The organism is Robertkochia marina (genome assembly GCF_004799345.1).
Taxonomy (GTDB): Bacteria; Bacteroidota; Bacteroidia; order Flavobacteriales; family Flavobacteriaceae; genus Robertkochia; species Robertkochia marina.
Genome location: NZ_SSMC01000001.1, coordinates 1,210,913 through 1,326,255, shown reverse-complemented (window position 1 = coordinate 1,326,255; position 115,343 = coordinate 1,210,913). Strand labels below are relative to the sequence as shown.

The window sequence follows — 115,343 nt, the reverse complement described above, 5'->3', positions numbered from 1 at the left end:
GTAATCAGGCAGGTCCTGTATCATCCAGTGTTGCAGCCCCCAGTGATTGGTCACATAATCCTTAATGAGTTTCATGTCCCTTTTGTGGAGTTCCTCAGCAAGCCTGCGGTAGTCTTCATTGGTACCATATCGCTTGTCTATTTGGTAGACATCACTTTGGGCATAGGTATGATAGGAATAAGTACTGTCATTATCTTCACAAAGCGGGGTACTCCAGATGGCTGTGGCCCCGAGTTCTTTAATATAATCCAGATGATCAATGATACCCTGAATATCCCCTCCATGCCGACCTCCCGGATTGGAGCGGTCAGCCTTTTCTACAAGATCGTCAACGCTGTCATTGGAGGGATCTCCGTTGGCAAAACGATCGGGCATGATCAGGTAGATGAGGTCTGATGAATCAAAACCCTTACGTTGGGCAGACCCTTCCCTTCTCGCTTTTAACTCGTAGGCTATCTTGTGTTCTACTTCCCCATCCTCTTCAAGAGTGATCAGGTAATCCCCCGGCTGCAGATCTTTGGTTTCGAGGGTAATAAAGAGGTAATTGTCGTTGTCTGTGCGGTCTGTTGCAGTAATGTTTAACTGATCTGAAGCAGGAGTATATTTTGCCACTCCATCTCCGTAGATCATCAGCTCAATGACCGAACGGTTCATTCCGGACCACCAGTTAGGTGGTTCAACCTTCAATTGCTGAGAGTGGGATAATCCCACCCACAGCAACGTAAAGGTTATTACGATAAGATGTCGCATTAGGTTGTATTAAATAGATTAGGCAGTTACAGCTTTCTCTGAAGAAACCTCGAGTACCTTTCCATTAACATTCAGGGTCATTGCTGCCCCTTTTTCAACCTTCACCACAGTCTCATCTTGTTTCACTTCTACTTTAAGGATCGTATCGCGGAAATTCACCTTAAAGGAATATCCTTTCCACTGTTCCGGGATTCGGGGTTCCAGCGATAACATATCGTTCTTTACCCTCATACCTCCGAAACCTTCAACGATACTCATCCAGGTTCCGGCCATGGAGGTAATATGCAGTCCTTCATGCACCTCCTTATTGTAGTCATCCAGATCCAGACGAGAGGTTCTTAAATAGAAGGTATATGCCTGGTCCATACGGTTAAGCACAGCAGCTTGAATGGAGTGAACACAAGGCGAGAGAGAAGATTCATGAACGGTAAAGGGCTCATAAAAGTCGAAGTGCTTCTCTAACTCCTCACGGCTGAAATCTTCTTCGAAGAAATAGAATCCCTGCAAGGTATCTGCCTGCTTAATGTAAGGAGATCTCAGGATGCGGTCCCATGACCAATGCTGGTTGATCGGACGTTGTTTAGGATCCAGATCTGCCACCTTGATCATTTCCTTATCCAGGAATCCGTCTTGTTGCAGGTATACTCCATGCTCATCTGAGTAAGGGAAATACATATTGTCTGCCACCTTCATCCATTCAGCAACTTCGGCCTCGGTGAGCTTCGCCTTTTCCATGATACGGGTATAATCAGCTCCGTATTCTGCCTTCACCTTCTCGATTTGCTTATTCGTGTAATCAATACACCACTTAGCAATATAGTTGGTATACCAGTTATTATTGATGTTGTTCTCATATTCGTTAGGGCCTGTAACTCCAAGGATCACATACTTGTCCTTTTGAGCAGAGTAATTGGCTCGCTGATGCCAGAACCTGGCGATACCGATCAGTACTTCCAGTCCCATTTCAGGAACATAGCTGTAATCTCCGGTAAAACGCACATAGTTGAAGATGGCAAAGGCAATGGCACCGTTACGGTGAATCTCCTCGAAGGTGATCTCCCATTCGTTATGACACTCTTCCCCGTTCATGGTTACCATAGGATAAAGTGCCGCTCCGTTGGTAAAGCCCAGCTTTTCGGCATTCTCTATGGCTTTCTCCAGGTGATTGTATCGGTATTTCAATAAGTTTCTTGCTACCTGGGCATCTTTGGTTGCCATATAGAAAGGCAAACAATAAGCCTCGGTATCCCAATAGGTACTTCCTCCGTACTTCTCTCCGGTAAATCCTTTTGGTCCTATGTTCAAACGGGCGTCTTTCCCGAGGTAGGTCTGGTTAAGCTGGAAAATATTGAAACGTATACCTTGCTGAGCCTTTACGTCTCCTTCAATGGTAATATCGGCCATCTCCCAGATAGCAGCCCAGCTCTTTGCCTGCATATTTTTAAGCTCATCAAACCCTATCTCAACAGCCTTTCCGATCACGGCCTCAGAAGCCTTTCTCAGATCCTCGCTCTTGTGATTCATAGAGGTTACATATCCCGCCATTTTTACCAGGGCTGCAGTACTATTGGCTGCAACTTTGACGGTATAGCTCAATTGAGCTTTGAAGTCGGTCTTTGACGCTGCAGGGGTGGCTTCTGTCAACTTCCCATCAAGCAGAAGTGCGGCACGCATCCCGGTACAAACATCAAAACCGGTCTTCATAGTCTTAGATCGAACATAGGCATAATCTCCTTGCGTACCGGTTTCAGAGACATCCCAGAACTTATCGTCCCAGTTAGAGTCTTCATTGGTAATTCCACCGTCTACGTAAGGGGTAAACTTGATCTCAGCTTCCCCGTTAAGAGGAGTTACTTCAAACTTAATCGCACCAACCTCATCGATATCAATACTCAAAAACCTTGTCGCGGTTACTGACACCTCGGCACCATTCTTTAAGGTAGCCTTAAAGCTTCTCTGGTACCATCCTTCTTTCATATTCAATTCACGACGGTAATCCTTTACTGAAGTGCACTGCTGCAGGTCAAGGGCCTCCCCGTTGATCTCTACATCGATCCCGATCCAGTTGGGCGCGTTCAATACCTTGGCAAAATATTCAGGATAACCATTTTTCCACCATCCTACCCGGGTCTTGTCTGGATAGTATACCCCGGCAATATAACTTCCCTGGAAGGTAGGGCCACTGTATTGTTCTTCAAAATTAGCACGCTGCCCCATGGCACCGTTACCGATACTGAACAAACTTTCGGATGATTTTACTCGTCCCGGTTCAAAGCCTTCTTCAATTAAAGACCATTCACTTGGTTTGATATAATCCTGATTCATTTTACTTTAGGTTCAAGGTTAACAATAAATTCTGTAGAGAATTCCGTGAAATTCTCAAAAACATGATCGGCATGTCCGAGGTTATCCGGACTTCCGATCCCGATAGAGATCATATGTGCTGCATTGGCAGCGGTAACCCCCGCTTCACTGTCTTCAAAGACCACACATTCCTCCTGTGGAATATTAATATTTTTGGAAGCGATCAGAAATACCTCCGGATCCGGCTTGGCCTTCTTCACACTGTTACCATCAACTATGGTATCGAAAAGACTAAGGAGTCCGATCTTTTCCAGGATCTTGGGGGCATTCTTACTTGCCGATCCCAAGGCAACGGGATAGCCTTTCGACTTGATCTCCCTGATAAAAGGTTCCACCCCCGGAAGGATATCATTTTCTGTCATCTTTTCCACATAAGCCAGGTAATCGGCATTCTTCTCTGTGGTAAGTTTATCAAAGGTGGCCTGGTCGATCTCTTTCCCGGCCCATCCCAATATTTTCTTTAACGAGTCAATACGGCTAACACCTTTTAATTGCTCGTTCATTTCGATGGTAAGTTCCAGCCCGAGCTCCTCGGCGGTTTTTTTCCATGCTAAAAAGTGAAAGTGCGCCGTATCAACGATCACACCGTCAAGATCAAAAATAAATCCTCTCATATCATTAAATTTTTCTCAGGGCTGGTGATCATCCCTTTATCTCTAATTCTTCGTTGTCATCGACCTTAAGCGCAAGTATTCCGGCAAGTATCATGGAAAATCCACCAATAAGCAGGGCATAAACGGGTTGGCTGTCAAAAAAGGTTCCTACAAGGAATCCCAGTATAGATGCTGCTACCAGCTGCGGAATAACGATAAAGAAGTTGAACACTCCCATATAGTATCCCATTTTTGATGCCGGCAAAGCTCCTGAGAGCATAGCATAGGGCACAGACAGAATACTGGCCCAGGCAATACCAACCCCGATCATAGGTAGTAGTTCGAGATTTAAAAAGGTAGGGGTATCTACAAAATAGATCCAGATAAGCCCCAGACCTCCAAGGCACAAAGCTACGAAATGCGTAAATTTTCTACTTGTCTTTTTGGCTAATAATGGTAGTAAGAAGGCAACAGCGGCAGCGATGATATTGTAATTGGCAAACATCTCGCCCACCTGGTTAGCTCCTTGGTTGTATAGTTCTGAGGTAGTATCTGTACTTCCGTAAATGTGCTCAGTTACGGCACCGGTAGTGTAGATCCACATGGAGAATAAAGCAAACCACGAAAAGAACTGCACCCAGGCCAACTGTTTCATCACCTTTGGCATGAACTGAAAATCATTCATAATGGTTACAAAACCATTATTATACTTCTTCCTTTGTTGGTAGGCTCCCGAAAAAATAAGGGCAAGACCACCAAGTCCGATAAGTCCGAGCGATAATACGTAGAGATCCTTTTTCAAGTCGAAAAAGTACACCAGGTAGGAGAAAGCAACACCAATTGCCAGGGCGATCGTCCCGATACGACTATGGCTTTTACCATTATCTACATACCATTGTTCCGAACGCTCTTCTTCCTCGTAACTTTCTTCCTCGCTTTCAAAAGCCGCAAGTTCTTCGGGCGAATACTCCTTAGAAAAAATGACGGTCCATAGAACGGAGATCAAAAAGGCTGCACCTCCAATATAAAAGGAATACTTCACCGAATCAGGAATAACTCCTTCGGCTGCTGTATTGGCCACCCCCATGTACGTTAAAATATTCGGGAGTTTTGATGCCACATAGGCCCCGATCCCGATAAAGAAACTCTGCATGGCAAACCCCATGGTTCGCTGCCTGTTGGGCAGGTTATCACCTACAAACGCCCGGAAAGGCTCCATGGAAATGTTGATGGAAGCATCCATGATCCACAGCATTCCTGCTGCAAACCAGAGAACGGGAGAATTTGGCATGACGAACAAAGCCATGGAGGCGAGGATGGCACCCACCAAAAAATAGGGACGGCGGCGTCCTAAACGCGTCCAGGTCCTGTCGCTAAAATATCCGATGATGGGTTGTACGATCAATCCGGTAAGAGGTGCGGCAACCCAGAGAATTGGAATATCTTCTATATCTGCACCAAGGGTCTGAAAGATTCTGCTGACGTTGGCGTTTTGCAACGCAAACCCCATTTGAATTCCCAAAAAACCGAAACTCATGTTCCAAATTTCCCAGAAACTTAATTTACGCTTTTTCATTTATCGTAAGTTGTTAATTATCACTACGATAAGCGCTATGACTTATCAAAACTTATAGGGTGAGAAGTATAAGCATAAGTTTTGAGCCGCTAATATACAGGTTTTTAAGGAAATCACCTCCTAAGAAATCATAAACTATTTTGTGGTTGCCCTCAGTTCCAGGGAGGTCTTAATAACCTCGGTACGATAATGATCTTCAGGCTCCCGGTCTTCCAGTTTATCGATCAGCATCTGTCCGGCCATCATCCCGATCTCATACCCATGCTGCACCACTGTGCTAAGGGGCGGATTGGAATACTTAGAAAGTATACCATCGGTAAACCCGATCACAGAAACATCCTCAGGTATCTTAAGGTCTTTCCTGACCACTTCGCGCATGGCAATGATCGCAAAAAGTTCATTAACAGCGAAAATTCCGTCAACCACCTGGTATTTAAGTAAATGTCTCACTGCTTTTTCACAAGCCGCCTCCCCGTCGACCTTAACTACAAGGTTTTCGTTAAAAGGAATCCGCGCATCCTGAAGTGCATTGCGGTACCCTAGCGTTCTGAGTTTTCCTACACTAACATGATCTTCGGTAGTAATGATTGCGATTTTTTTACATCCTGTAGAGATCAGATGATTTACAGCATTATAGGCTGCCTGGGCATCATCTATGATCACCTTATCACAGTAGATCTCCTCTGCAATCCGGTCAAACATCACCAGGGGCATGCCCTGGTTGACCACCTCTCTCAAATGATGATAATCGCCCTTTTCCTGCGTCTCTTTGGATAATGACATAATAAAACCATCAATACTGCCGTTGGCCAGGGTTTCCATATTGACCACCTCCCGCTCAAAACTCTCGTTAGAAAGGGTTACGATCACATTATAGCCGTTGGAATTGGCTACATTTTCAATACCGCTGATCACCTGGGTAAAGAAATGGTGAACGATCTCCGGTATGATCACTCCAATATTCTTTGACTGCCGGTTCTTGAGACTGATGGCAATATTGTTTGGGCGGTAATTATAGAGTTTCGCAAAGGCCTGCACCTTCTCTCTGGTATCCTGGCTGATCTCTGTACTGTTTTTCAGCGCCTTAGACACTGTAGACACCGAAACATCGAGTTCTTTTGCGATCTGCTTAAGGGTTACTTTTCTCTTCATAGCATATAAAATGGCAAAAATACATGCCTTTTTTACGATAACGTCAGAAAGATAAGACCAGAAATGGCAATTCTCAAAAAGAAAAAAGTTTTTAACACGAAAACGTTTTCGGTTCTGTTTTAACTACGCAAACGTTTTCTCAACCTTCTCTTTACATAATTTTAACGTCGAGAAGTACTAGCATAACTTAGTCAATAACACAAATTATTTTAACTACTTATGAAGACAATGCATAGATGCATCACCATGTTCTTGCTCTTGTTCGGGTTAATGGCCCAGGCACAGGAAATAGTTCGTGGTGTCGTGGTGGAAGCAGCCACCGGAACACCCTTGCCCGGGGTAAACGTAGTTGTTCAGGGAACAACACGGGGTACGGCTACCGATTTTGACGGTAATTTTGCCATTGAGGCTGCACAGGGAGAAACCCTTGTGATCAGTTATATCGGATTTAAAACACAACAAGTACCGGTAACAGGACAACCTATGAATATAGCTCTTGAGGAAGATTCAGGTCTTCTTGACGAGGTGGTTGTTATCGGTTATGGTACCGTAAAGAAAGAAGAAGCAACCGATGCGGTTGACGTGGTTAGTACTGAAGACTTTAACCAGGGGCCCATCGTTTCTGCACAGCAACTTATTCAAGGTAAAGTAGCAGGGGTATCGATCACCACCGGTAGTGGTGCTCCAGGAGAAGGATCAAACGTCCTTATTCGTGGTATCAGCTCCCTGAGCCTGAACTCTAATCCACTTTTTGTTGTCGACGGGGTACCGTTGAACGACGGTGGCGTTGGGGGAAGCAGAAACCCACTTAACCTTATTAACCCTAACGATATCGAATCGATGAGTGTCCTGAAGGATGCTTCTGCGACGTCGATCTACGGTTCCCGTGCAGCCAACGGGGTGATCCTGATCACCACCAAAAAAGGTAAGGCGGGAGAGCTTAAACTTAACTACAGTGGTATCACCTCTGTTTACGAGCCAGTAAACAAAGTTGACGTGCTTACTGCCGATGAGTTCCGCAATGTAGTGAACACCTATGGGAATGATGATGATATTGCTCGATTAGGTACAGCTTCTACCGATTGGCAGGACCTTATTTACAACTCTGCCTTTGGAGGTGACCATACGCTGAGCGCCCAGGGAGGTATCTTTAATATTCCTTTCCGTGCCTCTGCAGGTTACACTGACCAGGAAGGTATTCTTAGAGGAGATAAGCTGGAGCGTGTAACAGGATCTTTCAACCTGCGCCCGCGTCTTTTAAATGATGATCTTTTACTGGAATTCAACGCAAGAGTATCGAGAACCGACAACACCTTTGCAAACCGCGAAGCTATCGGTTCTGCCAATGCATTTGATCCTACACAATCGGTTTACGATGTAAACTCTCCGTATTACGCCTTTACAGATGCTAACGGTACCGATTTCGGGTATACCAGTTACCTGAACGCTGCCGGAACCCAGCAGTTGAACCTGGCTCCTACCAACCCGATCGCACTGCTTGACCTGGTTAAGGATCAGGCCACGGTAGATCGTTTTGTAGGAAACTTCAAAGTAGACTATTCACTGCCGTGGGTAGAGGGACTTACTGCTACAGTTAACGCAGGTTATGATTATTCCAGCAGTGAAGGTTTCAGCCAGACCCAACCGAATATCCCTACTCCAAGTATCGGTTTTGACGGTAGGAGAAATGACTATACCCAGGAGGCAATCAATAAACTATTTGATGCCTATGTGACCTATAACAATGATTTTGGCAACAACAACCTGGAGGCGACCGCCGGTTATTCCTACCAGCAATTTGAGTTTGATAATTTCTCCAGAAGTGAAGAACGCATCCTTAATGCAGACGGAAGTCTTAATGAAGAAGCTTCTATCAACCAGGAGTTTATAGACAAATCGAGAAACGTACTGCTTTCGTACTTCGGAAGGGTGAAGTACGACATCAATAACAAATACATCATCAAGGCTTCCCTTCGTGCAGATGCATCTTCCAAGCTTAACCCGGAAGACCGTTGGGGATATTTCCCATCTGTTGCCGCAGCCTGGAACATCCACAATGAAGGATTCATGAGTGGTGGTTTCTTTGATCAGTTAAAACTTCGTCTTGGTTACGGGGAAGTAGGTAACGTAAACGGTCTGGGAGACTATAACTTCCTTACCCGATATGTTGGAAGTACCAATACTGCCCAGTACCAATTCGGAACCCAGTTCTACAACACCTACCGTCCGGAGCCTATTAACGAGGATCTGAAATGGGAAGTAGGTAGCACCTGGAATGCAGGTCTTGATTTCGCCATCCTGAACAGCCGTGTAAACGGTTCGGTGAATGCCTACCTGAAGAAAACCAACGACCTTATCGCTAATACCATTGTTGACCCCTTTACCAACTTTGGTAACGTTATTCCTGCCAATATCGGGGATATGGAGAACAAAGGTGTCGAGGTTGAATTGGGTGTTACTGCTGTTGAAACTGAGAATTTCTCATGGACCATCAATTACAACGTAGCCTTTAACGACAATACCATTACCCGTCTTCCTGACACCCAGGATGTAGGAGGTATTTCCGGAGGGGTTGGTAATACCATCCAGCGCCACCAGGAGGGCATTTCTCCGTTCAGCTACTTTGTATACAAGCAGATCTACGATGAAGACGGAAACCCTATCGAGGGTGCTGTAGCCGATATTAATGGTGACGGACAGATCAATACAGACGACCGTTACTTCTACAAAGATCCTTATGCAGACATCATCATGGGTCTTAGCACCAGTATCAACTGGAACAACTGGGATTTCCAGGCAGTATCACGTGCTAACATTGGCAACTATGCTTACAACAACGTAGCCAGTACATCTGCCATCAACAATGTATTCCAGAATGACATTTTGACCAATACCCACTCTGAGATCCTTACTACAGAATTCCAGCAGTTCACTGAGGTAAATCTCATCAGTGATTATTATATTGAGAATGCCTCATTCTTCAGACTTGATAACGTAACCTTAGGGTATACCCTGCAGGAAGGTTTCTTCGGAAATCCGCTCCGCATCTACGGTGCCGCAAACAACCTGTTGGTAATTTCCAACTACAGTGGCCTTGACCCTGAGATCACGGGAGGTATTGACAATAACTTTTACCCACGACCAAGAGTATTTGTACTGGGTCTGAATCTTAATTTTTAATATAGAGGTATGAAAAGGATAAAATATTTAGTACTGACACTCATAGCCGGAAGTATGCTTACGGCTTGTCACCAAGACCTTGACCAAACCCCGATCGATCCGGATCTTTTTACGGAGATCGACGTATATGCAAATATCGATGAAGCTAAATCGGCTTTAGCCAAGGTATATGCATCTATGGCCCTTACCGGGCAACAGGGACCTGCCGGACAGGCAGATATTGCCGGGATCGATGAAGGATTCTCCCAATTCACCCGTATGCTGTACAACCTGAACGAATTGACGACCGACCATGCAGTTGTAGGCTGGGGAGACCCCGGTCTGCCGGATCTTCACGAAATGGATTGGGGAGCAGGAAATGACTTTACCGAAGCCATGTATTACCGATTGGCCCAGGTAGTGTCTTTCTCTAACTCCTTCATCTCTAATGCCGGGCAATTGGGCACTGAAGATGCTGAAGTGCGCTCATTTATTGCAGAGGCAAGATTCATCAGAGCCTATGCTTATTACAACCTGATGGACCTTTACGCGAATGTTCCTTTGGTAACCGAGATCACTGCCAATCTTCCGGAACAGAGCAACCGTCAGGAGATCTTTGCTTTTATTGAAGCAGAATTAAAAGAGATCGAAGGCGATCTTAAACCTGCCTTATCTAATGAATACGGTCGGGTAGACCAGGCGGCAGCACAGGCCCTTCTTTCCAGAATGTACCTGAATGCAGAAGTATTTATCGGAGAAAGCAAATATGCCGAAGCACTGCAGTATGCCGAAACAGTGATCAACAGCGCTTACAGCCTGAACACCACCGATGGTAACGGAAACGGAACGGCTTATGACGAGCTCTTCCTTGCCGACAATGACCGCAACGGGGCTCAGAATGAGTTTATTTTCGCCTTGAACTTCGATGGGATCAATGCCCAGACTTATGGTGGTTCAACCTTTATGTGTCATGCCCCCGTTGGAGGAACCATGGATCCTGCTTTCTTTGGTGTTAACGGTGGATGGGCCGGATACAGAACCACCAAAGGGCTTGTGGAGAAATTTGAAAGTTCTGTGACTGCTTCAGACGCCGGAGCTCCCGTAGCCTGGTCTGATGCGCGTGCTAACTTTTATATCGACGGTCAAAATTACGAGATCCAAACCATTGCCAATACTTTTGAAGATGGATACGCCCTGGTAAAATACAGAAACGTGGATGTAAACGGAAACCAGGGAAGTGATGCTTCCGGAAATTTCGCCGATTGTGATATTCCACTTATCCGTTTGGCAGAAATGTACCTGAACTACGCTGAGGCTGCTGTGAAAGGTGGTGGAGGTAGCGTGGCTACTGCAGTTACCTACATTAATGAGCTCAGAGCCCGTGCCGGAGCTGATGCTATTGCGCAAGGAGACCTTACCGCTCAATTCATATTAGACGAAAGATCAAGAGAATTGCAGTGGGAAGGCTTCAGAAGAACTGACCTGATCAGATACGGACAATTCGTTAGCGGAAGCTACCTGTGGCCTTTCAAAGGAGGCGTACAGAACGGAAAAGCTGTTGAAGATTTCAGAAAGATCTTCCCGCTTCCGAACAACGTTCTTCAGATCAACCCTAACTTAACTCAAAACCCCGGTTACTAACCACTAATACTATTACAAAATGAAAAAGTTTTTCAAAAACATAAAGTACTTTGCCATGGCCGCTGCCATGGGGGTAGGATTCACCTCCTGCGACAATGAAGATTACCTGGTGATCACGGCTACTGAGCCGGGAGAAGCTCTTGTATTCACCAATACCATCGAAAATGAATACCTGATCTCTTCTAAGACCTCTTCAAACGTTGCTGAGCGTTTCGTATGGAGTCCTGCAGATTTCGATGTACCAACCCCTGTAAACTACACCCTTGAAGGATCAGTAAATGCTGACTTCTCAACGATAGATTACACCTCAGGTACTATCGATGCTACTAACCAGGCAGTGATGGTTAGAGACCTGCTGGGAATGGCTGAGGCTATGGGCCTTGATTCTGATCCGTCAACCAACGGAGAAGATGGTCAACCTAACAACACAGGAGAAGTTTACTTCCGTGTGCAGGCTTTCGTTGGAGATGCCGGAGCTGCAAACAGCGTAAACCAAACTTCAGACATCAGTGCTATGACCATCTCTATGATCGAAGACGCCGGAGCCGGAAGTGGTATCACGATTGCTTCATGGGGTCTTGTAGGGTCTGCTGTTAACAATTGGGGAGCATATCCTGATATTCCAATGTATGACGATGGCAGCGGAGTTCTTGTAGCTTATGCTTACCTGAACAGCGGTGCTATGAAATTCCGTGAAAACAATGACTGGGGTAACAACCTTGGTGATGACGGAGCAGATGGAACTGTAGAAGCTAATGGTGCCGACATTGTTGTTGATGCAGCCGGACGTTACAAAGTAACGCTTGACACCAACAATAACACCTGGAGCCTGGAGGCTTACTCTTGGGGGATTGTAGGATCTGCCTACAATGACTGGGGTAACCTTGGGCCTGACGCACCTTTCTACTACGATTATACCACAAACACCTTTAAAGCAGGAGTTAAACTTCTTGACGGAGCTATGAAAGTTCGTTTCAACAACGATTGGGGACTGAACTACGGTGATTCCGGTGCAGACGGAACTATTGAAGAAGGTGGTGATGACATCGTAGTTACTGCAGGTTTCTACCTGGTAACTCTTGATATTGAAAACGGAACTATCGCTATCGAAGAAACCAGCACTTATGGTGTAGTTGGTTCAGGTTACAACGACTGGGGTAACGCCGGACCTGATGCTACCTTAACTGAGATCCAGCCTGGTATTTTCTATGCTGATAATATCACTTTGGTTGACGGTGCTATCAAATTCCGAGTGAATGAAGATTGGGGATTAAACTACGGAGACAATGAGCCGGATGGAGTCCTTGAACAAGACGGAACTGATATTACGGTGACTGCAGGAACCAACCGAATCATGCTTGATTTCAGCGACAGTGGAAATCCAACTTACAACCTGTATCCTTTTGAATAATGTATTATTTCAATAGTATATAAGGACTTAGAAAAGGGTTGATGCCATAGCGCATCAACCCTTTCTTATTATAATTCCAAAATTTCTATGAAAAAATTTCTACTCCTTTTTCTTGCGATGGCCCTCCCCCTGCTTGCGGGAGCCCAACAGCAAAACGCTACGGCCAGTATTGACCCTCCCACCTTTGGAGAAAATACAGAGATCACGATCACCATAACAGGCGTTGACCCCTCCCAATGGGGCGTAAGCGACCTCTATATGTGGATGTGGTCTTACGATGAGAACGACACCAACGAACAGAACTCCCCTACCAATGGCACCTGGGAGAGTTCCAACGAAGCCCAGATAATGGTCAACAATGGCGATGGCAGTTACAGCTTCACCTTTACCCCTACTACCCTTTACAACAGAACAGGAATCGGTCGGATTGGCTTTCTTGCCAAGGCCAAGAATGGAACCGGCGACAAAAAAACACAGGATCTTTTTGCTGAAGTAGGAGGCTACCAGCTTTCCCTAATTAATCCGACTAAACAAGTAACTGAAATTGCCGCAGGTACCGCAGTAACCATTGAAGCAGTAACCTCAGATAACTCTACATTCACCCTGCTTGCCAATGACGTGGAAGTAGACAGTCAAACCGGGATCACTGAGTATACCTTTACTACAGCACCCCTGAACGCAACCACCAATTTTACCCTCACCGCCACCAACGGTTCAGAGACCCTTAGCGAAAGCTTTACCTATCTCATTCCTCCAACCGTAGTTGAGGAAGCCCTGCCTGCAGGTTTGAAAAATGGGATCAATTATAACGAAGCAGACCCCACCAAAGCTACCCTGGTACTCTTTGCTCCGGGAAAGAGCTTTGCACACGTGATCGGTAGTTTTAACAACTGGCAGATCAGTGACGACTACCTGATGAAAAAAGATCCAACCACCGGACAATTCTGGCTGGAACTTACCGGGCTAACCCCACAAACAAACTACAGCTTTCAATACCTGGTAGACCTCAGCATCAATATTGCAGACCCCTACTCTACGACTATTCTTGATCCGTGGAACGATCAATTCATCACTGACATAACTTATCCGAACCTGCCGGCTTATCCCGAAGGACAATCGGAAGCAGTAACCTTATTGCGCACCGGAGATCCTGAATACATCTGGTCTGCAGCCACCACCGGATTTACTCCTCCATCAAAAACAGACCTGGTGATCTATGAGCTGCTGATCCGTGATTTTGACGAACGCCACAGCTTTGCCGCCGTAGAAGATCGTCTAGATTACCTGGCAACATTAGGCGTTAACGCTATCGAATTGATGCCGGTTAACGAATTTGACGGAAACGAAAGCTGGGGATACAACCCCTCTTTCCACATGGCCCTGGATAAATACTACGGAAGTCCCGAAGCCTTTAAACAACTCATTGATGCCTGTCATGCCAGGGGGATGGCCGTGATCGTTGACGTGGTGTATAACCACGCCACCGGGCAGCATCCCTATGTGCGCCTATGGAATGCCACTAATGGCACAACAAGCGGAGCCCCAACAGAAGAAAATCCGTTCTTTAACACCTCCGCCACCCACAGCTACAGTGTATTCAATGATTTCGACCATTCCTACCAGGGCACCCGAGACTATGTGAACCAAACCCTTGAATACTGGATCGAAGAATACAAAATCGATGGCTTTCGCTGGGACCTTACCAAAGGCTTTACCCAGAATTGTAGTGGTTCTAATGAGGGATGCACCAATGCTACCCAGGCAGACCGTGTTGCTGTACTGAAAGGGTATGCTGACACCCAATGGGCAATGGACGACGACTTCTTAGTGATCTTCGAGCACCTTGGAGGCCTACAGGAAGAAGAACAATGGGCCGACTACCGTATTGATGAAGGAAAAGGCATTATGCTCTGGAACAAGATGACCGGACCTTATAACGAAGCTACCATGGGATACAACAGCGGATCTGATTTTTCGGGAGCTTCCTGGAAAGTAAAAGGCTTTAAACAACCTTCTGCGGTCTCTTATATGGAAAGCCACGATGAAGAGCGCCTTATGTTTAAAAACCTGCAATTCGGAAACTCAGAAGGCAGTTATAACGTAACCAACCTGAACACAGCTCTCCATCGTATGAAGGCTGCAGGTGGTATGTTCTTCACCATTCCCGGCCCGAAAATGCTTTGGCAGTTTGGAGAATTAGGGTATGACATTAGTATAGACGTGCCTGACAGAACAGGCAACAAACCTATTCTATGGGAATATTTTGATGATCCTGAAAGAAAGGCCATTTACGACAGCTGGAGCGATCTGATCAAACTGCGCACAGGAGAAGCTATCTTCGAAACCACCGAGTTCACCCTTGACCTTGGCAGCAGCAGCGGTATCAAGCAAATTACGCTGACCGACCCTAACGCCACCGGCGATGCTATTAAATTTGTAACCGTGGTCGCCAACTTCGGATTGACGCCGATCACCATGACCCCCGATTTTGCTGAGACCGGAGCCTGGTATGAGGTGCTTGAGGAAAATAAGAAATACGTGGTAACCAGTCTTGATCAAACCATAGAACTGGCCCCTGGTGAATTCAGGTTGTTTGCCAATAACCCTTCTTCCTTATTCCCCGACAACAACATTCCTGATGCCGATCACGACGGGGTAGCCGATGCAGATGACCTTTGTAACAATACTCCTCTGGGCGCAACAGTCAACCTTGAAGGTTGTGAGATCTTCACCCTACCTGCAGACAACTTCACCCTGCTGGCCACCGGAGAAAGCTGCAGAAACAGTGATGACGGCAGCATTTCAGTGACGACAAAAGAGGTATTAGAATACAATGTGAATATTACAGGCACCAACCTCCAGACTTCAGATACCTTTAACGGTACCGAATGGAGTCTTGAAATGTTGGAAGCAGGCACCTATGAAATTTGCTTTACCATTGCTTCAGAGCCTGACTTCGAACAGTGCTTCGAAGTATTGATCACCCAGCCCGAAGACCTGGCTGTTTCCAGCAAGGTCAATACCTCGGCAAGAAGTCTTTCTCTTGACATGGAGGGTGGCGAACGCTATATCATTACCCTGAACGGGTACACCTATGAGACCTCAAAAAGTACTTACGACCTGCCTTTGAAAGAAGGCTGGAATGAATTGAGTGTTAAGACCGCTGTTGATTGCCAGGGTGAATTCAAGGAAACCATCTTCGTGGGAGAAAATGCTATGGCCTACCCTAACCCTGCCAGGTCGTATATTAATATTTCCCTGCCGTCAGAATCAACGGCCACCTATTTTATCTATGACCTGCTGGGCAACCTGATCCAAAAGGGTGAGGTAAACAGCTACTCAACAATGAACAATCGTGTTTCCTTAATTGGCATCACTCCGGGATTATACCTCCTTCATATTGAAGGCAGTGATCTTAAGGAAACTTTTAAAATCGTGAAACAATGATAAGATCTATGATACCATCCATATTCCGAAACACCTTGTTAGCAGCCATGGGAGGGCTTCTGCTCTCCTGTGGCGGTGAATCGGGAGATACCCCAGAACCGGAACCTGTACCCGATCCGTTGCCAGCTGCCCTTAGTCTTCCGGCAGACAACGAGGTGTGCTACGACGGTAACATCATTTCTAGCAGTATGAGCGAGGTGACCTTTTCATGGAACCCTTCAGAAAATACCGATCGCTATCAACTGGAGGTCACCAACCTGAATACCAACATCTCAACTGTGTATCCTTCAACCGGCACGCAGATCGCTGTAAGCCTTGAACGAGGTGTGCCCTATTTGTGGTGGGTCACTTCATTAGCTACAGGTTCGCAGAATTCCGCCACCTCCGCATCACGCAGGTTTTACCTGGCCGGCGAAGGTATAAGCAATTACGCACCCTTCCCAGCTGAACTCACCGGACCTTCTTCAGGAAGTACCGTTGCAGCAAACGCAGTTACATTTACCTGGAAGGGCAGCGATGTAGACAGCCAGGAACTTGTGTACGCCCTGTACCTGGATACAACTGATGGCAAAACGCAGCAGGAGGCTTCCGGAATTACGGCACAAACGTATGAAGTTACAGGTTTGCAGGCAGGTACCGTATACTACTGGAGCATCAAAACCACAGACCCTCAAGGAAATACTTCGAGATCTCCCGGCAGAATTTTTAAAACTCAATAGTTTTAGGAAATTACTTTCAACTGCTATAAGAATAGTTGAAATGCTAAAAATACCGACAAACAACCTGCAATAAGGGCTTCGGATTACCGAAGCCCTTATTTTTTAGGTGGTCTGCCCAAATATTCTTAAAATAGTTATCTAATTTTTATTATATTCACAACCTCTGCAATGCCTAAATTACCTACAACAAAATGTAATTATCAAGGGCAGTTATTGTAGAAGCTAACTATTTGAACTTTAAATTTAACTGTATGAAAAACAATTTACTTAAAGCCATGGTGCTTTTAGGGGCATTTCTATGTTTTGCCCTAACCCAGGCCCAAACTGTAAGTGGTACGGTTTCCGACCCTTCTGGTCCGCTTCCCGGTGCGAATGTACTGGTAAAAGGAACAAGCATAGGGACTCAAACCGATTTTGACGGTAACTACACCCTTGAAAATGTTCCCTCAGACGGGGTTTTGGTGTTTAGTTACGTAGGATTCGTTTCACAGGAAGTACCTGTGAACGGTCAATCTACCATTAACGTAACGCTTCAGGAAGATGCCCAGGCACTTGACGAAGTAGTGGTTATTGGTTACGGTACCCAGGCTATTGAAGATGCTACGGGTGCGGTAGACGTGGTTTCCTCTGACGATTTCCAGAAGGGGGTTATTTCATCCCCTGAACAATTGATCCAGGGTAAAACTGCAGGGGTACAGATCACCCAGACCAGTGGTGAGCCCGGTGCCGGAGTTAACATCCGGATCAGGGGTACGGCTTCGGTTCGTTCTAACAACAACCCGCTATTTGTTGTAGACGGAGTGCCATTAGCTGCCGAAGACACCCAGAGTGGTGGTAGTGATGTGGGTAACGGTGCTACTTCTGCCAGAAACCCGCTAAACTTCCTTAACCCTTCTGATATTGAAAGTATTTCCATCCTGAAAGATGCCTCTGCAACCGCCATCTATGGTTCACGAGGTGCTAACGGGGTTGTATTGATTACTACCAAGAGTGGTAAAGCCGGTGCCGGAGGTGTATGGGAAGTGAACGCGAATATGGCTTATGCCGAGCCTGCCAAAAGTTTTGATCTGTTAGATCGTGAGCAATACCTGGCCGGGATCGCCCAATATGGAAATGACCCTTCAGCTCTTGATTTCGGCAACGATACCGACTGGCAAAAAGTGGTATTGCGTTCGCCGCTATCTCCGGTAGCTAATGTGGCTTATTCGAACAACTATGGCTCAGGGAATGTACGTGCTTCTTTCGGTTACCAAAATCAATTTGGTGTTGTTCAAAATTCTTCACAGGAAAGAATTACAGGAAGATTAAACCTTTCTCAGCGTTTATTAAACGATAAATTAAGACTGGATTTCAACGGTACACTTTCAAGAGTAAACGATGAAGCTCCGCTTATTACAAGAAATGCAGGATCTCAGGGTGACCTTTTAGGTGCTGCTTACTTTGCAAATCCGACCTACCCGAATGATCCGACTTTTGATCCGGGAGGTGCCGAATTAAACCCGGCCAACCTCTTGGTTGAATACGAAGATCTTACCAATACTAACAGAGTACTGTTCAATGCTTCTGCAGAATATGAGATAGTAGAAGGACTGAAAGCTAAGGTGATCTATGGTTATGACTACTCACAGTCTGACCGTAACCAGACCTTGACACGTGACGTGATCGGTTTCAACAACGGTACCGTTGGTAATGGTCGTGGAGTACTTAGTGAAGTAAACCAATTGAACCGACTGTTTGACGCTACGCTTTCTTACAATAAAGAATTCGGAAACTCTTCTCTTGAGGCCTTATTAGGTTATTCTTATCAGAGCTTCCAGAGATATGGTAACACTACCCTAGGTTTTGGTTACAGCAGCAGCGAACACGAGGATATGAGAAACGATCTTAACAGAACCAAAGATATCTTATTAGGCTCTGTTGATGGAGAATACCAGCAGATCATTTACTCTCCGGACCAGGATGCACTGGCCATCAACCGTCTCTTTACTGACGATGCGACCTCTGCACCGCTCCCTGGAAGTATTCCAATTGCTTCTGCCGGTTATGACCGTTTTGATTTCACTGATGAACTGCAGTCATTCTTTGGTAGGGTAAACTATACCATCGCTGAGAAATACCTTCTTACAGGTACTTTAAGAGTGGATGGTTCGTCACGTTTCGGACCAAACAACAAATACGGATGGTTCCCATCTGCGGCATTTGCCTGGAAGCTTCACGAAGAAGATTTTATGGGTGATTCCTTTTCTGATCTGAAACTGAGATTAGGTTGGGGTATTACCGGTAACCAGGATGGTCTTGGATATGGTAACTACCTCTTCCGTGAGCGCTATGCCGGTATCGGTATCCAGAACAACGGTAACATTCAGGTTCCCGGACTTTCTATCCAATCTTTACCGGAGGACGATCTGAAGTGGGAATCTACCGCTCAGTACAACATCGGTCTTGACTTCGGATTAGGCCTGAACAGACTGAACGGATCTTTAGACTTCTATTACAAGAACACTACTGACCTTCTGTTAAGAACGGAAACAGCTGCTCCGTCTCCTCAGGACTTTAACTTCCAGAACCTTGATGCTGATGTGATCAACAAAGGGGTGGAATTTGCCATCAACTATGATTTCATTCAGCAGGAAGACCTGTTCTGGACTGCCGGATTCAACATTTCGTATAACGAAAACGAAGTTAAGAACCTGGAAGGTGTACAGATACAAACCGGAGAGATCAACGGTAACGGACTTACCGGAGCCTTTGCTCAGTTACTTATCACCGATCAGCCATTATTCTCATATTATTTAAGAGAGTTCGGAGGATTTGATGAGAATGGTATTTCTATCTATCCAAACGGTGATGTACAGCAACTTATAGGTAAATCTGCCTTACCAAAGGTAAACCTTGGTTTCAATACTTCTTTCTCCTGGAGAAACTGGAGTATGGATGCCTTCCTTACCGGACAGTACGGTCAATATATTTATAACAATACGGCTAACGCCTTCTTTACCGCCGGTATTATTAACGGAGGTAAGAATGTTACCACCGATGTGCTAACCAATGGGGAATCACCTGCTAACGCACCCGATGTATCTACCAGGTTCCTGGAAGATGGAGGATTCCTCAGAATGCAAACCTTGAGTCTGGCTTATGACGTTCCGCTAAGCGGAGAAGGGTCTTTTAACAGTATGAGACTGTCACTAACCGGACAAAATCTTTTCGTGATCACTGACTATAGCGGTCTTGATCCCGAGGTGAATGTAGATAAGTCTTTGAACAACGTTCCGTCTTTAGGAATTGATTATTCAAGTTTCCCTAGACCAAGAACGATTTCGTTTGGTGTAAGTGCAACCTTTTAAAAATTGAAAGAATGAGAAAAATGAATTTTAAACCTTTATTCCTGACCCTGCTCGCTGTTGGTTTTGCCAGCTGTACGGATTTGGAGATCGAAGAGACCGATTCCATTTTCGGATCCCAATCGGGTGAGTTTACCGGAGTAGACGCTGCCGGTGTATTGGAGAATGTCTATAATGATGTTCGGGGTCAACTCGAGAACCAGGCTGATCTTTACGCCATGGCGGAGGTTAGTACTGACGAATTCCTGGTACCAACACGTGGTACAGACTGGGGAGACAACGGGGTATGGCGTACGCTGCACTCGCACACCTGGGATGCCAACCACCAATTTGTGCGTGCCGTATGGAACAACATGAACCGCAATGTATTTAACGCTTCTGCGGTAATCGATTCGAAAAGTAACCCTACCACCCAGGAAGTGGCTGAAGCCAAATTCCTGAGAGCATATTCTATGTTCTGGGTAGTGGACCTTTACGGACAAGCTCCTTTCAGAGATGTAAATTCAGATAACACTGAACTGCCTGTAATTTTGAGCAGAACAGAAGCTACTGATTTTATCATCCAGGATTTGGAAGAGGCCATTCAGGATCTTCCGGATGCACCTGCAGGTGGTTCCAACAGAGCCACAGCAGAAGCTGCTAAATTTTTATTGGCTAAGGTGTTATTAAACCGTCATGTTTACAACGGAAGCGGTACGCCTGACAATGCTGATATGAACCGTGTGGTTACTTTGGTTGACGAGATCGAAGGAGCCGGTTTTTCACTGCACAACGGTGACTACTTTGAACTATTTACCGACGCTCAGGATACTGAAACCATTTGGTATGTAACTGCCAGTGTGGGTAACCAAATGTGGAACGGACTGCACTATAAGCAAAATTCTCCTGACAACGAAGGAGGTGGATGGAATGGATTCTCTACCATCGCTGAATTCTACGATCTTTTCGAAGGAGATCCGAACATCAACGTTCCGGGATCCGGACAGGAGCCACGAAGAGGATTTGTTCCTACCGACGGTTCTAACCTGGGTATAGGATATGGTTTCCTTATCGGTCAACAATACGACCAGGACGGAAATGCTATGACCGACAGGCCTGGTAATCCTTTGATCTTTACAAAAGAGCTTCCCGGATTATTAGGTAATGACGAGCGTACCGGTATCCGAGTGATAAAGTATCACCCTGAAAACGGTGCTTTTGCCGGACATAAGGTTATATTCCGTTTCGCAGATGCTCACCTGATGAGAGCAGAAGCCGAATGGTATATGGGAGCTGATATTACAGCAGATGTTAACGCTCTGAGAACTCTCAGAGGTGCCAGCGCTCTTGGAAGCGTAGGTGCTCAGGAACTTCTTGATGAGCGTGGACGTGAGTTCTATGCTGAGTTCTGGAGAAGAAATGACCTGATTCGTTTCGGACAATTCACAAATGAATGGTCGTACAAGGAGATCTCAGGAGACGATACTAAAGTATTGTATCCGATCCCTTCAACTGCATTATCTTCTAACCCTAACCTGGTTCAGAACCCAGGGTACTAGGACTTAGAAAGTAGTATAAAATTGGAAAGAGGGCTGATAGGCCCTCTTTTTTTGTGGTTGATTTTTTCACTTACTCTAACCACCCCGCCCTGCGGGCACCCCTCCTTGGAAAGGAGGGAGTATGTCACGATTTCATAATTAGCATAGGTAGCGGAAGACATCACTCCATCACCCTCAAAACAAACCCCTCATTATGCACATTCTCCAGCTTTACATTATCATCTTTTTCGAGGTATTTCCGTAATCGGGTAATAAACACATTCAAACTCTTACGATTAAAATAATCGTTCTTCCCCCAGATGGTAACCAGGATATCCCTATGACGGCATACCTTATTTTTTCGTTCTGCCAGGTATTGCAGTAATTCATTTTCCCGACCGGTTAACCGGATCTCCTCACCATTACAGGTAAGCAACAGGTTTCCGGGATCATAAGAATATTTTCCAAGAGAGATCACAGAAGGCCCAGCAGTTTCTACCTTCTTTCGCGTGTTCTTGACAAGACGTAACAGGTTATTAATGCGTACCACCAACTCTTCTTCATCCACCGGTTTTTTCAAATAATCAACCGCTCCGAGGGAGAACCCTTTCAGCACATCTATTTTTAAGGAGCGGGCAGTCAGAAACATAAATGGCAGCCCGGGATATTCCTCCACCATTTTTCCGGCCAGGGTAAAACCATCCATTTCGGGCATCATGACGTCAAGGATAGCCAGGTCAAATTGCTCATGTTTAAGAATTTCCAGGGCATCTTTGCCATTTTTTTCCCAAGTAACCTCGAAACCTTTCATACCAAGGTACTCCTTCAGGAGGTATCCTAAGGCCTGGTCATCTTCAACCAGCAACAATGATGCATTCTTTTCCATAACTTAAATCAAAGGGATTTGAATGGTAAACACAGACCCGCTTCCAGGTTGACTCCTAAGCAACACCTTTCCCTTATGCAGTTCTGTGATCCGTTTTACAAAATGTAATCCCAGCCCATAACCTTTTACAGCATGCAGGTCTCCTGAGCTTACCCGGTAAAACTTTTCAAAAATACGTTTTTGATCTTCTTTAGGGATTCCGATCCCATTATCCTCCACACAAATCCGGGCGTACTTATCATCGGCCTCCAGGGCCAAAACTATTCTTTTTGGATCAGCTGAATACTTCTTCGCATTGTCCAATAGCGTATCTGTAACATTTTTCAGGTATGATTTCATTCCCTTCACCCATACCTGACCTTCAGGGATACGCGTGCTGAAATCTACTGCCTCCAAAGCGGCCACGCCTTCAAACTCTTCAGCACTCTCCCTAAGCAAAGCTGCGAGATCCAGTCGGGTCCGTTTGAGCACCTCCCCTTTTTCTTCCAGGCCGGCCAATTCTAAAACACGATCTATCTGGGCTTTTAATTTATCTAATTGAACACGGATGATACCGGCTACCTCCTTTTTATCCACATCTTCCCTTTCGGCCAGCAATTTGGTTGCCAAACCAATGGAAAACACCGGGGTTTTCAACTCGTGGGTGAGGTTATTTATAAATTCATTAGTCACCGTGATAAGCGAACGCTGCTGCAAAAATCCTTTAAGCACCCATATCACAACCGCAGTAATGATCAAGAGAAAAATAGCCCCCGGTATCGTGAGCCCGTTAAGCTGCCGCATAAAATAGGAGTTCAGGTCACTGAATCTGAGCTCCAATATCACCGGAGCATCCTTAAGAGCAGGTAAATAGCCTTCCAGATGAACAGGATAGCTCAAAACTTTGCCTTCAGATTTTAAAACCTCAGGACTATGAAGATACACCAAGGTATCTTTATTTTTAAGCCGATAGGTGAAATCGCTGTTTACGCCATGCTTGACCAACACCCCCTTAACAAAGTCATTCAGGTAGAATCGGGAGGCATCCTGTACACTGTCGATACTTAACCTGAAGTAACTATCATCCTGCGTGATGGCCTTTCCTAAGAGAAAACTCAATTGATTTTCATATTCCAGGCCCTCTCTTATATCAGTAACCACCTCCCCCATCTTGTTATCAAACTGCACAGCAGCCAGGTTCAAACCAACCCTCAAAAACTGGTATTGAACATAGATTAGTCCGACAACCGACATCACGAACAATCCGATAAAAAAATTCCTGGTCTTCATTACATGTAATATTCGTAAAATATACAGCATCATCAGTTGATTTTAGTCATTCATTTAGCTTATTAATTTTTCATTAATCTTTTTGACTCTTTATTAATCTTTACCGGGGTTGTAAATGATTATTTTTACAAAGAGTTCGAATAGTTACAACATCAACAACTGCCAAAAAAATAAGCTAACCCACCGTTAGCTTTTTTTTGTTTAAAAAGCTATGTTTGAACTCCCCGACTCCCGGCCACCAATCAACACCGGTAATCAGGAGATCAACCAATAATGAAAACGCTACTTAACCTACATATCAGTCTGCTTATATGCCTGGCGCTCTTGGGCTGTCAACAAGAGCACAAAGCTTTCACCTACCTGGAGGCGTCATCGACCGGAATCACTTTTTCCAACGATATCAGCAACACTGAAAGCCTGAACATCCTGAATTATTTGTACTTCTATAATGGAGGTGGTGTTGCTACAGCTGACTTTAACAAGGACGGCCTGGCTGACCTGTACTTTACCGCTAATCAAAAACAGGATGAGCTTTACCTGAACAAAGGGAATTTTCAATTTGAGGTAATCACCGGAAAGTCCGGCTTGACACAAGATGACAGTTGGACCACGGGAGTAACCATCGTTGATATTGACGGTAATGGGTACCCTGACCTGTATATCTGTAAAGTCTCTCCGATAGCTGCCGAAGGCACACATAACCTGTTATACCTGAACCAGGGGCCGGACCAAAACGGAATTCCTGTTTTTCGCGAGGCCGCTGAAGAATACGGCCTGAATTTTAGTGGCTTTTCAACACAGGCAGCCTTCTTTGACCAGGACCTCGACGGTGATCTTGATATGTATCTGCTCAATCACTCCGTACACCCCAGCAGTAATTACGGAAAGGGTGCTTTAAGAGACATTCCGGACACTCTTTCAGGAGATCGGTTTTACCGAAATCACGATGGTTTTTACAAAGATGAAACTGCTGCTTCAGGCATTCACAACGGAAAAACCGGGTATGGCCTTGGCATAAGCATAGGAGACCTGAATAACGATGGCTATCCTGACCTCTATATTGGCAACGATTTTTTTGAAAACGATTACCTCTACCTCAACAATACCGATGGCACCTTTACCGACATCCATGAAAACGGTGATCACCTGGGGCACACCTCTCATTTCTCTATGGGTAATGCCATTACAGATATAAATAACGACCTGCTTCCGGATATCATTTCTGTGGATATGCTTCCGGAGGATCTATCCACCTATAAGACTTCAGGCCTCGAGTACCCCTACCACATCTACCAAAATTACCTGCGAAACGGGTACCAGCCACAGTATATGCAAAACACCCTTCACCTTAACAGGGGGAATAACGTATTTACAGAAACCGCCTATCAGAGCGGCATCGCTGCCAGTGAATGGTCGTGGGCTCCTGTTTCTGCCGATTTCAATAATGACTCCTACCGTGACCTGTTCATAACCAATGGTATTCCCGGCGCTACCAACGATATGGACTTTGTAAGCTTTATTGCCAATGAGGAGATCCAGAAAAAACTGGGCAGTAATATGGGTGCTGATGAATTGAAATTTATTGACAAGCTCCCTTCTAAGAAGACCTCCAATATGTTATTTCAAAATACAGGAGGAAATGAATTCACCCAACCCGGTCAATGGAATGAACATCCACCATCTTTTAGCAATGGTGCCCTTGCTGTAGACCTGGACAACGACCATGACCCCGACCTGGTGGTGAATAACATCAACGCACCGGCCTATATCATTCGAAATGATATCGAAGAAGGGAATGCCATCACTGTACATTTGGAGGGGTCTCATAAAAACACCATGGCCATTGGCGCCAAACTTATTTTGTATTCAAAGGAAAATTCTCCGGTATTGCAAGAATATCATCCTACTGCGGGATATCTTTCTGCCAATGCCTCCGGTATTCATTTGGGTATGGGCAACTCAACCACAGCCGATTCTCTCAGGGTCATTTGGCCTGATGGCAGTGGGGAGCTGCTTACGCAAATTCCGGCAGACACCACATTGACCCTTCAATGGAAAGATCATAACCCCGATCAAGCAGCTTATACTCTGAACGTAAACAGTGCACCTTTACTAAAAAACACAGTCATTGATACAGGGTTCAGGCACCGCGACCAACCCACCCTTGAGTTTAACGTAAATCCATTAATTCCATACGCTTCCACCAACCTGGGTCCAAGGGTTGCAGTGGGCGATCTGAATGGTGATAACCTGGACGACCTTTGCTTCGGAGGTGGCAAACGCCAGCCTGCCTCTTTGCTATATCAGACTTCCGAAGGTAATTTCATCAATGCTTCACCAAAAGTTTTTGAGGAAGACACCGATTCTGAGGGTACCGACCAATTGATCATCGATGCTAACGGAGATGGTTTAAATGACATTATTATGGTTTATGGGGGCAATGAGTACAGAACAGGACGGCCCCTGCAACCAAAATTATACCTGCAAACCGAAACGGGATTCCTGGAAAAAAAAGATGCCTTTGGAGAGCTCTATGTTAATGCTTCCAGGGTGAAGGCGGCAGACTATGATAACGATGGTGATCTTGATCTTCTGATCGCTTCTGATCTGGCTACCCACCAATACGGGGCAACCCCTGTTCAATACCTTTTAGAGAATAATGGTGATGGCCAATTTTCTGATATCACTGATACAAAGGCACCCGATCTCAGAAACTTAGGAAATGTGACCGATTTAATCTGGAGTGATATTAACCGGGATGATCGCCTTGATATTCTGGCAGTGGGTCACTGGATGCCTGTTTCTATTCTTATCAATACCGAAAAAGGATTCGATCTACAGAAAACTAACGGACTCGATGACTCACACGGCTGGTGGAATACCCTTAAGGTTACCGACCTCAACAACGATGGTCACCCAGACCTTGTAGCCGGAAACTGGGGGAGTAATACCAGGCTCAGGGCTAAAAAAGACACCCCGCTTAGATTGTACCGTAAGGATATGGATGGGAACGGCAGTATAGAAACTGTGATCAGTTATTACTACAAAGGCACTGAAACCCCATTTTCTTCGAAAGATGAACTAAGTAAGCAAATGCCTTTTCTGAATAAAAGGTTCCTCTCCTACACCGATTTTTCAACAGCTTCCATGGAAGATCTGTTCGGTCGGGAGAACCTGGACAATGCCGACGTCAAGATCACCAATGAATTAAGAAGCTCTGTTTTTATCAATGATGGCAATGGCAGTTTCACCAAAAAGCCTCTCCCCTTTGAAGCCCAGACTTCGACAGTCAATGATATAGCCGTAACCGACCTGAACCGGGACGGATTTAATGACCTTATCCTGGTAGGAAACCTCTATGAGATCTCGACCCAACTGGGACGCCTTGACAGTAACAGAGGTGTGGTATTACTGAACGACCGGGAAGGAAATTTTCAATTAGCTCAAATAGCGGGATTGACAGGCCCTATGAAAGCTATAGAGCCAATAAACATAAATGGCAGCCCTTATTGGGTTGTTAGCAGAAACAACGACACACCCCTTTTTTTAGAACCCATAAAGACCACTGATTATGATCCGAAAAAGTAATCTTTACCTGGCCACGCTGCTGGCATTAATTCTAAGTTCCTGTGCAGAGAACAAAGACGCCGAAGTTGCCGAAGGCGAAAACAAAGAGACCTTGTTTTCCCTGATGGCCCCGGAAGAAACAGGATTTCAATTCTTTAATAAGGTTGAAAATCAGAAGAATTTCAACATATTTAAATACCGGAACTTTTACAACGGAGGTGGGGTTGCCATTGGTGACATCAATAACGATGGGTTGGCTGATATCTATATGACTGCCAATATGGGTCCGAATAAGCTTTTCCTCAATAAAGGAGACATGGTCTTTGAGGATATCTCTGCAGCAGCGGGAGTTGAAGGTAATAAACCATGGTCTACGGGGGTTAATATGGTGGATATTAATAATGACGGCCTGTTGGACATCTATGTAAGCAATGCCGGAAACCTTGAGGGTAACAACCACGACAATGACCTTTACATCAATAATGGAGACCTGACCTTTACCGAACAGGCCGCCAAATACAACCTTTCGGAAACAGGCTTCAGTACCCACGCCACCTTTTTTGATTACGATAAAGACGGTGATCTGGATGCCTATATACTCAACAACAGTAATATCCCTGTAAGCAGCCTCGGGTATGCTCATCAAAGGGATGTACGTGCCCAGGATTGGGAGGGTGTACCTTATATTTTCAGAGGTGTGGGCGATATGCTTCTTCGCAATGACGGAGGTACCTTTACCGATGTGAGCGAAGATGCCGGGATCTATGGCAGCCTGATAGGATTTGGGCTGGGAGTTATGATCAGTGATGTGAACAACGATCTTTACCCGGATATTTACGTTTCTAACGACTTTTATGAGAGAGATTATCTCTATATCAACAACCAGGACGGAACCTTTACAGAGGACATCAAAGGCTGGACCTCTCACCTATGTCTTTCTGCCATGGGAGTGGATTTTGGCGACATTAACAACGATGGGAATGCCGATATCTTTATCACCGACATGCTGCCTGAACCAGAAGAAAGAGTCAAGTCTGTAATGACCTTTGAGGGCTACAATGTGTTCAAGCTCAAGCAAAGCAAAGATTTCTTTCAGCAGTATATTCAAAACACCCTGCAATTAAACAATGGAAACGGAAGCTTTTCTGAGATCGCACATTTCAGCGGGGTAGCCAGAACTGACTGGAGCTGGGCCGGCCTGATGTTCGACATGGACAATGATGGGTTTCGCGACATCTATGTAACCAACGGGATCAATCACGACCTGACCGACCTGGATTTTGTTGACTTTTTCGCCAATGACATCATTCAAAAGATGGCTCTGACGGGTAAAAAGGAGGCCATTGATACTATTATCAATAAAATGCCAAGAGTACCGCTACCCAATTACGCCTTCCACAACCAAAAAGACATCACCTTTAACAATGCTGCCCCTGATTGGGGTATGGATATTCCAAGCATGTCAAACGGTTGTGCCTATGGTGACCTGGACAATGATGGTGATCTCGACCTTGTCGTGAACAACGTAAACATGGAGGCATTTTTATTCAGAAACAACAGTGAAAAAGTTACCGGAAATCATTACCTCAAGCTGGATTTTGAAGGCAGCGACCAAAACAAATTCGGAATCGGAAGTACGGTACGTCTCTATTTTGACGGGAACCACTATATGCAGGAACTAAACCCTTCCAGAGGTTTCCAGTCATCTATGGAATACGGAATGACCATAGGCCTGGGTACTGCCAAAAAGATCGATTCTCTGAGAGTGATCTGGCCGGACAACAAAACCCAATTGCTAACCGATGTAGATCCGAACCAGGAGATCACCCTGAAATACGGAGAGGCAACAGCTGTTTTTGAAGTATCTAATAAGAAGAAAAAACAACCGACGATTTTCGAAGAAGTGGAGGGCCTCCAACTAGCCAGCCACAAAGAAAATAATTACAATGATTTCGATTATGAAGGGCTCATCAATGCGAAAGTCTCCCAGGAGGGTCCTTCCCTTGCCATTGGAGATATTGATGGTGATGGTAATGAGGATGTGTTCATAGGCGGAGCTGCAGGACAGCCGGGAATGATCTACAGGCATTTAAAAGACGGCGAAATCAAGGCCTTACCGCAACTCAGCTTTCAGAACGATGCCAGTCTGGAAGATACAGCAGCGGCCTTTGCCGATATCGACAACGATGGCGACCAGGACCTGATCGTTGGCAGCGGCGGTAACCAGGTAGGTCAGCAAAATACCTATGTAACCAGGGTGTATTTGAACAATGGTAAGGGCCAATTTTCAAAGGCTCCCTACGACCTCCCCTCCCGTTATAAGAATATTTCGGTCATTGCCCCTCATGATTTCGATGCTGATGGCGATGTTGATCTCTTTATTGGAAGCAGAAGTGTGGTTGGTACCTATGGTGTAAACCCTGACCACCTCCTATTGGAGAATCGAGGCGACGGCAACTTTTATGATGTTACCGAAAGACTGGCCTATGACCTGAATGATGCCGGTATGATCACTGATGCACAATGGGCAGATACTGATGGTGATGGCAAAAAAGACCTGGTGCTCGTCGCAGAATGGGGCAGCCCTATGATCCTGAAGAATAACGGCAGGAGACTGGTACGCACAGATTCGGCTTTAAACGAATTAACAGGATGGTGGAACACCATTGAAAGCGCCGACCTCGACAAAGATGGAGACCTGGATCTCATTATCGGCAACCGTGGTTCAAATATCATCTATCGTCCATCAAAAGAGCAGCCCATGGTGCTCTATATAAACGATTTCGACAATAACGGATCTATTGAACAAATACTGACCCAGCGTAAGGATGGCAAAGACTATCCTATTCACATGAAAAAAGAGCTAACGGCTCAGCTGGTATCCCTGAAGAAGGAAAACCTTAAGGCATCCGATTATGCACAACGGGCAATAGATGAACTCTTCCCGGAAGATCTGATCAACAATTCCATGGTGAAGATCATTAACACCTCAGAAACGATCATGGCCATCAATGAAGGCGATGGCAACTACAGAATAGAAAACCTTCCCAGCAGGGTACAACTATCCTGCGTATGTGGAATTAGTGCAGAAGACGTAAACGGAGATGGTCACACAGACCTGATCATGGCGGGTAATAATTTTGAATTTAAGCCACAGTTCTCCCGTCTTGACGCCAACTACGGAAACGTTCTGCTGGGCGACGGACAGATGAACTTTAACTGGTTAAATTACAACGAAAGCGGCTTCTTCATAAGAGATGAAGTAAAACATGTGGAAGTTTTTCACGATAAGAATGGTAAGTCCTACCTGGTAGCTGCCATTAATGACAATCAACCCAAAATATACCGACTTAATGAAGTGCTTTAAATCTTTAACGATTGGTCTTATTATTGTTCTTGGGATGGCCTCCTGCAATTCAGACAACAAGGTATTTCAGGAATTGAGTCAGGAGCAAACAGGTATCGGGTTTTCAAATACGCTTGAACCTGATGATGACATGAATATTTTGGACTACCTCTATTTCTACAATGGTGGTGGCGTTGCTGTGGGTGATATTAACAATGACGGTCTGGCAGACATCTATTTCTCCGGAAACCAGACCCCGAACAAACTCTACCTGAACAAGGGAAATATGAGGTTCGAAGATATTACCCAACAGGCAGGGGTTGCCGGAAAGAGCGACTGGAATACAGGTACGGTCATGGCTGATGTTAACGGAGACGGCCTCCTTGATATTTATGTCTGTGCTGTAGTAGGGTTGCAGGGCATGCGGGGCTACAACGAATTATACATCAATAATGGAGATCTGACCTTTACAGAATCTGCCGGCAGTTACGGGCTTGACCTGGATACCTACAGCTCTAATGCAGCCTTTCTTGATTACGATCTTGACGGCGATCTGGATATGTACCTCCTCAACCATGCCATACATACCCAGGAATCTTTTGGCAGGGCAAGCCTGAGGGAGCAACGCTCCTATGAATCAGGCGACCGCTTGTTTCGTAATGACGGGAACACCTTTACCGATGTAAGTGAAGAAGCCGGCATTTACGGCGGTGTGAACGGATACGGACTGGGAATAGGAGTAGCCGATTTTAACAGAGATGGATACCCCGACATTTATGTCGGTAACGATTTTCACGAAGACGATTATTATTATGTGAACCAGGGAGACGGTACGTTTAAAGAACTTATGAAGGAACATTTCGGCCATATTTCCAGGTTTTCCATGGGCAATGACATTGCTGACCTTAACCACGATGGTTATCCCGATCTGCTGTCATTAGACATGCTTCCCGAGGAAGAAAAACCCTTAAAAGCCTCGGAAGGTGATGATAATGTACAAATGCTTAAAATGCGTACCAATAACCTGGGGTATCATTACCAGTTCACCCGAAACATGCTCCACATAAACCGTCAGGGCGATTATTTTTCTGAGCAGGCCCTGATGTCAGGTATCGCTGCTACCGACTGGAGCTGGAGCGCCCTCTTTGGCGATTTCAATAAAGATACCGAACTCGATGTATTCATTGCCAATGGAATCCCAAAGCGACCTAATGATCTCGATTATGTCCGATTTGTTTCCAGTGAACAGATACAGAACAAGATAAGCAACACCTCGCTGATCGACCAGGAGGCCCTTGATATGATGCCCTCCGGAGTTGTCCCCAATTATGTTTTTGAAGGAAACAGCGATCTACATTTTAAAGACCGGACCGGGGAGTGGATCGCCAAAAAGGAAAGAATTACCACTGCTGTGGCCATGGGCGACCTTGACAACGATGGTGATCTTGACCTTGTACTGAACAACCTGAATGAACCCTCTGTGATCCTGGAGAACAAGAGTGAGGCAGATGAGAAACACCATCAAATAAGTTTTGATATCCGGTTCGAAGGCGCAAACACTCACGGCATAGGAACCAAGGTATTAGGCTATACAGAAGGCCGTTTATCCTATCGGGAATTGTTTCCCGTAAAAGGGTTTCAGGCTTCCTCTCAACCGCGAATACACCTCGGAACCGGACAGGCTCAGACCTTAGATTCGCTGCGAATCATCTGGCCCGATGGCACCACCGAACTGTGGGAGGATATAAAAACCGACCAGATCATGACCCTTGAGCCGGGAGACAACAGACAGCCATATTTAAAGAATAACGGTCCGGGCAAACTACTGTTTGAAAAAGACAGTACTGCCCTGGGAATCGATTTTGTGCACCAGGAAGACAATTACCTTGATTTTAATGCTCAAAAGCTGATTCCCTATCGCATTTCAGACCGCGGTCCGGCTACGGCCGTAGGAGACCTGAATAACGACGGACTTGAAGATCTCTATTTCGGTTCTTCTAAGTTCCATAAAAGTGCTGTATTCCTTCAAAATAACCTTGGGTATACTGCCACAGAGCTTCCGGAGGCTCTAAGAGATTCGGTCTATGAAGAAGTCACTGCCCTGATCAGTGATATTAACGGAGACAAAATAAATGACCTGGTACTGGGAAGCGCCGGAGGTAATTTCTATGGTAAAAGTGCCCCTTTAAGAGACCGGCTTTTTATAAACAACAATGACAGTCTAAATCAGGTTAATTTGCCTGAGCTGTATACCAACGCCTCTGTAATCCTGCCTTTAGACTTTGACAAGGATGGAGATACAGATCTCTTTATAGGCAACCAGGCCATTACCTACGACTATGGGAACATACCGGCCTCTGCCCTTCTGGAGAATACGCAAAACGGATACGAAGTTTATACTTCTGAGATCCTTGAACACCTGGGTATGATCACCGATGCCCGGTGGGAGGATATCAATGGAGATGGAGAAAATGAATTAGTTGTAGTGGGCGAATGGATGTCGCCGCGTTTTTTTACTTTCAGCGCGGGCCGCTTACAGGAATTAAACCTATTGGAAGAAAAGGTGTCAGGACTTTGGCAGGCTGTACACCCTCATGATATTGATGGCGATGGAGATACCGATCTTCTCCTGGGTAACTGGGGAACCAACACGAAATTCAAAGCAAGTCATAAATATCCGTTGATCATGCATTACGGTGACTTTGATAAGAACGGGGCTACAGAAACCATTGTCAGCATCCAAAAGAACGGAGATTATTATCCTTTGGAAACCTTTGATGAACTGGCCTCGCAAATGACCGTACTCATGAGAAAATCATTCACTGATTACACTTCTTTTGCGGGTAAAACCACCGAAGAGATCTTTGGGGACGAAATCCTTGAGAAGGCCACTGTACTGGAGGTTAACGAACTTAGAACAGGGTACCTTAAAAATGAAGGAGGGAGATTTCAATTTATCCCTTTTTCAAATATATTACAGGAGTCTCCGGTGACCACTTTCCTCTCTTATGACTTCAATAATGACCAAAAAGATGAAGTGCTGGCGGCGGGGAATTACTTTGGTGTTAAACCCTATCACGGAAGGTTTGACGGATTTCCGGGAGCGTTGATAACAGATGCCGAAAATCAGGTACTGACCCATGAATCAGGACTCAATCTTAGTGGAAAAGCTGTAAGGCACCTAAACATTATTACACTTAATAAACAACCCTATTTGCTGGTTACCGTCAATAACGGCCCCGCAGAAGTATATCAGATTAAAGCACAACAACCATGAAAAGAACCATTTATACCATCATAGCTATTGCAGGAGTATTATTAAGCTCATGCTCCTCAGATCAGACGCCTATAACCATTAGTGAAGAACACCTTCACAAATCGGTAGAAAAGGTAACCGAGATCATGATCCATGATATCTTTTCACCTCCCGTGGCGAGTAGAATCTACGTCTACCCCAATATCACAGCCTATGAGATCATAGCGAGAAATACCGGGGCCTACCCCAGCTTATACGGACAGATAGAACACCTCCCTGAAATTCCCGCGAGTGAAGATCCCGAGGTAAACGCATCATTGGCGGCCCTGATCGCCCATATGGAGCTAAGTAAGAGCCTGATCTTTTCTGAAGAGCGCATGCAAACTTTTCAAGACAGTCTCTATGGGGTATGGCAAGAACAAAACGAAAGAGAGTTCGAGGCATCTAAAGAGTATGCCGACCAAGTGGTTACCCTGGCAAAACAGTGGCTCGGCAACGATAACTACAAGGAAACCCGAACCATGCCCAAATTCACTGTTAACAGTGACGACCCATCACGTTGGCAACCCACTCCACCGGCCTATATGGACGGGATAGAGCCGCATTGGATGAAGATCCGACCCATGGTCTTAAATTCAGCTGATCAATTTAAACCGGCCCCACCTCCGGCATTTTCTATGGAAGAAGGGTCTGATTTCCACAAGGAGCTGATGGAGGTTTATGAGGTGAGCAATCGTATTACTGACGACAATTCTGAAGAAGTGGCCATTGCCCAGTTCTGGGATTGTAATCCGTATGTTTCAGTAACACGTGGCCACCTGATGTTTGCCACAAAAAAGATCACCCCGGGCGCACACTGGATCGGCATATGTAAGATCGCTTCCAAAAAATCAGGATTTGATTTTGCGACTACCCTGCACGCCTATACCAAAACCTCCATCGCCATCTTTGATGGATTCATCAGCTGCTGGGACGAGAAATACCGAAGCAACCTCATTCGTCCTGAGACGCTGATCAACCAGCACATTGATGAAAACTGGAAGCCTATCCTGCAAACTCCTCCCTTCCCGGAGTACACCAGCGGACATTCGGTAGTTTCAGGAGCAGCTGCCACCGTACTGACTTCGATCTTTGGAGATGATTTTGCCTTTGATGACGATACAGAACTACCTTATGGCCTGCCCGTAAGAAGCTTTTCTTCTTTTAATTCGGCAGCCGATGAGGCAGCCATCAGCAGAATGTATGGTGGTATACATTACCGCGCAGCTATTGAAGTAGGCGTTAAACAAGGGCGCTCTCTGGGCCACTTTGTGGTTGACCAACTGGTAATGAAAAACAAACAAGAAGAACTCGCTAACAACCAATAATGAATATGAACAGGTTATTCGCTATCCTCGGATTGCTCTTGCTGGCACTGATATCCTGGTATTTCCTTATAAAACCCAGCGATTATAATGTTTATTTTAATGTTTCTACCAGCAGCGGTCACGCCTATGATGAACTCCTTAACTGGGATTCAGTGACCGAAGCTGCAGATGAAACTACCGTATCCTCTCAATTCCCCTACCGAGAGCTTACACAGCAGCTCTCGGTGAACAAAACGACCTATAATATAGAGTGGAACCTAAGCAGATTAAATGACAGCACCACCCGCGTTAAGGCAGGCATATCTGAACCCGGTCACAAGATCGTTAACCGGATACTCATCCCCTTCACAGATACAGAATTTGAAAATACGACCCTCAACCTGGTCATGGATTATAAGAAGTTCCTGGAAGAAAGTATCAGTCAATTCAATATTGAAGTGACCGGTACAGAAACTACACCTTCTAAGTTCTGTGCCTGTACCAGGGCAAAGACCACCCCCGAAAACAAGGCTTTTAAAATGATGAGAGACTATAGCTACCTTTCAGGCTTCATTGCTTCTAATGGTCTCGAGGCCGATGGTAATCCCGTGGTTGACATTCTGGAATTCCAGGAAGAAAAGCGGCTTATCGAATTTGATTTTTGTTTTCCATTTAAAAAGCAAGACAGTCTGCCTGAGAGCCCCGACATCTTCTTTAAGCAGATAGAAGCCAGACCGGCCATAAAAGCCATCTATAATGGAGACTACCGGTTCTCTAACAAGAGTTGGTACCACATCTTTGATTATGCGGAAGATCAGGACATTCCCTATCTGAAGCAACCTCTTGAGGTGTACTATAACAATCCCAATATGGGAGGAAATACCCTGGAATGGGTAACAGATATCTATCTACCTATTGACCCCTCCTGATCAGGCAGATTCGCGTTTTACAATCGTTGTCTGAATGATCTCTTTGGTATACGGAGGCTCTTCATCACTTTCGTTTTCCAGCCGATCGATCAATAAGCTGGCTGCGCGATACCCGATCTCCTCCCCGTGCTGACTGACGGTGGTAAGTGACGGACTGCTGCTTTTAGATATAATACCATCGGTGAATCCGATTACAGCAATATCATCAGGGGTTTTTAGTCCTGACTTTTGAGCCATTTTAATGGCCTGTACGGCAAAGAATTCGGTAACGGCAAAAACAGCGTCAACTTCACTCTCCTTAAACAAGGCTTCTACCGCTTCGAAGTCGTTGTAAAAATTATCGAGTTTGACAATGCGTTTTTCATCGATCTCAATTCCTGCATCCCGAAGTGCCTTCTTGTACCCTTCTGTTCTCAGTTTCCCTACGCTCCCCATATAATCAGGCATGGTAAGTATAGCGATCTTCTTCTTTCCCTGATCGATCAGGTAATTCACCGCATCATAGGCCCCTTTAAAATCGTCAATGATCACCTTATCACAATCAACCTCCTCGGTTACCCGATCGATCATGACCACAGGCATCCCACGGTTGATCACCTCCTTGATATGGTGAAAATCTCCGGCCTTTTGAGTTCCCTGAGAAAGGGCCATTATAAAGCCATCAATACTGCCATTAGCAAGCATCTCCATATTGATCACCTCTTTTTCGAAAGTTTCATTAGAGATACAGATGATCACATTATACCCCCTTTTGGTGGCACACTTCTCAATTCCCGTAGTAATGGAGGAAAAGAAAAAATGCTGGATCTCCGGTAACACGATCCCCAGGTTTTTTGTCTTTTGGTTCTTAAGACTCAGGGCGATATTATTAGGCTTATAATTGTGCTCCTTTGCAAACTCCTGGATCAGTTTACGTGTTCGTTCACTGATCTCCGGACTGTCTTTAAGAGCCTTGGAAACCGTGGAAATGGACACATTAAATCGTTTGGAGATCTCTTTTAGGGTTATCTTCTTTCTCATGGAGTGTAGGAAACTTTTGAATTCATTCAAAAATAGCGTTAAAATTTAAAATCGCTTTCCAAATTGGCGGGTTGTTCGTAAATTTTTTACATGAAATGGACCATCACCTCCATATTAATATGGGTACTCTCTTTTAATTGCAGCCAAACGATCCCTGATCACCTGGAAGTGCTCACCTGGTTGCCCGAGGAAATGCGTGAAAACTCAGGTCTGGAAACCGTGCCGGGAAGCGATCTGATCTGGAGCATTAATGATTCAGGAAACAAGGATCATCTATACGGCCTGGATATTCAGGGGAAGATCGTGAAGGAATTCAATATCAAAGGGGCTGTAAATGAAGATTGGGAAGACATTGCCGCTGATGAAAAAGGCAATGTTTACATCGCAGACATTGGAAACAATAGTTATAAACGCGATGAACTTTTTATATACAAGCTGCCAAATCCGGCCTCAGCAACCGGAGACGATATGGAAGCAGAAGAAATTGAATTCCGCTACCCCGGACATAAAAAGAATCAACCCATCAATGCAGAAGCCCTGGTGTACCACAAGGGCAGGCTATATATTTTTTCCAAAGACGAAAATGAGGAAGAGGAAGAATTGGTGAAGGTGTACTCCGTACCTGCTGCCTCCGGAAAATACACTGCAAAATTAGTAGCTGAGATCCCGGCCTGTGATGACAACGATAACTGCAGGGTTACTGCCGCCGATATCAGCCCGGACGGAAAAACCCTGGCACTTTTAACTTATGATAAGGTATTGCTGGCTGCCAATTTCCTGGGAACAGACGAGGTACCAAAATTCAAGGTCATAGACCTCGAGCACCGCACCCAGAAAGAAGGCTTGTGCTTTTATGACCATCATACCCTGCTGCTCTCTGATGAACGAAGCCACGGGGAAGGCGGGGTGCTCTATCGGTTCGAATTGCCTCGGTGATGCTTTAACCACCCCGCTGATGATAGATCATCAGCGACCCTCCTTGGAAAGGAGGGTGTAATTAGTGCTTTTATTCGGGCCTGAATTGAGAGGATATTTCATTTAATACGTTCCGGAGAGCTTCAGCACTATGCGGATTTGGAATTCTCAAGACTTTAATTCCTAATTTTTTGAAATATAATTCACGTTCCTTATCCCTTTCATTGACTTGATCCGTATAATGATAGGGCCCTTCTAATTCTACAATCATCTTTTCAGAAGGGCAATAAAAATCTGCTATATATTTCCCTATACCGGCCTGCCTCCTGAATTTTCTACCTTCCAGTTGACGACCACGCAACTTACTCCATAAAGTTCGTTCATAAAGTGTTGCTTCATTTCTCAACTTTCGTCGGTATTCCGTCTGATATTTTCTATTGAAGTTAGAGCGCATTTTCAAATATATAGAATATATGCTACATATTCGATCTACTCTCAAAAGAATTAAAATTTACCCCCTCCTTTCCAAGGAGGGGTGGATCACGCTTTAAGTGTGATTCGGGGTGGTTCTGGGGTGGATCACGCTTATAGCGTGATTCGGGGTGGTTCTGGGGTGGCCACAGCTTTAGCTGTGAACGGGGTGGTTACATGACCATTAAATTACACCCCCTGATATCACTATTATCAAAGCGGCCCAAGACTTCAAAACCGCCAGCATGCCTGCGCCCAAGGTCCTGTGTGGCAATAAAGGAGCAGGTATGTATATTGGCCAGATCGATTACATTAATGCCCCCGGTCCTGTTATCTTCCAGGTAGGAGAAAGGATCTTCCATATCGCGAATAAGCACCCGCATCCAGGGTGGGGTATTAAAAATTCCGTCTCCCCTGGAATACGCCTGGCTCAGCAGTTCGGTCATACCGTATTCTGAATGGATCTGCCCAACCCCAAATCCTTCTTTAAGTATGGAGTGGAGTTCGGCTCGGATGAGCTCTTTTCTGCGACCCTTCATTCCCCCTGTCTCCATAACCACGGTATGCTTTAATTGGAAGCGATGCCTCTCTACCAGGTCAAGTAAGGCAAAAGAAACCCCTATCAACAACACCTTTTTCTTTTCCTGATCCAGTCTTTTTAAAAGCACAGCCAGCTCATCGATCTCCTTCAAGAAGAATCCACTCTCCGGATGATCTGACTCCCTGATCATATCGTCAACCATGTAGATCAAAGAAGAACCGGTACGCTCTAAATAGGAAGGCAGGAGAGCAAGTACCACAAAATCTTTTACAGGACCGTAAAACTGCTCAAAACCTCTTCTGAAACTATGCTCATAGATACTGAGATCGGGCACATGATGTTTACTGGTTTGAGACCCCGTGGTACCGCTGCTGGTAAAGGTCTGTACCACTTCCCTTCCCTCGCAAAGTATCCTGTGTTGCTTAAAGAACTCAATAGGCATAAAGGGAATGGATGCTACAGATGAAACCTCTTCGGGCGTGCGGGTAAGCAGATCGCAGAATTTCCGGTATACCCGATTTTCCCGGTACTGCTGTTGAAAGACCTGCAAACAGGCTTCCTCAAAATCCCGGTTATTCTTAATGCCAAAAATCTCTTGTTTCTCCATAGTTGAATTCCTGACAAAAGTAGCCAAAATAAAAAAGCACCCCGAAGGGTGCTCTTTCATATATTTTAATGTGCGCTGTGAATTACAAAGCAGCATTGATCCAGGTCCATCCTGAGATATCAACGGCACTACCATTGGCAAATACATCATCAGCAGCACTCTGAACCGGAGTACCATCAATTATTACATTGGTGGTCGGCCCGTCGTTAGGCATATCCAGGTTTGTATTATACCCATCAACGAACAGGTTAGTGAAGGTAGCTCCCGAAGTTTTCTTGAACTGCAAGGCAAGCCCTCCTACTGTAGAAACAGCAGTGAAATTAACCAGTTGCGGATTCTTATTCTCACCATCGGCCTCAACTGCAGTAGAGAAGTTGGCATCGGTATGAGACACATAAGTATCAGTAATGGTACCGCTCCATCCTTCAGTCCAGTCTACCGCATCATCCTCAAGATTTTCAAGATAGATGTTTTTAGCATTCACTGTTCCTCCAAAGAATTCTACGCCATCATCAGCCCCGTTATAGATGGCTATGTTCTCTACTGTGGTTCCCGAACCTACAGCATAGAACGAAATTCCATTATACTGAGACTCCGAATTGATCTGGGCTCCGGTTCCGTAAAGTACAAGGTTTTTGATGCTGCCTGAACTTTCGGTATCATCATCGCCTCCATAGACAAAGCCACCTACCTCAGCCTGGGCTCCAATTCCGGCAGTTGTGGTGGCATTTCCGCAAATGGTAAGTCCGCCCCAGTCTCCCGGGTTACCACTAGCAGAAGACATGACAACCGGGTTGGTTTCTGTTCCCTGAATATCGATGGTTGCTCCTCTTAAAACCGCAATAAACACATCGGTTCCTCCTTCACGAGCAGTGATCCTTGTACCAGCAGGAATGGTCAGCGATCCACCTTCCTCAATGATATAAGAAGAGTTCAGGCTATAGGCAACATTAGGATCCAGGATCACATCTCCTGAAACAGACCCCTGAAGAACACTTTCTTCTACAGTACCGCGGTTAGCCACCCATGCAAAATCATTAATATCTACGGTCGGAGCCACGGTATAGCTATTCCCCGGATCGGCAGTTACTCCTTCGATCTGGATCACGGAAAGCTCGGCCTCTGTCGGGGCAGCAGGGTCTGCAGCATTTGGCAGATCCACCGAAGTATCATATCCTGTAAGTGACAAGCCTGTAATAGTAGCACCTGACTGCTTTTTAAACTGAAGGGCTACCCCTCCTGTTTCAGAAAGGGAAGTAAAGTTAGTGATGGTAGGATTGGCGTTCTCCCCGTCTGCTTCGATTGCAGTAGAGAACTCCCCTATAGTGTGTAATACATAGGTATTGGTTACACCACCGTCCCATCTCTCGGTCCAGTCTACCGCATCATCTTCGTTATTTTCCAGGTAAAGATTGGTTACCTCCACAGATCCCCCGAAAAATTCAACTCCGTCATCAGCTCCATTAAGGATAGCAACGTTATTGATCGAAGTTCCTGAACCTACGGCATAAAGAGAAAGCCCGTTGTACTGCGACTCCGAGTTGATCTGGGCACCTGCTCCCTCGATGATCAGGTAGTTAATAGATCCTGAATTATCGGCAGGATTATCACCTCCGTAAACGAGACCACCTACTTCAGCAGTCACATCAATACCCGAAGAAGTTACAGCATCTCCACAGATAACAAGCCCTCCCCAGTCTCCTGGAGAAGCATCTTCTGAGGTAAGCACAACCGGATTGGAGGCCGTACCCTGAATATCGATCATCGCACCTTTTTGCACTACAATATATCGGTCGGTACCCGCCTGAGAAGTAATGGTAGTCCCGGCCGGGATGGTCAGGGTTGCACCTGCTTCTACACTTAGAATACCTGTTAGTTCATAGGCTATGGCAGCATCAAGCGTCGTATCTTCAGTGATCTGCCCGGTAAGGTCATTTTCACCACCAAAGTCAGGAGGAGTAGTCGGTATGGTACCGTCATCATCACTACAGCCTACCAATGCGATCGCGGCAAATACTGATGCTATCACGCTAATTTTTAAAATTGCTCTTTTCATGATTGAAGATTAAATTGAAGATTAAGATTTATTGATTATTGATTATTGATTATTGATTATTGATTTAAAATGTATACTGAACTCCAAGGCTGAATACAGATCCGTTGGTGTATGAACGTACAGTCTTATCTGATTCAATTCCTGTATTTCCAGGCCTTACCAATTGTGTTCTTTTGATATCAGGATTTAACAGGTTAAGTCCTCTGAACTGAACGTTCCAATGATCGCCCAGTCTTTTTCCAAGTACCAGGTCAAGGGTTACGAATCCTTTTTCGATGATCTCATCGTTATATTCGGTCTCACTCAGATCCTGGTTTAAGGGAGCTCCCCCCAGAGAGAAGATCTTATCTGAAGAATAGTTCGCTGTAAGGGCAGCAGTGAATGGATTCTCTGATTTAGCCTCAAAATTCAGGGTAGAGTTCAGGATCCAATCGGCAGCTCCCTGCAGTCCGGTTTCCGTTTTTCCTTTGTAACGGAAGGTTCTGATGATTCGGCTTCCGTCTTCAGTGCGAATCTCTCTCAGGTCCTGGGTGTGCCACATACGGGTAGCATTCAGGTTCAGGCCAAGATCGTATCCGGCCAATTCTTCTTCAGATTTCAGCAGATCAATACGGCTTTCAAATTCCAGCCCGTAAACCTCCGCTCTGTCACTGGTGTTGAAATAAGAGAAAATACCTGATGCTCCTCTGGTGATCACACGGTTAATAGGGTTCTCAATTTCCTTATAAAAAGCTGCCAATGACAATAACTGTGATGAACTCGGGAAATATTCCCACTTCAGATCATAGTTATAGTTGGTTGATGCTTCCAGCTCGGGGTTACCTCTGGTGATCAGCCCTGTTGGAGACACATATTCAAAAGGAGCTATCTCTTTAAACTCCGGCAGTGTAATGGTACGGCTGGTTGCAAATCTGATCGCGCTATTCTCACTAAGGCTGTACTTAACATTAAAGCTTGGATAAAGATTTTGATAAGCCTTATCGTTTTCTCCTATTCGTCCGGGTACGTTACCTACGTCATAGGCTACCTTCAGGTCATCATCCTGATAACGAACTCCCAGGTTAAAATTCCACTTATTGATGCCCAGGTTAAAGGTTGTAAAAGCTGCGATTGACTGAAGATCGGCATCATAAGAATCAACCGGCTGTATATTGAAATCAAGGAGTTCATTCACAAAGTTATTTCGCACAAATACTGAACTAAGATCATCGATAGAAGTTGGTGTTACTGCACTTAAGAAAGCCTCTTCAACCCCGTAAACCTGGGATAAGAAATTACGTTCCTTATACCTGAAACTACCTCCTAAGGCTATACTGATCTGAGTGTTCTCTTCATCTTTTATGGTAAAGACATCTTTAATACGAGCGTTATACTCATCATCTCCGATCTTCTGCAGACGCTTACTCTGCTGGAAACCTCCTGTTCTGCCTAACTGAACCGAGTCCATCATGAAATTCACCTCGTTACGAATACGGTTAGGTTCATCAGCGTCTACACGGTTATAACCAACCGCCCAATCAATTTGATTTTTTTCAAATAATGGATGCGAACCTGAAAGCTGGGTTACCCAAAGGCGGGTCTGCTTAAGGTTCTGGTCACGGATGAACTGAGAGAATCCTTCTCCCGGGTTGGTTTCCTCAAAGATCAAACCTGTTCCATCACGCCCGGCTTCATACACCTGGTCATTGATGGTGTTGATAAGAAGGGTGTTGAATTTGATCTTATTGTTATAATTAAATGCATAGGTAGCATCAAACAAACCGGAGGTAGTTACATTCTTCCTGTACTCTGTAACATCGTTCAAACTGTCGTCCAGGAAGTTTTGATCATAGAGTTTAAAGATCCCTTCACGGTATTGGTGTGAGATAGATTGTGAACCTGTAAAAAACAGCTTCAGTTTCTCTCCAATTTTTTTCCCTGCCGATACAGCCACGCTTCCATTAAAAGGAGCTGAGGTTTCCTGGGTGTTCCAGGTCTGATCAAGCATATTATTAAACGTGAGATTGTTTTGGTTGTAAAAACCAAGAGTGGTCTCGTTCTGCATTGGTGATACTTTAAAGTTACCTGCAACCCCATCGGAGATCACATTGGTGTTGGCACCTCCTCGAACACGTACGCTGAACTCCTGATCACCTACCAGTTCTCTTGAAGAAACATCTACGGTTCCTGAGGCCTGGTCTGCATAGTTTTCAACGCTGTAGGTTTTACTTACTCCCACATTCTGGATCACCCGGGTTGGGAATAATCCAAGGTCAATATTTTTTCTGTCAACATCATCAGATGGAATTGGCAGCCCGTTCAGGGTGGTACTCAGATATCGGTCTCCAAGTCCACGGATAAAAACATCTCCCGAACCTTCACTACTGGTAACACCTGATATTTTGGTGGTGGCTGTGGCAGCATCAGATACTCCTATTTTGGTGAGCTGTTGAGCCCCGATACTCTCTTTAATTTCAACCGCTTTTTTCTGATCTAAGAGCAGGGCCGTTTCTGAGTCTCTTCGTACAGTAGTAGTTACTACCACCTCATCAAGACTCACGCTTCCGGCGCCTAAAGAAGTATTCACCTCTGTTACCTTACCGGCCTCAACAACAACATCCGTCAATTCAAGGGTTTCATACCCTACAAAACTAATCACAAGGGTATAGGTACCGGGGGCAACATTGGTCAGTTCAAAAAGACCGTCAAAGTCTGTGGTGGTTCCCTGGGTGGAGCCGGCGATCTGAACATTAGCAAAAGGCAGGGGTTCCTCGTTCATTTCCTTATCCAGGATCTTCCCGCTAATAGAACCATTCTGATCCTGGGCAAAAGTCATCGCGGTACAGAAGATCGCAATAAACGTTAATAGATTTCTCATTACTTTGATTACTTCGTTTGTTTTACTGCTGCAAAATAACGGCACATCTCCGGCCCGGATGTTAGACCGGAGTTAAGACTAAACACCGCCTATGTTACCTTTTTGTTACCAGATTAAATCATTGTTAAGACCTTTTGAATAATAGTTTTATCTTTACTTTTGAGCAGAAATTCAATCATTAATCGTATGAAAAAGAAGGAAATAAAGATCCTTTTAGTAGACGACGAGCCGGACATCCTGGAAATAGTAGGGTACAACCTGTCTTCAGAGGGCTATAACGTAACTACTGCTACCAATGGAGTAGAAGCCATAAGCAGCGCAAAAAAAGAGAAGCCCCACCTGATCATCTTAGATGTGATGATGCCCGAAATGGACGGTATTGAAACCTGCGAAAAAATGCGCAGTATGCCGGAACTCAACAATGCGATAATCACCTTTTTAACGGCTCGCGGAGAAGATTACTCCCAGGTAGCCGGTTTCGATGCCGGAGCAGATGATTATATTACCAAACCGGTAAAACCCAAGGTCCTGGTAAGTAAGGTTAAAGCGCTTTTAAGACGTTTAAAGGAGCAGGAAGAACAGGAAGACGATGTACTGAAAGCCGGTAACATCATTATTAATCGTGATGAATACAAGATCATCAAAGAAGGTGAAGAGATCATTTTGCCCCGCAAGGAGTTCGAACTTCTTTCTCTGCTGGCTTCCCGTCCGGGTAAGGTTTTTAAAAGAGAGGATATTCTTGACCAGGTATGGGGAAATGAAGTGGTAGTAGGTGGTCGTACGATAGATGTACACATCCGAAAGCTTCGTGAAAAGATCGGAGATGATCATTTTAAGACCGTGAAGGGAGTAGGTTATAAATTTGTGCAATAACCCCTTTCCGGACTGGTAATAAAGTCCTTGCAAATTTCCCTAAATTTGCCCAAACCCTTATGATTTGTCCGCTAAATTAAAAAAGTCATACCGCTTCGCCCTGCGCTCCGCGGGGTTTATCACCGGCCTCAGTTCTATTCTTCTGGCGGCCTTTCTCTATGCTTTTGACATTTTTCACCTTGGAGCCTTGTTGGGGTTTGCGGCCATTCTTTTCCTAATCTCTTTCTTTATTCTGCAGATTCGGGTTGAAAAATTCATTTACAAAAGGGTAAAGCGTATCTACGACGATGTTTCCCTGCTTGAAAAGACCGATTTTCGTGATCAGCCTATTACCACCGATATGCAAACCCTGACCGAACAGATCGAAAAGTTTGCCAATAAGAAAAAGATCGAGATCGAAAGCCTAAAGATAAGAGAGAGCTACCGTAAAGAATTCCTGGGAAATGTTTCCCATGAATTGAAAACCCCATTATTTATGGTTCAGGGTTATATTGAGACCCTGCTTGACGGGGCTTTGGATGATAAAGCCGTTCGAAAAAAATACCTGCAGCGGGCAGCCAAAGGTGTTGAACGACTCATTTTCATAGTTCGCGACCTCGACATGATCACCAAACTGGAAACCGGAGATCTCCATCTGTATCAGGAAGAATTTGATATTGTGGAATTGGTGCAGAATGTTTTTGACATGATGGAAATGAAAGCTGCTAAAAAGAATATCAACCTGACCTTTGATATGGAATATAAAAACCCCATATGGGTATATGCCGATAAGGAAAGGATACAACAGGTGATCACCAACCTGGTGGTAAATTCCATAAAATACGGGAAGCAGGACGGCACCACGGAGGTCAGTATTGAAGACCTGATCAAAAACAAGGTCATAATTCGTGTTACTGATAACGGAGAAGGAATTGAAAAGCAAAACATTCCGAGACTCTTTGAACGATTTTACCGGGTAGATAAAAGCGGTAGTCGTAAAGAGGGAGGTTCAGGACTTGGTTTATCTATTGTCAAACACATTATTGAGGCACATAAAGAAAAGATCTATGTGGAAAGTGTGTATGGTGTTGGTTCAGAATTCTCATTCACCCTTGAACGTGGAAAAACCGTAAATAAAAACGTCAGGATGAAAGCCGGCCAAAAAGCCCCGTAAATCGCGTCAGACCCCTGCAATAAGGTTACGTTTCTCAACGATCATTGGGTTACCATTCACAAAGAGTCTTAAAAAAATACCCGGATAATTTATTTTTTCAACCATCTGAACGAGGCGATCAATATTGCTCACCCCCGTTCATCGAAACTGCCGCAGGTGCAACACATCGTTCTGATAATGTGCAAAAGACGGCATTTTTCTATGCAAAAGATTTAATTAATTTTGCCATGAATTTAAACAGTTGATGTGGGAAGTAAGAATAAACTAAAAAGGTTCCGCGAAAATGAGACGTTTTCAAATGTCATTCAACCTTCGAGGGAAGAGGTAACTACGGGTAAGTTTGATTACAAGGGAAGGTGGAAGAAAAAATTCTTCAAGAACGAAAATCCTTTGGTTTTAGAGTTGGGTTGCGGCAAGGGAGAATACAGCGTGGGCATGGCCCGCAAATACCCCGAAAAGAATTTTATTGGAATTGACATTAAAGGCGCACGGTTTTGGCGTGGTGCAAAAACAGCCCTGGAAGAGGGACTCAATAATGTTTGTTTTTTACGTTCCCAGATCGAGCTCATCGACAAGTTGTTTGCGGCCAAGGAGGTCGATGAGATCTGGATCACCTTTCCGGACCCTCAGATCAAATATAAAAGAACCAAACATCGTCTAACTAATGAGACCTTCCTGGATCGCTACAGGTTGATCCTGAAGCCTGACGGCATACTCCATTTAAAAACTGACAGCGAGTTTATGCATGGATATACTCTTGGCTTGTTGCACGGACTGGAGGAAGAAGTTCTTTATGCCAATCATAATGTTTACAAAAACCAAGGCAGCCCCGAAGAAGTTACCGAAATTCAGACATTTTATGAAAAACAGTATCTTGAAGAAGGAAAACCCATTACCTATATCAAGTTCAAACTAAGCTAATGACCCATCTTATCATACTGTTCTTTGCCACTTTTTCTGCGTCATTAATGGGGGTGGTTTTTCCAGGACTGGTAAATATTTCGGCAGCACGTGCAGGTTCTAAAAGAGGCAAACAGGGAGGCATCATCTTTTCTGTCGGAGCCTCTGTCTCTGTTATGATACAGGCCTACATAGGGGTGCTGATCTCAAAATACCTTTACAACAACCCCTATGTGATCGACATACTGCTGAAACTCGCCTTGGGTGTTTTTGCTTTTTTTGCCGTTTACTTTTTGGTTACCGCCAGGAAAAAGAAGGTAAAAAAGAAACGGCGGGTTGAGGTAAAAAGAAAAAACCTGTTTTTTAAAGGCATGCTGATTGCCTTTCTCAACGTTTTACCCATCGCCTATTTCTGCGGACTTAACGCGGCATGGAAGGTTTCAGGGTGGATCAAGTTCGAGATCACAGACATAGCCGTCTTTATCATTGCGGCCGGCCTGGGCACCTTTGCCATGCTCTATATGTATGTGTTTTACTTTGATAAGCTGGAATCAAAAACCGATTATTTCTCCAGGTATTCCGATTATATTTTAAGTGCCTTGATGGGTATCCTTCTTATCATTACCCTGATTCGTTTATTCTATGGTGAAGTATAGCGAAAAAAGCGAGTCTTACTTCCAAAAGGTTTACGAGGTAGTAAAGCAGATCCCTCATGGCCGTGTGACCTCCTATGGTGCCATTGCCCGCTTTCTGGGCACAGGAGGTAGTGCACGTATGGTAGGATGGGCCATGAACGCCTCCCATACCATGGAGGAAGTACCTGCGCACCGGGTGGTTAATCGGATAGGCTTACTTACGGGAAAACACCATTTTCAAGGCACCAACCTGATGCAGCAACTCCTGGAGAACGAAGGTATTGAGGTGGTTAACGATCAGGTACAGGATTTCAAGACCCATTTCTGGGATCCATCTAAAGAATTGTTGCTATAACCCGCTTCAAAGGCCTGCAGAATTCATTATTTTTGCGCCGACTTCACCAACCATAATCATTATCAATAGTCCTAAAAATTGCAATTATAGGCGCACCTTTATTATGTGAGCCTTATAGTGTATCTTTGCAATTTAGAATGAATATAAAAAAGCAATCTAAAGCATTGCCTGTAATATAATCCATGAAGCTAAACAAGAAAGACATTATAGCGGCCCTTGAAACCATCTCTGCACCGGGAGAGGGCAAGAATATGATAGAGAGTGGTGCAGTAACCAATGTAGTTTGTTTCGGTGATGAGGTAGTGGTTGATATCACCATCAATAACCCAAGCCTGCAGGCTCGGAAAAAAACCGAAGTAGAGATCTTAAAGACCATTCACGACAAGGTGTATCAAAAAGCCAAGGTCAAGGTCAATGTGAAGGTGGAAACTCCGGAAAAGCCCGAGATCAAAGGAAAGGCCATCCCCGGCATTAAGAACATCATTGCCGTTGCTTCCGGAAAAGGAGGAGTTGGCAAGTCTACCATTACGGCCAATCTTGCCGTAACCCTTGCTAAAATGGGCTTTAAAGTAGGCTTACTTGACGCCGACATCTATGGTCCTTCCATGCCTATCATGCTTGATGTAGACGGCCACCGACCTCTGGCGGTCAATGTTGACGGGAAATCTAAGATGAAGCCTGTAGAAAACTACGGAGTTAAAATGTTATCGATCGGCTTTTTTACACAACCTGATCAGGCTGTTATATGGAGAGGACCCATGGCTTCAAAGGCATTGAACCAAATGATCTTTGACGCCGACTGGGGAGAATTGGATTTTATGTTGATCGACCTGCCACCGGGAACCGGCGATATTCACCTGAGCATTATGCAGGCATTACCCATTACCGGATCGGTAGTGGTGAGTACCCCTCAGAACATCGCCCTGGCCGATGCGAAAAAAGGGGTTGCCATGTTCCAACAGGAAAGTATCAACGTACCGGTATTGGGTATCGTTGAAAACATGGCCTATTTTACTCCGGAAGAATTACCGGACAACAAATATTATATTTTCGGAAAGGAAGGCGCTCGTTCGCTCGCAGACGACCTTAAAGTACCTTTCCTTGGAGAGATCCCGATAGTACAAAGCATCCGTGAAGCAGGAGATTACGGTCGTCCTGCAGCCTTACAAACCGCTACTCCCCTTGAGGAGGCCTTTGAGGACCTAACCCGTAATGTAGTGCAGGAAGTTGTTTCCAGAAACGAAAGCCTCCCTCCTACAGAAGCCATTAAGATCACGACCATGGCCGGGTGTTCTGCTGTAAATAAAAAATAAACTATGACCTCAGAAGAAATTAAAACCAATGTAGAGAAAGCCCTGGAAGAGATCAGGCCTTTTCTTCAAAATGACGGGGGAGATATCTCCCTGGTTGCCATCGAGAACGACAAATTTGTAAAGGTACGCCTCGAAGGCACTTGTGTAGGCTGTAGTGTGAATCAGATGACACTGAAAAGCGGTGTCGAGATGACCATTAAAAAATATGCCCCTCAGATCGAACAGGTAGTTAATGTAGATTAATTGAATCCACCGCTGTGGTATTGCAGAGCCGTTACATGCCTTATGTCATTTCTTCTGAATTGTCATGCATCACGACCGGTTCAAAAATGAATTTGATATGATTAAAACAGATATTTTGATAATTGGAGCCGGACCCACAGGACTCTTTGCTGTATTCGAGGCCGGCTTATTAAAACTTAAATGTCATCTTATCGATGCCTTGCCACAACCGGGCGGGCAATGTGCCGAGATCTACCCAAAAAAGCCCATATACGATATTCCCGGTTTCCCGGAAGTACTGGCAGGTGACCTGGTAGATAACCTGATGGAACAGATCAAACCCTTTGATCCCGGATTCACCCTGGGGGAGCGAGCAGAGACCATCGAAAAACAGGAAGATGGGTCCTTTATTGTTACCACTAATAAAGGCACTAAACATCATGCCCCCGTGGTAGCGATCGCGGGCGGACTTGGCAGCTTTGAACCCCGAAAACCACTTCTGGAGAATCTCGACCAATACGAAGACAAGGGTATCTCCTATATTATCAGAGATCCTGAGGTGTATCGCGATAAGAGGGTTGTCATTGCCGGAGGCGGTGACTCAGCACTCGACTGGAGTATCTTCCTTGCTGATGTCGCCTCAGAAGTAACCCTCATTCACCGAAGAAATGAATTTCGCGGAGCCCTTGATTCAGTTGAAAAAGTTGAAGAATTAAAGAAACTTGGAAAGATCAATCTTATCACCCCTGCAGAGATCACAAAACTTCACGGGAACGGGCATCTGGAGGCCGTGACGGTGAAAGTAGATGCAGAAGAGCAATTGCTCGAAACCGATCATTTTATTCCCCTGTTCGGGCTTTCCCCCAAGCTGGGGCCTATTGCCAATTGGGGGCTGGAGATCGAGAAGAATGCGATCAAGGTTGATAACACCCTGGATTACCAGACCAATATCCCGGGAATATATGCCATTGGTGATGTAAATACCTATCCCGGTAAACTGAAGCTCATCCTTTGCGGATTTCACGAAGCTACCCTGATGTGTCAAAGTGCCTATAAGCGTATTTTCCCTGAAAAAAGATATGTAATGAAATACACCACTGTGAGCGGTATAGATGGTTTTGATGGCACTCGAAAAGAGGCCGAAAAAGCTGTGATCAAAACGATCAATTAAGTCATTACTACCCTATAGAGCAAGCCCCGTTTATCGGGGCTTTTTTGTTACTTTTGCGCTTTAAATTAATTCTATGTCAGACATCAACATCACCATCACCGACCGCGAAGGAACCATACATAAGGTAGAAGCCCCTACCGATATGGGCATGAACCTTATGGAACTTTGTAAGGCCTGGGAATTACCTGTGGAAGGAACCTGCGGAGGCATGGCTATGTGTGCTTCCTGCCAGATTTATATTCATTCTGATCATCCTCTGCCTGAGATGAGCATGGATGAAGACCTGATGCTGGCCGAAGCTTTTCACGTAAAAGACAACAGTCGCCTGGGGTGTCAGATCCAAATAACGCCTGAATTGGACGGTCTGGAGATAGAGATCGCTCCTGAGGTGTAATTACCCCTTTTTCAGGCTTAAGCCCTGGTTGTATTCAGATATTTGCCTTGGGCCTTCAAGTACGCTGCGTTTGATCTGTAGATACCCCTCCTCCGTGGTATCAATATTCCATTTTATCAGGCTTAAGGCTCCATCAGAAAGCTCAATACCTGTAATGCTTCTCGGGTGAACGCAGCTACCGTCATTGAACAAAGCGGGAGCACCGGGTTCCGGGAACCGAGGCCGGTGAGTATGCCCGATAATGGTGATCTTATTCTGCATGGTGGCGATCCATTTCTTTGCACGCCTTTCCACCTTGAAAAGCTCCTTATTGTTTTTTGCAGGACTGGTTGGGTCTGTAATTCCCACCACTTGTAAAGGCTTCCACAAAACTCTAACCATAAAGCGTGCAAAAGGCCAGAACAAATAATTGAACCAATCTGCCTGGTGCCCATGTAGTAAAAAGAGTTCCTGCCCCGTTTCTTCGTGACGAAGTATAATAGCCTCATGAAACTCCAGGTCCGGCATAAAGGAGCGTTGCCTTTGTTCATGCGGATCCCACCAGGTTTCATAATGCTTTTTTACCACCTTATCATTCTTATACACAAAATCATGATTCCCGAATATCATATGAAGCCGGCCGAGATCATAAAACTCCTTTAACAGGAAATAGATATTCTTATGAGCTTCAAAGAGATCTTCAAACTTTCGGTTCTCCCAGAGTTCATCACCATCTCCCAGCTCTATATAGGTATATCCCTTCTTAAAATATTGCTTGAGGGCGTGGTAGTATATATTCCTCTTGTTTGCGAATTCATCAGCGAAACTGTTGTCGCCACGATGACAATCACTGAAAAATATAAATCTGGACCGATCATTAAAAGGGATCACCCGCGCATGCTTATAAGCCTTGTTGAATCTGGAAAGTGTAGACATCGGTCCCGAATCGTATTAGTTTAAATCTGACATTGGTAGTACCTGAGTAAAAAAATCACTTCCTGTTAAGATACAAAAGTTACAGCGGGAGCACCAAAATAAGACTAGTTTTGACCCATCCTTAGCTTTGTCGAGCTACATCAAAAAATGAATCCGGAGCTCATGTTTTTAAATATGGTATTTTATCGATAAAACAGAACGGTTCATCTAAGGAATGGAAGTAAAGATGAGGGTAAAGGACCAATCGCTTAACAGTTCTTAATTTTGTACTATGGATAGAGCACTACAACAGGATTCCCCCTTAACCATGAAGATCAGTTTCAACACGCTAATGCAGCGTTATGAAACCCTCTTGGAAGAAACCAATGATGTTGACCTGTTGGAACACGGCCGTAAGGTACTTGCCTTAGGAGAAGAATACCCTGAATTGCGGGAAGGCATTACCAATATGGATCGCCTGACGGAGCTCAAGCCTCAGATCGACCTTGTTTTAAGAGACTCCTTCAGCTCGGTACTCACCGAAAACGAGATCAAAACAGCCGGCATTCCCTTTGAAGGCCTGATCTTTAAATCGTCAAAACGATTTGACAACATCATGGCCAATGCCCCGGAAGGTTTTAACCTGGAAGTCAGGAATATGCCGGAGGGCCATATCTATATAATGGCCTGCAGCGTTATCTTAAAGGCGCATTACAACGTTGATGTACAATTCAGGAGGCCATTATACTATGACATTCCTGATAAGAACGGGGTCATGAAGCATTATCGTATTACCTATAATGCCGACTTTGTTGAACTCAATCCTACCGAAAGGTCTCTCGAATTAACCCCAAAAGATATTGATGAACTCATCGACGGTTTTGACAACCTGGAATTGTGGAAGGAAAAATTTCCTCCCGGCAGCTGGGAGTTTAAAGGCTTTGTGATCGCCAACATGTTTGATGTGACCCTCGATAGTGCCATTTCTGAACTAAAGACCTGGTTGTTGAATACAAATTCCAATGAATTTTTGGGTCTTAAGATTTTTGAAAACATCTTTCAATCGCTTTTCAATGTTGAAGGCCTCCAGATAGGGTTCATCAATTACGATGAAGACCTGGACACCTTTGAAAAGATTGGTAAGAATGTTCCATGTTTTATGCTACAGGAATCGAATGAGCATTGCGAATCTCAGATGTGTTTACAGTTCCGTGAGAACATTCTGAAACAACGCGCGTTTTTTGCCATTTCTGATATTGAAAAATACTATACCCTTTCCGGGCAAAAAGAACCTTATGCATCGTACTACCACCAAGGGTTTAAAAGCGTTATCCTCGCTCCTGTCACCCATGATGAAAAGCTTCTTGGGGTTTTAGAGCTGCTCTCTCCCAGAAAGAAAGAGCTCAATAGCGTTAATGCCAACAAACTGATAGATGTAATGCCATTCATAGTGGCTGCAGGCATCAGGACCAAACAGGAAAAGAAAAATCAGATCGAGGCCATCATTCAAAGCGAATATACCTCTCTGCATCGAAGTGTTCGGTGGAAATTTGTTCAGGAAGCCAAGAGGTATCTTAAGGAAACCGCCATGGGTAACCCTGCCTCCCTCAAAGAAGTGGCTTTTAAACACGTCTACCCCCTATACGGGCAGATCGATATCAAAAACTCCTCTGACGCCAGAAATAGTGCTGCAAGAAAAGACCTTGGCAATCAGCTGTCAGACTTGAAAAGACTGTTTGAAAGCGGTCTGAAAGAGCGGGAACTACCCATTTTTGAAGAGTATATATTTCGTCTGGACAGCTACCTTGATGAAGTTAAAAACAGATTCAAAACCAATACAGAACAAGGCATTGTTGACTTCCTGAATGAAGAAATCCATCCTGCGCTTCAAACCATTGAAAAATTCGGAGGGCGTTACAGCAAACAACTCCAGTTGTACAGAGGTCAGCTCAATGAACACCTTGGCATGTATTATTCGGCACGGGAACGTTATGACAATACTGTTAAGAAGATCAATAAAGAAATGGCCCGGGTTATCGATGAGAAACATGAAGAGGCCTATGCCATGTTCCCTCATTATTTTGAGCGGTATAAAACCGATGGCGTAGAGCACAATATGTACATAGGGCAATCTATTGCCCCGAAGCATCGTTTTGACGAGGTATACCTTCAAAATCTGAAACTGTGGCAACTGCAGACCATGTGCCATATGGAGAATGTGTATTACAACCTTAAACCGGATCTCGATATCCCATTAGATGTAACATCGCTCCTGTTGGTACACAGTACCCCTCTCTCTATTAAATTCCGTATGGATGAGAAGCATTTTGATGTTGACGGCACCTACAATGCCCGTTATGAGATCATTAAAAAAAGGATTGACAAAGCACATATAAAGGGTACCAAAAAACGAATCACCCAACCGGGAAAGATGACTATTATCTATACCCTGAAACAGGACGAACAGGAATACATGAGGTATGTAAGATTGCTGCAGGCCAAGGGTATCCTTTCTCAGGATGTTACCCGCCATGAACTTGAGGAACTTCAAGGGGTAAGTGGCTTAAAGGCAATCTCAGTGGGTATTCTCTACAAAAAGAATTCGGAGGAGCGGCTGCTCAGCTATGAAGAATTGATAGATTCGATCTCCAATTAGCGGCTATTGAGCGAATACTTAACCCTGGTAATATGAATAGGCAACGATAAATGTGATCACAGAGATCACCGTACCGATCAGGAAAACCATATAGGTCATTCTCAATAATCTGTATTTTCTTGCCAGCACCTTACCCAGATAATACAGATCGCGAGTCAGGGCTTCATAGATATCATCATTGCTTTTAATAAGTTTCCCAAGTGCCTGTTCATATTGCTCGTAAGGCATGCTGTGAAAGGTTCCGAAAAACAATAAATTCACCTTTTTCTTTTCTACCTCCTCAGGAGAGAACTCTCCTTTTGTAACATTGGGCCGGGTCGACATAATGGCAAAAATGATGGAGATCACACTAAAGAGCAGAAAAACCATGGTGGGAATCACCAGGAACTTATTACTGGGGTTGTCAAGCTTAGGAATAAGATTCGACAAGGCTACCGAAATAATGATCGCATTTACAGACAATAGGATATTTGCCTTGGTATCTGCAATAGAGCTTAGTCTGAGATGGTTATTCAGGGTTATACGGTACATGGTTTGTATGCCCCGATCGGAGAACTCATACTTATACCTGGCTTTGATCTTTTCTTTCTTCCCTCTTTTCTGATCTTTTTTTTCCTCTTCAAGAAGAACCCTCAGATTGTTGTCTTTTCCCGGCTGCCATTGCTCCAGGGCATAGTCTGTAAAATAATGATGGCCTGTAGAGAGCAACTTGATATTTTCTGTACGCCAGGCCTTGGAAGTATAATCTGCCTGACCTGTTAGCTTTAATTCTTGCCGCAGTAATTCTGTAATATCAACATAGGATTCTCTGGCAAGATGGGAGCTGTCTGCATCACGAAGGATCTGCCCCGTAAGGAAATCAGGGTCACTTTCCATTTTGGTTGCCATGATAATATTGCCGATCCTGCCGATCCTATCCTTAGAAAAGCCCTGCTCCTTGAGAAATTCACTTACCATCCTTACGCTTGCCTCTTCATGACTACCGGGATCAGAGACATAACCTGTATCATGAAACCAGGCTGCGACCATAATATCTTCCTTTTCTTCTTCGGTCAGGCCGGGAGTATTTTCAATAAGAACTTTCGTATTTTTAACTACCCGTTGGGTATGTCTGAGGTTGTGATAAAGGTAGTTCTGCCCCAACTCATTAGACAAGAGGTCAGTTACCAGATTTTCGGATTTTTCAATGATCTCAGACATTCACAGCTCATTTAAATAGAAGCATAATATTACAAAATAATTAGAAAACCCCGGTTATGACGCAAGGTCGCTCTTTTTTGCTTGCAGTGCTGTTTTTGGCCTTTTTCTCATGTGCCACTTACGAAGCACAGGTTCGGAAAAACCAAGAACCGTTCTCAAATAAAGAAAAGGAGCTTTCTACCCGGTTTTTTCTCCTGGGTGATGCCGGAAATTCAAAACAAGGAGAGGTTACCCCGGGCATCAGTGCCTTTAAGACAGCTGTTGAATCGGGCAACGAAAGTGACATTGCCCTGATCCTGGGCGATAACATTTACGAAAAAGGATTGCTGCCCAAAAGTCACCCGGATCGCAGTCTTTCAGAGCATAGAATAGCGGCACAATTAGATGCCTTAAAGAACTTTAAAGGAAGGGCTGTGGTTATTCCGGGAAATCATGACTGGTATGACGATGGCCTGAAAAGCCTGGAACGGCAGCAGGACTTCATAAAGGATTACCTGGATAAAAAGGACGTCTTTCTTCCGGAAGATGGATGTGGACTTACCGAGGTTGCCATCAATGACAAAACCCACCTCATCGTTATTGATTCTCAATGGTACCTGGAAGACTGGGATGAACATCCCACTATGAATGACGATTGCGATATTAAAACCCGGAAGCGCTTTTTTATCGAGTTCGAAAGTATGCTCAAAAAGCAGGAAGGCAAGACCGTGATCATCGCTATTCATCACCCTATAGACACCTATGGTTCGCACGGGGGGTATTTTGCTGCAGAAAAACATCTTTTCCCCTTTCAGAAAAAGATCCCTTTGCCGGGTATTGCCTCTCTCATTGCACTGGTTAGACAAAATGGAGGTGTTTCTACACAGGACCTTCAAAACACCTATTATCGGGATTTCACCAACCGGATTAAAACCATGCTCAGGGAAGCTCCTGTAAAGGCAGTTTTCGTATCCGGGCATGAGCATACGTTACAATATATTGACGGTGGGTTTTACAAGCAGGTGGTCTCAGGTTCAGGATCCAAAACCTCTGCCGCCAGATTAACCAATGATGCTGTATTCACTTATGGGAAACAGGGTTTCGCTGTTCTTGAGGTGTATAAAGATGGTTCTTCTACAGTGCGTTATTATACGGCAGAGAATACCGACATCCCGATCTTTACAGGAAATGTATATGCCGCTGACCCTGTGATCAAAGCATCTTTCTACCCGGAAAACTTTCCTGATTCCATATCGGCATCCATCTACGAGAAGGATGCCTATGAGGTGTCTGGGGTACACAAAAGTGTCTGGGGTGAGCATTATCGTGAACTTTACGGGATCAGGATCAAGGCACCTACCGTGAACCTTGACACCTTATACGGTGGCCTCACCCCGATAAGGATGGGAGGAGGGCATCAATCAAAGACCTTGCGCTTTCAGGATGCGGCAGGTCGAGAATACAATATGAGAGCCCTGAAGAAAAGCGGAGTTAAATTTCTTCAAACTGTAGTGCTCAACGATAAAAACCTCAGCTCAGAAGATCTGACCGGCACCCTTCCTGATAAGCTCCTTATGGATTTCTTTACGGCGGCCCACCCTTATGCTGCCTTTGTGATACCAGACCTTTCTAAGGCAGCAGGAGTTTATCATACCAATCCAAAATTATTCTACATCCCCAGGCAAGAGGCCCTTGGAAAATACAACACTGACTATGGAGACGAGTTGTATATGATCGAAGAGCGCCCCAATGATGCCCACTCAGATAATAAGAGCTTTGGGCTGCCTGATCAAATAGAGAGTACTGATAAGTTGTTCAAAGAATTACGCGAAGACGAAGAGAACAGGCTTGATGAAGGCAGTTATTTGCGCGCCCGACTTTTTGATATGCTTATAGGTGACTGGGACCGGCATGGAGATCAATGGCGATGGGCAGAATTTCACCACGATGGTGGTAAAACCTACAGACCTATACCAAGAGATCGAGACCAGGCATTTTCAGACTTTGACGGGGCCTTGCTCTCTACAGCCAGGACCCTTGCTGCCCCCACCCGAATGGTACAGCGTTATGAGCCGGAATTAAAAAACATTGAATGGTTTAATGTAGAACCCCTACCCATGGACAGGGTGTTAATACAAAACAGCACAAGGGCCGCTTACCTTAAAGAGGCTCGGCACCTGAAAGCCTCTCTGACTGATGATAAGATCGAAGATGCTTTTTTAAACCTCCCTTCTGAACTTTATGATCATTCCAGCACGGTTGAAATTAAGAGCATCCTGAAAAAACGAAGAGACCTGTTGGAAACTATTGCAGCCGATTATTACCAACTGCTTTCAGAGTTGGTGATCCTTCATGGTACCGATAAAGATGACCTGATCGAAGTGGAGCGGCTCAAAGAAGGGGCTACCGCCATCAGCATACGAAGAATAAAGGATGGTCGTGCTGCAACAACCCTGGTTAACAGGACCTACTATCCCCGAGAAACAAAGGAGATCTGGATCTATGCCCTGGATGATGATGACGTTATTGAAGTAAAAGGCAAAGAAAAAGCAACTATTGACATCAAGATCATCGGGGGTCAAAACAATGATATTTACAGGATAGAGAATGGTGAAAAGGTGCATTTATATGACCACAAGAGTAAACCGAACACTATAGAATTTAACAGCGGGGCTTCAAAACGTTTTACCGACAGCTATCAGCTCAACCATTTCGACTTCAATAAGAACATCACCAAAAGTCCGTCATTCTACCCCGTACTTGGCTTCAACCCCGATGCAGGGTTCATTGCCGGAGCGGGTTACAATCTGCTAAAAATGGGCTTCAACAGAAACCCTTTCAGCAGCCAGCATCGACTGAGTGCCTTTTACCATTTTGCAACCAAAGGCGTTGAATTTAATTACGATGGAGAATTTGCAGGGGTGTTTAACCACATGAATCTTATCACCGGCGTCCGTTTAACGAATTCAACCTTTACCCGAAACTTTTTCGGATTTGGAAGCAATACGATCAATGATGGTGAGAACCTTGGATTTGACTATTATCGCGTTAACATGAGTACCATGAACGGGTATGTCGGCGTAGCAAAAAGATCGGAATATGGCAGCTTGTGGGAAACCTTTATGAGCGTTGAGGCTTTTGAAGTGGAAGAGAACAAAGACAGGTTCATTTCAGATTTTAATACAGACCCGAAACTCTACGATTGGAAAACCTACCTGAGCCTGGCTACCGACTATCAGTTTGAAAATTACGACTTCCCGGTAAATCCCAGGAGAGGGATGTTATTCAGGTTTCAAACGGGCTATATGCTTAACCTCAGAGAAACTTCTAAGGGGGTTTTGTTTATGAAGCCGCAACTGCAGATGTACCAGAACATCACTGCCGACAAAAAACTTGTTCTAAAAACCAATATTTCCGGGCATTTAAATATTGCCAATGACCTTGAATTTTTTCAGGGGGCCTACCTGGGTGGTAATTCCGGGTTACGAGGCTATCGTTTGAACAGGTTTACCGGAAGAAATTCCCTGGTGTTTAACGGGGATCTTCGGTATAATTTCAATGAATTCAAAACAGGAATTCTCCCCATGCAGATAGGGGTATATGGCGGATACGATCTGGGACGGGTCTGGCACCCGCAAGACCCCTTTAACCAATGGCAGAATTCCTTTGGGGGTGGGCTGTATATTGTAGCCAGCAGACTGTTGTTTTTAGACCTGAGCTTATTTGCCTCTGACGAGGACACACGGTTCGGATTCCGGTTCGGAGTTAACTTTTAAGGGGAATTCCCGTTGGTTTACCATCAATGGTTACGGTATTTTTTTCTTTCCAGTATTGTTCAATACCGTCAGGACCCTTTTCTTCGGCCCAGGTTCTAAGGGTTTCGCGATCGCCCTTATAGTCCATAAGAGGAACCCCAAAACCACAGGAGGTTTGAACCAGGTCTACCTGTACATCAAACAGCTGCCGACTCCCTGCAATTGGAGGAAAGTGATCAATGTATTCCTTAAATTCTTTATCCCCCGGATGATAAACCCTGGCCTGCCCATATAATCGCAGGATCATCGGCGCGCCTTCAAAGGCACAGAACATGATGGTTATACGATTCTTATGGGCCAGGTGTGCTGCAGTCTCATTTCCGCTGCCGGTCAGATTAAGCCACATTACCCGGTTGGGGCCCAATACCCGGAAGCTGTCCATCCCTTTAGGAGAAACATTAACCCGGCCATCTTCCATGGCCGTTGCAGTGAAAAAAATCTTTTGACGCCCTATGAATTCGCGGAGATGCTCCGGGATCTCCTTCATTTTTTTACCCATAACAATAATTTTGCATAAAGGTAACCATTAATCAGACACTGCTTTTTGCTGGTTGTAAAATGCATCTGCCTGAAACTGCATGATCTCCCGTGCTTTGGATCTCTTATACCGATACAGCTCTTCATCTTCCTTCAGGTCTTCGTATACCTTATCGTTTATTGCAGCATCGGTAGTCTGTTGCTGATTTCGCTGATATGCCTTTTGAGCAGCCCACACCCCGGCAGTATCCTCCAGGTCCTGAAGTTTAATATCATACTCTCCTCTGGGAGCCAGTAATTTGGCAAAAATGGGTGTAGTCTCGATAGCCAGAAAAAGAAGAAATATAAAGAATGAAGGCAACCATGGCAAAGCGTCAAGGGCGTTTACCCGTGCCATAAGCCCGTCAAATCGTTCAATGACCGGCTGGCTGGTCTTTACCTTATCGGCATATTCAAGTTGTAACCCGGCTATAGCCTGTTGTTTCTTTGCTATAAGTGCTTCATTGCTCTCCCGAAGCTCCTGAAGTGCTGCCAAAGAAGCATCGTGCTTTTCCCGTTTTTCTTTATACACTGGACCCTTTCCTATTTTAAGAGTACCTTCTCTCCCTTCGGCCTCGGCAATATAGGTGTCGTACAATGCATTGACTTCTGCCTCCTTAAGGGTAATCTCTTCTTTCAGGTTGCTGATCTCCTCTTCCAGTTTGGTGACAGCCGGAGTGTACTGCAGGGCCAACTGCTCTTTATTATCCAGGGTCATTTGGTTCTTTTCTTCAAGAAGCACCCTGTCTATCTCCTTTTCAAAGATCTTCAATTCCAGGGGTTTTGAGATCACCACCGCAATGATAACCGCCAGGATGATCCTGGGGAAAGCCTGCAGGGCCTCCTGCTTGAAATTGTCTTGCTTTTTAATGGTAGATACAATAAATCGATCGAGGTTAAAAATTAATAACCCCCAGATCAACCCGAAAAACACAGCGATCCATATGGTATCAAAAACAGTATATAAGGCATAAGAGGCAGCGATAAAAGCCATGACGGCCGTAAAGAATACCGTGCCTCCTATTCCTGCCTGTTTGATCTGTTCAGCTTTTGTGCAATGTGAGAGTAGTTCAGGGTCGGCCCCCGAACACATCCAGAAGAATTTTTTAAACATAACTGCAGTATGATTGATGAATGCCTATATAACGCTATCAATCATTGATTGTTACATTTGAAATGTTAAGATTCTATATTTCCGGAATAAAATTCCAAGCCCCAAATTCCAAAAGGGCAAAGAAGCGAAGGAGCGAAGGAGCGAAGGAACGAAGTCAATTATCACTAATTTACCGTAAACTCCAGCTATCCTTCAGGCAATACTCAAATTCCAAATTCCAATTGGGTGAAGAGGCAAAGGAGCAAAGTTGATTATTACTAATCACCCCAAACTCAAACTCGTCCCTCAAACCTGCCTGGCGGCAGGCAGACTCGTTCCTCGAACTCTTAATTCACCCTCACCCTTGTTTGATCTCGGTAAAGTATTTATAGAAATAAGGAATGGTCTCGATTCCTTTGAGATAATTCCAGACTCCGTAATGTTCATTGGGAGAGTGAATGGCATCACTATCCAACCCGAATCCCATGAGAATGGTCTTACTCTTCAGTTCTTTTTCAAAAAGGGAAACAATGGGTATACTTCCCCCGCTTCGCTGTGGAATAGGGGTTTTACCAAAGGTCTGCTCATAGGCCTTACTGGCTGCCCGATAGCCATCGCTGTCAATAGGGGTTACATAAGGAAATCCTCCGTGGTGTGGTTTCACCTTTACACGAACTCCTTTGGGAGCGATTGCTTCAAAATGCGATTTAAAAAGTTGGGTGATCTCTTCCCAGTTCTGATCGGGGACCAGGCGCATGGAAATTTTCGCATAGGCTTTGCCGGGAATGACTGTTTTGGCACCTTCTCCCGTATAACCTCCCCAAATACCATTGACATCAAGGGTTGGACGAATTGAATTTCTTTCATTGGTCACAAACCCGGCTTCTCCGTAAACATCTTCAATATCGAGTGCTTTTTTATAGCCTTCCAGTGAGAAAGGAGCTTTAGCCATCTCGTCTCTTTCTGCCCGACTTAATTCCTGAACCTTATCATAAAAACCGGGAATGGTAATATGATTGTTTTCATCCTGGAGTTGGGCGATCATCTTTGAGAGAATGTTGATCGGATTGGCTACAGCTCCACCATAAAGTCCGCTATGAAGGTCACGATTTGGTCCGGTTACCTCTACCTCTACATACGACAACCCCCTGAGGCCTGTGGTGATGGAAGGTGTATCTTTAGAGATCATTCCTGTATCGGAGATCAGGATCACATCGTTAGCCAATTTTTCACGATTTCGCTCCAGGAACCACCCCAGACTTTCAGAACCAACCTCTTCTTCACCTTCGATCATAAATTTCACATTACAAGGTAATGCATGGTTCGCGATCATATACTCAAGGGCTTTCACATGCATATACATCTGTCCTTTATCATCGCAGGCACCTCTTGCAAAAATAGCGCCCTCAGGATGGAGTTCGGTCTTTTTGATCACAGGTTCAAAAGGCGGTGAATCCCACAGGTCCACCGGATCCGGTGGCTGCACATCATAATGCCCGTAAACCAATACGGTGGGCAGGTTGGTATCGATGATCTTTTCTCCATACACAATAGGGTATCCGGGAGTTTCGCAGATCTCGGTATGATCGCATCCCGCCTGTTGCAGGGCAGCCCTGACAGCTTCTGCCGTATTGAGCACATCCTCGGCATATGCCGGATCTGCACTTACAGAAGGGATTTTAAGGAGTTCGATCAGTTCATCAATAAATCGTTGTTGGTGTGTCGAAATATACGACGCTATATTTTCCATGAAGTATCAATTGTATTACCCAAAAATACGAAAAATGAAAATTTCATCCATTGTATTTTGTGATATCAAAATATGCCTTATATTTGCACCCACAATTCGCGGGTGTGGTGGAATTGGTAGACACGCTAGACTTAGGATCTAGTGCCGCAAGGTGTGAAGGTTCGAGTCCTTTCACCCGCACGAAAAGCTCTTCAAACGAAGGGCTTTTTTTATGTCTTAATGTGACGGGTAACAGGTGACATGAATATCGTGAAGAGTTAGCGCACAGCACTTTTGCTGTTTTTTGTAATTACCTTTTCAGCTTTACCCGTATAATTGCATAACCGCATACCTGCCTTCCGGCAGGCAGGACTGCATAACTATCTTTCTCTTTTCTCAAACTGCAAACGATCAAAGAAATAGGTGAATCCGAAGAGAATTCCCGCGGTAAAGTATTTCGCCTCGGTAATGGTTACCGTTCCTTTTACGAGGTCACTTTCGCGAACCTGGGCAAGATTACCCTGCTGCTCATATTCATCATCCCGGCCGCTGCTTAAAAGAATTCCAAGACTAATGCTGGTTCGCTCATTATTGATGGTAAATCCGGAGGTAAGATGATAAATATCCCAACTACTCAATGTTGTTCTTATCCCGGGAGCTCTATTCACATCAGGATTAAAATTCGACATATTGTTTCGGGCACTTAAATAGAGGGTCCACCGCTCGTTCAAAAAGTATTCATATCCTGCTGCCACATTAAAAACCGGAGAAGCTCCGGCCGGAGTATTTAAAAACAGATCGCTTCCCAGTTCGGGAGCCAGGCTTTCAGGGCGCACAAAAGAATTGGCTGCAGGCTGCATGATCGTATAGACATCTACCCCACCAAAATATTCAGCAGCAACCCCTATGCCCGAACGCTCGCCCCGGTAGTTGATTCCAAGGGCTGCAGACCAGGGTGATCGGAACCGTGTTTTAAGTTTTGACTGTCGGTCGGTAGCCACTCCTGAAATCCGATCAGGCATGGAGTTAAACCTCAGGTTTCGGGCGGCGATATTGGCAGCTGTTGTACCCCTTCCGAAAAGATTAAGAGAAGGCGCACTAAAGGTAAGGCCAAAACTCCACGGCTCCGTTCTGTAAAGAAGCCCCAGCTTCAGAACATATCGTAAATTATAGTAATCAACATTCTCAAGCAAATTACCCCCGATCAGATCGTAATTCGGGTTATTGGGAAATACATAGGCATTCAGGCTGCGATTGTATACATGAGATCTGAAAACAAAGAGACTGGTAACCCCTACAGACCATTTTTCACTCAAGGCCGTCGAACTGCTTAAAATAAATGCCAATTCCCTGAGGTCGGTAGAGACACTGGATTCACCCACCAGCTCTTCCTCCCCGGGACTTTCAGCCTCATTGATCACATCGATATTACTATCAACACGTGCAATTCCCTTAAAACTAAAATCAACAGGGGCCATGATGCCATACCCTACCTTTACCTTTTCACTCTTCATTCTGATTAGTCCGCCTGCCAGTAAAGGAACAGAATTGGTTTGATTACTCAGATAATCGGCCTGCTCACCCAAAGCATTTTCAATCTTTATGTTTTGAACATTATAAGCATTGGCATTTACCGAAACAGAGGTATTCTTCATAAATACCAAAGCCGCCGGATTGTAATAGATCATGGTATTATCTCTCGCACCACCAACCACCGCACCCGACATCAATGCAGAACGGGTTCCGAATTGATTGGTCCAGTAATGCGTATCCTGGCCGAAAACACAGGAGAAGCTCAGTAAGAAAAGTACTGAAAAGTAACAGGTATATTTTTTCATTTAAGGAAATACTATCCTCATTATCTACACCTTAAATGTATGCAATTCAATGATCTTCAGACTCCTAATATCGTTGAAAGTTTCATTTCATCAACGAAGATGAGGTTCGTATCAAACCAATGCCTTCTGTTTTCTCTCCTCCCCCGGAAAAGTTCAAACCTCATTACATAAAAATCTCTTATGCTTATTATATAAAACATAAATATTGATATATGTGATGATTTTCAGAGTTTTGCATTGTAAAAATATAACTCTATATGCCTGTAATAGTATACCACCTTTTTATTGCTTTAGCCATTTTTGGTTTATTACTTTTTATTAAACAAATGGGTGAGAAGACCACCACTACCAAAGAAAAAGCGGAAGAAAACAGGAATGCTGCCTGAAATTAACCCTCCTTCATACCGACGACCTTTTTCCTTAAAAATTCTTCAGGCAGGTACAATCTCATAGCATTGTATGGAACGTTCATAGGTTTTGATGAAACAGATCTAATTATTTTTAGCGAGATACCCTGTTGGTGTAGATCAATTAAGTAAATTTAAGGATCGGCATCATCTCCCATTACCCTGAGATGTTACCACCGTTTTTAATCCCTGATCAGGCCGTTTTGCAACTTCTTGATACTTCCTATGGTGGTAACCATGCGAATTATCAATTATGAAAGTTTACATCCTGTTTTTGGTCTTCCTATGCGGTCTGTCTCAAAGTCATGCTCAAACCGAGAAAAAGACAGCTGATAAAAAGGCGAAGTTTCTCCCTCTACCCTATGTTAATTACAGCAGGAATCTGAAATTTGAAGGAGGTCTTATGCCCATGGTGATGTTCCCCTTAAGTAAAAAGGATACCATTTCACCAAATTCTATGGCCGGGGCATTGATAGCTTTTACCACCAACGGATCGTCTTTTACCTTTGCCTTCTCCCGACTCTTCTTTAAGGAGGATCGCTGGCGGGCTTCTTTCTTTCTGGGTACCGGCGATCAAAACTCTCAGACCTACATGGAAGGAATCGACATCCCCCCCGGGCTCTATGATTTTGCTACAAGTTTTAAGGTAGCTCATGCCGGGCTGCAACGCAGAATTTATCATTCTCTCTATGGCGGGGTTGCCTATACCCACACCGTTGCACAAACGGTTTTTGAGGATGAGGTTAGCGACCCCACAGACAATACTAATAACGGGATCAGCCTTATCCTCCTATCAGACACCAGGAAGAACATTTACTATCCGGGTGCGGGTTACCTGATGCGTTTCAAATGGATCAATTATCCGGAATGGCTGTCCAACGATGCCCCTGCGAACAAGATCAATCTGGAATTCAATCGCTACCTGGGCATGTCAAATAATCGTGATATTCTGGCCCTGCGCGGTACAGTGCAAGCCGGTTTGGGAAGTATTGATTTTGAACAACAGGAAGTGATCGGACAGAAAGATATTCGTGGATATTCCCTGGGAGAGTTTCGGGGTGATGGGAAGTTTGCCCTTCAGGGTGAATACCGTAAGAACTTTGCGAATTCCAGGATCGGATGGGTGGGCTTTTTAGGGCTGGCCACCCTTTACGGTTCTTTGGAAGAAAGTCAAAACTGGCGCTTATACCCGGGAATTGGCACCGGCTTCAGGTTTACCGCCTTTGAAAAAAGTCATATGAATATTGGCCTTGACGCCGCAGTTGGTGATGGCGATTGGGGTATCTATTTCAGAATTGGGGAAGCTTTTTGAGATAAGAGTTTGAGGGACGAGTTTCAGGGACGAGTTTCAGGGACGAGTTTCAGGGACGAGCCTGCCTGACGTAAGAAGGTTTAAGAGATAGGTTTGAATTGATCGTCTTTGCGAGACGGGTGAAGCCCGACGCGGCAAACTCCTGTAAACAGGAACGAGCATGTATTTGAGGGTCGGGTTCTCAGTTCTCAAAAGGCAGGTAAGAAGTTTCCCTTTTGGCCTAATGCCATTTTAGCACCTCAGCTCCTTTACTTCTTCGCTCCTTTGCCCATTTTGGAATTAATACGAACTTATGACCAAAATCATAACTTTTTGATTTTTAATGTTTTAAATTTATCCATGAAATAAATCATTAAAAAAATTATCACGAATTATGAGTCAGGAAAGAACTATTGGTGCCCTTCTGTTTGGCACGCTACTGGGTGTAGGAATCGGTATGTTGTTTGCACCGGAGAAAGGCAGTGAAACTCGTAGAAGAATTGTTGAGAGCAGTAATGCTGCCAAGGATAATATATACAATGAAGCCGGCCATTTAAAAGACTCTCTTGTTAATAAGTCACAGGAATGGCGCAATACGGTGGCAAGTTCGCTTTCTACTAACAAACAAACCTTTGATGACCGCCTGAATTCCTTGTTAGCCGATGCAAGCTATAAAACCGATGATCTCATTGAAAAACTGGAAGACCAATTAAAAGCACTAAAGGCAAAGAATAAAAAGCTGCGCAAGAAAGCTGAGGCCTGAATTGGATGATGAATGATGAATGGTGAATGATGAATGGTGAGTGGTGAGTGGTGAGTGGTGAGTGGTGAGTGGTGAGTAAAAACTAAGCACCCTTTACCCTTACATCACAGGTCATCATTTGTGATATACAGAAAAGCCTCTTCCCCGATGCTATCAGGGAAGAGGCTTTATTGATTTAGCTAAGCCTTCGTAGTTACGGCAGGTTATTTAGACGTAGTGGCCATTTTCGGGTTAATAGATATTTAATCTGTCTGACTTTCAATTATTAGTATTGAATCAGCCGCCTTATCCTGCCGAACTAATCTAAGCAAGGTTTGGTGATAAAAATGTGGTAAAAACGCCCATGCCAAATGTTTAAGATGCAACATATGATTGCTTCAGGTCAGATAGAAGCTAAGGGGGATATTGGGTAAAAGCAACAAGCTTCAGCCCGTTGCCCGCTTGCTACTCCCCTTTTTACAATTGGAATATATCCATAAATGATTTCATGTTGCCTAAGGACTCCCTGTAATAACCTATTTGAAAGCCATCTTTTGTGAAGGCATCCGGTAAACCGACTTCCCTTCCTTTATAGTTTCAACTACCTTGATATCTTTTAAGGTCATCGGATCTACCTTAAGTGGATTTTTATCCAAAATGACCAGATCTGCTAATTTACCTTCCGATAGAGTTCCTTTTCGCTCTTCCTCAAAATGTTGCCAGGCCCCCCAAATGGTAATGGACTTTAAAGCTTCATAGGGAGTTAACCTTTCATCGGGTCCCATTACGGTACCGGAACGACTTACCCGGTTTACGGTAGTATGCATGATCATCATCAGATTTGGGAGGGCTACAGGAGCATCCGTGTGACTTGTCACGGGAATTCCCATATTCAATGCAGATTTAATTGGGCTTATTTGCTGGGCCTTTTCCGGGCCGATAATTTGTTTGTACCAATCTCCCCAGTAGAATGTATGCATAGGAAAAAAGGATCCGACCATGTCGTATTTTTTTAAGCTGTCTAGCTGGTCCATCCGGATAAGTTGTCCGTGTATGAGAGTGGTTCTCCTATCTTCATTTCCATACTGCTTTACGGCCTTGTTCATAGCCCTGAACAACTGATCAGCCGACGCATCGGCATTGCAATGTATAAGAAGTTGCCAGTTATTGGCAAAAGCTGTATCGACTATAGCCATCACATCCTCATCATCAGGAATGGCCGGATAGCCACTATACCCTTCTTTCTGTCCGTCTGGAGGTATCAGGTAGGGCTCGGTTCTCCAGGCAGTTCTCCCCTGAGGAGATCCATCAAGGGTAAGCTTTATCCCTCCTATTCTATAGTGGTTCTTATAGTCACGGCTGTTCCATGCCGAGTGCAGGTACTGAGGATAGGAATAATCAACATAGGAAACAACATCCAGTTTCATCTTTCCGCGTTCAGCGTAATCAGCCAGTTGCTCATGGTTAGTCATTGCTCTTCCTTCCTGTGCAGTGGTGTAGCCATAACTAAAAGCCATTTCCTGCCCCTTATCAAGATAATAATCAACCCATTTCTGCTCAGTCGGACTTAATACCTTTAACATGGGAGGTATTGAGGCCAACTCCTCAAGTACCCCATTGGGTTCCTGAGAACCTTCCATTCGACGAATTACGCCACCGGCAGGATCCTTTGTAGTAGCATCGTAACCGATCATTTCCAGGCCTTTCGTGTTTACAGCACTAAAATGACCGCTAATATGGGTGGCCATAACCGGTAGTTCTGTGGAAACCTTGTCAAGATCCTCCTTCGTGGGATGCCGCCCTTCTTTCAATACGGCATCGTCATATCCAATCCCTACGATCCAACCATCTGTTTTCTCAGTACCGTTCTCTTCATACCACGTTTTCAGGGCGGCAACCAGATCATCAATGGTATTTACCTTACCGTCAGGCTCAGCCAGAAGATTAGCACAAACGGCCTGACCTCCGAAATTGGCAAAGTGAGCGTGTCCATCCACAAAACCGGGAACAAGGGTTTGCCCCTTAAGATCGATCTCCTTTGCTTTTCCTCCATATTGTTTCATAGCCCCCTCCTTATCACCAACGTAAACGATCTTCCCGTCTTGCTGTACTAGGGCCTCTACATATTGGGGTTCATCTCCCTCCATGGTGATTATGTCGCCTCCAAAAAATATGGTTTGTTGTAATTCATTAGATTCCGAGGACAAGCCTTGCTTTTTCTCTGATGAATCTTTACAAGATACAAGGATAAACACACTGGTTATCAAAAAATAAATGACTGATTTCATGACGTATAAATTTTTAAAAAATAGGGTAAGAATTGAGAGGTTAACATTTACTATTTACCTAGTAATTTACTTATTAAATTGAAATTAATGGTAGATAAGGGTATTATTTGCGACACAAGTAGTTGATTTCTAGGTGTAGTAACCCTTCGGCCTAAAAAATACTATAAAATAGGTCTGTTCCTGGATGCAGCAGTCATGTGCTTCTTTTATCAGGAACAACAGCATTAGAAGATCAATATCTATACATATTAAATAAACAAGCGCGTGTATTGCCCCCTCTCTGACCGGATAAACGAGCTGTTTTTATGTTTTCCTTCCGGGAAATCATAAAAAATATGATTTTTGAAAATATTTTTTTGGTGACTTTAATCTTAAACGCACATCATCAGGCAGAATAATGGGAAGGGGAAGAAATACTGAAATAGCCTGTATTTACTTGATCCATGTTGTCTCCGGGGTCATTTTTGGAATCAACCAAGGCTTCTTACCTCGCAAATACCTTGTTTTGGCCAGCAGCGCGAGCTGAACTCAAACCAGCGACCTTGGGGTTTTGAAAACGGCTTTATATTATTTTAGCTCTGCCTTCGTAGTTACAAAAGATTATTCTGCTGTAGCGGCCATCTTAGGCTTATCGTAATATTTTTTCTTCAACCAAAATGCCACCCGCACCAATAAGATCAAGGCCGGCACCTCTACCAAAGGCCCAATCACCCCGACAAATGCTTGTCCGCTGTTCAGCCCGAACACCCCGATAGCCACGGCAATAGCCAGTTCAAAATTATTACCTGCCGCTGTAAAGGCTATAGAAGCATTTTTGTCATATTCGGCACCCATGACCTTACTCACAAAGAACCCAATTAGGAACATTACCGTAAAATAGACTAAAAGCGGAATGGCTATCACCAGGACGTCTCCGGGCAATTCTACGATCAGCTCTCCCTTTAAGGAGAACATCAAAATGATCGTAAATAACAAAGAGATGAGTGTTATGGGCGAAATGGCAGGTATGAATTTCTCAGTATACCAGGTTTCTCCCTTTAGCGGAACAAGGATGGTTCTGCTCAATACTCCCATCACAAAAGGAATACCGAGGTAAATGGCCACACTCTCTGCTATGGTAGCAATGGAAATATCAACAATAGCGCCTTCGTAACCGAATAAGGGTGGCAATTTGGTTATAAACAACCAGGCGTAAAAACTATAGGCAAATACCTGGAAAATACTGTTCAACGCAACCAACCCGGCCCCATATTCACTGCTGCCTTCAGCAAGGTCATTCCAAACCAATACCATGGCAATACATCTTGCCAAGCCGATCAGAATTAGCCCAACCATATATTCCGGATGATCCTGGAGAAAGATCAGGGCCAGCACAAACATGAGAATCGGTCCGATGATCCAATTCAAAACAAGAGAAATGGAAAGGATCTTTACATCTTTAAAAACCTTGGGAAGTAGTTTATAATTAACCTTTGCAAGGGGTGGATACATCATGAGGATCAAACCCACAGCCAGGAGGTAGTTGGTAGAGCCTGTTCCGAATTGTTGAATAAGCTCAGGCACTGAGGGTATAAAATAACCCAGACCTACTCCTATAGCCATGGCCAAAAAGATCCACAGGGTCAGGTTTCGGTCTAAAAAGCTTAATTTTTTGGTACTCATATTTCCATCTCAGATTTAAGTTCATTGAAAACCCAGAACAATTCAGTGGCTATCTGCTCACTTCGTTCCTTATACTTAGCTATCTTTTCGGGGGTTTCATCAAAATACTTCGGGTCGTCATAGGTAAGAGCTACTCTTGAGGTGGCCCCCAATACTACAGGGCACCCCTCATCGGCATGATTACAGGTCATTACCGCAATAAAATCAGAAGACGGATTAAAACTGTGGCCATAGGCCTTGGAAAATCCGATAACTGCCGGTTGAGTAGGCCCATATTTAATAGCATAAACCGGGTTCTTATCGGCACTTAATTGTTCGATCTCAAAACCGGATGCTTTCAGGGTTTCAGCCACTGCCGGATACAGGGCTGTGGCTTCTGTACCCCCGGAATAACACCTTACATTTTGTCCGAAGCCGAAATGATAGGCCGCTACCTGGGCCCATACCTGAGACAGGTGACTCCGTCTGGAATTGTGAGTACATATAAAATTGAGATTCACTTCTCCCTTCTCTTTCAGCATTTTTTCGATGGCTGACTTCAACCCAAGAAGAATAGATTGACGGGGTTCGGGAACTGAAGCCAGGTTCAGGCTTTCAACATATTTCTCCAATGTTTCAAAAAGCATCATGGTATTTATATATAGGTTTTAACAGCATTCAGGGTTTTGTACATCGTGATTCAGGAAGCTGTTCAAGGCACGCTTCATTGTTGCCCAGGCCACCTTATCTACACAATAGCACACACTGGTGCCTTCAATGGTACCCTTGATGAGGCCGAGCTGCTTTAATTCTTTAAGATGCTGGGAAATAGTGGGCTGAGCCAGGCCGATCTCTCCCACCAGGTCGCCGCAAACGCAGGTTTCTCTTTTAAATAAATACTCTAAAATAGCAATTCTGGCCGGGTGCCCTAATACTTTGGCAAACTTTGCCAGCATGTTTTGTTCTTCGGTGAAGATCTCTGTTTTTGAAATACCCATAAACTCAAAAATTATAGAGCCGGAACGTAATGTATGTGGTTTTTAATGGTTGAATATTGAAGGAAGATTGTGAAATTAAACGAAGTATATTAACCTCCACCCACTCTTAATACCGGTATTACCCCCAACACTATTTATTGATTGCAATATTACAATAAAGAGTTTTGCCTGACAACAAGATTTTCTGCTATTTCACGATAGCTTAATATTAATGGGAGAATCATAGAACGATTCGAAATCGCATCTACTTAGCCTCTTCTTTCTTTTCTGCATTTAGAAATGAATAGGTGAACCCGATTAAAAAACCCCAGGAAGAGTATTCTGCCTTTGTGATATAAAAAGTATCTCGCAAAAGGTTCTTTTCAGTAGGAATGGAAATATTTCCCTGTTGTATATAGGAATCGTCGGCCCCTCCGGAGAACAGCAGTCCAAAACTGATTTGACTCCCACCTTTTCTAAGCGTCATACCACCGGTTAAATGATAGAGGTCCCAGCTGCTTATAGAGGTTTCTATACCGCCCATTCGATTGGTTTGAGCATTAAAAAAAGAATTATCGGTACGACCACTGAGATACAAGGTCAATCTTTCGTTCAGGAAATGCTCGTATCCTAACGCCACGTTGAATACAGATTTAGCACCTTCCGGTGTTGAAAGGGCAAATTGGCCGTCAAGGGCCGGTGCCAACTCTGCGGGTCTTATAAAGGTTCCGGGTTTAGGGTCTAACACATTGTAAATATCAATGGCATCATAATACTGTACCGCTACCCCAAACCCAAAGTGTTCATCTCGGTAATTTACCCCCAATGCTGCCGAAAACGGCGATTTAAAAGTGGATGTCAGCTTTTGACGGGCTGTGCCAAGACCGGTAATACGCTCATCACGTCCTTCTATGACAGCATTGCGCAGAGCTACCTTCGAAGCAGTGGTACCCTCCCCCCCCAAATTGATAGATGGGCTGGTCAGCGTAAGACCCCAACGCCATGGTCCGCGAACATAAAACATCCCCAGCTTTACACTGTAACGAAAATTAAAATATTCGACATTCTGTGCTGCATCACGCCCTACTAAACGCAATTCCGGATTGTTTGCAAAGACATAAGCAGACCAGGACCTGCTATAGCTCCGCACCCGAGCGGTAACGATATTGCTTAGTCCCACAGAAAAATGATCACTGATCTTATATCCTCCCCCAAGAATGACCATCAATTCTTTCAAACTACTCGAAATAGAAGTTTCACCCACATATTCCTCTTCCCCGGGACTATCAATGTTATTTAATACCTCTGCAACCCCTTCCGTTCTCGCTATTCCCTTAAAGTCAAAATCAACCGGCGACAAAAACCCATACCCGATCTTCAGCCTCCGGTTCTTCAGGTTGATCATTCCTCCGGCCAACAAGGGCAGTGAACCGATTTTTTTACTTTTGAAATCGGCTTGTTGGCCCAGGGCATTTTCAATAACGATGGTTTCGAATCGATAAGCATTTGCATTTACCGTGATGGATGTATTTTCTAAAAAGCCCAGGGCACCAGGATTGTAGTATATCATGGTATTGTCAAAAATACCGCCAACCACGGCTCCGGACATCAAGGCAGACCGGGTACCGAATTGATTGGTCCAGTAATGGGTATCCTGCCCTCTAAGCGGGCACCACACCATGAATATCAGAACAAGAAAAAGCCTGTACATGTATTTCTTCCGCATAATCAACAGTGATTATAAAAGTCTTTAAAAAAATATTTGGATTCAGGTATACGGCAAAGAAGTACTAAGTATCAAAGGGAGTAGATGGAACATTGCTATATAAAAATACCTATTTGTTTTGAAAGTATTAGATTTAATTTGTTCATTTTCAGTGTTTTTAGTTCATATCTTTGAATAAACCACTCAACTTAATCAGAAATCGATGGATTTCATTTTTCGATGCAGACTGGTTTGTGTTTTCGTTGTCCTTGTCTTTTTTGGCAAGGCAAATGCACAACAAGACAAAATGCAGGATTCTTTGGGAGTTCAACGAGAGATATTGGATTCTATACGAAGAAAGAACAGGCTGGTCGATTCTATTGCCATCAACGTACACCTGCAAGCGCATGTGTCATACTTTTCAAACACCTTCGAATTGGGTGAAAACGTTCCCAGGTTTGGAACCTCCTTTTTCAGGAATGTCGGAAAAAAAACCAGGGTTTTTGCCCGCCTGGAATACGGACTTAACCTGGCACAGGGAACACGGTTTAACAACAACGCCAACAGTAAGGCAGAATTTGCCAGTTCTCCATTTCAGGTCCCTGACCCTTTTACCCAGCGATTAGCGTTTCTGGGCATTGAACACCGGGAACTCGGTTCAATAAGCTTTGGAAAGCAATGGGGGGCTTATTACGATATTGCCGGGTTCACCGATGCCTTCACGGTTTTCGGAAGCAGCGGAGTTGATGTGTATGCAGGCAATACCGATGGTGGTTGGAAGGGAACGGGAAGAGCCGATGTGGCCGTAGTTTACAGAAACAACTTCCGGAAACTGTACTTCTCTCTCCAAACCCAGTTATTTGGCACCAACACCAACTACGGAGCCGCTGTGAATTACAGGTTCAATAGAAATTGGAATGTAGGTGTTGGGTGGAATATGGCCAATATACCCAGTCGGTTTATCGAAGTTCTCGGAAATGACAAAGCCTCATCACACAACCTGATCATTGGGTATCAATACCAGGACTCACGGTTGTACTCTGCTCTAACCATGGCGTATATTGAAGATGTTTACAGAGTCATAGAGGAAGATAATATTATATCCTTTCCGGTGTATGGGGTAGAGTTTCTCAACCGCTACACCTTGACTCCCAGGATCAAGATCGAGGGTGGATTAAATGCCCAATGGGAAATTAAAGACGACACCTATTACAACGGAGATTACCGCTTACTCCAATTCTACGCGGGGATGAACTATTACTTTGGAGAGCTGTTTTCGGTATATATACAGGGTCGATTAAATGATTCCAGGTTTCTGCCTCCACGTGCCAGTTCTGATGTTATCATCGTGGGAATGAGTTTTGATTTCATTAAAGGACTCTTCTGATTAATGTTTATTGTAAACCGTTATGTCATAAAACTCTTAAAACATCAATTTTCATATATTTAGGGCCAAGAAGTAATTACCCGCGTTATGCCCTCTAAGTATTTGATCACCGGCCTGCTCTTTTTATTCTCCTGTCTTACTTTTCAAGTGAACGCCCAGGAAATACCACCCGTAAACCGCTACAGTCCGGCACAATACAAGGCCGGTAATCAAAACTGGATGATCGATCAGGATGAGAACGGTTGGATGTACTTTGCTAATAATGATGGTTTACTAACCTATAACGGGGCACAGTGGTCTACCTATCCTTCTCCCAATAACAGTATTATGCGGTCAGTAAAGGTCATTGACGATAAGATCTTTACAGGTTGTTATATGGAATTTGGCTATTGGGAAACTCAAACCGACGGACAGTTAGCATACACTTCCCTCTCTGACTCCTATAAAGACCTGCTTATTGAAGATGAGCAATTCTGGAATATTGCCGTTCAGGAAGATTTTATCCTTTTTCAATCCCTCAACCGCATTTTAAGTTATAACACAAAAGATCAAAGTATACAGGCTGTTACCGATGGCTTTTCTATAACCAAAATGATCAAGCTTGACAATGACATCTTTTTTCATGCTATGGGTGAAGGCCTGATGAAACTGGAACAAGGCCGTGCTATTCCGGTGATCACCGATCCGGTGATCAAGAATTCCAGGATCGCGCAAATTATTAAAAGAGGTGACACCCTTTTCATTCTAACCCAACAAAACGGAATTTACAATTGGGATAAGGTAAACGGGATAGAAAAAGTGATCATTCCTGAAGTGGGTAATGAACCCGGCATTTATAGTGCCAAAAGATTACAGAACGGCATGATCGCCCTGGGTACCATTGCACAGGGAACCATTATACTCAACAACGACCTTGAAGTTAGCTTACACCTGGATCAAAGCACAGGACTCAGCAACAACACAGTACTGTCATTATTTGAGGACGAACGGGGCAACTTATGGACCGCCATGGATAACGGGATAAATTGCATCAACCTGCCGGCCCCATTTAAACGCTATATTGAACCTAACGGAAAGCTTGGCACCGTATACACCTCCATAAAGGTTAATGATATTCTTTACCTGGGAACAAATCAGGGCCTGTTTTATCAAAGAGATGGTGAAAATTCTTTTCAATTGATCGAGGGTACAAAATCGCAGGTTTGGGCCTTATTTTATTACGACAACACCCTGTTCTGCGGGCATGATTCCGGTTCGTTTATCATAGAAGGCACCAAGGCTGTTAAGATCTCTCAGGTACCGGGCACATGGGATTTCAGATCAGTTCCCGGCCAACCCAACCGCATCATTCAGGGAAATTACAACGGATTTCATCTTCTTGAGAAGTCTAATGATACCTGGAACTACAGCCGGCCCATAACCGGTTTTACTATTTCTTCCAAACATTTTGAGATCACTGATGACCTAAAAATTTTCATGAGCCATGAATATAAAGGGCTCTATAAACTCGATCTGGATGCCACTCTGACCAAGGTGATCAAAGCAGAGAAGCTCACCGAACCGGCAAAGGGGAAGAATTCGGGTTTAACAAAATTTGACCATGATATCTATTATGCCAACCAGGAGGGCATCTACAAATTTTGCCCTGATGCTGAGAACGGATTCGAAAAAAGCGACCTTCTATCAAACCTCTTTAACAACGGTCAGTATGTCTCAGGAAAAATGATCAACGACCGTTTTGGACGCTTGTGGTTGTTTACACGAGAAAACCTTATTCAGATATCAGACGGAGCATTAACTGAAAGCCCGCAGATAAAAAAAATACCCATTCCCTATGAAGAGATACGCGCCATTGGGGGGTATGAACATATCAATGCCTTAGACCAAAATCAATATTTAATAGCCAGTAAAGACGGGTATGTGGTATTTAATACCTCCATTACAGACTCAGGCCAATACAGCATCGGCCTAACTGAGGTATCACGGTCGACCCGCGACCAGACAGCGTCTTTCGGCATGCATTTAAACAACCCATCTCCACTGCCGTATAAGAGCAATCAGATCTCTTTTTCCTATGCCATTCCGGGTTATAAAAAATATGCAGACAATCAATATCAATATATGCTCAGTGGCATTCATAAAGAATGGTCTTCCTGGAGCACCCAACCTAATGTGAAATTCGAGAATCTGCCTTTTGGAAATTACACTTTTAAGGTACGAGGAAAAATAGGGAATCAAATGACCGGGAATACAGCGGAGTATCAATTCAGGATCCTCCCACCCTGGTATTTCTCCAGGATCGCAATCGCGTGCTATCTGATACTCCTGGTATTGCTTGGATTTTTGATCAATCAACAATACAAAAGACATTATCAGCTAAAGCAGGAGGGCTTATTGAAAAAGGCTGAAGAAAAACACAGGCTTGAGCAGCTGGAGAAAGAGCAGGAACTCACCAAACTCAGAAATGAAAAACTGCGACAGGATGTAAGCAGTAAGAGCAGAGAATTGGCCGCCTCTACCATGAATATCATTAAGAAGAATGAATTCCTGATCGAGATACGCGACAACCTTAAAAACCTCAACGGTAATCCCGAAAAGAAAGTAAGATCCATTATTACCAGCATCAACAAGGACATCAATGAAGAGGACAACTGGAACCTGTTTAAAGACGCCTTTAACAATGCAGATAAGGACTTTCTGAAGAAGGTTAAAGACCGTCACCCTAATTTAACATCCAACGATCTTCGCTTATGCGCCTACCTTCGATTGAATTTATCATCTAAAGAGATCGCCCCACTACTGAACATTTCTGCCAGAAGTGTCGAGATCAAGCGATATCGTTTGCGTAAAAAGATGGATCTGGCCCACGAAGAACGCCTTACCGAATACATCCTCTCTATTTAAAACCTCAACTTGGAGGAAAAACACCTATACATCACCTATACAAAAGTGTAAAAACGCCTATACGTGTAGTTAAAATCTTCCTTAGACAGTGAGTGTTGACCACGCCAAATTCCTTTACCACAAAGGCAATTACAAGGTTTTCGTTGATGAAATCGGAATTTAACATTGTAATATTTGTGATGTATGAATTTTGTTGAGGTCAATTCTGAGAATATGATATCATTCCTACATAGTTTTATAGGACAAAATCATTTCTATGAACGCTAGACTAATATTCTTCACTATTTTCCTCTTTTCGGGATTCCTGATGGCTCAGGAAGTCGATCTGAGCGGTACGGTGAGAGAAGCAGAAACGGGGATTCCCATTCCCGGTGCCAACATCACCATTAAGAACACAACTCGGGGTACGAGTACCGATTTTGACGGAAACTTTATTTTAAGTGGAGTCCCCAGGGGCTCAACACTGGTTGTTTCCTACATCGGATTCAGAACCCAGGAGATCACGGTAGGAGATGCTACTGTGTTAAACATTGACCTTTTAACCGACACCCAGGCTCTTGATGAGGTCGTGGTTGTGGGGTACGGTACACAAACCAAAAAAGAACTAACCGGTGCAGTTACTGCCATTAACGCCGAATCTATTGAAGCGGTGAATCCGCAGCGGGTAGAACAGGCCCTCCAGGGGCAGGTTGCCGGGGTGCAGGTCACCACCACCTCGGGATCTCCGGGTGCTGCCTCCAACATCAGGATCAGAGGTATCTCAACCAACGGAGATAACAGACCCCTGATTCTTGTAGATGGGAACGTTATTGAAGACCTTTCGGTATTGAACCCGGGAGATATTGAATCGATGACAGTCCTGAAAGATGCTACTGCCGGTATTTATGGGGTACGTGCTGCCAACGGGGTTATTCTGATCACTACCAAGACCGGTAAAAAGAATACTGCCCTGAAATTTAGCTACGATGCCTACGGCGGTTTCCAGGAAACCAGCAGAAAGCTCCCTGTACTGAACGCTACGGAATATGCGGTGATCACCAATGAAGCCGCGGCAGCAGGAGGATCCTCTCTCCCCTTCCCAAATATCAGAGATCTTGGAGTAGGAACCGACTGGCAGGATGAGGTATTCACCAAAGCACCCATCTTTAATCACAACCTGACCATGACAGGAGGTACAGAAAAATCCCGTTACTCTTTCGGGGTATCTTACCTGACTCAGGATGGTATCGTGGGGGGAGATAAATCTAACTTCAACAGAACTACGCTAAGGGCCAACTACAACATTGACCCCATCGAAAATCTGAAGATAACCACCAACGTACTTTATACCGGCACCAACAGAAGAACACTTCCTGAAAATGCCCTGGGCTCTGTGCTCTTTAACGCGTTGAATAACGCCCCAACATTTGCTCCGAGAAATCCGGATGGCACATTTACCACGGCTGACGGTTTGGGGCAGGAGATCATTAACCCGTTGGCGCAAATGGAAAACACCTATAACAAGACTGCTGTAGATCGTATCAGTGGTAAGATAGGAGCACGTTATGAGTTCTTAGATGGTTTTTCAGCAGAATCCAGCCTTCAGTTTAACTATGCTGAAGTAGACGGTAAGTTCTTCGAGCCTATCGTTTCTTACGGGGTCGGTAAGACCTTTAACAGAACCAACAACTCTGTTTTTGAGAATTTCGATATCTATAAAGATTACACCTGGGATTCATTCCTTAACTATGACAAGGATTTCGGAGACCACAATGTTAAAGCGACTTTAGGTATGTCTGTGTTCAGAACCCGCGGAGACCTTGGCGGATTCAGAGGAAACCGTTTGCCGACTAATGAATGGCTGGAGGCGAGCGTAGATGTAGCAGAAGAGGTTGAAGATGTTTACCGTAATGGTGGAGATAAATTCGACGAAAGACTGCTTTCTTACTTTGCAAGAGCGCAGTACAACTACCAGAATAAATACTTATTCTCTGCACTGATAAGACGTGATGGTTCTACCAAATTCGGACCTGAGAATCGTTTTGGATACTTCCCTTCCGGATCTGTAGGTTGGGTAGTTAGTGAAGAGGATTTCTTCGGAGAAGGCAGTACAGTAACCTTCCTGAAATTCAGAGGAAGTTACGGTATCGTTGGTAACGACCGAATTCCGGCTAACGCATTCCGATCTTTACTTAACGGTGAAGGGGAATATGTATTCAGTGGTCCTTCTATTACGGGAGATTTCAATGACGAATCACTTGAGTTAGGTGCTGCTGCAGGTATACTTGCAAACCCGCTAATACAGTGGGAAGAGCAAAAGACCCTCGATATTGGTATGGACATGCGTATGTTCGACAGCCGTTTGAACGTAACTGCAGATTACTTTAAAAAGACTACAGAGAACCTCCTGGTAAGTCCGCCGGTATCCGGAATTCTTGGAGCAGCCGCTCCTGGTGCCGGATTACCTATAGTAAATGCCGGTACCGTAGAGAACGAAGGTTTCGAATTTGTTCTTGGATGGTCTGACAACCCTTCTGATGACTTCAGCTATAACATCAGCTATAACATGACCTTCCTTAGAAACGAAGTGCTTTCTGTAAACAACGGAGTAGGATTTATTCCCGGAGGAGGTTTTGGTGTAGGTCAGGACTTCCCTTCGAGAATGGAAGACGGTAAACCCCTGGGGTATTTCTACGGATATGAGACCGATGGTGTTTTCCAGACCCAGGAAGAAGTTGATGCTCACGCCACGCAGGTAAATGCTGCTCCCGGTGAGTTAAGATTTGTAGACACCAACGGAGACGGTGTTATTGATGAGACTGACCGTACAGATATCGGTAACCCCATCCCTGATGCAACTTTAGGTTTTAACCTTGGGTTCAACTATAAGAACTTTGACTTTAGCGCTTACACCTTCGGATCTGTCGGAAATGAGATCGTTCGTAACTACGAGCGTGCTATTCCCGGGGTGAACCGTATGAACTATGTACTAAACCGTTGGACAGGACCGGGATCAACAAATACCGACCCAAGAGTGACCACCGGTGCTACTTCAAGTATTCTGTTCTCTGATTACTATGTAGAAGATGGGTCTTTTATTAGAATTCAGAATGTGCAGCTTGGATACACCTTTGATCCGGATACTATGGCAAATGTAGGTATCGACCAATTCCGTATTTATCTTTCGGCGAACAACCTGTATACCTTTACCGAGTACCGCGGTTATGATCCGAGTGCTTCCAGTGGAGCTCCTATTGGTGGAGGTATTGACCAGGGATTCTATCCTGTGCCACGCACCTATTTACTGGGCTTAAACTTTAAATTTTAAAAACTCTGATGATGAAATACAACACTTTAAAATACATGTTGATGATCTGTCTTGCTGCGGTAACTACTGTGGCCTGTACAGACGACTTTGTGGACGTGGATTCGTTCGACAAGAACTCAGAGAGCTTTTTTACTACTGAAGAGGAGTATTACGAGGGTCTGGTAGCTGCCTATGACCTTTTGCAAGCGGGATACCTGAAAAATATGGTAGGTGAGATCGCTTCAGATAACACCCTTGCCGGGGGCGAGAGTGCTACCGACGTTATCGGGATCCAGGAGATCGATGATATGATCCATACTCCCGTGAATCAGCAATTACGTGATATCTGGTCATGGACTTTTGCAGGTGTAAATCGTGCGAATTATATCCTTGAGTTTAAAGACAATATCGACTTTCCGGGTAAGGAGACCATCCTTGCAGAGGCTACCTTCCTGAGAGCGTATTACTACTTTGACCTTGTAAAATGGTTCGGAGATGTGCCTTTAGCGGTAGATAAACGATTCCAGTTCGGTGATGAGCAAAATGTAGAGCGCACACCTAAAGCCGAAGTGTATGCTCAGATCGAAGCAGACCTTATCTATGCAGCAAGCGTATTGGATTACGCTCCAGCTAACGGACAGATTGGTAGAGCTACAAAAGGAGCTGCCTTAGCGCTTCTTGGAAAAGTATACCTCTATCAGGATAAGTTCTCTGAAGCTGCTACGGTACTTCAGGAGGTGATCAATAGCGGTCAGTATGCACTTACCCAACCGGTAGGAGCAGACATTACACAAGTAGGTATCTATGAAACCCTTCCTAATGAAGCTTATGAAATGCTTTTTGAGCGAAGGGGAGAAAATGGATCAGAGTCTGTTTTTGAAGTACAGTACACCGATACACAAGGTGCAGGATTTGGATGCTTGCAGTGTGTAGAAGGTAACGTTGCTGTTGGATTCCAGGGGCCAAGAGGCTATTCAGGGTTCCATTTCGATTCAGGATTCAGTTTCAGTGTTCCAACACAAGAGGCTTATGACGCCTATGCCGAAAACGATGTCAGAAGAGATCTTTCCATTCTTAATATCGTTACGTGGAACGAGGCTACCGGATCTGTTTACAATGAAGCTGCCGGATATGAGCAAACAGGATTCTTTAACCGTAAGTATATCCCAAGACAGGATGACCTGAATACGGGTGACCCTAACCTTAACAACCCGGCAAACTATCGTGCCATTCGTTATGCCGATGTACTGTTGATGGCTGCAGAAGCTATTAACCGCGGTGGTTTAGGAGATGCGCAGGCAAGAGAATACCTGAACCAGGTGAGAAGCAGAGCAGGTTTGGCTGATGTTACCCTTTCGGGGAACGCCCTTACCAATGCTATCTATGATGAAAGAAGATTAGAACTCATGGGAGAAGGACACCGTTTCTTTGACCTTGTTCGTACCGGAAGAGCCGCTCAAACCATCCCAGGTTTCCAGGCCGGAAAGCACGAATTGTTCCCTATTCCTTCTGTAGAGATCGAGTTAGCGGGTAACCGTTGGCCACAAAACCCAGGCTATTAATTAAACACAAATTTACCTATATATGAAAACGCTCAAAAATCTATTAATTTATATGTTCTCCCTGACGGCCCTAGTTTTGGTTTCGTCTTGTGAGAAGGAAGAAACATCCTATGCATTCCAGGATGTTTCAGCACCGACCAACGTTGCTATTGCTTTTGATATTGCTCAGGACGATAGCGGTACTGTAACTGTAACCCCTTCGGCTGAAGGCGCCACCATGTTCGAGATCTTTTTTGGAGATGTAGAAGATGAAACTGCTGTGCAGGTTGCTCCGGGGGAGAGTGCAGATCACGTGTATGCCGAAGGATCTTACGAAATGAAGGTTGTTGCAATAGGCATCAGCGGATTGACCAGTGAGCTCACTAAGGTTGTAGACATTTCTTTCAGCAAGCCTGAAAACCTTGTATTGGATATTCAGACTACCAACCTTACCGCCAAAGTAACCCCTACTGCAGAGAACGCAGCTGCGTTTGATATCTACTGGGGTGTTGAAGATGAAAACGGTGCGCCTATCATGACTACGGTTATGGATGGTGTAACTGCACTTTATTCTTACCCGGCAGAAGGTGCTTATACAGTGAAGGTGGTTGCAAGAGGTGCCGGATCGGGTACTGCTGAAGCGACTGTTGTTCTTAATGTTAGCATTTCTGTTCCTGAAACCCTTTCGTTCCCACTTGATTTCGAAAATCCGGCTCTTACTTATGAGTGGATCGCATTTGGCGGTGCAGAAGGTCTTGCTAATATCGTAGCGAATCCTGATATGAGCCAGGCGAACCCAAGTGAAAATGTTCTTGAGCTTCAAAAACCGGAAGGTGCTGAAGTATGGTCAGGAGCCGTCCTTCCAATGGAAGAGCCTATCAACTTTGCTGATGGAAACGTAATTACAGTAAATGTATGGTCTCCAAGAGCAGGTGTTCCGATCCTTCTGAAGATCGAGAGCAGTGCAGATCCATCAAACGTATTTGCTGAGGTATTCGCAACTACTACCAAGGCCGGTCAGTGGGAAGCGCTTGCATTTGATATGAGTACTTTCGATGGATTTGATCCAAACAATTCTTACGACGGGGTTGTAATATTCGGAGACTTTGGTACTGCAGGACAAGGCGAAACCTTCTACTTCGACGACTTCCAGGTAGGACTTCAATCACAGTCTTTACCGATGACCTTTGAAGAAACAGGAGTTAATAACATCTGGTACCCATTTGGAGGCGTAGAGCCTGCTGTTATTGCCAATCCTGACCAATCAGGAGAAAATACCAGCGCAACTGTTCTGCAGCTTACTAAAACCGCAGGTGCTGAAGTTTGGGGTGGTGTTGCTTCAGAAGCTTTAAGAGGAGCTATAGACTTTAGCACATCAACTGTTGTCAGCGTAAAAGTTTGGTCCCCTAAGGTTGGAGCTAATATCCTGCTTAAATTGGAGAACGCAGAAAACGCTGATATTGCAGTAGAATTACCTGTTCTAACAACAGTTGCCAATGGTTGGGAAACCCTGACGTTTGATATGAGCGCAGGAGCTTTTGATCCGGCCGCTGAGTATAGCAGAATAGTCATTTTCCCTGATTTCGGAACCAATGGTGCTGAAGAGGTGTACTATTTTGATGATATAGAAGTTATTCAATAATAAACGATTGATTATGCAAAAATTTATAAGATCGATGTCTGTACTATGGCTTTTAGCCATAGTACTGGTATCGTGCCATGAAGATCGTGCCACTCTCGACCCCATTAACGCTCCGGGTAACCTGGAAGTAGCGGTTGAAATTGTTGGCGCAGATGACGCGAATCCTTACGGAGATGGAAGTGGTATGGTATATGTAAAGGCCATGGCCAGCAATGCCGTGACCTATCAGATCACATTGAACGGGGTTACTAAAGCCACCTCAGGAGGCGAAGCCTCTTTCGGGGTTACCTCTACCGGTTTAAAGACCTATAATCTCAATGTAGTTGCCAGCGGCCAGGGAGGTTTATCTACCAGTAAAAATATGCCTTTAGAGATCCTCTTCACCTATGAGCCTCCTCAGGATCTATTGGACATGCTTTATGCCGATGGTTCACGTGAATGGAGAATCAAGGCTGAGGCTCCGGGACACTTTGGTCTCGGACCGGTGGGTGGCCAGATCCCAACTGAGTGGTATGGTGCCGGTGCTAATGAAAAAGAAGGACGTGGCATGTATGATGACCGTTATACCTTTAACGCAGACGGAACATTTACCCATGTTACCAATGGAGATGTGTTTGGTCGTGTGAACCTTATCGATGAACTTGGTGGTTCAGGAGGTGAAGAAGAAGGTGCCGATATCATCAACTACCAGTTTGGAGATTATACCGAGAACTGGGCGCTTAGTGAAGTTAATGGAACCGAAGTGCTAATTCTTAACGGAATTGGTTTCTTCGGATACTATACCGGAGGTGACCATGTATACCAGATCTTTGAACGTGACGCGAACGAAATGCTGGTAAAGACCACCGATGGAAATGGTGAATTTGACTGGTGGTTCATCCTTATTGCTACCGATGCCGGTTCAGGAGTAGATGCCAAGGAGGTTAAATAACCCAAGTGATTCTGTAAAACTTAAAGAATACAGGATTTACTTATCCAATATCAAGAACTCCTTCACCTGCCCATCCCGGCTATGAAGGAGTTTTTTCTTGATGATATCAATGAATATGACTAAAAAAGGAAAAATGCAAAAGATATTCCAAACCTTGTCGGTTATGCTGTTCCTCTCCCTGTTGCAGTACTCCTGCTCAGGAGATAGTGAACCGGCGATCGATGAAAAGGACACCCCTCCTACCAACCTGCAAGTATCGTTTCAAATTGTAGGAGAGAATACTGATCCTGAAGGAAATGGAAGTGGTATCGTTCACTTCGAAGCCAGTGCAACTAATGCTTTAGATTATCAATACGCCTTTAACAACCAGGAGGTGAATGCCCCTGATGGCGCCACTACGATAACCTTCGGTGCTACCGGAACCTATTCGGTAACCGTAACCGCCCTGGGAGAAGGAAACACTTCTTTGAGCAGGGAAATAACCGTTTCGGTATTTGTTGATCCGGACCTGGTATGGGCTCAGGAATTTGAACAAGAAGGCGCTCCTGACCCCGAGTTTTGGAATTTCGAGTTAGGTGATGGCTGTGACCAAGGTATATGCGGTTGGGGCAATGGCGAGCAACAATGGTATACCAATGAACCCGATAACATTATTGTGGAAGATGATGTTCTTAAGATAACCGCAAAGGCAGAAGCACGAAATGGGTATAACTATACCTCGGCAAGAATCACCACTAAGAACAAGTTTGCATTTACCTATGGCCGTGTTGAAGTACGTGCCAAACTTCCTGAAGGAGGCGGCACCTGGCCGGCCATCTGGATGTTAGGATCGAATATTGACCAGGTGGGATGGCCAAAATGCGGCGAGATCGACATTATGGAACATACCGGCAATGACCCCGGTCGCGTTTCAGCAGCCACCCACGATGAATTTTACCACGCTGGCAATGCACGATATTACTGGACAGATGTTTCCAACGTCTCTACAGAATACCATATATACAGCCTGAATTGGGATGAAAACGGAATGGACTTCTTTGTAGACGGCAACCTTTTCTTTGAATCACCCAACAGCAGTGAGCTTCCCTATAACCAGGACTTCTATCTCCTGCTGAATATTGCCATGGGAGGCAACCTGGGAGGCACTATCGATGAATCATTCTCATCAGGCAGCATGGAAATCGATTATATAAGAGTTTACCAATAGTTCATAGGTGAATTAGTTTTAAAATGCTGTGCCATTATGGTGCAGCATTTTATTTGAAAATATTGATTATGAGATATTTACCGTTCATACTTTTATTCAGCTTTTATTTGAGTTCGTGTCAAAACGAGGAATTGATGCTCACTGAAGAATTTGAGGGTACTACCCTGAACCCGGAGCTCTGGAATATCGTAACAGGCGATGGTTGTCCTACCATTTGCGGATGGGGCAATAATGAACGTCAAACCTACACCGATAACAACCACCGACTTGAAGACGGGAAGTTAATAATTACTGCCCGGAAGGAAGATACGCTCTACACCTCCACAAGGATCAATACCAAAGGAAAGTTTGAAATTCAATATGGCACCGTGGAAATTCGTGCCGATATTCCTCCCGGAAAAGGATTGTGGCCGGCATTCTGGATGTTAGGTTCTAATATAGACCAGGTGGGTTGGCCGGCCTGCGGAGAGATCGATATCATGGAATACGTAGGACGCAATCCCGGTGAAATATTCACCACCCTGCACACCACCGCTACCCATGGTGACAATGCCAGCAGCAAAACCACTCCTTTTGAGAACATTGAAAAAGGTTTCCATGATTATAAAATGTCCTGGACTTCTGAAGCCATTCGCTTTTATGTGGATAATACCCCGGTATACACCTATGCCCCAGAAGTAAAGAACAAGGATACCTGGCCCTTTGACCAACCTTTTTATCTGTTGATCAATCTTGCAGTAGGAGGAACTTTTGCCGGACAGGAAATAGACCCTCACAGTCTTCCGGCTGAATACAAAATAGAACATATAAAAGTGTGGAAGAACACCCCCTGAAGACCCATGTAGAAAATTACATATACGTTCCTTGAAAATCCTTTGATTAGTGAAAGTCGTATGTCTTTAAGATTCTTTCCGACTTAGACTCTTGTATTTTTTATTCTTAATGGTCATGACATCCATGATCAGGTTGGCACGTTCTTTTGACATACCTATTTCATCGCGAATCAATATAATATAGTCCTCCTCATCGTAGGTGTAATGATCGTCGGCAGCAACTCCGTCTACCAACCAGGCGAACACTGTTTCCCGGTATTTTTCCCGTATTACCTGAATACAGTCTTTAATAATTTTTTCATTCTTGTGATCTCTGAGCATATCGTGAAACTTATCCTGACATTTCATCAGATCGAGTTCAGCGCTGCAAAACTTTCTGGCCATAGCCTGATAACTGTTGATCTCTTCCGGGGTGAAATTATGAGTCCCCATAATGATATAAGCCAGGCACATGATAGCCTCCTGCTCATCAAGCCCGCAAAGCGGGCTGACCTTTATTGTGGTCATATTATTTTTTGACATTTGATCTCCATCCATATGACGTTTGTTTTCTATTAGCGTTAAAACCGGGAGTTAATGGGGCGGTAAATAGAGTCGGAATAAATATTTGATTCGTCTTTTAAGAAATTCCTTTTAAATTTAGTAAATGTTTAGAAATCAAAATCATATCCCTCTCATTTTAATTTGACAACCCAATTTAAAACATCAAGTCTCACGCTTACATGTAAAAACCAGGTATTACTATGAACTGTTATTCTGTTCAACCAACCCTTAAACGCTAGACTCTTTGAGATGTACAAAACTATAATGTAATGAAAAATATATCCCTTTTATTTATCCTTACGGCCGTGTTCTTTTCTTGTAAAAAAGAAGCCACGGTTACCTCTATAAACGACCCAATAACCACAAAAGTCGACTCCTTACTGGCTATTATGACCCTTGAAGAAAAGGTCGGACAGATGAACCAATACAATGGCTTCTGGAATGTTACCGGCCCGGCCCCAAAGGAAGGAGATGCAGCGGCCAGGTACGACGATCTCCGAAATGGACGCGTAGGTTCCATGCTGAATGTCACAGGGGTAGAAGAGGTTCGGAAAGTGCAAAAGATCGCGGTGGAAGAATCGAGATTAGGCATTCCTTTGATCATCGGTTTCGATGTTATTCACGGGTATAAAACGATCAGTCCCATCCCCCTGGCCGAGGCCGCCAGTTGGAATATGGAGTTGATCAGGCGATCGGCAGAAGTAGCCGCCAGAGAGGCCGCAGCCAGTGGTATCAACTGGACCTTTGCACCGATGGTGGATATTTCACGTGATGCCCGATGGGGCCGGGTTATGGAGGGGGCCGGAGAAGACCCCTACCTGGGCAGTTTAATAGCAGCCGCCAGGGTTACCGGGTTCCAGGGAGATGACCTTTCCTCTCCCCTTACCATAGCCGCCTGTGCAAAACATTTTGCCGGGTATGGATTCTCTGAAGCCGGACGAGATTACAACACTGTAGATGTAGGAACCTCTACCCTATACAACACCATCCTCCCTCCTTTCAAAGCGGCAAAAGAGGCAGGTGTAAGAACCTTTATGAACTCTTTCAATATTCTCAATGGCATTCCTGCAACCGGAAATGCATTGCTGCAGCGGGATATCTTAAAAGGTGATTGGGATTTTTCAGGATTCGTGGTATCCGACTGGGGCACCATAGACGAAATGATCTCCCATGGTTATGCCAAAGACGGTAAAGATGCTGCCCTGAAAGCTATCAAAGCAGGCTCTGATATGGATATGGAATCCTATCACTACCTCAACCATCTGAAAGAATTAGTAGAAAATGGGGCTGTTAAAGAAGGCCTCATTGACGACGCGGTGCGCCGAATACTAAGACTGAAATTCGAACTCGGACTTTTTGATGACCCATACAAATACTGTGACCCTGAAAGAGAACAGGAGATCGTAGGTAGTGATGAACACCATGCAGCCGTGCTGGAAATGGCAAAGAACTCTATTGTTCTTCTTAAGAACGAAAATGATCTCCTGCCCTTAAAAAAAGAAGGGCTTAATATTGCGCTCATAGGACCTCTTGCCGATGACAAAACATCGCCATTGGGCAACTGGCGTATCGCAGCCGACGATAGTACAGCAGTATCGGTTCTTGAAGGCTTAAATGCCTACGACGGAAATCGTATAACCCACCGTCAGGGTGTCAAGTTAATTGAAGGCACTCCGTCATTTACCCGGGAAACCCTTATAAACACCACCGATCGCAGTGGTATCTCTCAAGCCGTGGCAGCAGCCCGCGGAAAAGATGCTGTGATCATGGTACTCGGAGAACACGGTTTTCTTTCAGGAGAGGCCAGAAGTAGGGCATCTCTTGATCTCCCCGGACTTCAACAAGAACTCCTCGAGGCTGTTTACAAGGTAAATAAGAACGTAATCCTGGTACTGATGAACGGCCGACCCCTGACCATAAATTGGGCCGATAAGAACATTCCGGCCATTGTAGAGGCATGGCAACTGGGATCTGAAAGCGGACACGCCATTGCTCAGGTACTCTACGGAGATCATACCCCATCAGGTAAATTACCCATGACCTTCCCCAAAGATGTAGGTCAGTTACCCCTGTATTACAATTACATGAACACAGGCAGACCCAACACTAATAATCCTGGAGAAGTTTTCTGGTCGCACTATATCGATATGGAAAACACCCCCCTCTACCCTTTCGGCCATGGATTAAGTTATACTTCTTTTAAATATGATAAATTGAAAATATCTAAAGACAGTATACAGGATGAAGAGGTCCTGGAAGTCAGTTTTGAACTCACCAATACGGGAGAACGCACAGGTACAGAAACGGCCCAGTTGTACATTAGAGACCATGTTGCCAGCAGAACAAGACCGGTAAAAGAGCTTAAGAAATTTATGCAGGTAATCCTTAAGCCGGGAGAAACCCAAACCATAATTATGACTATTTCTGAAGAAGATCTGGCCTTTTACACTGATCATAATCGTTGGCAGGCAGAAACAGGCAATTTCAGCATATTTATAGGAGGCAGCTCAGAAACGAGCCTTGACACCTCCTTTTATTACAAGAATAATATATTCTGATGAAGTAAATACCCGGTTTTAAAACAAGGTATTTAATTCGGGATAATTATACCTGGTAAGGATCTCTGCATGATCAGAATTGACTTTGCTCTTGTAGAGGTCTTTACTTACCGGGTATCCTTCTAATTTTTCGTCGGGATAGGCAGTTTCCAGTAATTCCCTCACGCTTTCTTCCTCCAGTTCAGGGTCAAGCCATGTCTTTTCAGCTATTCCATGTAAGATCACCGGCTGGCGCTTTTTTACATTGTGAATGTCAGAGAAAAAGGGAGAGGCCTCCCTTGTTAAAACAGCCATGGTTACATACCCATCAGGACTCCTGTTGTATATGCCAGCCAGCGCAAAACTTTCTCTGTCCTGTCTGGTAATGAAATACGGGTATTTTTTCTTCAGGTGCTCATGAGGTTCAAAGAAACCGTCAACCGGAATAATACACCTTCGGCTTAAGGCAGATCTCTTATAAATAAAATGATCAAAAAGTTTCTCCGAACGTGCATTAAGCCCGCTTCCAAACCGTATGCTCTCCTTGTAGTACTGTTTATAATTTGCTCCCGCCTGATCCGGAGGCATAATACCCCACATAGCCGGGGTGAGGAATGAAGGCTTCTCCTGGGGGATCATCAGTAAATTTTGATGAGCGAAGCCGTTGGAATGGTAGAAAGTAAAATCTGTTTCGCCTATATCGAACTCAGGGTCACGCTTTACTTTAAAGCGCCTTTCTAATTGTGAAGTGGTTTTAGTCTGGCTGGTATGATAACACATATTTTATCAGATCTCTCCTCAATTTAACTATTTAAACATAAAAGTCCCTGAGGTGCGTCCAAAAAAAAAGCCCTGCGATGCAGAGCTTTTTTTGTTAGTTAGAAGGTCCTATATGGATTACTCCTGAGAAGTAGTATCAATTACTTCTTCAGTAGTCTCTTCTACTTCTTCAGCGGCCTCTTCCATGGCATCTCCTGCTTCTTCAGCAGCTTCTTCCATAGCTTCACCTGTTTCTTCAGCAGCCTCTTCTACTTGTTCAACAGCTTCTTCAACAGCTGTATCTTCTTTTTTAGTTTCTCTACAAGAAGTTAATGAAACTCCCATTGCAAGCACTAGGGCAAGGCTTAAAATAACTTTTTTCATGGTTTGTGTTTTAGTTTTACTAAATAAAAGTTGCACTACGAAAAAACGATTTTCTTCGATACTCTGCAAAAGTTTTTTAACAAATTTTTTAATAAAAATTGCTAAAGATTACTTGATTAATGTACGTGTGTAATGAGTGATTTGGATCACGGCACCCCTGTTTTTTTCAATAAATTCTTTATTTACAGCTCCCATTTTACTTACAAGTTCTTGTTTTACAGAAAGTTGCCCCATTAGGTAATTGAAAGATTTTTTATCAGAAATAACCGCTATCCCGCCGGCTTCTACCAATAGTTCAGCCTCTCGAAAACCATCATAGTTCGGTCCGATAATTACAGGAATGCCAAAAACGGCAGGTTCAAGGGTATTATGAAGGCCGGTATCACCGAGTCCGCCCCCAACATAAGCCATATCTGCATAGCTATACACCCTGGTTAGTAATCCAATTGTATCCAGGATCAGCACTTTTGCAGTTGTAAGATCTTTTGTTTCCCGCTCACTAAAACGTATCACATCATCTCCAAGAGCATCTGCCAGATCATTGATCATTTTGGGCTTCATATTATGCGGGGCAATGAGGTATTTAAAATGAGCTTGCCGTTGCTCCTTTATATAAGGAACAATCACCGCCTCATCGTCAGGCCAGGTGCTCCCGGCCACAAACAACGTATGCGTTCCCTTAAATTCCTCCATGAAGTCAAGGGTATTATCTCTTGAAAGGATCTCATGAACCCTGTCAAAACGGGTATCTCCGCTTACACTGACATCTATGATACCAATACTTTTCAACAGGCTGGCTGATCCCTGATCCTGTACAAAGAGGTGTGTAAAGGTTTTTAAGGAGCGTCTCATAAATGTACCATACCATTTAAAAAAGGCCTGGTTTTCCCGAAAGATCGCTGAGATCAATAAGGTGTTTATTTCTCGTTTATGCAGCTCATGAAGGTAATTGGGCCAAAATTCATATTTAACGAATACTGCCAGTTCAGGATGGAGAAGATCAAGAAATCGTTTGGCATTCGCTCTGGTATCCATGGGCAGATAGCACACCACATCGGCCACTTCCGTATTCTTCTTAACCTCATACCCCGATGGAGAAAAAAAACTTAAAACGATCTTATGTCCAGGAAAGTCCTTTTTGGTTTGCTCTATTACGGGCAGGCCTTGCTCGAATTCTCCCAGGGAAGCCGTATGAAACCAGATCACCCTGTCTGTTGATAATATTTCTTTTTCCAGATCGGCAAAAACGTGCTTACGCCCTTTAACAAATAGAGAGAGTTTCTCATTAAAAAAGGCAATGCATTTGATCAGGAAACCGCTTAAATATACCAGTAGGTCGTAAACAAAGAGCACTTTTTCGAGTTTGGGGCTAAATTACGGTTCTTTCTCATAATTCATTGACCCCAGTTGCTTAATTTTGCAGAACTAGTAATCAATTAAGATTCCGCACCAATGAGGAAAATTCAGATGGTTGACCTCCAGGGTCAATTTCAATCCATAAAAGACCGCGTAAACACATCAATAAATGAGGTACTTGATTCCGCTGCCTTCATCAACGGACCTGAAGTACACAATTTTCAAAAGGAACTGGAAGACTACCTGGGTGTCAAGCACGTGATTCCTTGTGCAAATGGAACCGATGCCCTTCAGATCGCCATGATGGGACTCGGACTTGAACCCGGAGATGAAGTGATCACGGCCGATTTTACTTTCGCCGCGACCGTAGAAGTGATCGCCCTTTTGAAATTAACTCCTGTTCTGGTTGATGTGGAAGAAGATACCTTCAACATCGATATTCAGGCACTGGAAAAGGCCATTACGCCTAAAACCAAAGCCATTGTACCTGTACATCTTTTTGGTCAATGTGCCAATATGGATGCCATCATGAAAATTGCAGAAAAGCACAACCTGTATGTAATTGAAGATAACGCACAGGGAATCGGGGCAACCTATACAGCTCCGGACGGAAGTAAACGTAAATCAGGTACCATCGGGCACGTGGCGGCCACCTCTTTCTTTCCTTCAAAAAACCTTGGATGCTATGGTGACGGAGGTGCCATCTTTACCAACGACGACGACCTTGCTCACATCATCAGGGGTATCGTGAATCACGGCATGTATGAACGTTATCACCATGATGTAGTAGGGGTAAATTCAAGGCTTGATTCTATACAAGCTGTTGTTTTGAGAGCAAAACTCCCCTTACTTGATGAGTATAATCGTAAAAGAAGAACCTCAGCCAGGAAATACAATGCGGCCTTGAAGGATGTTAACCATGTTGTACTTCCGAAAATGGTTTCCGGTTGTGATCATATCTGCGATACCTGCGATTGTCATGTTTTTCATCAGTACACCCTGAGAATTACCAACGGTAAAAGAGATGCCCTGGCTAAACACCTGGCAGAAAAAGACATCCCCCATGGTATTTACTACCCTATTCCCCTGCACAAGCAAAAAGCCTATGCAGATGAACGCTACAATGAAGCAGATTTCCCCGTAACCAACAGATTGGTACAGGAAGTTATTTCTCTGCCCATGCATACCGAGCTTGATGATGAACAGATACAATACATTACAGACACCATCAAAAATTTCTTAAGCTAACTAACCCTATCCACACTCCCTATGAAAATACTTGTTACCGGAGGACTCGGTTTTATCGGGTCTCACACCGTTGTTGAGCTTCAACAAAAAGGCTTTGATGTTATCATTATTGACAACCTGTCTAACGCCGGAATTGAAGTCCTGGAAGGTATTACTGCCATTACGGGAATTGCGCCTGAATTCGAAAAGCTCGACCTTAAAAATAAGGTTGATGTTTCAGACTTCTTTAGTCGTCACTCTGACATCGGTGGTGTGATTCATTTTGCTGCCTCCAAGGCGGTGGGAGAAAGTGTGGAAAATCCTCTGCTCTATTACGAGAATAATATCAACACCCTTGTGTACGTTTTACAGGAATTGAGCAATAAAGACAACGCCAACTTTATTTTCAGCTCCTCTTGTACGGTTTACGGACAGGCTGACACCTTACCCATTACAGAGAGTGCTCCGGTTAAACCCGCAGAATCTCCTTATGGAAACACAAAACAAATAGGAGAAGAGATCATTCGCGATACCTGCCATATAAACAACCATTTACAGGCCATCGCGCTCCGATACTTTAACCCTATAGGCAGTCATCCAACGGCACATATAGGAGAACTTCCCATTGGAGTACCTCAAAACCTGGTTCCTTTTATTACGCAAACGGCTATCGGGATGAGGGAGCAGCTTGCTGTATTCGGCAACGATTACCCAACCGAGGATGGTACCTGTATTCGCGATTACATCCATGTGGTTGACCTGGCTAAAGCCCATGTTGTTGCCTTAGAACGACTGATCAATAAGAATAACACCGAAAACTATGAGGTGTTCAACCTCGGAACGGGAACCGGAAGTTCAGTGATGGAGGTGATCGAAAGCTTTGAAAGGGTTTCAGGTAAAAAGCTCAATTACCGCATTACTGATCGCCGACCGGGAGATGTTATTGCGGCCTATGCCGATACCACCAAAGCAAATAAGGTGTTAGGGTGGAAAGCCAAATCTACCCTTGACGATGCCATGGCTTCTGCCTGGAAGTGGGAGCAGAAAATCAGAAATTAATTTTATCTTAGAACCGCTTTATACATCCCCCGGCCACCAACCGGGGGATATTTTTAATTAACTAAACCAAATACTTTCATGAAAAAACTACTCCTTCTGGCCGCATTGTTTCTCGTTGTTGTTTCCGGTATGGCACAGGACATCTATCTGCAGTGCGGAAAGATTCTCGATGTTGAAACCGGTAAATACCTGAACGAACATACCATTATTATTTCCGGAAACAAGATCACATCGATCAAAAAAGGTTTTCAGGAGCCATTGGATGCCTCTTCCCAGGTGGTTGATCTGAAAGCCATGACAGTACTTCCGGGACTCATTGATTTCCATGTTCATATTGAAGGCGAATCAAGCCCTTCTGCCTACCTGGAAAAGTTCACCCTTGATGAGGCAGATATCGCTTTCCGCGCCCAGGAAATCGCAGCGAGAACTTTGAGAACCGGGTTTACCTCGGTACGAGACCTTGGAGGAACCGGGGTAAATATTGCCCTTAGAGATGCCATCAACAAAGGACTGGTTCAGGGACCAAGAATTTTTACTGCCGGAAAAGCCATAGGAACTACGGGCGGTCATGCCGATCCTACCAATGGTTACCGAAGTGACCTCGCCGGAGATCCGGGACCAGCTGAAGGCGTGATCAACGGAGTGGCCGATGCTCGTAAAGCTGTGAGACAACGGTATAAAAATGGAGCAGACTGTATCAAAATAACTGCAACAGGAGGTGTTCTCAGCATGGCTCATAACAGCCAAAATCCGCAATTTACCCTCGAAGAGATCAAAGAGATCTGCAAAGTAGCCAATGACTATGGCTATCACGTAGCAGCCCACGCCCACGGAGACGAGGGAATGCAGCGGGCTGTTCTTGGAGGAGTAAAAACCATTGAACACGGTACCCTGATGAGTGAAGAAACCATGGATCTGATGATCGAGCACGATGCCTACCTGGTACCTACTATTACCGCAGGAAAAGAAGTATCTATAAATGCTGAAAAGCCCGGGTACTTCCCTCCGAGAATTGCCGAAAAAGCTTTGGAGATCGGTCCTAAGATCCAAAATACCTTTAGTAAGGCCTATAAAAAAGGAGTGGGTATTGCCTTTGGCACCGATGCCGGAGTGTATACCCACGGCGAAAATGCCCGTGAATTCGTCTATATGGTGGAGGCCGGAATGAAAGAGCTCGATGCCATTAAAAGTGCAACCATGACCAATGCCATGATCCTGAAGAAAGAAAATGAGCTAGGCCAGGTAAAAGAAGGATTTCTTGCAGACATTATTGCTGTAGAAGGCGACCCTCTGAAAGACATCTCTGTTCTGGGCGATGTGCAATTCGTCATGAAAGACGGGGAGGTTATTAAATAGGTACGTAGGTACGAAGGGGAATGTTGATTATCGAAAATCTATAGCTGGTGATAAAGCAACCCCTATCCGTCCACGCTAATGCGTGGCCACCTTGCCCTGAAAGGGGAAGCCTTGCATATACTAACCAGCCATTATTTCGGTTCTAAAATCCTTCTAACGATCATATTCAATACATTACTTTATCCTTCCCCTCTCAGGGGAAGGTGGTTTTGTTTCACAAAACCGGAAGGGGTATTTCATTTCTAAAGCCAGCTCAAAGCATTAAACATTACCATAAATTCCTACATTTATACAACCAAAACACACGAATCAACTAACACCCCCATAAATATGAAAAAACACATATTTATTTTCTCTTTAGTATTACTGCTGAGCACTTTCAACATTTTTGCTCAGAATTACCGGGAGCAACTGGAAGAAATTGCCATCATTGACCAAAAGGTCATGATGCCCATGCGAGACGGAGTACGGCTGGCAACCGACATCTACCGGCCAAAGACCGATGAAAAAGTTCCGATCATTTTTTCGCGTACGCCCTACAACTTTAATTCCTGGGGCGACGGGGAAGAGCGAACCCGAACCTATCAAAGAGCATTAGAAGCCGTAAAACAAGGTTATGCCTATGTAGTACAGAATGAGAGAGGACGTTATTTTTCGGAAGGAGAATGGGATATTCTCGGCGTTCCCCTCACTGATGGTTATGATGCCTTTAGCTGGATGAAAGATCAACCGTGGTCGAACGGTAAAATAGGCACCTACGGGTGTTCTTCAACAGCAGAATGGCAAATGGCCGTTGCTGCCCTTGACCACCCTTCTCATGCGGCCATGGTACCCCAGGGCTTCGGAGCTGGGGTTGGCCGTGTAGGCGACATCAATGAACAGGGAAACTGGTATCGCGGGGGCGCAGAACAAATGTTGTTCTTTGCCTGGCTCTATGGGGTAGAACACGATAAGTTCAAACCCCGCATCCCGGAAGGTGCCACCCAGGAAGACCTGATCAGGATCTCGAGATACTACGACCTGGCTCCTGAAAATCCGCCGGTAGACATGAAAGAGGCACTTAGCCATCTGCCTATACAAGACATCCTGAAAAATATTAAAGGGAAACGCGAGATCTATGACAAAATGATCAGGCGCAAACCTAACGATCCGGCATGGTACGAAGGCGGACTTTATCACGATGACATGGAAATTGGGGTGCCTTCTTTTTGGTTTGCCTCCTGGTATGATGTTTCCATTACCCCTAACCTCTATCTCTTTAACCACGTAAGAAACAACACGAAAGACAAAGAAATACGGGATAACCAATATTTAGTTATTGCTCCTACCCTCCACTGTGCCTACACCAGGGCCACAGAGAACACCATGGTGGGTGATCTAAGCGTAGGTGATGCCAGGCTTAATTACGAGGAGCAGATCTACAAGTGGTTTGACATGTGGCTGAAAGGAGAAGACAACGATTTCAAGGAAACCACTCCAAGAGTGCAGTACTATACCATGGGACTTAACAAATGGCAGTCTTCAGCAACCTGGCCGCCGGAAAACACCAAAAAAGTTACTTACTACCTCAACAGCGGTGGTAATGCCAACAGCCGGTTTGGTGATGGTGCCTTAAGCATGTCAGAGCCGAAAGAGGACAAACCGGACAGTTTCACCTATGATCCGATGAATCCCGTTCCTTCTAATGGAGGCAACGTTTGTTGTACGGGCAATGCCGTGAAAGGCGGATCATTTGACCAGCAGGACATGGAAGCACGAAATGACATCCTGGTGTATACTACAGATATTCTAACGGAAGACACAGAGGTATCTGGTTTTATCGAAACCACCCTATATGTCTCTTCTGACGTGAAGGATACCGACTTTACCGTTAAGCTCATTGATGTACACCCGGACGGCAGTGCTTATAACCTTGATGAAACCATTCAGAGGGTAAGGTATCGCGAGGGATATGACAAGGAAGTATTTATGGAAAAGGGCCAGGTATACAAGGTAGACCTCACCCCTATGGCCACCAGTAACCTTTTCAAAAAAGGCCACAGAATTCGAATTGAAGTTTCCAGCAGTAACTTCCCCAGATTTGCCAGAAACCTGAACACCGGAGGAAATAATTATGATGAGTCTGAAGGGATCATAGCCCATAATACGGTCCACCATTCAGAAGAGTATCCATCTCAGATCACCCTTTCTGTTAAACAATAATATGAGATCAATTAAATATTTCTGCTTCCTTATGCTGCTAATGGCTGTTTCTTCCTGCAAACAAGAAGTACAGACCTTACAGCCTCATGAAGGCAACGTAAAAGTTGAGGGTGGAGAACTATGGTATAAGGTGATCGGGAAAGGGAGCAAACCCCCCATCTTAATGATGCATGGCGGACCCGGAGGAACACATCGCTATTACTACTTTCTGGAGCCCTTAAGCAGTGACCGGTCGATCATCCTTTTTGACCAATTGGGTACCGGCAGGTCCGGATACCATACTGACACCACCCTTATGACCGTGTCAAATATGGTGAAGCAGGTTGATGCCTTGAAAAGAGAACTGAACCTGAAAGAATATTATCTGATGGGGCATAGTTGGGGTGCAGCCCTCGAACTTGAATATTATCAAATGCACCCGGAGGGAGTCAAAGGCATTATTTTCAGTAGTCCTTACCTCAGCACTTCCGTCTGGGAGGCCGATGCTGACACCCTGATAACCACCCTTGCCGACAGTCTGCAGACATTTATTGCAGAGGCTGAAGCCAACGATAATTTTGACACTCCTCAATACCGGCTTGCAGACTCTGTTTATTGGTCAAATTTCGGGAACAGACATCCCGGTCCGAATCACGAGTGGGATACCATTCCGGCACCATCCAATCGTTTTATGTATAATTATATGTGGGGACCCAGTGAATTTACTGCCAGAGGCATCCTTAAAAATTACGACAACCTAAAGGGACTCTCTCAAATTGATGTGCCTGTTCTTTTCGTAACAGGAGAGTATGATGAGGCACGTCCGGAAACCATAAAAAGGTTCCAGGAACGGGTTCCGAATTCAAAGATGGCGGTGGTTCGTGATGCAGGACACGCTACCATGAGAGACAACCTCCCGGCCTTATTAAAAAGCATTTCCGAGTTTTTGAATGAGGTGGAGAACAAAGAATAGCATAAAGCTTTCTATGCCGGCATCAATGCTTCTTAGTAGGATTTAATAAAAAAACGCCGCGGAATTCGCGGCGTTTTCTATTCTGTTTATTATTTAGCTTCCACTTCCTCAAGGGATGGGTAATCGATATATCCCTTTTTTCCGGGAACATAGAAGGTATCTTCATCCCATGCCGCCAACTCCGCTTTAAGCTCAAAGCGTTTTACAAGATCCGGATTAGATATAAATGGTTTCCCAAAAGCTACAAGGTCTGCATCCCCCTCCTCAATAACCTGATTCCCGCTCTCTCGATCAAAGGCCGTATTGATCATCAGGGTTCCGTTGTACATCGGACGGTATCGTTTGGCGATCTGCTCTACCGCATGGGGTACCTCCGACACATCATTAAATGGTTCCGAAAGGTGTACATAAGACAGATCGTAGTCATTCAGTTTGGAGATAATATAATCGAAAGTAGGAATTGTTTCTTCATTCATTTCCATACCGAATATCCCGTGCAGCGAAGGATTAAAGCGTACACCGATTCGTTTTTCAGGCATAACCTCCTTTACTGCATCCAGCACTTCAAAAAAGAATCTTGTCCTGTTCTCTATACTTCCGCCATATTCGTCATCTCTCTTATTGGAGGTGCTGTTAAAGAACTGATGAAACAGATAACCATTAGAAGAATGTATTTCCACACCATCAAAACCTGCCTCCATGGCATTTTTGGCGGCATTCTGAAAATCTTCCACTGTCCTTTTGATCTCATCTCTGGTCATGGCTTTAGGAGTCACGGTGTCTTTAAAGCCTTCAGGAGTATATGATTGGGAATTCGGATTAATAGCCGATGGTGCCAATGGAAGTTCTCCGTTGTGAAAATCAGGATGCGACATCCGGCCTACGTGCCACAATTGAATAAAGATCTTTCCACCTTTATCATGAACCCTCCCGGTTACATGTTTCCACCCTTCTACCTGTTCTTTTGAATATATTCCGGGAGTATTTACATACCCTACCGCTCTTGGAGATACCTGAGAACCCTCTGAAATGATAAGGCCGGCTCCGGCTCTCTGCTCATAGTATACCCCATGCAATTCATCTGTTGGCACATTCCCTTCGTTTACCGCGCGGCTTCTGGTCATTGGCGCCATCACCACACGATTTTTAAGGGTTAGTCCGTTCAGATCATACGATTGCAATAATGGTTGTTCACTCATAAAACTTTTTCTTTTTCTGATTATTATTTGATATCCGGAACAATTCAGTAGCCTTCCGGACCATCTATTCGGACGAAACAGAAGGGCAGACTTTACGAATTCCGGATAGAAATAAGTAATGGTGTAATTGATGTCGGTTATGCAGGTAGACGGGTAAACGGGTAGACGGGTAAACGGGTAGACGGGTAGACGGGTAGACGGGTAGACGGGTAGACGGGTAGACGGGTAGACGGGTAGACGGGTAGACGGGTAGGCAAATAAAATTACCAGAAGCATTTTTCAAGCCAGGTAAGATAAGATGATGTATTTCTCTCGTAACATGTAACACGTAACACGTAACCTCATAACCTTGTAACCTCATAACCTCGTAACTTTATAACCTTACTACTTTGACCTATCTTTGCGATAAAACTGCTATCTCGTGAGTATTCAAACGATCTCCCAGGCATTTCACAGCGCTTCTCAACGAAGGATGCTGCAGGAAGCTATTACCGATTTACAGGCAAAAGTTCATTTAAAAGGACTGGTAGGATCTGCCTTGTCTTTTGAAATGGCTGCGGTTTTCAAGGAGGCTGATGCGCCATTTTTGTTAATAATGAACGACAAAGAAGAGGCCGCCTATTATCTTAACGACCTTGAGCAGCTATTAGGAGAAGACCGCGTATTATTCTACCCCGGAAGTTATCGCCGTCCGTACCAGATCGAAGAGACAGACAATGCCAATGTACTGTTGAGGGCAGAAGTTTTAAACAGGCTGAATTCGCGAAAAAAGCCGGCAGTGATCGTAAGTTATCCCGATGCGCTGTTTGAGAAAGTGGTCACCAAAAAAGAACTGGATAAAAACACCCTGAAACTGGCTACAGGGGACCAGGTTACCCTCGATTTCCTCAACGAGGTGCTTTTTGAATATCACTTTAAGAGGGTCGACTTTGTCACTGAACCGGGAGAATTCTCTGTGCGCGGGGGGATTGTTGACGTATTCTCCTTCTCACACGATGAACCTTATAGAATAGAATTCTTTGGAGATGAGATCGATAGCATAAGAACCTTTGACGTAGCGTCACAGTTATCTGTTGATCGCCTTAAAAAGATCTCCATCATGCCCAATGTGGAGAATAAACATCTGGAAGAATTACGCCAAAGCTTCCTGAAATATATCCAGAAAAACACCATCGTATTTCTAAAGAACGCTGAGATGATTTTCTCCAGGGTTGACGGACTCTTCAAGAAGGCGGAAGAAGCCTTCGAACAGATCTCCGGTGAGGTGGCTCACCAGAAACCTGAAGAATTGTTCTGCGATGCTGAGTGCATTAAAAGAGACCTTCTGGAATTTCGTATAGTCGAGTGTGGCACCAATGCTTTGCTCTCTGCAGGAAAGGAAGGCACCATTACCTGTAATACAACACCTCAGCCCGCATTTAATAAGCACTTCAATCTTCTTACTGAAGACCTTCAGAAAAAGCATGAAGAAGGCTATACCAATTATTTGGTTTGTGTAAGCGAACAACAGGCCAAACGCTTTCATGACATCTTTGACGATATGGGCGAAGAGGTGCACTATCAGACCATTGTATTCTCTTTGTACCAGGGGTTTATTGATCACGATAACAAGATTGCCTGTTATACCGATCATCAGATCTTTGAGCGCTATCACAAGTTCCACCTGAAAAATGGCTATTCTAAAAAACAGGCTATTACCCTGAAAGAACTGACCAACCTGGAAATTGGAGATTACGTAACCCATATGGATCACGGTATTGGTAAATTCGGAGGGTTACAGAAAATTCAGGTAGAAGGAAAAACCCAGGAGGCCATTAAACTTATTTATGGTGAAAGAGACATACTCTATGTAAGTATTCATTCATTACACAAGATCTCCAAATATAACGGCAAGGATGGGAAACCGCCAAAGATCTACAAATTAGGGTCTAACGCATGGAAAAATCTCAAGAAAAAAACCAAAACAAGGGTTAAAGAGATCGCCTTTAACCTCATTCAGCTGTACGCCAAACGAAAAACTAAAAAGGGATATCAATACGGGCCCGACAGTTATTTACAGAACGAATTAGAGGCCTCCTTCATATATGAAGACACTCCTGATCAAAGCAAGGCTACTGCAGATGTAAAGGCCGACATGGAGAGCGAACAGCCTATGGACCGACTTGTATGCGGTGATGTGGGCTTTGGAAAAACGGAGGTAGCCATACGAGCCGCGTTTAAGGCTGTTGACAACGGAAAGCAGGTGGCTGTACTCGTACCTACCACCATCCTGGCTTTTCAGCACTACAAAACCTTCAGGGAGCGACTTGCAGACATGCCCATCACAGTATCGTACCTTAACCGCTTTAGAACGGCAAAAGAGAAACGAGACACCCTCGAAAATCTGGCCGAAGGAAAGGTTGACATCATCATTGGCACACATCAACTGGTTAATAAAAATGTGAAATTCAAAGACCTTGGTCTGCTCATTGTAGATGAAGAGCAAAAGTTTGGAGTCGCTGTCAAGGACAAACTAAAGACCATTAAAGAAAATGTCGATGTGCTTACCCTTACGGCTACGCCTATACCCAGAACACTGCAGTTCAGCCTAATGGCGGCAAGGGATCTCTCGGTGATCACCACTCCCCCACCGAATCGATACCCGATAGAATCTCATGTGATCCGCTTTAGCGAAGAAAGTATCAGAGATGCCGTGAGTTATGAAATTCAGCGAGGCGGCCAGGTATTTTTTATACATAACAGGATCGAAAACATCAAGGAGGTTGCCGGAATGATACAGCGCCTGGTGCCCGATGCCAAGATCGGTATTGGTCATGGCCAAATGGAAGGAAAGCAGCTGGAAAAAATAATGCTGGCGTTTATGAATGGTGAGTTTGACGTTTTAGTTTCCACCACCATCATTGAATCAGGTCTCGATGTACCCAATGCCAACACCATATTTATTAACAACGCTAACAACTTTGGGCTGTCTGACCTTCACCAAATGAGAGGTCGGGTAGGACGAAGTAATAAAAAGGCCTTTTGTTATTTTATCACCCCGCCTTACAGCGCCATGACAGAAGAGGCCAGGAAAAGAATTCAGGCCCTGGAGCAGTTTACCGAATTGGGCAGCGGTTTCAATATCGCCATGAAAGACCTGGAGATAAGAGGAGCCGGAGACCTGCTGGGCGGAGAACAAAGCGGCTTTATCAATGAGATCGGTTTTGACACCTACCAAAAGATCCTTACCGAGGCCATTGAAGAACTCAAGGATCAGGAGTTCGCCCACCTTTATACCCATGAAAAAGAAGACAAGGTTTATGTAAAAGACACCCAGCTCGATGCCGACTTCGAGATCCTTTTCCCTGATGATTATATCAATGCTATCACAGAGCGATTGAATCTCTATAACGAACTGAGTAATCTCAAAAACGAACAGGAACTACTGGCCTATGAACAACGACTAAAAGACCGATTCGGTGATCTGCCCCAGCAAGCAAAAGACCTGCTGGACAGCGTTAGAATAAAGTGGATCGCCTCTTCTATAGGGTTGGAGCGTATTATCATGAAAAAAGGCAAAATGGTAGGCTACTTCATTGCCGACCAGCAGAGCAGTTTTTATCAGAGTCCGAATTTCAACCGGGTATTACAAATGGTGCAGTCCAGGCCACAAATATGTAAGCTTAAAGAAAAAGAAACCCGAAACGGGTTGCGACTTCTCTTGTCATTTGAAGGCATCACTTCGGTGAGCAAAGCTTTAAATGCCATGAAAGTCTTTAAAACACCGGAAAAAGCTGAAGCCTGAAGCAAAGACGCTTAACTACCCGGTTGGTTATTTTTCGTACCTTACTTCCGCTATGGAAGAAAACATTTACCAGGACCATTTTGTCGCCAAACTTTTTGACCGGATGAGTCCCTCTTATGAATTCATGAATAGCCTAACCTCCCTTGGGTTTTATCCGTTTTGGCGTCAACAGGCTATAGAAATTATTTCCATAGGCAAAGGTAAAAAGGTGACCGACCTGCTTACAGGACCGGGAGAATCCTGGAAGCATATTTTACCCCGGATCGGAACCGAAGGAGAGTTAACAGCCCTTGACTTCTCTACCAGCATGATACAACTGGCTGAGAAAAGAAAAGAACGCTATCCTGAATACAACATCAAGCTTCATTGTGAGAACGTATTTAACTCAGGTATTAAGGACAACTCTCAGGATGTGGTGATCTGTTGTTACGGACTGAAAACCTTTGAGCACGCTCAACTGGAGCAACTCGCCCTGGAGATACTTCGTATCCTGAAACCCGGAGGCAGCTTCAGCCTGGTGGAAGTAGCTATGCCCGAAACCCAATGGTTAAAGAACTGTTACCGGTTTTATCTGGGAAAAGTAATACCATTTCTCAGCAAGTTTCTGGCTGAAAATCCGGAAACCTACAACTATCTGGAAACTTATTCGAATAATTTTGAAGGGTTTGATCTCATGCTTGCACACTTGGAGAAACATGGGGGCAACCCCAGCATGCATAAGAGATTCTTCGGATGTGCCAAAGGCATTACGGGAGTGAAATCATAACCCCTTCAGGTCTTTGATCACTTTAAACGCCTTATCGATCTGATCTTCTCCAACAATGATGGTAAATTCATTGGTAGTCGAGATCACTTCATTCAATATAATACCCTCCCAGGCCAGTCGCTGGAAAATAAAGTAGTAAATACCGGGTACCACCACGTTTTCTTCCGGCAGCTTTACACTGATGGAAGAAAGATTTTCTTCTTTTTGCAGCATCCTCTCTGAACTGAAGATCTCTTCCACAACAGCATTCATCGTATTACTCACTACAATATTGGTTTCATTTACCCCCCTGGAGGAGGTATAAAAGGTGTCCTGGCTGTTTATCTCCTGTAATAGCTTCGCCTGTTTGTTCAATATGGTTTCAGAAAGCATAAAGGTGTAATCGGTAAGACTTGATCGAACCGTTATTTCGCCAATGTTCTTCAACACCTTTAGAATTTTGTGGGTTGCTCTGAACTCCAGATCGGCACTAAGCCTCTTTAGAGCCATGACAATGGCACCATTTCTAACCTCTTTCCCTAATTGTTCTTCGATCTCCGGCTTAATGCTTCTTGAAAGAGAAGTGAGGTTAATAATACCCTGTGCAAGGGCACTTTGTAAGAATGGTTTTGATTTAATATAACCTTCAACTACAGAAGAAATGGTCTTCATGATCACAAGCTTTGATTAAACTGTTTGATTTATAGGGAAATCGGTTGTAAAAATACTTTTTTTAAACAATTAAAAAAATTTATGACTAAATGTTATAAATAAAACAGTTAGAAGAAATAAAACGCATCTTCCAGATGTTCAACTCTCCAGGTCTTATTCACCCTAAGGATACCTATCGCATCAAAACGCACTTCGGTTTCTATTTTATGCATTAACACATAGTGATTGGCTGCCTTTACCAATTGCCGAACCTTCCTTTTAGTTATGAAATCCTGGGGGTGCCCAAAATAATCAGTACTTCTTGCCTTTACCTCAACCACTACCAGGTAACCACCATGCCTGGCTATAATATCGATCTCTGCCCGGTCATAACGGTAGTTGCGCTCCAAAATCTTATAACCTTTTTCAACGAGGTAATCGGCTGCTACCTGCTCTGCCCAAGCTCCAAAACGTTGATTTTTTGACATTTGCATGTTATTTCACATAAATATCGTATTATTTTCTAAATCAAAGAGTTAACTCTGATAAATTAAAATGATCACCGGTGTCTGAATTACTATTTGTATCTAAAATCGTACTCCTTTAAAAAATGGTTTAACGGGACTTTATTCATTTTTAACGGCCACCGGCAACTCTCGCTTTAAATTGATTATTTTTGTGGCTTCAATTACAGATAACAATGTCAGATACACATAGTGCAGCTCAAGAGCAGTCTAAACGATATACCATTACGGCAGCTTTGCCATACACCAACGGGCCAATTCACATTGGCCACCTCGCAGGAGTTTATGTTCCGGCAGATATCTACGCAAGATACCTTCGTCTTAAAGGGCATGATGTGGCCTTCATTTGCGGAAGCGACGAACACGGCGTAGCCATATCCATGAGGGCTAAAAAAGAAGGCGTTACCCCCCAGGAGATCATAGACAAATACCATAAGCTGATCAAGGATTCTTTTGAGGCTTTCGGTATTTCTTTTGATAACTACTCACGTACTTCTGCGAAGATTCATCATGAAACGGCCTCTGATTTTTTCAGGACGCTTTACGACAAAGGGGAATTCATTGAAGAGGTTACTGAACAACTCTATGACGAAGAAGCCGGACAGTTTCTTGCAGATCGTTTTGTAACAGGAACTTGTCCGCGTTGTTCTCATGACGAAGCCTACGGCGATCAATGTGAAAACTGCGGTAGTTCATTGAATGCCACCGACCTGATCAACCCGAAATCAACGATAACGGGTAGTAAACCGGTATTAAAGGAAACAAGACATTGGTTTCTACCTCTGGACCGGTACGAGGCATTTTTGAGGAAGTGGATCCTTGAAGGTCATAAAGACGACTGGAAGCCTAATGTTTATGGCCAGGTAAAGAGCTGGGTAGACGAAGGACTTAAACCAAGAGCTGTAACCCGTGATCTGGACTGGGGAATTCCTGTTCCTGTTGAAGGTGCAGAAGGCAAAGTACTTTACGTTTGGTTTGATGCCCCGATCGGTTACATCTCCTCCACAAAGGAATGGGCTAAAAGAAAAGGCATTGATTGGGAGCCCTATTGGAAAGATAAGAACACCAAACTGGTGCACTTTATAGGAAAGGATAATATAGTTTTTCACTGTATTATTTTTCCAAGTATGCTCAACGTACATGGCGATTATGTACTTCCTGATAACGTACCGGCAAATGAGTTTCTCAACCTGGAAGGCAATAAGCTTTCCACCTCTAAAAACTGGGCTGTTTGGCTGCATGAATACCTGGAGGAGTTTCCGGAGAAACAAGATGTTTTACGCTATACATTAACCGCAAACGCACCTGAAACCAAGGACAACGATTTTACGTGGAAAGATTTTCAGGCTCGTAATAACAATGAACTGGTTGCTATCTTCGGAAACTTTGTAAATCGGGTCGTGGTATTGACCAATAAATATTACAATGGCATCGTACCTGAACCGGGTGCTTTTACAGAGATCGATGAAACCGTATTAAAGGACCTCAGGGCATTTCCTGCAGCACTTGAAAGCAGCCTGGAACGTTACCGCTTCAGGGAAGCCTCTCAGGTTTTGATGAATGTTGCCAGACTTGGTAATAAATACCTGGCTGATGAAGAACCGTGGAAGGTGATCAAGTCTGATCCTGAAAGGGTTACCACCATCATGTATACGGCTTTGCAGATCGCCTCTGCCCTTGCTGTACTCTCTGAACCCCTGTTGCCTTTTACCTCTGCTAAACTAAGAGCGATGTTGGCCCAGGAAGGAGAAGAAAGTATTTCCTGGAATGAGATCGCCACCAAAGAATCGCTTTTACCTTCAGGAAAACAGATCAATCAAGCCAGCTTGCTCTTTAGTAAGGTCGAAGATAAAGAAGTAGAAAAACAGCTGGAAAAGCTGGAAAACACCAAAAAGATGAACGAGGCAGCCAATAAGACCGCTGAACCCCAAAAGGAAACAGCAACCTTTGAAGATTTTACTAAAATGGATCTTCGGGTAGGTACGATACTCGAAGCCGAAAAAATGCCGAAGGCCAATAAATTACTGGTATTAAAAGTAGATACCGGTATCGACACCAGAACCATCGTTTCCGGCATTGCTCAAAGTTTTAAACCCGAGGACATCATAGGAAAAAAGGTGACTGTCCTGGTGAACCTTGCTCCAAGAAAACTAAGAGGAGTAATGAGTGAAGGCATGATACTGATGACCGAGAATGCTGAGGGAAAACTTGTTTTTGTGAATCCCGATGAGGAGGGGATCAACAATGGCACAATGATCAGCTAAGATATTATCAGGCACTTTTACAATGAGCCTCTTCCACCCGGAAGGGGCTCTTTTGTTACACACTGCCAAACGGAAGCCAAATAACTTTAAGTTTGCCAATGGGTCTCTTTCAAATACCCTTACCCCGACGCCAAAACTAATGCTCCTGTTAAAGTATCTATCATTTATTTTAGCTGAAACATGCATTTAAATAATGATATTATCTAAAATTTTAAGAAATTCACGCTGTAATCAATAATTCTATGCGTTTAATAACCACCTTACTAGTATGTGCTTTGGGTTGTATTGCAACCAAAGTCGAAGCACAGAGCCCTGCCCCTATAAATACTAATTACAATCAATTTGACTGGAACAAGGCTTATCAGAGTCAAAGCTTTTCATATTACAAAGAAGGCACCAGAAAAGATGTTTCCAAGGTTGAAGGGTCTCCTTATTTCACCCCTGAGTTTCTAAAGGGTGAGGCTATATATAAAGATACCATCTCTAAACCTTACTATATCAGGTACAACGCTTATATGGACGAGATCGAAGTAAAGGAAGGCCCTAACTCTGACATGGTAAAAACCCTATTAAAAGACAGTAAAATATCGGCTGTGATCGATGGCGAAAAGCTGAAATACATCCCGAATTTTGCCGATAAGAATGATAAGTACAGAAATGGCTATCTATACGTTGTTTATGATGGAGATACCTATGACCTATTTCTGAGAAAAAACAAGGAATTTCGTGAAGGTGTTAAAGCCATGACCTCTTTCCAGTCTAACTTTCCGGACAAATTTGAAGACCGGATCGAGTATTATGTTTCTGTGAATAATACAGAGCCTGTATATTTAAAATTAAGCCGCAGAGGTATCATGTCAATTATTGAAGATGACCAACGGGCTTTAGTGAAAGCCTATATTAAAGAGAATGAACTAGCTCCTGATAACCAGGAAGAACTGATCATGCTCATGGAATACATAGAAAACAGCCTGTGATCTGAAATATAGCCCTATACCTTAACAAACAGAAGCCTTTAATGATCTCCCGGGACGTTAAAGGCTTTTTTTATTTTTCACACCCACAATGAGGGCTAAAATCATCTGTTACCGCTTATTCAATGATACCCTGTCACAGATGGTGTAATGCCCCAAGATTATTACGACCAAAGGAAAGGCGAACCCAACGGTTCGATAAAAAATCAATTCATTATGAAAATAGAGATCTGGAGCGATGTTGCCTGTCCGTGGTGTTATATCGGAAAAAAGAGATTTGAAAAAGCCCTTTCCCAATTTCCACATTCAGAACACGTGGAAGTAGAATGGAAGAGCTTCCTTTTAAACCCCAATCAGAAAACTGATACCGACGCTTCACTTGTTGACTATCTGGCCCGTGAAAAAGGGTTATCTGCTGAACAGGTCAAGCAGATGATGATGCAGGTTACCAAGGCAGGTGCGGGAGAAGGGATCGATTTCGACTTTGAAAAGGTAGTTGTGGCCAATACAGTTCGTGCCCATGCCTTGTTACAAATGGCTAAAAACAAAGGACTGGGAGACGAGGTTAAAAAGCGCTTGTTGTTGGCCTATTTTTCAGAGAATATCAATGTTGACGATCCGGATCAACTTATCAGGATCGGAGAAGAAGCCGGATTGGACGCAGGTGAGATCAAAAAATATCTTTCTACAGATGAGCCCTTCAAAAAGGTAGAATTCGACCTTAAAGAAGCCGCTGCCCTGGGCATAAGAGGGGTGCCTTACTTTGTGATCGATCGCAAGTACGGTATATCCGGAGCTCAGGAATCTCACCTCTTTACAGAAGCACTGGAGAAGGCCTTTTCTGAATGGAAGGAACAGCAAGAATGATGGATTATGGATTATGGATGGTGGAATATGGCTTTACGGGGTTCATGAAATCCGGAATTCATAAACCTGCTACTGACGGATTAAAACTAAGACGGTGAGAAACTTGCCAAACACCCCGCTCCTTCGGAGTACCCCTCCTTACTAAGGAGGGGATAATTTTCGATTTCAATAAGGGCTTACTCTTAGCCCCCTTTGCTTCTTAGCTCCTTTGCATGTACCATCATCATCTTCCACAAGAAATACAATTTCAGCAGTCCTTTCTACCGATAGGTAGACTCGAAACGACGCACTGCATAACGGTATAACGGTATAACCGCATAACTCCTATACTACAAAGACTTCATATCAATAACGAACCGGTACTTTACATCGCCTTTCATAACCCGCTCATAGGCCGTATTCACATCTTGGATATTCACCATTTCAATATCAGATACAATATTATGCTCGGCACAAAAGTCAAGCATTTCCTGGGTTTCCTTGATCCCTCCGATCAGGGAACCCGACAGGTGACGATTACCAAAGATCATTTGCATGCTGTGCACCTCAATGGGTGTGGCCCCTACAAGCACCATGGTTTTATTGAATTTTAACAAGGGCATATACGGATTGATATCATGGGCCACCGGAATAGTATTAAGCAAAAAGTCAAAAGTACCTGCCTGGCTGGCCATCGCTTCCTGATCAGTAGACACTAAAACGCTGCTGGCTCCGAGCCGCTTTGCATCCTCCCCTTTTTCAGGACTTCTGGTTATCATGACGACTTCAGCACCCATAGCTGCGGCAAATTTCACACCCATATGACCGAGTCCGCCCAGGCCTATAACACCTACCTTTTGTCCTTTACCGACCTTCCATTGATTCAAGGGAGAGAAAGTAGTGATACCGGCACAGAGAAGCGGTGGCACCCCTTTCAGATCAAGCTTGTCTGAGATATTCAACACAAAATGCTCTTTTACCACGATCTGACTAGAATATCCTCCCTGGGTTACCCCTCCCATTTCGGGGTCAGGACTCCCGTAGGTCATCACCATTCCTTTTTCGCAGAACTGCTCCAGGTCATTCTTGCAAGGAGTACATTCACGACAGGAATCAACCATACAACCTATTCCCACCAGGTCACCGGGTTTGAACCGGGTAACCTTTGAGCCCACCTCAGTAACATGACCAATAATTTCATGTCCGGGTACAACGGGATATTCGGTCATTCCCCAATCATCATGTGCAAAATGAATATCACTATGACAAATACCACAATAGTCGATCTTTACCTTAACATCATCATCACCCACTGAACGGCGGTCAAATTCGAAAGGTTTTAAATCCTGGTCAGGGGCATAGGCGGCATAGGCTTTTGTATTTGGCATGTTCATTTATTAATTATCATTCAACATTTCCGGACAGCATTCCGGCTTTGCTTTTCAAGGTAGTAAAATATTGATTTACAACCTATTAAACCTTTTTAGGGTATATAAAATTCTTCATATTGTTAAACACATGTCAATTCATGGTTTTCTATATCTTCGCATATCCCGTAACCAACTCTCAACTCTTTCACTATAGTTATGCTTAAAATAGCCTATCATCCTATTTACAAGCATCCCTTGCCAGAGGGACACCGATTTCCTATGGCCAAGTACGACCTGCTGCCAAAACAGTTGTTGCATGAGGGCACCTGTGAACCGGATGATTTCTTTACCCCCGACCGCCCCAATGATGAAGACATCCTAAGGGTTCATGACCATGACTATTATACCAGGCTCACACAATTACTTTTGAATGCCAGGGAGGTAAGACGCATCGGATTTCCGCTTTCTCAGGAGTTGGTAGACCGGGAGGTGATCATCGCCCAAGGCACCATAACAGGTTGTGATTATGCCCTGGAACATGGAATTGCCATGAATATTGCCGGTGGCACCCATCACGCCTATACCGATAAAGGAGAGGCCTTCTGCCTTCTCAACGACCAGGCTATAGGGGCCAGATACCTTCAAAATAAAGAGAAAGCCAAAAAGATCCTTGTTGTAGACCTGGATGTACACCAAGGCAACGGCACCGCCGAGATCTTTGCCAATGATCCGAGTGTTTTTACCTTTTCCATGCATGGCAGGAATAATTACCCTTTTAAAAAAGAACAGAGCGATCTCGACATTGCCCTGGAAGACAAGACCGGCGATGAGGGATATCTCGAACGCCTTTACGAGATTTTGCCGCAGCTTATTAAGGAGCAGTGTCCAGACTTTATTTTTTACCTCTGTGGGGTTGATGTGGTGGCATCAGACAAATTAGGGAAGCTGGGACTCACCCTTGAAGGTTGCAGGAAAAGAGATGAATTCGTCCTGGAAACATGTTACAAGCAAGGTATTCCCGTACAATGCAGTATGGGAGGAGGCTACTCCCCTGACATTAAAACCATTATTGAAGCCCATGCCAATACCTTCAGACTTGCCAGGAATATTTATTTCTGAAAGTCCTTGACCCTACCCTTCTCTAATACCTAAATTGCACCTTAGAAGACTAAGAAATATGAAAGCATCCCAATATATTCAAAAGCATCTTGACCTAAAGGTTACTTCTATAGAGAGCACTCTAAAACTCTTTGACGAAGGCTGTACGATTCCTTTTATAGCCAGGTATCGGAAAGAAAGAACCGGAAACCTTGACGAGACTGCCATTGAACTCATCAGTAAGCACCTCAAAGAATTTCGCGATCTCGAAAAGCGACGTGAGACCATCCTTAAAAGCCTTAAGGAGCAGGAAGTACTTACCCCCGACCTGGAAACTGATATTCATAAGGCCGAATCACTGATCGTTTTGGAAGACCTGTATCTTCCATTTAAAAAAACCAGAAAGACCAAAGCCGATAAGGCCCGGGAAAGAGGACTGGAACCTCTTGCCAGGATCCTCATGGCCCAAAACACAAGAGATCCTGAGCTACAAGCTGAAAGATATACCGGTCCGGAGGTTTCTACAGCTAACGATGCCCTGGAGGGGGCCCGACATATCATTGCCGAATGGATCAATGAAAGACTTGATATACGAAATTACCTCCGTCAGTCGTACGCCAGGCATGCCGTTTTGACTTCAAAAGTATCAAAAGCCAAGGAAGGTGAAGATAGTGCGCAAACCTATCGTGACTACTTCGATTGGTCAGAATCATTAAGCCGATGCCCTTCACACCGGTTACTGGCTATTCTGAGGGGAGCCAATGAAGGTGTCTTAAAAGTATCGGTAACCATTGATGAAGATCGTGCTCTTGATTTTATTGAAAGGAAGGTCATTAAAAGCAATAATGCCTGTGCAGAACAATTAGAGCAAGCCATTAAAGATGCTTATAAACGACTTCTTGCCCCCTCCCTTTCCAATGAAGCCCTGAATACTGCCCGGGAAAAAGCAGAAGCAACGGCGATTGAAGTATTTGCAAAGAATCTCCGGCAACTGCTCCTGGGTGCGCCTCTTGGTGAAAAACGCATCCTGGCCATAGACCCCGGCTACCGAACCGGATGTAAAATTGTTTGTCTTGGAGAAGCCGGCGAATTACTCCACAATGAAACCATTTACCCGCATCCCCCTCAAAAAAATGACCGGGATGCTATAAAAAAACTAAGCACCCTGGTCAATGCATATAAGATAGAGGCCATTGCCATAGGTAATGGTACGGCATCAAGAGAAACAGAAACCCTGGTAAAACGGGTTCGGTTTG

The 115,343-nt window shown here is 44.4% G+C and carries 79 protein-coding genes and 1 tRNA gene (2 of these 80 running past the window's edge); 49 read left to right on the top strand and 31 right to left on the bottom strand.

The window, feature by feature from the left end:
• From E7Z59_RS05445 to E7Z59_RS05425, 5 genes are all read right to left on the bottom strand, one after another.
• On the bottom strand, nucleotides 1-750 hold the 5' portion of the coding sequence (locus tag E7Z59_RS05445) for a glycoside hydrolase family 13 protein (RefSeq protein WP_136335262.1). The gene continues 1,086 nt to the left of window position 1, outside the view; only the first 750 of its 1,836 coding nucleotides appear in the window; its start codon is at nucleotides 748-750; its stop codon lies beyond the left edge, outside the window.
• A gap of 18 nt (nucleotides 751-768) precedes the next feature.
• Nucleotides 769-3,075 carry a glycoside hydrolase family 65 protein gene (locus tag E7Z59_RS05440; protein ID WP_136335261.1) on the bottom strand — a complete coding sequence of 769 codons (2,307 nt, stop codon included), beginning with the start codon at nucleotides 3,073-3,075 and terminating at the stop codon, nucleotides 769-771.
• A complete protein-coding gene (gene pgmB, locus E7Z59_RS05435; RefSeq protein WP_136335260.1) occupies nucleotides 3,072-3,728 on the bottom strand; it encodes a beta-phosphoglucomutase in 657 nt (218 codons plus the stop codon). The genes E7Z59_RS05440 and pgmB overlap by 4 nt, the downstream gene beginning before the upstream one ends.
• A 28-nt stretch (nucleotides 3,729-3,756) precedes the next feature.
• Nucleotides 3,757-5,283, bottom strand: a complete 1,527-nt coding sequence (locus E7Z59_RS05430; protein WP_136335259.1) for an MFS transporter — start codon at nucleotides 5,281-5,283, stop codon at nucleotides 3,757-3,759.
• A 135-nt stretch (nucleotides 5,284-5,418) separates the two neighbouring features.
• Complete coding sequence (locus E7Z59_RS05425) at nucleotides 5,419-6,435, bottom strand: LacI family DNA-binding transcriptional regulator (RefSeq protein ID WP_136335258.1); 1,017 nt, start codon at nucleotides 6,433-6,435, stop codon at nucleotides 5,419-5,421.
• A gap of 228 nt (nucleotides 6,436-6,663) precedes the next feature.
• On the opposite strand from E7Z59_RS05425, the gene E7Z59_RS05420 reads away from it, so the two are divergent.
• The 7 genes from E7Z59_RS05420 to E7Z59_RS05390 all read left to right on the top strand — a co-directional run bounded on the left by E7Z59_RS05420 (nucleotide 6,664) and on the right by E7Z59_RS05390 (nucleotide 21,694).
• A complete protein-coding gene (locus E7Z59_RS05420) occupies nucleotides 6,664-9,615 on the top strand; it encodes a SusC/RagA family TonB-linked outer membrane protein (RefSeq protein ID WP_317130457.1) in 2,952 nt (983 codons plus the stop codon).
• Between the two features lie 9 nt (nucleotides 9,616-9,624).
• Nucleotides 9,625-11,235: a RagB/SusD family nutrient uptake outer membrane protein gene (locus E7Z59_RS05415; protein ID WP_136335256.1), complete on the top strand. Its 1,611-nt coding sequence runs from the start codon at nucleotides 9,625-9,627 to the stop codon at nucleotides 11,233-11,235.
• 19 nt (nucleotides 11,236-11,254) lie between these two features.
• Complete coding sequence (locus E7Z59_RS05410; RefSeq protein WP_242015609.1) at nucleotides 11,255-12,646, top strand: SusE domain-containing protein; 1,392 nt, start codon at nucleotides 11,255-11,257, stop codon at nucleotides 12,644-12,646.
• An 87-nt stretch (nucleotides 12,647-12,733) separates the two neighbouring features.
• Nucleotides 12,734-16,093, top strand: a complete 3,360-nt coding sequence (locus E7Z59_RS05405; protein WP_136335255.1) for an alpha-amylase family glycosyl hydrolase — start codon at nucleotides 12,734-12,736, stop codon at nucleotides 16,091-16,093.
• The gene (locus E7Z59_RS05400) at nucleotides 16,090-16,812 is read left to right on the top strand and encodes a hypothetical protein (RefSeq protein ID WP_136335254.1); all 723 of its coding nucleotides are present in this window, start codon (nucleotides 16,090-16,092) and stop codon (nucleotides 16,810-16,812) included. The genes E7Z59_RS05405 and E7Z59_RS05400 overlap by 4 nt, the downstream gene beginning before the upstream one ends.
• Before the next feature lie 251 nt (nucleotides 16,813-17,063).
• Complete coding sequence (locus E7Z59_RS05395; protein ID WP_136335253.1) at nucleotides 17,064-20,159, top strand: SusC/RagA family TonB-linked outer membrane protein; 3,096 nt, start codon at nucleotides 17,064-17,066, stop codon at nucleotides 20,157-20,159.
• An 11-nt stretch (nucleotides 20,160-20,170) separates the two neighbouring features.
• On the top strand, nucleotides 20,171-21,694 hold the full coding sequence (locus tag E7Z59_RS05390) for a RagB/SusD family nutrient uptake outer membrane protein (RefSeq protein ID WP_136335252.1): 1,524 nt from the start codon (nucleotides 20,171-20,173) through the stop codon (nucleotides 21,692-21,694).
• 160 nt (nucleotides 21,695-21,854) lie between these two features.
• Here the strand turns inward: E7Z59_RS05390 and E7Z59_RS05385 are convergent, their stop codons facing one another.
• Nucleotides 21,855-22,559, bottom strand: a complete 705-nt coding sequence (locus E7Z59_RS05385) for a response regulator transcription factor (RefSeq protein WP_136335251.1) — start codon at nucleotides 22,557-22,559, stop codon at nucleotides 21,855-21,857.
• Nucleotides 22,560-22,562: 3 nt separating this feature from the next.
• A complete protein-coding gene (locus tag E7Z59_RS05380) occupies nucleotides 22,563-23,861 on the bottom strand; it encodes a sensor histidine kinase (protein ID WP_242015610.1) in 1,299 nt (432 codons plus the stop codon).
• A 240-nt stretch (nucleotides 23,862-24,101) separates the two neighbouring features.
• On the opposite strand from E7Z59_RS05380, the gene E7Z59_RS05375 reads away from it, so the two are divergent.
• The 5 genes from E7Z59_RS05375 to E7Z59_RS05355 are packed head-to-tail and all read left to right on the top strand — an operon-like array spanning nucleotide 24,102 to nucleotide 36,272.
• Nucleotides 24,102-27,416: a VCBS repeat-containing protein gene (locus tag E7Z59_RS05375; RefSeq protein WP_136335250.1), complete on the top strand. Its 3,315-nt coding sequence runs from the start codon at nucleotides 24,102-24,104 to the stop codon at nucleotides 27,414-27,416.
• Nucleotides 27,400-30,762 (top strand): VCBS repeat-containing protein, encoded by a 3,363-nt coding sequence (locus E7Z59_RS05370; RefSeq protein ID WP_136335249.1) that lies wholly within the window; start codon nucleotides 27,400-27,402, stop codon nucleotides 30,760-30,762. The genes E7Z59_RS05375 and E7Z59_RS05370 overlap by 17 nt, the downstream gene beginning before the upstream one ends.
• Nucleotides 30,749-34,018, top strand: coding sequence for a VCBS repeat-containing protein (locus E7Z59_RS05365; RefSeq protein WP_136335248.1), 3,270 nt, complete (start codon nucleotides 30,749-30,751; stop codon nucleotides 34,016-34,018). Before E7Z59_RS05370 ends, E7Z59_RS05365 begins: the two co-directional genes overlap by 14 nt.
• The gene (locus tag E7Z59_RS05360; protein WP_136335247.1) at nucleotides 34,015-35,364 is read left to right on the top strand and encodes a vanadium-dependent haloperoxidase; all 1,350 of its coding nucleotides are present in this window, start codon (nucleotides 34,015-34,017) and stop codon (nucleotides 35,362-35,364) included. Before E7Z59_RS05365 ends, E7Z59_RS05360 begins: the two co-directional genes overlap by 4 nt.
• Nucleotides 35,365-35,369: 5 nt before the next feature.
• Nucleotides 35,370-36,272: a GyrI-like domain-containing protein gene (locus E7Z59_RS05355; protein WP_168731245.1), complete on the top strand. Its 903-nt coding sequence runs from the start codon at nucleotides 35,370-35,372 to the stop codon at nucleotides 36,270-36,272.
• On the opposite strand, the gene E7Z59_RS05350 is transcribed toward E7Z59_RS05355, so the two are convergent.
• Nucleotides 36,273-37,292 carry a LacI family DNA-binding transcriptional regulator gene (locus E7Z59_RS05350; protein WP_136335245.1) on the bottom strand — a complete coding sequence of 340 codons (1,020 nt, stop codon included), beginning with the start codon at nucleotides 37,290-37,292 and terminating at the stop codon, nucleotides 36,273-36,275.
• 90 nt (nucleotides 37,293-37,382) lie between these two features.
• On the opposite strand from E7Z59_RS05350, the gene E7Z59_RS05345 reads away from it, so the two are divergent.
• Entirely contained in the window at nucleotides 37,383-38,228 is an 846-nt protein-coding gene (locus E7Z59_RS05345) for an NHL repeat-containing protein (RefSeq protein WP_136335244.1), read from the top strand.
• Between the two features lie 70 nt (nucleotides 38,229-38,298).
• Here E7Z59_RS05345 and E7Z59_RS05340 read toward each other — a convergent pair whose 3' ends face one another.
• From E7Z59_RS05340 to E7Z59_RS05325, 4 genes are all read right to left on the bottom strand, one after another.
• Complete coding sequence (locus E7Z59_RS05340) at nucleotides 38,299-38,661, bottom strand: endonuclease domain-containing protein (protein ID WP_136335243.1); 363 nt, start codon at nucleotides 38,659-38,661, stop codon at nucleotides 38,299-38,301.
• Between the two features lie 190 nt (nucleotides 38,662-38,851).
• Nucleotides 38,852-39,826: a LuxE/PaaK family acyltransferase gene (locus E7Z59_RS05335; protein WP_136335242.1), complete on the bottom strand. Its 975-nt coding sequence runs from the start codon at nucleotides 39,824-39,826 to the stop codon at nucleotides 38,852-38,854.
• An 82-nt stretch (nucleotides 39,827-39,908) separates the two neighbouring features.
• On the bottom strand, nucleotides 39,909-41,882 hold the full coding sequence (locus E7Z59_RS05330) for a hypothetical protein (protein WP_136335241.1): 1,974 nt from the start codon (nucleotides 41,880-41,882) through the stop codon (nucleotides 39,909-39,911).
• A 64-nt stretch (nucleotides 41,883-41,946) separates the two neighbouring features.
• Nucleotides 41,947-44,739, bottom strand: a complete 2,793-nt coding sequence (locus tag E7Z59_RS05325; protein WP_136335240.1) for a TonB-dependent receptor — start codon at nucleotides 44,737-44,739, stop codon at nucleotides 41,947-41,949.
• A 186-nt stretch (nucleotides 44,740-44,925) separates the two neighbouring features.
• On the opposite strand from E7Z59_RS05325, the gene E7Z59_RS05320 reads away from it, so the two are divergent.
• The 9 genes from E7Z59_RS05320 (at nucleotide 44,926) to E7Z59_RS05280 (ending at nucleotide 51,755) form a co-directional block, all read left to right on the top strand.
• Entirely contained in the window at nucleotides 44,926-45,612 is a 687-nt protein-coding gene (locus E7Z59_RS05320) for a response regulator transcription factor (protein WP_136335239.1), read from the top strand.
• 169 nt (nucleotides 45,613-45,781) lie between these two features.
• A complete protein-coding gene (locus tag E7Z59_RS05315) occupies nucleotides 45,782-46,765 on the top strand; it encodes a sensor histidine kinase (RefSeq protein WP_394346651.1) in 984 nt (327 codons plus the stop codon).
• Nucleotides 46,766-47,011: 246 nt separating this feature from the next.
• On the top strand, nucleotides 47,012-47,686 hold the full coding sequence (trmB, locus tag E7Z59_RS05310; protein WP_136335237.1) for a tRNA (guanosine(46)-N7)-methyltransferase TrmB: 675 nt from the start codon (nucleotides 47,012-47,014) through the stop codon (nucleotides 47,684-47,686).
• The gene (locus tag E7Z59_RS05305) at nucleotides 47,686-48,321 is read left to right on the top strand and encodes a LysE family transporter (RefSeq protein ID WP_136335236.1); all 636 of its coding nucleotides are present in this window, start codon (nucleotides 47,686-47,688) and stop codon (nucleotides 48,319-48,321) included. The genes trmB and E7Z59_RS05305 overlap by 1 nt, the downstream gene beginning before the upstream one ends.
• Entirely contained in the window at nucleotides 48,308-48,655 is a 348-nt protein-coding gene (locus tag E7Z59_RS05300; protein WP_136335235.1) for an MGMT family protein, read from the top strand. Before E7Z59_RS05305 ends, E7Z59_RS05300 begins: the two co-directional genes overlap by 14 nt.
• Before the next feature lie 182 nt (nucleotides 48,656-48,837).
• Nucleotides 48,838-49,968: an Mrp/NBP35 family ATP-binding protein gene (locus E7Z59_RS05295; RefSeq protein WP_136335234.1), complete on the top strand. Its 1,131-nt coding sequence runs from the start codon at nucleotides 48,838-48,840 to the stop codon at nucleotides 49,966-49,968.
• A gap of 3 nt (nucleotides 49,969-49,971) precedes the next feature.
• The gene (locus tag E7Z59_RS05290) at nucleotides 49,972-50,211 is read left to right on the top strand and encodes a NifU family protein (protein ID WP_136335233.1); all 240 of its coding nucleotides are present in this window, start codon (nucleotides 49,972-49,974) and stop codon (nucleotides 50,209-50,211) included.
• A gap of 97 nt (nucleotides 50,212-50,308) precedes the next feature.
• Nucleotides 50,309-51,361, top strand: coding sequence for an NAD(P)/FAD-dependent oxidoreductase (locus E7Z59_RS05285; protein WP_136335232.1), 1,053 nt, complete (start codon nucleotides 50,309-50,311; stop codon nucleotides 51,359-51,361).
• A 73-nt stretch (nucleotides 51,362-51,434) separates the two neighbouring features.
• The gene (locus E7Z59_RS05280; RefSeq protein WP_136335231.1) at nucleotides 51,435-51,755 is read left to right on the top strand and encodes a 2Fe-2S iron-sulfur cluster-binding protein; all 321 of its coding nucleotides are present in this window, start codon (nucleotides 51,435-51,437) and stop codon (nucleotides 51,753-51,755) included.
• Here the strand turns inward: E7Z59_RS05280 and E7Z59_RS05275 are convergent, their stop codons facing one another.
• Nucleotides 51,756-52,670, bottom strand: coding sequence for a metallophosphoesterase (locus tag E7Z59_RS05275; RefSeq protein WP_136335230.1), 915 nt, complete (start codon nucleotides 52,668-52,670; stop codon nucleotides 51,756-51,758).
• Nucleotides 52,671-52,941: 271 nt separating this feature from the next.
• Here E7Z59_RS05275 and E7Z59_RS05270 point away from each other — a divergent pair, with 271 nt between their 5' ends.
• Nucleotides 52,942-55,305: a GAF domain-containing protein gene (locus tag E7Z59_RS05270; protein WP_136335229.1), complete on the top strand. Its 2,364-nt coding sequence runs from the start codon at nucleotides 52,942-52,944 to the stop codon at nucleotides 55,303-55,305.
• Nucleotides 55,306-55,323: 18 nt separating this feature from the next.
• Here the strand turns inward: E7Z59_RS05270 and E7Z59_RS05265 are convergent, their stop codons facing one another.
• The gene (locus tag E7Z59_RS05265; protein ID WP_136335228.1) at nucleotides 55,324-56,505 is read right to left on the bottom strand and encodes a Pycsar system effector family protein; all 1,182 of its coding nucleotides are present in this window, start codon (nucleotides 56,503-56,505) and stop codon (nucleotides 55,324-55,326) included.
• 56 nt (nucleotides 56,506-56,561) lie between these two features.
• On the opposite strand from E7Z59_RS05265, the gene E7Z59_RS05260 reads away from it, so the two are divergent.
• Nucleotides 56,562-60,260, top strand: coding sequence for a metallophosphoesterase (locus E7Z59_RS05260; protein ID WP_136335227.1), 3,699 nt, complete (start codon nucleotides 56,562-56,564; stop codon nucleotides 60,258-60,260).
• Here E7Z59_RS05260 and E7Z59_RS05255 read toward each other — a convergent pair.
• The 3 genes from E7Z59_RS05255 to E7Z59_RS05245 form a co-directional block, all read right to left on the bottom strand.
• Nucleotides 60,250-60,798: a pyridoxamine 5'-phosphate oxidase family protein gene (locus E7Z59_RS05255; protein ID WP_136335226.1), complete on the bottom strand. Its 549-nt coding sequence runs from the start codon at nucleotides 60,796-60,798 to the stop codon at nucleotides 60,250-60,252. The genes E7Z59_RS05260 and E7Z59_RS05255 overlap by 11 nt on opposite strands.
• 27 nt (nucleotides 60,799-60,825) lie before the next feature.
• Nucleotides 60,826-61,929 (bottom strand): DUF4407 domain-containing protein, encoded by a 1,104-nt coding sequence (locus tag E7Z59_RS05250; RefSeq protein ID WP_136335225.1) that lies wholly within the window; start codon nucleotides 61,927-61,929, stop codon nucleotides 60,826-60,828.
• A gap of 337 nt (nucleotides 61,930-62,266) precedes the next feature.
• Nucleotides 62,267-63,658, bottom strand: a complete 1,392-nt coding sequence (locus E7Z59_RS05245) for a dipeptidase (protein ID WP_136335224.1) — start codon at nucleotides 63,656-63,658, stop codon at nucleotides 62,267-62,269.
• A gap of 98 nt (nucleotides 63,659-63,756) precedes the next feature.
• On the opposite strand from E7Z59_RS05245, the gene E7Z59_RS05240 reads away from it, so the two are divergent.
• Nucleotides 63,757-63,838 (top strand) — tRNA-Leu (locus tag E7Z59_RS05240).
• Between the two features lie 179 nt (nucleotides 63,839-64,017).
• On the opposite strand, the gene E7Z59_RS05235 is transcribed toward E7Z59_RS05240, so the two are convergent.
• Entirely contained in the window at nucleotides 64,018-65,475 is a 1,458-nt protein-coding gene (locus E7Z59_RS05235) for an OmpP1/FadL family transporter (RefSeq protein WP_136335223.1), read from the bottom strand.
• Between the two features lie 257 nt (nucleotides 65,476-65,732).
• On the opposite strand from E7Z59_RS05235, the gene E7Z59_RS15475 reads away from it, so the two are divergent.
• The 3 genes from E7Z59_RS15475 (at nucleotide 65,733) to E7Z59_RS05225 (ending at nucleotide 67,936) form a co-directional block, all read left to right on the top strand.
• Nucleotides 65,733-65,861, top strand: a complete 129-nt coding sequence (locus E7Z59_RS15475) for a hypothetical protein (protein WP_262708817.1) — start codon at nucleotides 65,733-65,735, stop codon at nucleotides 65,859-65,861.
• Nucleotides 65,862-66,135: 274 nt separating this feature from the next.
• Nucleotides 66,136-67,194: a BamA/TamA family outer membrane protein gene (locus E7Z59_RS05230; RefSeq protein WP_136335222.1), complete on the top strand. Its 1,059-nt coding sequence runs from the start codon at nucleotides 66,136-66,138 to the stop codon at nucleotides 67,192-67,194.
• A 373-nt stretch (nucleotides 67,195-67,567) separates the two neighbouring features.
• Nucleotides 67,568-67,936 (top strand): YtxH domain-containing protein, encoded by a 369-nt coding sequence (locus E7Z59_RS05225; RefSeq protein WP_136335221.1) that lies wholly within the window; start codon nucleotides 67,568-67,570, stop codon nucleotides 67,934-67,936.
• Between the two features lie 515 nt (nucleotides 67,937-68,451).
• Here the strand turns inward: E7Z59_RS05225 and E7Z59_RS05220 are convergent.
• From E7Z59_RS05220 to E7Z59_RS05200, 5 genes are all read right to left on the bottom strand, one after another.
• Nucleotides 68,452-70,203: an amidohydrolase gene (locus tag E7Z59_RS05220; protein ID WP_136335220.1), complete on the bottom strand. Its 1,752-nt coding sequence runs from the start codon at nucleotides 70,201-70,203 to the stop codon at nucleotides 68,452-68,454.
• A 600-nt stretch (nucleotides 70,204-70,803) separates the two neighbouring features.
• A complete protein-coding gene (gene arsB, locus E7Z59_RS05215; protein WP_136335219.1) occupies nucleotides 70,804-71,865 on the bottom strand; it encodes an ACR3 family arsenite efflux transporter in 1,062 nt (353 codons plus the stop codon).
• The gene (locus E7Z59_RS05210) at nucleotides 71,862-72,494 is read right to left on the bottom strand and encodes an arsenate-mycothiol transferase ArsC (protein WP_136335218.1); all 633 of its coding nucleotides are present in this window, start codon (nucleotides 72,492-72,494) and stop codon (nucleotides 71,862-71,864) included. Before E7Z59_RS05210 ends, arsB begins: the two co-directional genes overlap by 4 nt.
• Nucleotides 72,495-72,512: 18 nt before the next feature.
• Nucleotides 72,513-72,842, bottom strand: coding sequence for an ArsR/SmtB family transcription factor (locus E7Z59_RS05205; RefSeq protein WP_136335217.1), 330 nt, complete (start codon nucleotides 72,840-72,842; stop codon nucleotides 72,513-72,515).
• A 244-nt stretch (nucleotides 72,843-73,086) separates the two neighbouring features.
• A complete protein-coding gene (locus tag E7Z59_RS05200) occupies nucleotides 73,087-74,547 on the bottom strand; it encodes an OmpP1/FadL family transporter (RefSeq protein ID WP_136335216.1) in 1,461 nt (486 codons plus the stop codon).
• Between the two features lie 202 nt (nucleotides 74,548-74,749).
• On the opposite strand from E7Z59_RS05200, the gene E7Z59_RS05195 reads away from it, so the two are divergent.
• From E7Z59_RS05195 to E7Z59_RS05160, 8 genes are all read left to right on the top strand, one after another.
• Nucleotides 74,750-75,913: a porin gene (locus E7Z59_RS05195; RefSeq protein ID WP_136335215.1), complete on the top strand. Its 1,164-nt coding sequence runs from the start codon at nucleotides 74,750-74,752 to the stop codon at nucleotides 75,911-75,913.
• Nucleotides 75,914-76,000: 87 nt separating this feature from the next.
• Nucleotides 76,001-78,817: a helix-turn-helix and ligand-binding sensor domain-containing protein gene (locus E7Z59_RS05190; RefSeq protein WP_136335214.1), complete on the top strand. Its 2,817-nt coding sequence runs from the start codon at nucleotides 76,001-76,003 to the stop codon at nucleotides 78,815-78,817.
• 256 nt (nucleotides 78,818-79,073) lie between these two features.
• Nucleotides 79,074-82,124, top strand: coding sequence for a SusC/RagA family TonB-linked outer membrane protein (locus tag E7Z59_RS05185; protein ID WP_136335213.1), 3,051 nt, complete (start codon nucleotides 79,074-79,076; stop codon nucleotides 82,122-82,124).
• 8 nt (nucleotides 82,125-82,132) lie between these two features.
• A complete protein-coding gene (locus E7Z59_RS05180) occupies nucleotides 82,133-83,665 on the top strand; it encodes a RagB/SusD family nutrient uptake outer membrane protein (RefSeq protein WP_136335212.1) in 1,533 nt (510 codons plus the stop codon).
• 22 nt (nucleotides 83,666-83,687) lie between these two features.
• Complete coding sequence (locus E7Z59_RS05175; RefSeq protein ID WP_136335211.1) at nucleotides 83,688-85,286, top strand: hypothetical protein; 1,599 nt, start codon at nucleotides 83,688-83,690, stop codon at nucleotides 85,284-85,286.
• A 13-nt stretch (nucleotides 85,287-85,299) separates the two neighbouring features.
• Nucleotides 85,300-86,217 carry a glucan endo-1,3-beta-D-glucosidase gene (locus E7Z59_RS05170; RefSeq protein WP_136335210.1) on the top strand — a complete coding sequence of 306 codons (918 nt, stop codon included), beginning with the start codon at nucleotides 85,300-85,302 and terminating at the stop codon, nucleotides 86,215-86,217.
• A 133-nt stretch (nucleotides 86,218-86,350) separates the two neighbouring features.
• Complete coding sequence (locus E7Z59_RS05165) at nucleotides 86,351-87,424, top strand: family 16 glycosylhydrolase (RefSeq protein WP_168731243.1); 1,074 nt, start codon at nucleotides 86,351-86,353, stop codon at nucleotides 87,422-87,424.
• Between the two features lie 68 nt (nucleotides 87,425-87,492).
• Nucleotides 87,493-88,257: a glycoside hydrolase family 16 protein gene (locus E7Z59_RS05160; protein WP_136335208.1), complete on the top strand. Its 765-nt coding sequence runs from the start codon at nucleotides 87,493-87,495 to the stop codon at nucleotides 88,255-88,257.
• Between the two features lie 66 nt (nucleotides 88,258-88,323).
• On the opposite strand, the gene E7Z59_RS05155 is transcribed toward E7Z59_RS05160, so the two are convergent.
• Complete coding sequence (locus tag E7Z59_RS05155) at nucleotides 88,324-88,794, bottom strand: tellurite resistance TerB family protein (protein ID WP_136335207.1); 471 nt, start codon at nucleotides 88,792-88,794, stop codon at nucleotides 88,324-88,326.
• Between the two features lie 275 nt (nucleotides 88,795-89,069).
• Between E7Z59_RS05155 and bglX the strand changes: the two genes are divergently transcribed.
• Complete coding sequence (gene bglX, locus E7Z59_RS05150; protein WP_136335206.1) at nucleotides 89,070-91,358, top strand: beta-glucosidase BglX; 2,289 nt, start codon at nucleotides 89,070-89,072, stop codon at nucleotides 91,356-91,358.
• An 18-nt stretch (nucleotides 91,359-91,376) separates the two neighbouring features.
• On the opposite strand, the gene E7Z59_RS05145 is transcribed toward bglX, so the two are convergent.
• The 3 genes from E7Z59_RS05145 to E7Z59_RS05135 all read right to left on the bottom strand — a co-directional run bounded on the left by E7Z59_RS05145 (nucleotide 91,377) and on the right by E7Z59_RS05135 (nucleotide 93,833).
• Nucleotides 91,377-92,117 (bottom strand): SOS response-associated peptidase, encoded by a 741-nt coding sequence (locus E7Z59_RS05145; RefSeq protein ID WP_136335205.1) that lies wholly within the window; start codon nucleotides 92,115-92,117, stop codon nucleotides 91,377-91,379.
• Between the two features lie 117 nt (nucleotides 92,118-92,234).
• Nucleotides 92,235-92,480, bottom strand: coding sequence for a hypothetical protein (locus E7Z59_RS05140; RefSeq protein WP_136335204.1), 246 nt, complete (start codon nucleotides 92,478-92,480; stop codon nucleotides 92,235-92,237).
• Nucleotides 92,481-92,588: 108 nt separating this feature from the next.
• Entirely contained in the window at nucleotides 92,589-93,833 is a 1,245-nt protein-coding gene (locus E7Z59_RS05135) for a 3-deoxy-D-manno-octulosonic acid transferase (RefSeq protein ID WP_136335203.1), read from the bottom strand.
• A gap of 99 nt (nucleotides 93,834-93,932) precedes the next feature.
• Between E7Z59_RS05135 and E7Z59_RS05130 the strand changes: the two genes are divergently transcribed.
• From E7Z59_RS05130 to E7Z59_RS05110, 5 genes are all read left to right on the top strand, one after another.
• Nucleotides 93,933-95,084, top strand: a complete 1,152-nt coding sequence (locus E7Z59_RS05130) for a DegT/DnrJ/EryC1/StrS family aminotransferase (RefSeq protein ID WP_136335202.1) — start codon at nucleotides 93,933-93,935, stop codon at nucleotides 95,082-95,084.
• 21 nt (nucleotides 95,085-95,105) lie between these two features.
• Complete coding sequence (gene galE, locus E7Z59_RS05125; protein ID WP_136335201.1) at nucleotides 95,106-96,122, top strand: UDP-glucose 4-epimerase GalE; 1,017 nt, start codon at nucleotides 95,106-95,108, stop codon at nucleotides 96,120-96,122.
• A 78-nt stretch (nucleotides 96,123-96,200) separates the two neighbouring features.
• Complete coding sequence (locus E7Z59_RS05120) at nucleotides 96,201-97,478, top strand: metal-dependent hydrolase family protein (protein ID WP_136335200.1); 1,278 nt, start codon at nucleotides 96,201-96,203, stop codon at nucleotides 97,476-97,478.
• A 330-nt stretch (nucleotides 97,479-97,808) separates the two neighbouring features.
• Entirely contained in the window at nucleotides 97,809-99,680 is a 1,872-nt protein-coding gene (locus E7Z59_RS05115; protein WP_136335199.1) for a CocE/NonD family hydrolase, read from the top strand.
• Between the two features lies 1 nt (nucleotide 99,681).
• Complete coding sequence (locus E7Z59_RS05110) at nucleotides 99,682-100,632, top strand: proline iminopeptidase-family hydrolase (protein ID WP_136335198.1); 951 nt, start codon at nucleotides 99,682-99,684, stop codon at nucleotides 100,630-100,632.
• An 89-nt stretch (nucleotides 100,633-100,721) separates the two neighbouring features.
• On the opposite strand, the gene E7Z59_RS05105 is transcribed toward E7Z59_RS05110, so the two are convergent.
• The gene (locus E7Z59_RS05105) at nucleotides 100,722-101,831 is read right to left on the bottom strand and encodes an alkene reductase (protein ID WP_136335197.1); all 1,110 of its coding nucleotides are present in this window, start codon (nucleotides 101,829-101,831) and stop codon (nucleotides 100,722-100,724) included.
• Between the two features lie 472 nt (nucleotides 101,832-102,303).
• Between E7Z59_RS05105 and mfd the strand changes: the two genes are divergently transcribed.
• Nucleotides 102,304-105,615 (top strand): transcription-repair coupling factor, encoded by a 3,312-nt coding sequence (gene mfd / locus E7Z59_RS05100; protein ID WP_394346650.1) that lies wholly within the window; start codon nucleotides 102,304-102,306, stop codon nucleotides 105,613-105,615.
• A gap of 52 nt (nucleotides 105,616-105,667) precedes the next feature.
• Nucleotides 105,668-106,381 carry a class I SAM-dependent methyltransferase gene (locus tag E7Z59_RS05095; RefSeq protein ID WP_136335195.1) on the top strand — a complete coding sequence of 238 codons (714 nt, stop codon included), beginning with the start codon at nucleotides 105,668-105,670 and terminating at the stop codon, nucleotides 106,379-106,381.
• Here E7Z59_RS05095 and E7Z59_RS05090 read toward each other — a convergent pair.
• Both E7Z59_RS05090 and E7Z59_RS05085 read right to left on the bottom strand, forming a co-directional pair.
• Nucleotides 106,376-107,032 carry an aspartate kinase gene (locus tag E7Z59_RS05090; protein ID WP_136335194.1) on the bottom strand — a complete coding sequence of 219 codons (657 nt, stop codon included), beginning with the start codon at nucleotides 107,030-107,032 and terminating at the stop codon, nucleotides 106,376-106,378. The two genes, E7Z59_RS05095 and E7Z59_RS05090, sit on opposite strands and share 6 nt — an antisense overlap.
• A gap of 107 nt (nucleotides 107,033-107,139) precedes the next feature.
• Nucleotides 107,140-107,499 (bottom strand): YraN family protein, encoded by a 360-nt coding sequence (locus E7Z59_RS05085; protein WP_136335193.1) that lies wholly within the window; start codon nucleotides 107,497-107,499, stop codon nucleotides 107,140-107,142.
• Nucleotides 107,500-107,711: 212 nt separating this feature from the next.
• Between E7Z59_RS05085 and metG the strand changes: the two genes are divergently transcribed.
• The 3 genes from metG (at nucleotide 107,712) to E7Z59_RS05070 (ending at nucleotide 111,640) form a co-directional block, all read left to right on the top strand.
• The gene (gene metG, locus E7Z59_RS05080) at nucleotides 107,712-109,799 is read left to right on the top strand and encodes a methionine--tRNA ligase (RefSeq protein WP_136335192.1); all 2,088 of its coding nucleotides are present in this window, start codon (nucleotides 107,712-107,714) and stop codon (nucleotides 109,797-109,799) included.
• A 242-nt stretch (nucleotides 109,800-110,041) separates the two neighbouring features.
• The gene (locus tag E7Z59_RS05075) at nucleotides 110,042-110,776 is read left to right on the top strand and encodes a hypothetical protein (protein WP_136335191.1); all 735 of its coding nucleotides are present in this window, start codon (nucleotides 110,042-110,044) and stop codon (nucleotides 110,774-110,776) included.
• Between the two features lie 213 nt (nucleotides 110,777-110,989).
• Complete coding sequence (locus E7Z59_RS05070; protein ID WP_136335190.1) at nucleotides 110,990-111,640, top strand: DsbA family oxidoreductase; 651 nt, start codon at nucleotides 110,990-110,992, stop codon at nucleotides 111,638-111,640.
• A gap of 329 nt (nucleotides 111,641-111,969) precedes the next feature.
• Here E7Z59_RS05070 and E7Z59_RS05065 read toward each other — a convergent pair whose 3' ends face one another.
• Entirely contained in the window at nucleotides 111,970-113,007 is a 1,038-nt protein-coding gene (locus tag E7Z59_RS05065; protein WP_136335189.1) for an NAD(P)-dependent alcohol dehydrogenase, read from the bottom strand.
• Nucleotides 113,008-113,205: 198 nt separating this feature from the next.
• Here E7Z59_RS05065 and E7Z59_RS05060 point away from each other — a divergent pair, with 198 nt between their 5' ends.
• Together E7Z59_RS05060 and E7Z59_RS05055 are read left to right on the top strand one after the other, a co-directional pair.
• Nucleotides 113,206-114,108: a histone deacetylase family protein gene (locus tag E7Z59_RS05060; protein WP_136335188.1), complete on the top strand. Its 903-nt coding sequence runs from the start codon at nucleotides 113,206-113,208 to the stop codon at nucleotides 114,106-114,108.
• 58 nt (nucleotides 114,109-114,166) lie between these two features.
• Nucleotides 114,167-115,343, top strand: the 5' portion of a protein-coding gene (locus E7Z59_RS05055; protein ID WP_136335187.1) for a Tex family protein. It continues 947 nt past the right edge of the window; the window shows 1,177 of its 2,124 coding nt (coding positions 1-1,177); it begins with the start codon at nucleotides 114,167-114,169; its stop codon lies off the right edge, out of view.

What these genes read in the sequence shown, in the direction of transcription:
- E7Z59_RS05090 (WP_136335194.1), bottom strand. Translation starts at nt 107,032, where the DNA reads ATGAAGACCATTTCTTCTGTAGTTGAAGGTTATATTAAATCAAAACCA.
- E7Z59_RS05370 (WP_136335249.1), top strand. Translation starts at nt 27,400, where the DNA reads ATGATCCGAAAAAGTAATCTTTACCTGGCCACGCTGCTGGCATTAATT.
- E7Z59_RS05105 (WP_136335197.1), bottom strand. Translation starts at nt 101,831, where the DNA reads ATGAGTGAACAACCATTATTGCAATCGTATGATCTGAACGGACTAACC.
- E7Z59_RS05305 (WP_136335236.1), top strand. Translation starts at nt 47,686, where the DNA reads ATGACCCATCTTATCATACTGTTCTTTGCCACTTTTTCTGCGTCATTA.
- E7Z59_RS05230 (WP_136335222.1), top strand. Translation starts at nt 66,136, where the DNA reads ATGAAAGTTTACATCCTGTTTTTGGTCTTCCTATGCGGTCTGTCTCAA.
- E7Z59_RS05250 (WP_136335225.1), bottom strand. Translation starts at nt 61,929, where the DNA reads ATGTTTAAAAAATTCTTCTGGATGTGTTCGGGGGCCGACCCTGAACTA.
- E7Z59_RS05325 (WP_136335240.1), bottom strand. Translation starts at nt 44,739, where the DNA reads ATGAGAAATCTATTAACGTTTATTGCGATCTTCTGTACCGCGATGACT.
- E7Z59_RS05070 (WP_136335190.1), top strand. Translation starts at nt 110,990, where the DNA reads ATGAAAATAGAGATCTGGAGCGATGTTGCCTGTCCGTGGTGTTATATC.
- E7Z59_RS05330 (WP_136335241.1), bottom strand. Translation starts at nt 41,882, where the DNA reads ATGAAAAGAGCAATTTTAAAAATTAGCGTGATAGCATCAGTATTTGCC.
- metG (WP_136335192.1), top strand. Translation starts at nt 107,712, where the DNA reads ATGTCAGATACACATAGTGCAGCTCAAGAGCAGTCTAAACGATATACC.
- E7Z59_RS05280 (WP_136335231.1), top strand. Translation starts at nt 51,435, where the DNA reads ATGTCAGACATCAACATCACCATCACCGACCGCGAAGGAACCATACAT.
- E7Z59_RS05400 (WP_136335254.1), top strand. Translation starts at nt 16,090, where the DNA reads ATGATAAGATCTATGATACCATCCATATTCCGAAACACCTTGTTAGCA.
- E7Z59_RS05175 (WP_136335211.1), top strand. Translation starts at nt 83,688, where the DNA reads ATGAAAACGCTCAAAAATCTATTAATTTATATGTTCTCCCTGACGGCC.
- E7Z59_RS05285 (WP_136335232.1), top strand. Translation starts at nt 50,309, where the DNA reads ATGATTAAAACAGATATTTTGATAATTGGAGCCGGACCCACAGGACTC.
- E7Z59_RS05265 (WP_136335228.1), bottom strand. Translation starts at nt 56,505, where the DNA reads ATGTCTGAGATCATTGAAAAATCCGAAAATCTGGTAACTGACCTCTTG.
- E7Z59_RS05415 (WP_136335256.1), top strand. Translation starts at nt 9,625, where the DNA reads ATGAAAAGGATAAAATATTTAGTACTGACACTCATAGCCGGAAGTATG.
- E7Z59_RS05385 (WP_136335251.1), bottom strand. Translation starts at nt 22,559, where the DNA reads ATGGAAAAGAATGCATCATTGTTGCTGGTTGAAGATGACCAGGCCTTA.
- E7Z59_RS05335 (WP_136335242.1), bottom strand. Translation starts at nt 39,826, where the DNA reads ATGGAGAAACAAGAGATTTTTGGCATTAAGAATAACCGGGATTTTGAG.
- E7Z59_RS15475 (WP_262708817.1), top strand. Translation starts at nt 65,733, where the DNA reads ATGCCTGTAATAGTATACCACCTTTTTATTGCTTTAGCCATTTTTGGT.
- E7Z59_RS05160 (WP_136335208.1), top strand. Translation starts at nt 87,493, where the DNA reads ATGAGATATTTACCGTTCATACTTTTATTCAGCTTTTATTTGAGTTCG.
- E7Z59_RS05220 (WP_136335220.1), bottom strand. Translation starts at nt 70,203, where the DNA reads ATGAAATCAGTCATTTATTTTTTGATAACCAGTGTGTTTATCCTTGTA.
- E7Z59_RS05260 (WP_136335227.1), top strand. Translation starts at nt 56,562, where the DNA reads ATGACGCAAGGTCGCTCTTTTTTGCTTGCAGTGCTGTTTTTGGCCTTT.
- E7Z59_RS05290 (WP_136335233.1), top strand. Translation starts at nt 49,972, where the DNA reads ATGACCTCAGAAGAAATTAAAACCAATGTAGAGAAAGCCCTGGAAGAG.
- pgmB (WP_136335260.1), bottom strand. Translation starts at nt 3,728, where the DNA reads ATGAGAGGATTTATTTTTGATCTTGACGGTGTGATCGTTGATACGGCG.
- E7Z59_RS05115 (WP_136335199.1), top strand. Translation starts at nt 97,809, where the DNA reads ATGAAAAAACACATATTTATTTTCTCTTTAGTATTACTGCTGAGCACT.
- E7Z59_RS05225 (WP_136335221.1), top strand. Translation starts at nt 67,568, where the DNA reads ATGAGTCAGGAAAGAACTATTGGTGCCCTTCTGTTTGGCACGCTACTG.
- E7Z59_RS05380 (WP_242015610.1), bottom strand. Translation starts at nt 23,861, where the DNA reads ATGATGCTGTATATTTTACGAATATTACATGTAATGAAGACCAGGAAT.
- E7Z59_RS05350 (WP_136335245.1), bottom strand. Translation starts at nt 37,292, where the DNA reads ATGAGAAAGAAGATAACCCTAAAAGAGATCTCCAAACGATTTAATGTG.
- E7Z59_RS05110 (WP_136335198.1), top strand. Translation starts at nt 99,682, where the DNA reads ATGAGATCAATTAAATATTTCTGCTTCCTTATGCTGCTAATGGCTGTT.
- E7Z59_RS05145 (WP_136335205.1), bottom strand. Translation starts at nt 92,117, where the DNA reads ATGTGTTATCATACCAGCCAGACTAAAACCACTTCACAATTAGAAAGG.
- galE (WP_136335201.1), top strand. Translation starts at nt 95,106, where the DNA reads ATGAAAATACTTGTTACCGGAGGACTCGGTTTTATCGGGTCTCACACC.
- E7Z59_RS05185 (WP_136335213.1), top strand. Translation starts at nt 79,074, where the DNA reads ATGAACGCTAGACTAATATTCTTCACTATTTTCCTCTTTTCGGGATTC.
- E7Z59_RS05140 (WP_136335204.1), bottom strand. Translation starts at nt 92,480, where the DNA reads ATGAAAAAAGTTATTTTAAGCCTTGCCCTAGTGCTTGCAATGGGAGTT.
- E7Z59_RS05060 (WP_136335188.1), top strand. Translation starts at nt 113,206, where the DNA reads ATGCTTAAAATAGCCTATCATCCTATTTACAAGCATCCCTTGCCAGAG.
- E7Z59_RS05120 (WP_136335200.1), top strand. Translation starts at nt 96,201, where the DNA reads ATGAAAAAACTACTCCTTCTGGCCGCATTGTTTCTCGTTGTTGTTTCC.
- E7Z59_RS05130 (WP_136335202.1), top strand. Translation starts at nt 93,933, where the DNA reads ATGAGGAAAATTCAGATGGTTGACCTCCAGGGTCAATTTCAATCCATA.
- bglX (WP_136335206.1), top strand. Translation starts at nt 89,070, where the DNA reads ATGAAAAATATATCCCTTTTATTTATCCTTACGGCCGTGTTCTTTTCT.
- E7Z59_RS05195 (WP_136335215.1), top strand. Translation starts at nt 74,750, where the DNA reads ATGGATTTCATTTTTCGATGCAGACTGGTTTGTGTTTTCGTTGTCCTT.
- E7Z59_RS05360 (WP_136335247.1), top strand. Translation starts at nt 34,015, where the DNA reads ATGAAAAGAACCATTTATACCATCATAGCTATTGCAGGAGTATTATTA.
- E7Z59_RS05095 (WP_136335195.1), top strand. Translation starts at nt 105,668, where the DNA reads ATGGAAGAAAACATTTACCAGGACCATTTTGTCGCCAAACTTTTTGAC.
- E7Z59_RS05440 (WP_136335261.1), bottom strand. Translation starts at nt 3,075, where the DNA reads ATGAATCAGGATTATATCAAACCAAGTGAATGGTCTTTAATTGAAGAA.
- E7Z59_RS05245 (WP_136335224.1), bottom strand. Translation starts at nt 63,658, where the DNA reads ATGGAAAATATAGCGTCGTATATTTCGACACACCAACAACGATTTATT.
- E7Z59_RS05390 (WP_136335252.1), top strand. Translation starts at nt 20,171, where the DNA reads ATGAGAAAAATGAATTTTAAACCTTTATTCCTGACCCTGCTCGCTGTT.
- E7Z59_RS05300 (WP_136335235.1), top strand. Translation starts at nt 48,308, where the DNA reads ATGGTGAAGTATAGCGAAAAAAGCGAGTCTTACTTCCAAAAGGTTTAC.
- E7Z59_RS05235 (WP_136335223.1), bottom strand. Translation starts at nt 65,475, where the DNA reads ATGAAAAAATATACCTGTTACTTTTCAGTACTTTTCTTACTGAGCTTC.
- E7Z59_RS05295 (WP_136335234.1), top strand. Translation starts at nt 48,838, where the DNA reads ATGAAGCTAAACAAGAAAGACATTATAGCGGCCCTTGAAACCATCTCT.
- arsB (WP_136335219.1), bottom strand. Translation starts at nt 71,865, where the DNA reads ATGAGTACCAAAAAATTAAGCTTTTTAGACCGAAACCTGACCCTGTGG.
- E7Z59_RS05355 (WP_168731245.1), top strand. Translation starts at nt 35,370, where the DNA reads ATGAACAGGTTATTCGCTATCCTCGGATTGCTCTTGCTGGCACTGATA.
- E7Z59_RS05345 (WP_136335244.1), top strand. Translation starts at nt 37,383, where the DNA reads ATGAAATGGACCATCACCTCCATATTAATATGGGTACTCTCTTTTAAT.
- E7Z59_RS05270 (WP_136335229.1), top strand. Translation starts at nt 52,942, where the DNA reads ATGGATAGAGCACTACAACAGGATTCCCCCTTAACCATGAAGATCAGT.
- E7Z59_RS05425 (WP_136335258.1), bottom strand. Translation starts at nt 6,435, where the DNA reads ATGAAGAGAAAAGTAACCCTTAAGCAGATCGCAAAAGAACTCGATGTT.
- E7Z59_RS05410 (WP_242015609.1), top strand. Translation starts at nt 11,255, where the DNA reads ATGAAAAAGTTTTTCAAAAACATAAAGTACTTTGCCATGGCCGCTGCC.
- E7Z59_RS05405 (WP_136335255.1), top strand. Translation starts at nt 12,734, where the DNA reads ATGAAAAAATTTCTACTCCTTTTTCTTGCGATGGCCCTCCCCCTGCTT.
- E7Z59_RS05395 (WP_136335253.1), top strand. Translation starts at nt 17,064, where the DNA reads ATGAAAAACAATTTACTTAAAGCCATGGTGCTTTTAGGGGCATTTCTA.
- E7Z59_RS05320 (WP_136335239.1), top strand. Translation starts at nt 44,926, where the DNA reads ATGAAAAAGAAGGAAATAAAGATCCTTTTAGTAGACGACGAGCCGGAC.
- E7Z59_RS05420 (WP_317130457.1), top strand. Translation starts at nt 6,664, where the DNA reads ATGCATAGATGCATCACCATGTTCTTGCTCTTGTTCGGGTTAATGGCC.
- E7Z59_RS05155 (WP_136335207.1), bottom strand. Translation starts at nt 88,794, where the DNA reads ATGGATGGAGATCAAATGTCAAAAAATAATATGACCACAATAAAGGTC.
- E7Z59_RS05205 (WP_136335217.1), bottom strand. Translation starts at nt 72,842, where the DNA reads ATGGGTATTTCAAAAACAGAGATCTTCACCGAAGAACAAAACATGCTG.
- E7Z59_RS05190 (WP_136335214.1), top strand. Translation starts at nt 76,001, where the DNA reads ATGCCCTCTAAGTATTTGATCACCGGCCTGCTCTTTTTATTCTCCTGT.
- E7Z59_RS05375 (WP_136335250.1), top strand. Translation starts at nt 24,102, where the DNA reads ATGAAAACGCTACTTAACCTACATATCAGTCTGCTTATATGCCTGGCG.
- E7Z59_RS05340 (WP_136335243.1), bottom strand. Translation starts at nt 38,661, where the DNA reads ATGCGCTCTAACTTCAATAGAAAATATCAGACGGAATACCGACGAAAG.
- E7Z59_RS05170 (WP_136335210.1), top strand. Translation starts at nt 85,300, where the DNA reads ATGCAAAAATTTATAAGATCGATGTCTGTACTATGGCTTTTAGCCATA.
- E7Z59_RS05200 (WP_136335216.1), bottom strand. Translation starts at nt 74,547, where the DNA reads ATGCGGAAGAAATACATGTACAGGCTTTTTCTTGTTCTGATATTCATG.
- E7Z59_RS05075 (WP_136335191.1), top strand. Translation starts at nt 110,042, where the DNA reads ATGCGTTTAATAACCACCTTACTAGTATGTGCTTTGGGTTGTATTGCA.
- E7Z59_RS05430 (WP_136335259.1), bottom strand. Translation starts at nt 5,283, where the DNA reads ATGAAAAAGCGTAAATTAAGTTTCTGGGAAATTTGGAACATGAGTTTC.
- E7Z59_RS05085 (WP_136335193.1), bottom strand. Translation starts at nt 107,499, where the DNA reads ATGTCAAAAAATCAACGTTTTGGAGCTTGGGCAGAGCAGGTAGCAGCC.
- E7Z59_RS05255 (WP_136335226.1), bottom strand. Translation starts at nt 60,798, where the DNA reads ATGGGTAAAAAAATGAAGGAGATCCCGGAGCATCTCCGCGAATTCATA.
- E7Z59_RS05165 (WP_168731243.1), top strand. Translation starts at nt 86,351, where the DNA reads ATGCAAAAGATATTCCAAACCTTGTCGGTTATGCTGTTCCTCTCCCTG.
- mfd (WP_394346650.1), top strand. Translation starts at nt 102,304, where the DNA reads ATGCTGCAGGAAGCTATTACCGATTTACAGGCAAAAGTTCATTTAAAA.
- E7Z59_RS05180 (WP_136335212.1), top strand. Translation starts at nt 82,133, where the DNA reads ATGATGAAATACAACACTTTAAAATACATGTTGATGATCTGTCTTGCT.
- E7Z59_RS05065 (WP_136335189.1), bottom strand. Translation starts at nt 113,007, where the DNA reads ATGCCAAATACAAAAGCCTATGCCGCCTATGCCCCTGACCAGGATTTA.
- E7Z59_RS05275 (WP_136335230.1), bottom strand. Translation starts at nt 52,670, where the DNA reads ATGTCTACACTTTCCAGATTCAACAAGGCTTATAAGCATGCGCGGGTG.
- E7Z59_RS05365 (WP_136335248.1), top strand. Translation starts at nt 30,749, where the DNA reads ATGAAGTGCTTTAAATCTTTAACGATTGGTCTTATTATTGTTCTTGGG.
- E7Z59_RS05210 (WP_136335218.1), bottom strand. Translation starts at nt 72,494, where the DNA reads ATGATGCTTTTTGAAACATTGGAGAAATATGTTGAAAGCCTGAACCTG.